The organism is Conexibacter sp. CPCC 206217 (genome assembly GCF_030646165.1).
Classification (GTDB): Bacteria; Actinomycetota; Thermoleophilia; order Solirubrobacterales; family Solirubrobacteraceae; genus Conexibacter.
In genome coordinates, this window is the sequence record NZ_JAUTDO010000004.1 from 444156 (window position 1) to 554542 (window position 110387).

Annotated in this window: 117 protein-coding genes, 2 tRNA genes and 1 pseudogene (1 of these 120 only partly in view); 39 read left to right on the forward strand and 81 right to left on the reverse strand. The window is 70.7% G+C overall.

Annotated elements, in window-relative coordinates:
• From Q7L65_RS13250 to Q7L65_RS13460, 43 genes and pseudogenes are all read right to left on the reverse strand, one after another.
• Nucleotides 1-393, reverse strand: a pseudogene (locus Q7L65_RS13250) (flagellin FliC); the annotation flags it as partial.
• A 157-nt stretch (nucleotides 394-550) separates the two neighbouring features.
• A complete protein-coding gene (locus tag Q7L65_RS13255) occupies nucleotides 551-766 on the reverse strand; it encodes a hypothetical protein (protein ID WP_304721820.1) in 216 nt (71 codons plus the stop codon).
• Nucleotides 767-796: 30 nt separating this feature from the next.
• On the reverse strand, nucleotides 797-1219 hold the full coding sequence (locus Q7L65_RS13260; protein ID WP_304721821.1) for a hypothetical protein: 423 nt from the start codon (nucleotides 1217-1219) through the stop codon (nucleotides 797-799).
• Between the two features lie 17 nt (nucleotides 1220-1236).
• Entirely contained in the window at nucleotides 1237-1908 is a 672-nt protein-coding gene (locus tag Q7L65_RS13265; RefSeq protein ID WP_304721822.1) for a PilZ domain-containing protein, read from the reverse strand.
• A complete protein-coding gene (locus Q7L65_RS13270; protein ID WP_304721823.1) occupies nucleotides 1905-4004 on the reverse strand; it encodes a hypothetical protein in 2100 nt (699 codons plus the stop codon). Before Q7L65_RS13270 ends, Q7L65_RS13265 begins: the two co-directional genes overlap by 4 nt.
• A 67-nt stretch (nucleotides 4005-4071) precedes the next feature.
• Nucleotides 4072-6219 (reverse strand): flagellar biosynthesis protein FlhA, encoded by a 2148-nt coding sequence (gene flhA / locus Q7L65_RS13275; RefSeq protein ID WP_304721824.1) that lies wholly within the window; start codon nucleotides 6217-6219, stop codon nucleotides 4072-4074.
• On the reverse strand, nucleotides 6216-7292 hold the full coding sequence (flhB, locus tag Q7L65_RS13280; protein ID WP_304721825.1) for a flagellar biosynthesis protein FlhB: 1077 nt from the start codon (nucleotides 7290-7292) through the stop codon (nucleotides 6216-6218). The genes flhA and flhB overlap by 4 nt, the downstream gene beginning before the upstream one ends.
• 3 nt (nucleotides 7293-7295) lie before the next feature.
• Entirely contained in the window at nucleotides 7296-8096 is an 801-nt protein-coding gene (gene fliR, locus Q7L65_RS13285) for a flagellar biosynthetic protein FliR (protein ID WP_304721826.1), read from the reverse strand.
• A complete protein-coding gene (fliQ, locus tag Q7L65_RS13290) occupies nucleotides 8093-8368 on the reverse strand; it encodes a flagellar biosynthesis protein FliQ (RefSeq protein ID WP_304721827.1) in 276 nt (91 codons plus the stop codon). The genes fliR and fliQ overlap by 4 nt, the downstream gene beginning before the upstream one ends.
• A 10-nt stretch (nucleotides 8369-8378) precedes the next feature.
• Nucleotides 8379-9023, reverse strand: coding sequence for a flagellar type III secretion system pore protein FliP (fliP, locus tag Q7L65_RS13295; RefSeq protein WP_304721828.1), 645 nt, complete (start codon nucleotides 9021-9023; stop codon nucleotides 8379-8381).
• A complete protein-coding gene (locus Q7L65_RS13300) occupies nucleotides 9020-9580 on the reverse strand; it encodes a flagellar biosynthetic protein FliO (RefSeq protein WP_304721829.1) in 561 nt (186 codons plus the stop codon). The genes fliP and Q7L65_RS13300 overlap by 4 nt, the downstream gene beginning before the upstream one ends.
• Nucleotides 9581-9773: 193 nt before the next feature.
• Nucleotides 9774-10136, reverse strand: a complete 363-nt coding sequence (locus Q7L65_RS13305; RefSeq protein WP_370552559.1) for a response regulator — start codon at nucleotides 10134-10136, stop codon at nucleotides 9774-9776.
• Nucleotides 10133-11050: a FliM/FliN family flagellar motor switch protein gene (locus tag Q7L65_RS13310; RefSeq protein ID WP_304721831.1), complete on the reverse strand. Its 918-nt coding sequence runs from the start codon at nucleotides 11048-11050 to the stop codon at nucleotides 10133-10135. The genes Q7L65_RS13305 and Q7L65_RS13310 overlap by 4 nt, the downstream gene beginning before the upstream one ends.
• Complete coding sequence (locus tag Q7L65_RS13315; RefSeq protein ID WP_304721832.1) at nucleotides 11047-12048, reverse strand: flagellar motor switch protein FliM; 1002 nt, start codon at nucleotides 12046-12048, stop codon at nucleotides 11047-11049. The genes Q7L65_RS13310 and Q7L65_RS13315 overlap by 4 nt, the downstream gene beginning before the upstream one ends.
• Entirely contained in the window at nucleotides 12045-12566 is a 522-nt protein-coding gene (locus tag Q7L65_RS13320) for a chemotaxis protein CheD (protein ID WP_304721833.1), read from the reverse strand. The genes Q7L65_RS13315 and Q7L65_RS13320 overlap by 4 nt, the downstream gene beginning before the upstream one ends.
• Before the next feature lie 16 nt (nucleotides 12567-12582).
• Nucleotides 12583-13176, reverse strand: a complete 594-nt coding sequence (locus Q7L65_RS13325) for a chemotaxis protein CheC (RefSeq protein ID WP_304721834.1) — start codon at nucleotides 13174-13176, stop codon at nucleotides 12583-12585.
• A gap of 25 nt (nucleotides 13177-13201) precedes the next feature.
• The gene (locus Q7L65_RS13330) at nucleotides 13202-15238 is read right to left on the reverse strand and encodes a chemotaxis protein CheA (protein ID WP_304721836.1); all 2037 of its coding nucleotides are present in this window, start codon (nucleotides 15236-15238) and stop codon (nucleotides 13202-13204) included.
• Between the two features lie 11 nt (nucleotides 15239-15249).
• Nucleotides 15250-16074 carry a protein-glutamate O-methyltransferase CheR gene (locus Q7L65_RS13335; protein ID WP_304721838.1) on the reverse strand — a complete coding sequence of 275 codons (825 nt, stop codon included), beginning with the start codon at nucleotides 16072-16074 and terminating at the stop codon, nucleotides 15250-15252.
• The gene (cheB, locus tag Q7L65_RS13340; protein WP_304721840.1) at nucleotides 16071-17198 is read right to left on the reverse strand and encodes a chemotaxis-specific protein-glutamate methyltransferase CheB; all 1128 of its coding nucleotides are present in this window, start codon (nucleotides 17196-17198) and stop codon (nucleotides 16071-16073) included. The genes Q7L65_RS13335 and cheB overlap by 4 nt, the downstream gene beginning before the upstream one ends.
• A gap of 43 nt (nucleotides 17199-17241) precedes the next feature.
• A complete protein-coding gene (locus Q7L65_RS13345) occupies nucleotides 17242-17748 on the reverse strand; it encodes a chemotaxis protein CheW (protein WP_304721842.1) in 507 nt (168 codons plus the stop codon).
• A 77-nt stretch (nucleotides 17749-17825) separates the two neighbouring features.
• Nucleotides 17826-18206 carry a flagellar motor switch protein FliN gene (gene fliN, locus Q7L65_RS13350; RefSeq protein WP_304721844.1) on the reverse strand — a complete coding sequence of 127 codons (381 nt, stop codon included), beginning with the start codon at nucleotides 18204-18206 and terminating at the stop codon, nucleotides 17826-17828.
• A 9-nt stretch (nucleotides 18207-18215) separates the two neighbouring features.
• Entirely contained in the window at nucleotides 18216-18659 is a 444-nt protein-coding gene (gene fliL / locus Q7L65_RS13355) for a flagellar basal body-associated protein FliL (protein WP_304721846.1), read from the reverse strand.
• A complete protein-coding gene (locus tag Q7L65_RS13360) occupies nucleotides 18656-19525 on the reverse strand; it encodes a flagellar motor protein MotB (RefSeq protein WP_304721848.1) in 870 nt (289 codons plus the stop codon). Before Q7L65_RS13360 ends, fliL begins: the two co-directional genes overlap by 4 nt.
• A gap of 2 nt (nucleotides 19526-19527) precedes the next feature.
• Nucleotides 19528-20325, reverse strand: a complete 798-nt coding sequence (locus Q7L65_RS13365; RefSeq protein WP_304721850.1) for a flagellar motor protein — start codon at nucleotides 20323-20325, stop codon at nucleotides 19528-19530.
• Nucleotides 20322-20666, reverse strand: a complete 345-nt coding sequence (locus Q7L65_RS13370) for a flagellar FlbD family protein (protein ID WP_304721852.1) — start codon at nucleotides 20664-20666, stop codon at nucleotides 20322-20324. The genes Q7L65_RS13365 and Q7L65_RS13370 overlap by 4 nt, the downstream gene beginning before the upstream one ends.
• A gap of 92 nt (nucleotides 20667-20758) precedes the next feature.
• Entirely contained in the window at nucleotides 20759-21631 is an 873-nt protein-coding gene (locus tag Q7L65_RS13375) for a flagellar hook-basal body protein (protein ID WP_304721854.1), read from the reverse strand.
• A 79-nt stretch (nucleotides 21632-21710) separates the two neighbouring features.
• Nucleotides 21711-22118 carry a TIGR02530 family flagellar biosynthesis protein gene (locus Q7L65_RS13380; RefSeq protein ID WP_304721856.1) on the reverse strand — a complete coding sequence of 136 codons (408 nt, stop codon included), beginning with the start codon at nucleotides 22116-22118 and terminating at the stop codon, nucleotides 21711-21713.
• Nucleotides 22115-22666 carry a flagellar hook assembly protein FlgD gene (locus tag Q7L65_RS13385; protein WP_304721858.1) on the reverse strand — a complete coding sequence of 184 codons (552 nt, stop codon included), beginning with the start codon at nucleotides 22664-22666 and terminating at the stop codon, nucleotides 22115-22117. Before Q7L65_RS13385 ends, Q7L65_RS13380 begins: the two co-directional genes overlap by 4 nt.
• An 18-nt stretch (nucleotides 22667-22684) precedes the next feature.
• The gene (locus tag Q7L65_RS13390) at nucleotides 22685-24202 is read right to left on the reverse strand and encodes a flagellar hook-length control protein FliK (protein ID WP_304721860.1); all 1518 of its coding nucleotides are present in this window, start codon (nucleotides 24200-24202) and stop codon (nucleotides 22685-22687) included.
• Nucleotides 24199-24990, reverse strand: coding sequence for a lytic transglycosylase domain-containing protein (locus Q7L65_RS13395; RefSeq protein ID WP_304721862.1), 792 nt, complete (start codon nucleotides 24988-24990; stop codon nucleotides 24199-24201). The genes Q7L65_RS13390 and Q7L65_RS13395 overlap by 4 nt, the downstream gene beginning before the upstream one ends.
• On the reverse strand, nucleotides 24987-25436 hold the full coding sequence (fliJ, locus tag Q7L65_RS13400; RefSeq protein WP_304721863.1) for a flagellar export protein FliJ: 450 nt from the start codon (nucleotides 25434-25436) through the stop codon (nucleotides 24987-24989). Before fliJ ends, Q7L65_RS13395 begins: the two co-directional genes overlap by 4 nt.
• 109 nt (nucleotides 25437-25545) lie before the next feature.
• Complete coding sequence (locus Q7L65_RS13405; RefSeq protein ID WP_304721865.1) at nucleotides 25546-27018, reverse strand: FliI/YscN family ATPase; 1473 nt, start codon at nucleotides 27016-27018, stop codon at nucleotides 25546-25548.
• A gap of 8 nt (nucleotides 27019-27026) precedes the next feature.
• Complete coding sequence (locus Q7L65_RS13410; RefSeq protein WP_304721867.1) at nucleotides 27027-27659, reverse strand: FliH/SctL family protein; 633 nt, start codon at nucleotides 27657-27659, stop codon at nucleotides 27027-27029.
• A complete protein-coding gene (gene fliG / locus Q7L65_RS13415; RefSeq protein ID WP_304721869.1) occupies nucleotides 27652-28734 on the reverse strand; it encodes a flagellar motor switch protein FliG in 1083 nt (360 codons plus the stop codon). Before fliG ends, Q7L65_RS13410 begins: the two co-directional genes overlap by 8 nt.
• A gap of 6 nt (nucleotides 28735-28740) precedes the next feature.
• Nucleotides 28741-30264, reverse strand: coding sequence for a flagellar basal-body MS-ring/collar protein FliF (gene fliF, locus Q7L65_RS13420; RefSeq protein ID WP_304721871.1), 1524 nt, complete (start codon nucleotides 30262-30264; stop codon nucleotides 28741-28743).
• Between the two features lie 3 nt (nucleotides 30265-30267).
• Nucleotides 30268-30624: a flagellar hook-basal body complex protein FliE gene (locus tag Q7L65_RS13425; protein ID WP_304721873.1), complete on the reverse strand. Its 357-nt coding sequence runs from the start codon at nucleotides 30622-30624 to the stop codon at nucleotides 30268-30270.
• Complete coding sequence (flgC, locus tag Q7L65_RS13430; protein ID WP_304721875.1) at nucleotides 30621-31070, reverse strand: flagellar basal body rod protein FlgC; 450 nt, start codon at nucleotides 31068-31070, stop codon at nucleotides 30621-30623. The genes Q7L65_RS13425 and flgC overlap by 4 nt, the downstream gene beginning before the upstream one ends.
• Entirely contained in the window at nucleotides 31070-31423 is a 354-nt protein-coding gene (gene flgB, locus Q7L65_RS13435; RefSeq protein WP_304721876.1) for a flagellar basal body rod protein FlgB, read from the reverse strand. The genes flgC and flgB overlap by 1 nt, the downstream gene beginning before the upstream one ends.
• A 124-nt stretch (nucleotides 31424-31547) precedes the next feature.
• Nucleotides 31548-31880: a hypothetical protein gene (locus tag Q7L65_RS13440; RefSeq protein WP_304721877.1), complete on the reverse strand. Its 333-nt coding sequence runs from the start codon at nucleotides 31878-31880 to the stop codon at nucleotides 31548-31550.
• Nucleotides 31877-32269 (reverse strand): flagellar export chaperone FliS, encoded by a 393-nt coding sequence (gene fliS, locus Q7L65_RS13445; RefSeq protein WP_304721878.1) that lies wholly within the window; start codon nucleotides 32267-32269, stop codon nucleotides 31877-31879. Before fliS ends, Q7L65_RS13440 begins: the two co-directional genes overlap by 4 nt.
• Before the next feature lie 98 nt (nucleotides 32270-32367).
• On the reverse strand, nucleotides 32368-33780 hold the full coding sequence (fliD, locus tag Q7L65_RS13450) for a flagellar filament capping protein FliD (protein WP_304721879.1): 1413 nt from the start codon (nucleotides 33778-33780) through the stop codon (nucleotides 32368-32370).
• Complete coding sequence (locus Q7L65_RS13455; protein WP_304721881.1) at nucleotides 33780-34163, reverse strand: hypothetical protein; 384 nt, start codon at nucleotides 34161-34163, stop codon at nucleotides 33780-33782. Before Q7L65_RS13455 ends, fliD begins: the two co-directional genes overlap by 1 nt.
• Nucleotides 34164-34234: 71 nt before the next feature.
• The gene (locus Q7L65_RS13460; RefSeq protein ID WP_304721882.1) at nucleotides 34235-36658 is read right to left on the reverse strand and encodes a TPR domain-containing glycosyltransferase; all 2424 of its coding nucleotides are present in this window, start codon (nucleotides 36656-36658) and stop codon (nucleotides 34235-34237) included.
• 350 nt (nucleotides 36659-37008) lie between these two features.
• On the opposite strand from Q7L65_RS13460, the gene Q7L65_RS13465 reads away from it, so the two are divergent.
• Nucleotides 37009-37773, forward strand: a complete 765-nt coding sequence (locus tag Q7L65_RS13465; RefSeq protein WP_304721883.1) for a sigma-70 family RNA polymerase sigma factor — start codon at nucleotides 37009-37011, stop codon at nucleotides 37771-37773.
• Between the two features lie 161 nt (nucleotides 37774-37934).
• On the opposite strand, the gene Q7L65_RS13470 is transcribed toward Q7L65_RS13465, so the two are convergent.
• Nucleotides 37935-38543: a hypothetical protein gene (locus Q7L65_RS13470; RefSeq protein ID WP_304721885.1), complete on the reverse strand. Its 609-nt coding sequence runs from the start codon at nucleotides 38541-38543 to the stop codon at nucleotides 37935-37937.
• 69 nt (nucleotides 38544-38612) lie between these two features.
• Here Q7L65_RS13470 and Q7L65_RS13475 point away from each other — a divergent pair, with 69 nt between their 5' ends.
• Entirely contained in the window at nucleotides 38613-39311 is a 699-nt protein-coding gene (locus Q7L65_RS13475) for a flagellar hook-basal body protein (RefSeq protein WP_304721887.1), read from the forward strand.
• Between the two features lie 52 nt (nucleotides 39312-39363).
• On the opposite strand, the gene Q7L65_RS13480 is transcribed toward Q7L65_RS13475, so the two are convergent.
• The 15 genes from Q7L65_RS13480 to Q7L65_RS13550 form a co-directional block, all read right to left on the reverse strand.
• A complete protein-coding gene (locus tag Q7L65_RS13480) occupies nucleotides 39364-40878 on the reverse strand; it encodes a protein kinase (protein ID WP_304721888.1) in 1515 nt (504 codons plus the stop codon).
• Between the two features lie 92 nt (nucleotides 40879-40970).
• Nucleotides 40971-41195, reverse strand: a complete 225-nt coding sequence (gene csrA / locus Q7L65_RS13485) for a carbon storage regulator CsrA (RefSeq protein ID WP_304721891.1) — start codon at nucleotides 41193-41195, stop codon at nucleotides 40971-40973.
• Nucleotides 41196-41241: 46 nt separating this feature from the next.
• On the reverse strand, nucleotides 41242-41703 hold the full coding sequence (gene fliW, locus Q7L65_RS13490; RefSeq protein ID WP_304721893.1) for a flagellar assembly protein FliW: 462 nt from the start codon (nucleotides 41701-41703) through the stop codon (nucleotides 41242-41244).
• Between the two features lie 22 nt (nucleotides 41704-41725).
• Nucleotides 41726-42631: a flagellar hook-associated protein FlgL gene (gene flgL, locus Q7L65_RS13495; RefSeq protein WP_370552553.1), complete on the reverse strand. Its 906-nt coding sequence runs from the start codon at nucleotides 42629-42631 to the stop codon at nucleotides 41726-41728.
• Nucleotides 42632-42633: 2 nt separating this feature from the next.
• Nucleotides 42634-43962: a flagellar hook-associated protein FlgK gene (gene flgK, locus Q7L65_RS13500; RefSeq protein WP_304721896.1), complete on the reverse strand. Its 1329-nt coding sequence runs from the start codon at nucleotides 43960-43962 to the stop codon at nucleotides 42634-42636.
• A 12-nt stretch (nucleotides 43963-43974) separates the two neighbouring features.
• On the reverse strand, nucleotides 43975-44514 hold the full coding sequence (gene flgN, locus Q7L65_RS13505; RefSeq protein WP_304721897.1) for a flagellar export chaperone FlgN: 540 nt from the start codon (nucleotides 44512-44514) through the stop codon (nucleotides 43975-43977).
• Complete coding sequence (locus tag Q7L65_RS13510; protein ID WP_304721898.1) at nucleotides 44511-44810, reverse strand: hypothetical protein; 300 nt, start codon at nucleotides 44808-44810, stop codon at nucleotides 44511-44513. The genes flgN and Q7L65_RS13510 overlap by 4 nt, the downstream gene beginning before the upstream one ends.
• 2 nt (nucleotides 44811-44812) lie before the next feature.
• On the reverse strand, nucleotides 44813-45550 hold the full coding sequence (locus tag Q7L65_RS13515; RefSeq protein WP_304721899.1) for a flagellar hook-basal body protein: 738 nt from the start codon (nucleotides 45548-45550) through the stop codon (nucleotides 44813-44815).
• Between the two features lie 168 nt (nucleotides 45551-45718).
• Nucleotides 45719-47692 carry a Stk1 family PASTA domain-containing Ser/Thr kinase gene (gene pknB, locus Q7L65_RS13520; RefSeq protein ID WP_304721900.1) on the reverse strand — a complete coding sequence of 658 codons (1974 nt, stop codon included), beginning with the start codon at nucleotides 47690-47692 and terminating at the stop codon, nucleotides 45719-45721.
• Nucleotides 47689-49140 (reverse strand): penicillin-binding protein 2, encoded by a 1452-nt coding sequence (locus Q7L65_RS13525; RefSeq protein WP_304721901.1) that lies wholly within the window; start codon nucleotides 49138-49140, stop codon nucleotides 47689-47691. Before Q7L65_RS13525 ends, pknB begins: the two co-directional genes overlap by 4 nt.
• Nucleotides 49137-50444, reverse strand: a complete 1308-nt coding sequence (locus Q7L65_RS13530) for an FtsW/RodA/SpoVE family cell cycle protein (RefSeq protein WP_304721902.1) — start codon at nucleotides 50442-50444, stop codon at nucleotides 49137-49139. The genes Q7L65_RS13525 and Q7L65_RS13530 overlap by 4 nt, the downstream gene beginning before the upstream one ends.
• Nucleotides 50445-50531: 87 nt before the next feature.
• Nucleotides 50532-51806, reverse strand: a complete 1275-nt coding sequence (locus Q7L65_RS13535) for a Stp1/IreP family PP2C-type Ser/Thr phosphatase (RefSeq protein ID WP_304721904.1) — start codon at nucleotides 51804-51806, stop codon at nucleotides 50532-50534.
• An 18-nt stretch (nucleotides 51807-51824) separates the two neighbouring features.
• Nucleotides 51825-52337 (reverse strand): FHA domain-containing protein, encoded by a 513-nt coding sequence (locus tag Q7L65_RS13540; protein WP_304721905.1) that lies wholly within the window; start codon nucleotides 52335-52337, stop codon nucleotides 51825-51827.
• A 4-nt stretch (nucleotides 52338-52341) separates the two neighbouring features.
• Nucleotides 52342-53100 (reverse strand): DUF3662 and FHA domain-containing protein, encoded by a 759-nt coding sequence (locus Q7L65_RS13545; RefSeq protein WP_304721906.1) that lies wholly within the window; start codon nucleotides 53098-53100, stop codon nucleotides 52342-52344.
• A gap of 26 nt (nucleotides 53101-53126) precedes the next feature.
• On the reverse strand, nucleotides 53127-55145 hold the full coding sequence (locus tag Q7L65_RS13550) for a serine/threonine-protein kinase (protein ID WP_304721909.1): 2019 nt from the start codon (nucleotides 55143-55145) through the stop codon (nucleotides 53127-53129).
• A gap of 274 nt (nucleotides 55146-55419) precedes the next feature.
• Between Q7L65_RS13550 and Q7L65_RS13555 the strand changes: the two genes are divergently transcribed.
• The 4 genes from Q7L65_RS13555 to Q7L65_RS13570 all read left to right on the forward strand — a co-directional run bounded on the left by Q7L65_RS13555 (nucleotide 55420) and on the right by Q7L65_RS13570 (nucleotide 58466).
• Nucleotides 55420-56406, forward strand: coding sequence for a hypothetical protein (locus tag Q7L65_RS13555; protein WP_304721911.1), 987 nt, complete (start codon nucleotides 55420-55422; stop codon nucleotides 56404-56406).
• Nucleotides 56407-56416: 10 nt separating this feature from the next.
• Complete coding sequence (locus Q7L65_RS13560) at nucleotides 56417-56932, forward strand: DUF4446 family protein (RefSeq protein WP_304721912.1); 516 nt, start codon at nucleotides 56417-56419, stop codon at nucleotides 56930-56932.
• 64 nt (nucleotides 56933-56996) lie between these two features.
• Nucleotides 56997-57839, forward strand: a complete 843-nt coding sequence (pheA, locus tag Q7L65_RS13565; protein WP_304721914.1) for a prephenate dehydratase — start codon at nucleotides 56997-56999, stop codon at nucleotides 57837-57839.
• A 138-nt stretch (nucleotides 57840-57977) separates the two neighbouring features.
• Entirely contained in the window at nucleotides 57978-58466 is a 489-nt protein-coding gene (locus Q7L65_RS13570; protein WP_304721915.1) for an HNH endonuclease, read from the forward strand.
• 351 nt (nucleotides 58467-58817) lie between these two features.
• Here Q7L65_RS13570 and gyrA read toward each other — a convergent pair whose 3' ends face one another.
• From gyrA to dnaA, 6 genes are all read right to left on the reverse strand, one after another.
• A complete protein-coding gene (gene gyrA, locus Q7L65_RS13575; protein WP_304721916.1) occupies nucleotides 58818-61451 on the reverse strand; it encodes a DNA gyrase subunit A in 2634 nt (877 codons plus the stop codon).
• Nucleotides 61452-61456: 5 nt separating this feature from the next.
• On the reverse strand, nucleotides 61457-63883 hold the full coding sequence (gene gyrB, locus Q7L65_RS13580; RefSeq protein ID WP_304721917.1) for a DNA topoisomerase (ATP-hydrolyzing) subunit B: 2427 nt from the start codon (nucleotides 63881-63883) through the stop codon (nucleotides 61457-61459).
• Between the two features lie 171 nt (nucleotides 63884-64054).
• On the reverse strand, nucleotides 64055-64495 hold the full coding sequence (locus Q7L65_RS13585; protein ID WP_370552554.1) for a DUF721 domain-containing protein: 441 nt from the start codon (nucleotides 64493-64495) through the stop codon (nucleotides 64055-64057).
• Nucleotides 64449-65561, reverse strand: coding sequence for a DNA replication/repair protein RecF (locus Q7L65_RS13590; protein WP_304721920.1), 1113 nt, complete (start codon nucleotides 65559-65561; stop codon nucleotides 64449-64451). Before Q7L65_RS13590 ends, Q7L65_RS13585 begins: the two co-directional genes overlap by 47 nt.
• 10 nt (nucleotides 65562-65571) lie before the next feature.
• On the reverse strand, nucleotides 65572-66681 hold the full coding sequence (gene dnaN, locus Q7L65_RS13595) for a DNA polymerase III subunit beta (protein ID WP_304721921.1): 1110 nt from the start codon (nucleotides 66679-66681) through the stop codon (nucleotides 65572-65574).
• Nucleotides 66682-66808: 127 nt separating this feature from the next.
• Nucleotides 66809-68206: a chromosomal replication initiator protein DnaA gene (dnaA, locus tag Q7L65_RS13600; RefSeq protein ID WP_304721922.1), complete on the reverse strand. Its 1398-nt coding sequence runs from the start codon at nucleotides 68204-68206 to the stop codon at nucleotides 66809-66811.
• Nucleotides 68207-68541: 335 nt separating this feature from the next.
• On the opposite strand from dnaA, the gene rpmH reads away from it, so the two are divergent.
• From rpmH to Q7L65_RS13655, 11 genes are all read left to right on the forward strand, one after another.
• Nucleotides 68542-68676, forward strand: coding sequence for a 50S ribosomal protein L34 (rpmH, locus tag Q7L65_RS13605; RefSeq protein ID WP_012937401.1), 135 nt, complete (start codon nucleotides 68542-68544; stop codon nucleotides 68674-68676).
• A complete protein-coding gene (gene rnpA, locus Q7L65_RS13610) occupies nucleotides 68676-69071 on the forward strand; it encodes a ribonuclease P protein component (protein WP_304721924.1) in 396 nt (131 codons plus the stop codon). Before rpmH ends, rnpA begins: the two co-directional genes overlap by 1 nt.
• A complete protein-coding gene (gene yidD, locus Q7L65_RS13615) occupies nucleotides 69068-69331 on the forward strand; it encodes a membrane protein insertion efficiency factor YidD (protein ID WP_304721925.1) in 264 nt (87 codons plus the stop codon). The genes rnpA and yidD overlap by 4 nt, the downstream gene beginning before the upstream one ends.
• 8 nt (nucleotides 69332-69339) lie before the next feature.
• Entirely contained in the window at nucleotides 69340-70305 is a 966-nt protein-coding gene (locus Q7L65_RS13620) for a YidC/Oxa1 family membrane protein insertase (protein ID WP_304721926.1), read from the forward strand.
• On the forward strand, nucleotides 70302-70769 hold the full coding sequence (locus tag Q7L65_RS13625) for a R3H domain-containing nucleic acid-binding protein (protein ID WP_304721928.1): 468 nt from the start codon (nucleotides 70302-70304) through the stop codon (nucleotides 70767-70769). The genes Q7L65_RS13620 and Q7L65_RS13625 overlap by 4 nt, the downstream gene beginning before the upstream one ends.
• Nucleotides 70770-70845: 76 nt before the next feature.
• Nucleotides 70846-71223 (forward strand): hypothetical protein, encoded by a 378-nt coding sequence (locus tag Q7L65_RS13630; RefSeq protein ID WP_304721930.1) that lies wholly within the window; start codon nucleotides 70846-70848, stop codon nucleotides 71221-71223.
• Nucleotides 71220-71927 (forward strand): 16S rRNA (guanine(527)-N(7))-methyltransferase RsmG, encoded by a 708-nt coding sequence (gene rsmG, locus Q7L65_RS13635; RefSeq protein WP_304721931.1) that lies wholly within the window; start codon nucleotides 71220-71222, stop codon nucleotides 71925-71927. Before Q7L65_RS13630 ends, rsmG begins: the two co-directional genes overlap by 4 nt.
• 219 nt (nucleotides 71928-72146) lie before the next feature.
• Nucleotides 72147-72905, forward strand: coding sequence for a ParA family protein (locus Q7L65_RS13640; RefSeq protein ID WP_304721932.1), 759 nt, complete (start codon nucleotides 72147-72149; stop codon nucleotides 72903-72905).
• Entirely contained in the window at nucleotides 72898-73791 is an 894-nt protein-coding gene (locus tag Q7L65_RS13645) for a ParB/RepB/Spo0J family partition protein (RefSeq protein ID WP_304721933.1), read from the forward strand. The genes Q7L65_RS13640 and Q7L65_RS13645 overlap by 8 nt, the downstream gene beginning before the upstream one ends.
• A 51-nt stretch (nucleotides 73792-73842) precedes the next feature.
• A tRNA-Ile gene (locus Q7L65_RS13650) sits at nucleotides 73843-73916 on the forward strand.
• A 202-nt stretch (nucleotides 73917-74118) separates the two neighbouring features.
• Nucleotides 74119-74598: a bifunctional nuclease family protein gene (locus Q7L65_RS13655; RefSeq protein WP_370552560.1), complete on the forward strand. Its 480-nt coding sequence runs from the start codon at nucleotides 74119-74121 to the stop codon at nucleotides 74596-74598.
• A 77-nt stretch (nucleotides 74599-74675) separates the two neighbouring features.
• Here Q7L65_RS13655 and Q7L65_RS13660 read toward each other — a convergent pair whose 3' ends face one another.
• Nucleotides 74676-75971, reverse strand: a complete 1296-nt coding sequence (locus tag Q7L65_RS13660; RefSeq protein WP_304721935.1) for a PLP-dependent aminotransferase family protein — start codon at nucleotides 75969-75971, stop codon at nucleotides 74676-74678.
• A gap of 179 nt (nucleotides 75972-76150) precedes the next feature.
• Between Q7L65_RS13660 and Q7L65_RS13665 the strand changes: the two genes are divergently transcribed.
• The 4 genes from Q7L65_RS13665 to Q7L65_RS13680 are packed head-to-tail and all read left to right on the forward strand — an operon-like array spanning nucleotide 76151 to nucleotide 80644.
• Nucleotides 76151-76741 carry a DUF4126 family protein gene (locus Q7L65_RS13665; RefSeq protein ID WP_304721937.1) on the forward strand — a complete coding sequence of 197 codons (591 nt, stop codon included), beginning with the start codon at nucleotides 76151-76153 and terminating at the stop codon, nucleotides 76739-76741.
• 48 nt (nucleotides 76742-76789) lie between these two features.
• On the forward strand, nucleotides 76790-78268 hold the full coding sequence (locus Q7L65_RS13670; RefSeq protein WP_304721938.1) for an alkaline phosphatase family protein: 1479 nt from the start codon (nucleotides 76790-76792) through the stop codon (nucleotides 78266-78268).
• A gap of 58 nt (nucleotides 78269-78326) precedes the next feature.
• Nucleotides 78327-78773: a GtrA family protein gene (locus tag Q7L65_RS13675; protein ID WP_304721939.1), complete on the forward strand. Its 447-nt coding sequence runs from the start codon at nucleotides 78327-78329 to the stop codon at nucleotides 78771-78773.
• Nucleotides 78770-80644, forward strand: coding sequence for a hypothetical protein (locus Q7L65_RS13680; RefSeq protein ID WP_304721941.1), 1875 nt, complete (start codon nucleotides 78770-78772; stop codon nucleotides 80642-80644). Before Q7L65_RS13675 ends, Q7L65_RS13680 begins: the two co-directional genes overlap by 4 nt.
• Here the strand turns inward: Q7L65_RS13680 and Q7L65_RS13685 are convergent.
• Nucleotides 80582-81370, reverse strand: a complete 789-nt coding sequence (locus tag Q7L65_RS13685; protein WP_304721943.1) for a TIGR00282 family metallophosphoesterase — start codon at nucleotides 81368-81370, stop codon at nucleotides 80582-80584. The two genes, Q7L65_RS13680 and Q7L65_RS13685, sit on opposite strands and share 63 nt — an antisense overlap.
• Before the next feature lie 39 nt (nucleotides 81371-81409).
• On the opposite strand from Q7L65_RS13685, the gene Q7L65_RS13690 reads away from it, so the two are divergent.
• From Q7L65_RS13690 to Q7L65_RS13740, 11 genes are all read left to right on the forward strand, one after another.
• Nucleotides 81410-82156 carry an ABC transporter ATP-binding protein gene (locus Q7L65_RS13690; protein WP_304721945.1) on the forward strand — a complete coding sequence of 249 codons (747 nt, stop codon included), beginning with the start codon at nucleotides 81410-81412 and terminating at the stop codon, nucleotides 82154-82156.
• 3 nt (nucleotides 82157-82159) lie between these two features.
• Complete coding sequence (locus Q7L65_RS13695; RefSeq protein WP_304721947.1) at nucleotides 82160-83503, forward strand: ABC transporter permease; 1344 nt, start codon at nucleotides 82160-82162, stop codon at nucleotides 83501-83503.
• Nucleotides 83504-83586: 83 nt separating this feature from the next.
• Entirely contained in the window at nucleotides 83587-84573 is a 987-nt protein-coding gene (gene hemB, locus Q7L65_RS13700; protein ID WP_304721949.1) for a porphobilinogen synthase, read from the forward strand.
• A complete protein-coding gene (locus Q7L65_RS13705; protein ID WP_304721950.1) occupies nucleotides 84570-85664 on the forward strand; it encodes an Lrp/AsnC family transcriptional regulator in 1095 nt (364 codons plus the stop codon). Before hemB ends, Q7L65_RS13705 begins: the two co-directional genes overlap by 4 nt.
• Nucleotides 85665-85677: 13 nt before the next feature.
• The gene (gene hemL, locus Q7L65_RS13710) at nucleotides 85678-86976 is read left to right on the forward strand and encodes a glutamate-1-semialdehyde 2,1-aminomutase (RefSeq protein WP_304721952.1); all 1299 of its coding nucleotides are present in this window, start codon (nucleotides 85678-85680) and stop codon (nucleotides 86974-86976) included.
• A complete protein-coding gene (locus tag Q7L65_RS13715; protein WP_304721953.1) occupies nucleotides 86973-87521 on the forward strand; it encodes a hypothetical protein in 549 nt (182 codons plus the stop codon). Before hemL ends, Q7L65_RS13715 begins: the two co-directional genes overlap by 4 nt.
• Nucleotides 87522-87617: 96 nt before the next feature.
• Complete coding sequence (locus tag Q7L65_RS13720) at nucleotides 87618-88280, forward strand: ubiquinol-cytochrome c reductase iron-sulfur subunit (protein ID WP_304721955.1); 663 nt, start codon at nucleotides 87618-87620, stop codon at nucleotides 88278-88280.
• A 3-nt stretch (nucleotides 88281-88283) separates the two neighbouring features.
• Nucleotides 88284-89084 carry a cytochrome b N-terminal domain-containing protein gene (locus Q7L65_RS13725; RefSeq protein WP_304721956.1) on the forward strand — a complete coding sequence of 267 codons (801 nt, stop codon included), beginning with the start codon at nucleotides 88284-88286 and terminating at the stop codon, nucleotides 89082-89084.
• A 3-nt stretch (nucleotides 89085-89087) separates the two neighbouring features.
• Entirely contained in the window at nucleotides 89088-89822 is a 735-nt protein-coding gene (locus Q7L65_RS13730) for a c-type cytochrome (RefSeq protein WP_304721957.1), read from the forward strand.
• 10 nt (nucleotides 89823-89832) lie between these two features.
• Nucleotides 89833-90576: a bifunctional demethylmenaquinone methyltransferase/2-methoxy-6-polyprenyl-1,4-benzoquinol methylase UbiE gene (gene ubiE, locus Q7L65_RS13735; RefSeq protein WP_304721958.1), complete on the forward strand. Its 744-nt coding sequence runs from the start codon at nucleotides 89833-89835 to the stop codon at nucleotides 90574-90576.
• A 49-nt stretch (nucleotides 90577-90625) separates the two neighbouring features.
• Nucleotides 90626-91603 (forward strand): polyprenyl synthetase family protein, encoded by a 978-nt coding sequence (locus tag Q7L65_RS13740; protein WP_304721959.1) that lies wholly within the window; start codon nucleotides 90626-90628, stop codon nucleotides 91601-91603.
• A gap of 16 nt (nucleotides 91604-91619) precedes the next feature.
• On the opposite strand, the gene Q7L65_RS13745 is transcribed toward Q7L65_RS13740, so the two are convergent.
• On the reverse strand, nucleotides 91620-92036 hold the full coding sequence (locus tag Q7L65_RS13745) for a hypothetical protein (RefSeq protein ID WP_304721960.1): 417 nt from the start codon (nucleotides 92034-92036) through the stop codon (nucleotides 91620-91622).
• 107 nt (nucleotides 92037-92143) lie between these two features.
• Here Q7L65_RS13745 and tatA point away from each other — a divergent pair, with 107 nt between their 5' ends.
• The 4 genes from tatA (at nucleotide 92144) to Q7L65_RS13765 (ending at nucleotide 94363) form a co-directional block, all read left to right on the forward strand.
• Nucleotides 92144-92458, forward strand: coding sequence for a twin-arginine translocase TatA/TatE family subunit (tatA, locus tag Q7L65_RS13750; RefSeq protein ID WP_304721970.1), 315 nt, complete (start codon nucleotides 92144-92146; stop codon nucleotides 92456-92458).
• A gap of 22 nt (nucleotides 92459-92480) precedes the next feature.
• A complete protein-coding gene (tatC, locus tag Q7L65_RS13755; RefSeq protein WP_304721973.1) occupies nucleotides 92481-93479 on the forward strand; it encodes a twin-arginine translocase subunit TatC in 999 nt (332 codons plus the stop codon).
• Between the two features lie 3 nt (nucleotides 93480-93482).
• On the forward strand, nucleotides 93483-94184 hold the full coding sequence (locus Q7L65_RS13760) for a hypothetical protein (RefSeq protein WP_304721974.1): 702 nt from the start codon (nucleotides 93483-93485) through the stop codon (nucleotides 94182-94184).
• 106 nt (nucleotides 94185-94290) lie between these two features.
• Nucleotides 94291-94363 (forward strand) — tRNA-Lys (locus tag Q7L65_RS13765).
• Here Q7L65_RS13765 and Q7L65_RS13770 read toward each other — a convergent pair.
• On the reverse strand, nucleotides 94354-95250 hold the full coding sequence (locus Q7L65_RS13770; protein WP_304721976.1) for an SDR family oxidoreductase: 897 nt from the start codon (nucleotides 95248-95250) through the stop codon (nucleotides 94354-94356). The two genes, Q7L65_RS13765 and Q7L65_RS13770, sit on opposite strands and share 10 nt — an antisense overlap.
• Nucleotides 95251-95342: 92 nt before the next feature.
• On the opposite strand from Q7L65_RS13770, the gene Q7L65_RS13775 reads away from it, so the two are divergent.
• Together Q7L65_RS13775 and wecB are read left to right on the forward strand one after the other, a co-directional pair.
• On the forward strand, nucleotides 95343-96128 hold the full coding sequence (locus Q7L65_RS13775) for an aminotransferase class IV (RefSeq protein ID WP_304721978.1): 786 nt from the start codon (nucleotides 95343-95345) through the stop codon (nucleotides 96126-96128).
• A 10-nt stretch (nucleotides 96129-96138) separates the two neighbouring features.
• Nucleotides 96139-97206 (forward strand): non-hydrolyzing UDP-N-acetylglucosamine 2-epimerase, encoded by a 1068-nt coding sequence (gene wecB, locus Q7L65_RS13780; RefSeq protein ID WP_304721981.1) that lies wholly within the window; start codon nucleotides 96139-96141, stop codon nucleotides 97204-97206.
• An 11-nt stretch (nucleotides 97207-97217) separates the two neighbouring features.
• On the opposite strand, the gene Q7L65_RS13785 is transcribed toward wecB, so the two are convergent.
• Nucleotides 97218-98489: a nucleotide sugar dehydrogenase gene (locus Q7L65_RS13785; RefSeq protein ID WP_304721982.1), complete on the reverse strand. Its 1272-nt coding sequence runs from the start codon at nucleotides 98487-98489 to the stop codon at nucleotides 97218-97220.
• Nucleotides 98486-99502, reverse strand: coding sequence for a Gfo/Idh/MocA family protein (locus Q7L65_RS13790; RefSeq protein ID WP_304721983.1), 1017 nt, complete (start codon nucleotides 99500-99502; stop codon nucleotides 98486-98488). Before Q7L65_RS13790 ends, Q7L65_RS13785 begins: the two co-directional genes overlap by 4 nt.
• Before the next feature lie 28 nt (nucleotides 99503-99530).
• Between Q7L65_RS13790 and Q7L65_RS13795 the strand changes: the two genes are divergently transcribed.
• The gene (locus Q7L65_RS13795; protein WP_304721986.1) at nucleotides 99531-100235 is read left to right on the forward strand and encodes an acyltransferase; all 705 of its coding nucleotides are present in this window, start codon (nucleotides 99531-99533) and stop codon (nucleotides 100233-100235) included.
• Here the strand turns inward: Q7L65_RS13795 and Q7L65_RS13800 are convergent.
• The 10 genes from Q7L65_RS13800 to Q7L65_RS13845 all read right to left on the reverse strand — a co-directional run.
• A complete protein-coding gene (locus Q7L65_RS13800) occupies nucleotides 100232-101551 on the reverse strand; it encodes an adenylosuccinate synthase (RefSeq protein ID WP_304721988.1) in 1320 nt (439 codons plus the stop codon). The two genes, Q7L65_RS13795 and Q7L65_RS13800, sit on opposite strands and share 4 nt — an antisense overlap.
• A gap of 48 nt (nucleotides 101552-101599) precedes the next feature.
• Complete coding sequence (gene dnaB / locus Q7L65_RS13805) at nucleotides 101600-102961, reverse strand: replicative DNA helicase (RefSeq protein ID WP_304721990.1); 1362 nt, start codon at nucleotides 102959-102961, stop codon at nucleotides 101600-101602.
• A 149-nt stretch (nucleotides 102962-103110) separates the two neighbouring features.
• Nucleotides 103111-103563 (reverse strand): 50S ribosomal protein L9, encoded by a 453-nt coding sequence (gene rplI / locus Q7L65_RS13810; protein WP_304721992.1) that lies wholly within the window; start codon nucleotides 103561-103563, stop codon nucleotides 103111-103113.
• Nucleotides 103564-103565: 2 nt separating this feature from the next.
• Nucleotides 103566-103835, reverse strand: a complete 270-nt coding sequence (gene rpsR, locus Q7L65_RS13815) for a 30S ribosomal protein S18 (protein ID WP_370552561.1) — start codon at nucleotides 103833-103835, stop codon at nucleotides 103566-103568.
• 83 nt (nucleotides 103836-103918) lie between these two features.
• Nucleotides 103919-104395: a single-stranded DNA-binding protein gene (locus tag Q7L65_RS13820; protein ID WP_304721996.1), complete on the reverse strand. Its 477-nt coding sequence runs from the start codon at nucleotides 104393-104395 to the stop codon at nucleotides 103919-103921.
• Between the two features lie 141 nt (nucleotides 104396-104536).
• Nucleotides 104537-104914, reverse strand: coding sequence for a 30S ribosomal protein S6 (gene rpsF / locus Q7L65_RS13825; protein ID WP_304721998.1), 378 nt, complete (start codon nucleotides 104912-104914; stop codon nucleotides 104537-104539).
• A 530-nt stretch (nucleotides 104915-105444) separates the two neighbouring features.
• On the reverse strand, nucleotides 105445-106911 hold the full coding sequence (locus Q7L65_RS13830) for a trehalose-6-phosphate synthase (protein ID WP_304722098.1): 1467 nt from the start codon (nucleotides 106909-106911) through the stop codon (nucleotides 105445-105447).
• Nucleotides 106912-106915: 4 nt separating this feature from the next.
• Nucleotides 106916-108148 carry a glycosyltransferase gene (locus Q7L65_RS13835; RefSeq protein ID WP_304722000.1) on the reverse strand — a complete coding sequence of 411 codons (1233 nt, stop codon included), beginning with the start codon at nucleotides 108146-108148 and terminating at the stop codon, nucleotides 106916-106918.
• 13 nt (nucleotides 108149-108161) lie between these two features.
• Nucleotides 108162-109352: a S1C family serine protease gene (locus Q7L65_RS13840; RefSeq protein WP_304722002.1), complete on the reverse strand. Its 1191-nt coding sequence runs from the start codon at nucleotides 109350-109352 to the stop codon at nucleotides 108162-108164.
• On the reverse strand, nucleotides 109349-110387 hold the 3' portion of the coding sequence (locus tag Q7L65_RS13845) for a HAMP domain-containing sensor histidine kinase (RefSeq protein WP_304722004.1). The gene runs 347 nt beyond the window's last position; only the last 1039 of its 1386 coding nucleotides appear in the window; its start codon lies off the right edge, out of view — the gene reads right to left on this strand; its stop codon occupies nucleotides 109349-109351. The genes Q7L65_RS13840 and Q7L65_RS13845 overlap by 4 nt, the downstream gene beginning before the upstream one ends.

A 110387-nucleotide genomic window follows, 5' to 3' on the forward strand; every position in this document is an offset into this window, starting at 1 on the left:
CTGCGCAGTCGTACCGATCCGCTCGATCTCCTGCGTCAGCTGCGTGACCTCGGAGACGATCGCCGCTCTGTCGGTCGTCGCGAGCGTGCCGTTCGCGTGCTGGACCGCCAGCTCGCGGACGCGCTGCAGCATGCTGTGGACCTCAGTCAGCGAACCTTCCGCCGTCTGCACCAGCGAAATGCCGTCCTGCGTGTTGCGCCGGGCCTGATCCAGACCACCGATCTGACCACGCAGCTTCTCCGAGATCGCCAGGCCGGCAGCATCGTCGGCGGCACGGTTGATGCGGAAGCCCGAGGAGAGGCGCTCCATCGACTTCGCGAGCTTCGTGCTGGTGCCCTCGAGGTTCCGGTGCGCGTTGAACGCCTCGACGTTCGTGTTGATGCGAAGGGACATGCTCGATCTCCTTGATCGTCCCGGGCAACTCCATGTCGCCCTTGCTTGACCTGGTCATCGGCGGCTGCCGGCGGGCCTTTAGGTTTCTTTCTCAGACGATCCGAGTGCTGGCACGTGACTGCTCTCGAGCAGTCGAGCGCGCGTTCCGGCCCCGGCGCTACACCCTCACGTCGACGTGGTCGTGCCCGTCGTCCCCGTGGGTCGGCTCCTGCGGCATGCGGCGCTCGGCGCGTGGTCTCGGACCGCCCTCCTCTTCCTCGCGCTCGCGCCGGCGCTGCTCGCGCTCCTCTGGACTGACGCGCGGCAGCAGTACGGGCGGGACGGGAAAGATGTTCGGGTTTCTCGGGATGATCGGGTTGACCGGCTCGGTCATCGCGGCGGCTCCGGCTGACGGGACACGACGCTAGACCTCGGCCGGCTGCTCGGGCACGGGCGGCGGAACGGCCGCGCGGCGCGCGGCCTCTTCCTCCTCGCGCTGCTCGCGCACGACCTCCAGCTCCGTGACCACCAGGTGGCGCCAGATCGCGACAGCCGTCGCCCACACGACGAGGTACGCGACGATGCCGCCGGCGAGCGCGCGCAGCAGCATGTCCTCGACCGGGACCTCGCCGCGCCACGACACGAACGCGACGAGCGCGAAGCCGGCCAGTCCCGCCCAGCCCTTCGCGCGCTTGACCTGATCGCCCGCTCTCGGATGGTTCGCGACGCTCGGCAGCGCCGCGCCGCCGCCGCGCTTCTTGCCACGGCCCCTGCCGCCCCTGGCGGCGCCCTTCGCACCGCGGACGGGCGCATTTCGCGGTCGGCCGCGGCTGTCACTCGCTGCCATCGTTCCTGTCCTCCCGGTCACAGCTCGCCGTCGCGCGTCATTCTGCGCGCGATCCGCTCGCGTTCGAAGATGAATGCGACCAAGCGACGGCGGTCGTCGTCCGACAGCTGCTCGATCGCGATCCCGCGGTGGCCCTCGTCGCTGGCGCGCGCCACGCGCCCGGCCCCCTCGATCGGCGGGTCGCCCTCCGTGACCTTCACGCGGAAGTGCACGGGCGTGCCGATCGGGAACGTGTCGGGTCCCGACGCGAGGATGCCGTTGCCGCTGACGTTGACCGTCAACGTGTCTATCCAGCTGCCCGGCTTGCCGTCCTCGTCGAGCGGGGCGAGCGCCATCGGCCGTACCGCTCCGACGCGCACGAAGTCGCGCCGCTGCACGACCTCGCAGGCACCGGCCAGCTTCAGCCTGACGACGTCGTAGGCCGCGACCGAGCCATGGCCCTCGATCCGCACCAGCCCGCGCGGACCGGGGAACTCGAGCGCCATCTGGGCGACGTCGCCGAGTTGCAGCGGGTCGCGCGCGTCGAGCATCAGCACGAGCACGATCTCGCCCTCCGCGATCCGCGTCACGCGGGCGGCGAAGCGCTCGCGAGCCGGCAGGATCAGGTCGACGTCCTGACGCACCTCGGGCAGGTGCGCGACCAGCGACGGGCCGCTCGATCTGCCTTGGCGCTTGCGCACGGGCGTCATGCGAGCATCCGCTCCGCGAGCTGGAGCGGGTCGGCCGGCGCGAACGAGCCGGGCAGCTCCAGGCCGGCGTTGACGTAGCTCAGCGGCAGCCGCGTCGCGCACGACAGCTCGACGACGGCGCCGATGTGCGCAGTCGAGTCGCCGTGCGTCATCGAGAGGCCGGTCGGTGCCAGCGGCGCGAGCCGCTCGACCAGCTCGTTCGCGGCGGCGGCGCTGAGCGTCGCCGGCAGCGTCAGCTGGATCTCGTCGAGCTCGAGCTGCGTCAGCTCGGCGGCGAGCCGCTGCACCGCGGCCTCGTCGCCGGGCGCCACGGCCGGCGTGTCGAGCACGACGACGGCCTCGCTGCGCAGCTCGGCGATCCGGACGGCTGCCTCGGCAGCGCTCGCGACCACCTCGACCTTGACGCCGTGCGGCTTCAGCAGCCCGCTCAGCTCGGCGCCGCCGTCCTTCGGTGCGAGCGTCAGACACGCGGCGGGGAACGAGCTGCCGAGCGCGTACGCGGCGACGAGCCCGGCGCTGCAGCGCGTCTTGCCGCTGCCGCCGGCGCCGACGAACGCGACGGCGCGACCGCCGAGGCGCGGCGGCGGCGCGACCGGGATCCGCCGCGCGAGCGTCGCGCGGACGGCGGCCGGGACGTCGGCGCCGGAGGTGAACGGCAGCACGTGCGCGGTCGCCTCGACCAGCAGCTCTCTCGCCACGGTCGGCGTCAGCCCGCGCGCGGACAGCGTGCCGGACAGCTCGACGGCCTCGGGCGAGGCGACGGCGTGGCGCGGTCTCGTCTGGACGCCGAGGCGACGGCGGCCGAAGAGGCTGCGACGCGGCGGCGCGGGTGCCGGACGCGGCTCGGGCTGCGGGCCGAGCGCGGGCGCGCCGGTCAGCGCGCCCGCACGCGGGACCGGCAGCAGCCGCCGCTCGGCGGCCTCGGCGCGCGCGGTCTCGGCGGCGCTCATGTTGGCGGCGATCGCCGCGGCCAGCTGGAGTGCCTGACTCGTCTGCGGCCCGACGCCGCTGGCGGACGGCTCGGTCACGGCCGCGGCCGCGACGCTGCCGGCCGGCTCGGCTCTGCGGCTCGCGGCGGCGACATCGGACGCCTTGACAGTTCTGGCGGCGGCCGCATCGGAAGCGCGCGCGGCTCTCGCAGCGGCAGCCTCCGAAGCCTTCGCCGCTCTCGCAGCAGCGGCCTCAGACGCCTTCGCAGCTCTCGCGGCGGCCGCATCGGAAGCGCGCGCGGCCGCGGAACCCTTCGCGCGGCCGGCTCTCGTGCGCTTCGCCGGCGCGGACGGCGCGGACGCCGCGGCGGCCGGCGGCAGATCAGGCGCGGGCGCGGGGGCCGGGGCAGGCGCCGGTCTCTGCGGGAACTCGACGGTGTCGCCGGCGAGGCGCTCGGCCGAGACCGGCGGGGCGAAGCGTCTGCGCGACGGGTCGACCGGCGGCGCGTAGCGGGCGCCCGGGACCTCGGGGCCCTCCGTCGCGACCCTCTGCACGATCGGCTCGGCGTCCAGCTCGGCGTGGGCGAGCTGGCGCGCGAAGCTGGCGCTGTGCTCGCGCAGGATCTCCGCGGTCGTGCGCGTGTCGCCGGCTCTGCCGCCGCTCGCCTGCGCCAGCAGCTCGGCGGCGCTCAGCCGCGGCTTCGGGCGCGAGCCGGGCACGCGCGCCGCCGGCTGCGCCGGCGCAGGCGCCGCAGGCGCCGCTTCAGAGATGGGTGGTGGCGAGAACTCGGCCGCCTCCTCCGCAGGAGCGTCCGCGACCGCGACCGGCGGCGCGGGCGCGACCGGCGGCAGCAGCGCCTCCGGCCCGGCCGGCAGCGGCGCCGAGGAGGTCGTCGCGAACGAGGCGCCGGACATCAGCGGAGCGTCGGGCGCGAGCGGCTCCGGGATCGCCGGCCCCTCGTCGTAGAGGTCGATCCGCATCCGCTGGCCGCCGGGGCGCGCCTGCACCTCGACGAACTGCTGCTGGAAGAAGCCGCCGATGCCGCCGACGAGGCCGTCGCGCTGGCGCACGATGACGGCGTCGGGGCCGAGCTCGGCGCGGATCTGCGGGAGCACTTCCTCAAGCGATCTGCCGCGATAGGTCCGCAGCGCCGGATCGTCGCTCACGTGCCCGTTCGTCGTCGGTCGATCGTCAACTTGCGAGCTCGCGGCTGCGGCCGTCGCCATCGAACGTTCACGCTGCTTCAGCGGTGCTGAGCTCATGCTCGATCACTCCAATCGTCTCCACACTGATGCCGGGTGCGATCTCGTTGTACGAGCAGACCGCGAGATGCGGGATCGCCTGTTCGACGAGGCGCCGCAGGTGGCGGCGCACGCGCGCCGAGCACAGCAGCACCGGACGGCTGCCGCGCGCGACTGCATGCTCCACCTGTGTTCGAAGCGCGCCCACCAAAGCCTGCGCGCGCACCGGATCCATCGCCAGGTACTCACCGTCGGACGTCTGCGTGATCGACGCCGCGATCTCCTGCTCGATCGCCGGGTCCAGCGCGATCGCCCGCAGGCGCTGCTCGGCGTCGACGTGCGGCGCGGTGATCGTGCGGCCGAGCGCCTGGCGCGCGTACTCCGACAGCAGCGCCGGGTCGCGCGTCAGCCGCGCCTTGTCGCCGATCGCCTCGACGATCGTGCCGAGGTCGCGGATCGAGACGCCCTCCATCAGCAGGTTCTGCAGCACGCGCTGGATCTCGCCGAGCGTGAGCATGTCCGGCACGACCTCGTTGACGACCGCCTCGTTGGACTCCTTCAGCTGCTCCAGCAGCTGTCTGGTGTCCTGGCGCGTCAGCAGCTCGGCGGCGTGTGCGCGGATCATCTCGGTCAGGTGCGTGACGATCACCGACTCGCCGTCGACGACGGTGTAGCCGAGCGCTTCCGCCTCCGCCCGCTGCGAGTCCGAGACCCACGTCGCGGGCAGGCCGAAGGCCGGCTCGGTCGTCGGCACGCCCTGCAACTGGCCGACCGCGTCGCCCGGATCCATCGCGAGCTGGTGGCCGGCCATTATGCGTCCGCGCGCGACCTCGGTCCCGCGCACCTTCAGGACGTACTCGTGCGAGTCGAGGCCCAGCTCGTCGTGGATCCGCACGGGCGGGATCACCATGCCGAGGTCGGTCGCGATCTGGCGCCGGATGACGGACACGCGCGACAGCAGCGTGCCGCCGGAGTGCTGGTCGACGAGCCGCACGAGGCCGAAGCCGATCGCCAGCTCGAGCGGGTCGATCGGGAGCGCCTCCAGCGCCGCGTCGCGCGGCTGCGCGACCGCACTGCCCTCCGCGTCGGCGAGCGCCTTCGCGTCGGCCGCGTCGCCCGCGGCGTCGGCGTCGCTTCTGCGCAGCATCCAGCCGATCGCGAAGAAGATGCCGCCGATCACGATGAACGGGACCTTCGGCAGGCCCGGCACGAGCGCGAACGCGAGGATCGCGCCGCCGGCCACCAGCGGCGCCTTGCGCTGCTTGAGGATCTGGTCGGATATGTCGGCGCCGAGGTCCTTGTCGGAGGCGGCGCGCGTGACGAGGATGCCGGTCGCGACCGAGATCAGGAGCGCCGGGATCTGCGCGGCGAGACCGTCGCCGATCGTCAGCAGCGAGAAGTGGTGGATCGCCTCGTTGAACGGCATCCCCATCTGCATGATGCCGACGGCGAGCCCGCCGATCAGGTTGATCAGCACGATCACGATCGCGGCCACGGCGTCGCCTCTGACGAACTTCGAGGCACCGTCCATCGAGCCGTAGAAGTCGGCCTCCTGTGCGATCTCGGTGCGGCGACGGCGCGCCTCGTCGTCGGTGATCAGGCCGGCGTTGAGGTCGGCGTCGATCGCCATCTGCTTGCCCGGCATCGCGTCGAGCGTGAAGCGGGCGCCGACCTCCGCGACGCGGCCGGCGCCGTTGGTCACGACGACGAACTGGATCACGATCAGGATGAAGAAGATCACGAGGCCGACGATCACGTTGCCGCCGACGACGAAGTCGCCGAACGCTCTGACGACGTGGCCGGCGTCGCCGGTCGTGAGGATCAGGCGCGTCACCGAGACGTTGATCGCGAGCCGGAACATCGTCGTCAGCAGCAGCAGCGACGGGAACGAGGCGAAGTCGAGCGCTCTTCTGAGGTAGAGCGTCGAGACGACGATCGCGATGCCGGCCGAGATGTTCAGCGTGATGAAGAAGTCGAGCAGGACCGGCGGCAGCGGGATGATCAGCATCACGACGATCAACACGACGCCGAGGGCGGCCAGCAGGTCCGTCTGACTCGTCACCCTTCTCAGCAGGTTGGAGTTCGCGGCTGCGGCCGTCGCCGACGGGGCGTCGCGCTGGTTCGAACGTGCTGGGCTCATCGGGCGACGGCCTTCCTGCGGGCGGTTCCCGCGACTCTGTAGACGTGCGCCAGCACCTGCGCGACGGCCTGGTAGAGATCCTCAGGGATCATCTGGCCGACCTCGACGCTGGCGTGCAGCGAGCGTGCGAGCGGTCTGTTCTCGATCACCGGCACGTCGTGCTCGGCGGCGATTCTCTTGATCTGCAGGGCGATCAGGTCCTGCCCCTTCGCGACGACCTCGGGGGCGGGCTTGGAGCCGTCGTACTTGAGCGCGACGGCGAAGTGGGTCGGGTTCGTGACGATCACGTCCGCCTGCGGGACGGCGGCCATCATGCGAGCACGCGCCTGCTGCATCATGCGGCGGCGCTGCATGCCCTTGACCTCGGCCGGCAGCGACTGCGATCTGTGCTCGTCCTTGACGTCCTGCAGGGACATTCTCAGCTGTCTCTCGTGCTGCCAGCGCTGGTAGGCGTAGTCGATGAAGCCGATGAACAGGTAGGCGATCGCGGCGCGCTGCGCAACGGCGAAGACCATGCCCGCCAGCTCGCTGCCGAGCTGCACCGGGCTGGTGCCGACGGTCGCGGCCAGCTCGGTCATCTTCGGCATCAGCGTCATCGCGACGATCACGCCGACGACGGCGACTTTGAGGATCGACTTGCCGGCCTCGAAGAACATTCTCGGGCCGAAGATGTTTCTCGCGCCCGACAGCGGGTCGATCCGTCTCGGCTGCGGCTTGAGCGCCTCCGCCGACGGCTTCAGGCCGACCTGGCCGACGTTCGCGACGACCGCCGCCACGACGCAGACGAGCGCGACCGGCGCGACCGCGTAGACGAGCGTCTGCAGCGTCGACATCATCAGCGTCTCCAGCCCGCGCGCGGTCAGCGCGCTGCCGGGGTCGGCGATGCGGTCGAACGCGTCGCACATCGACGTCGCCATGCCGTTGACCATCTTCGGCCCCATCAGCGACAGCACGAGCAGGCCGGCGATCATCACGATCGAGCCGTTGACGTCCATCGAGCGCGCGACCTGGCCTCTGCGCCGCGCGTCCGCGCGGCGTCTGGGTGTCGCTCTCTCTGTTCTGTCGTCAGCCATTCCTCACCCCGCTCGCAGAACCTGGAGCGCCTCGCCGACGCTGAGTTGGAGCTGGTCGGTGATCCAGTTGCCGACGAACGGCAGCGAGGCCGCGACGACGACGAGACCGACGATCACCTTGACCGGGAAGCCGACCGCGAAGACGTTCAGCTGCGGCACCACGCGCGAGACGACGCCGAAGCCGACGTCGGTCAGCACGCAGGCGATCAGGACCGGCGCGGCGACCTCGAGCGCGGCCGCGAAGATGTTCGTGAAGACGGCGACGACCGCCTCGCCGATCGAGGCGAAGTCGGGCGACGCCGTCAGCGGCACGATCTCGAACGTGCGCGAGAGGCCCTGGATCAGCCAGGCGTCGCCGTTGATGACGATGAAGATCGTGACCGCGACGAGGCTGTAGACCTTCGCCAGCACCGCGGTGTTGTTGCCGGTGATCGGGTCCAGCGAGGCGCCGAACGCGAAGCCGACCATGAAGTCGAGGATCGACCCCGCCATCTCGATCGCCGCGAACATGATCGCGACGGTCAGCGCGAACGCGAGCCCGACGAGCAGCTCCTTGACGAGCAGCGCGATGATCGCCATCAGCTCGGTCGGCAGCGTCTGACCGGCGACGGCGAGCGGGTAGAGGCCGAGCGCGAAGGCGAGCGCGACGATCGTTCTGGCGCGCGCGGGGACCGAGCGCGACGAGAACAGCGGGGCGACGATGAAGAGCGGGCTGATGCGTGCGAGCACGAGGAAGAAGCCGACGACGTTTCTGACGCCGATCGCGGCCAGCAGCTGCTGCGCGCTGTCCTGCGTCGTGTTCATCCGCCACCGACGAGCGTCGGGATCGAGCGGTAGAGCTCTTCCGTGTACGACATCAGCTGGCCGAGCATCCACGGGCCCGCGATGATCAGCACGACGGCCGTCGCGATGATCTTCGGGATGAACGAGAGGCTCTGCTCCTGGATCTGCGTGACGGCCTGGAAGACGGAGACGACGAGACCCACGGCGAGGCCGACGAGCAGCAGCGGCCCGCCGATCTTGATCGCCAGGTCCAGCGCCTGCGTCGACAGGTTCATGACGGTGTCTTGATCCATCACGCCACCCTCAGCCGCTGAAACTTCGGACGAGCGAGTCGGTGATCAGCGCCCAGCCGTCCACCAACACGAACAACAGGATCTTGAACGGCAACGAGATGAAGACCGGTGGGAGCATGATCATGCCCATGCTCATCAAGGTCGAGGCGACGATCAGGTCGATCACCAGGAACGGCAGGAAGATCATGAAGCCGATCTGGAAGGCCGTCTTGAGCTCGCTGATGATGAACGCCGGGATCAGCGTCGTCGTCGGGATGTCTCTATAGGTTCTCGGCTGCTCTCTGGCGCCCGACAGGCGCACCATCAGCGCGAGGTCCTTCGTGCGCGTCTGCTCGAACATGAACGCGCGCAGCGGGACCTGCGCCCGCTCGACCGCCTGCGCGGTCGAGATTCTGTGGTTCTCCAGCGGATCCCACGCCGTCGTCTTGATCTCTCTGAACGTCGGCGCCATCACGAACAGCGTCAGGAACAGCGCGATCCCCACCAGCACCTGGTTGGGCGGTGAGGTCGGCGTGCCGATCGCCGTGCGGATGAAGCCCAGCACGATCAGGATGCGGGTGAAGCCGGTGAGGCAGAAGAGCGCGGCGGGGATCAGCGTGAACGCGCCGATCAGCAGCAGGACCTGAATCGCCTGATCGCCGTCGACCGTGTTCATCGCCGCACCGTCCACCTGCGCATGTGGCTGACGACCTGACGCGGGTTGCGCAGCTTGACCGCGGGGATCGCTGCGGCCGCGTCGGCGCCGGTGTCATCGGGAAGGATCAAATCGCCCCATTCGTCGACCAGGCCGGCGTCGCGCGCCTCCTGCTCGCTGTATGTGCGGACCGGCGTCACGCCGTGCTCGCCGACGCCGACGAGCACGAGCTCGTTGCCGGCGCGCACGAGCTGCAGCGTGCGGCCCGCGCCGAGCGGCACGGACGCGACCGCCTGCAGACCGCCGACAGCACGCGGCTGCCGGCTCTGCTTGAGCTGTCTGAGGACCCAGGCGACGCCGTAGATGACGCCGATCACGATCGCCAGGCCGACGATCGTGCGCACGATCGAGCCGCCGTTGCCGGAGCCCGCGTCGCCCGCAGGGGTCGTCGAGGTGCCGAGCTGCACCGGGGTGCTCTCGACGTCTCTGGTGCCGGCGGCGAGCGCGGGCGAGCAGAGCAGGAGTATGAGGGCAGCGCAGAGCGCAGCCGCCCGTGGAAGCAGGGAAGCCGTATTCATCGAGGGAGACTCCGAGGGAGAGTCGTCCCGATGATCGGCGTTTTCGCGCAGAGCTTTAGCGCTGATCTGCAGGCTGCGCGCCAACGCGCCTGAAACGGGCCCGAATCAAGCCCGTGCAGCCCCACTCCGTTAACTGGAAAAGCCCCGGCAATTGCCGGGGCTTCGACCCAGATCGGATGGTCCGACTGCGCTGCTAGTTCAACGCCTTGCCAACCGCATCGAGCACGCGATCGGCCTGGAACGGCTTCACGACGAAGTCCTTGGCGCCGAGCTTGATCGACTCCAGCACCTTCGCCTCCTGCCCGAGCGCGGAGCACATCACGACCTTCGCGCCGGGATCGATCGCCATTATCTCGCGCAGCGCCTCCAGGCCGTCCTTCTCGGGCATGGTGATGTCGAGCGTGATCAGCTCGGGACGCAGCTCCTGGAAGCGTTGGATCGCCTCCACGCCGTTGCCGGCTTCCCCGACGACCTCATGGCCGCCGTTGGAGAGCGCGTCGGTCAGCATCTTGCGCATGAACGCAGCGTCGTCGACGACGAGCACACGTGCCATCAGGACACCGTTCCTTCCTGTTCGGGGATTTGCACTTCGGGTTCGGCCTCTCGGCCGGCGACGTCGGCGAGCCGCAGAGCCCACTCGCCGTCGTCGGTCAGGACGAGCTGGCCGCTTGCGAACCGCAGTCCGTTGACGTACAGATCGACCGGTTCGTCGGCCTTGCGGTCGAGCTCCAGCACCATGCCCGCTGGCATCTCCGGCGCGTCGCGCAACGGCACGCGCGCGCGGCCCAGCTCGGCCCACACGCGCACGCGGATGTCGCGCAGCGCCTCGTCGAGCGCAACCTGCTCGTCGAACTCGGCGCCACCGTGGTCGATCGCACCGCCCCCCTGCGAGCCGCCGACCGTCTCGACCCCCATCTCGTCCAGCGCGCGCGTCATCCGCACGACGAAGGCGTTGGGCACCAGCTGCACGAGGCGGCATGCCTCGTCGCAGACGCGGAACGTCGCGCGCGTGCCGTGCGGCGCCATCTCGTAGGCCTCGGAGGCTTCCGAGGCGCTGCCGAACAGACGCGTCTCCGGCGGCGCGATCTCGACCTCCTGACCGAGCACGACACCGATCGCCGCGGCGGCGGCGGCCATCATCTGGTTCGCCGCCTCCGCGACCGCGGACAGCTCCAGCACGGTCAGCTCGCTGGCGTCGTCCTCCGGTGCCGGCATCCCCATCATCGAGGCCGCGATCCTGCGCGCGCCCGTCGCCGTCATCAGGAAGATGTTCGCGCCGGTGACGCCGTCGACGTAGGCGACGGAGACCGCCACCGCCGGCGTCTCGAGCGTCGCGAACGGGCTCGTGTCGGGGTTCAGGACCGACACGTCGCCGCGCTCGACCTCGTCGGGGCAGAGGCTCTCCAGCACCTTCGCGATCGCCTCCGCGGTGGAGGCGCCGAGGCGCATCAGCGCTTCTCTGGTCGTCATTGCGACAGCTCCTCTCGGGGGAATCCAAGGCCTTCGGCCGCAGGATTCCCCACGATCTGGACCGCGCGGCGCGAGCCGCTGCGGCCGGGCTGGGCATGGTGGATCGGCACGTCCTCGGCGTAGACGACGACGCCGTCGGCGGCGAGCGAGCCGAGCTTGACGAGGTCGCCCGGCTTGAAGCCGAGCACGTCGTCGATCGCCAACTCGATCGAGCCGACCTCGGCTCGCATCGTGACGCTGGCGCCCGCCAGGGCCGCCTCGATCAGCGCCGCCGCGCGCGGGTCGTCAGTGCGCGTGCGCACGTCTCGACCGGCGATCTCGTCGGCGACCGGGTCTATCGACGACCACGGGATCAGCAGCGCGAGCGTCGATGAGTGGCGGTTGATGCGCGACTCGAGCGTGACCGTCAGCGTCGGCTCCGAGATCGCGGCGATCTGCATGCCCTCGACGTGCGTGTCGACCTCCTGGGCCACGAACGTCTGGCCCGAGAGGTCCTGCCACTGGATCGACAGCTGCGTCGTGAGCGTCTCGAACAGACGTCTGGAGAGGACCCAGTCGATCTCGCTCAGCTTGCGCACGCGCGGCGGTCTCTCCGGCGCGCCGCCGAGCAGGTGCTCGATCGCCATCAGCATGAACGGCAGCTCCGCGGTCATCAGCATCCGCGTGTCGTGCGGCGCGACGTCGAGCGGCACGCCCAGCGATGCGGGCGGCAGCTGCTGCTGCGCCGCCGACCAGGTCAGCTGCGTGGTGTTGATGACCTCCAGCTCCAGCGGCACGCGCAACTCGGCCGTGAGGCGCGCCGACGCGGTCTGGCAGAACATGTCGAGCGTGCGCACGATGCGCCGCTCCTGCTCGCTGGTGAACTTCGTCGGGCGTGCGAAGTCGACGGTTCTGAGCCGTCGCCCGCGTCGTCCGACGGCGCCCTCGTCGGGCAGCTCGCCATGCTTGGCCGCCTCGACCAGCGCGGCGATCTGCTCGTTCGTAAGGATCTCGCTCATCGGCTGACCGCCTCCGCATTCCATCGTTGGCCCGAGGGGGCGCTCCACAGCTCCACTTCTCTGCCGCCCGCCTCCTTCACCGTCACCGTCATCGCGCCGACGTGCAGGCGCATCGTGCGGCCGCGCCGGCCGCCCGTCTCCGCCGCGCGCAGCGGGATCCGCGCCTTCGCCAGCGCGGCCCTCACCGCGACCGCGTTGCGCGCGCCGATGTCGAGCGCGCTGCCGACGCCGACCTCGAACATCTGAGCGCCGCCGACCATCACGGCCTCCAGCCGCACGCGCCGTGCGCCGAGCTGCTCGCTCGCCGCTATCAGCGCGGGGATCGCCGTGTCGGCGAACTTGCCCTCGGGCGCGTTCGGGGCCGCCGCCGCGTCCGGCAGCATCACGTGGGCGAGTCCGGCCACGCTTCTCGCGCGGTCCACGACAGCGACGCCGATGCACGAGCCGAGCCCGATCGTCAGCAGTTCGTCGTCGGCCTCGGAGCTGACTGCCAGCTCGCCCATTCGCACGATCTTCACCGCTCCCGTCCGACCATCACGCGTTCCCGACTCCGAGACGGCCGAGCAGCTCGGCGATCCCTCCGGAGGTCGGCAGCAGCAGGAACGAGAGCTCGCACTCGACGCCGGCGACGGCGAGCCCGGTGTCCAGCACGAGCGCGCTGTCGGTCTCGCCCACGGTCTCCGCCAGCAGCGTCGCGACGATCGCGCCGAGCATGTCGGTGACGACGTGCGGCGGCCTCGGCTCTATCGCGAGGCTCGCCATCATCGCAAGCGCGTTGATGTACGAAGTGCCGAGGATGTTGCCGATCTCGCCGATCGCGGAGTCGCCGACCTCGGTGCCGGCCTCGACGCCGAGCAGGCCGCAGAGCGTCGCGGCGTCCTCGGTCGGGAACAGCAGCAGCACGAGCGCATTGATGTCGCCGAAGATCGGCAGCACGACGGAGCTGACCGTCTTGTCGGCCGGGCCGACGGCGTCGACGGCGTCGGCGAGCGGCAGGGCCAGCGCACGCGGCACGGACAGCTCGACCTCGCGGCCGAGCATGCTGGCGAGCGCCGTGGCGGCATTGCCGGAACCGATGTTGGCCAACTCGCGCATCGCGTCGAGCTGGAGATCGGAGTACGTGGTCACGGGGTAGCTCCTTCCTGAGGCGGCATCAGGCGATGGGGACGGCGCCGGTCTGCGCCGTCAAGGCGTCGCAGTCGACGATCAATGCGATCTCGCCGTTGGAGAGGACGGCGCCGCCGGACACGGCGGCGCGGTCGCTGACCTCGGGTGGGAGCGGACGGGTGACGAGTTCGCGCTGGCCGACGAGCGTGCCGACGGCAAGCGCGAGACGGCGGTCGCGGCCGCGCACGATCACGGCGTGGTCGTGCGCCTCGCCGGACGGGACGATGCGGCCGGCGAGCGCTTCGCCGGCGTCGATCAGGGGCAGCACGCCGTCGCGCAGCACGAGCATGCGCGAGCCGGCGACGGAGCGGACCGCGTGGTCCTCCAGCCGCAGCGTGCGCTCGACGCGGTCGAGCGGTATCGCGAACGGCATCTCCTCCGCCTCGACCAGCAGCGCGCTCATGATCGCGAGCGTCAGCGGCAGGCGGATCTGGGCGGTCATGCCCGCGCCGAACTCCGACGCGACGATCACCTCGCCGCCGAGCTCGCGGATCTTCGCCTGGACGGCGTCCATGCCGACGCCGCGGCCGGAGATGTCGCTGGTCTGCTCGGCGGTCGAGAAGCCGGCCGTGAAGAGCAGCTCGGCGGCCCGCTGGGAGTCGATCGTGGGGATCGCCTCCTCGCTGATCAGGCCGCGCTCGAACGCCTTCTGCGCGACGTGCTGCGGGTTGACCCCGCGGCCGTCGTCGCGGACGCTGATGACGACGTTGCCGCCCGCGTGGCGGGCGGAGATCTCCAGCACGCCGGTGCGCGACTTGCCGGCCGCCGCGCGCTCGTCCGGCGGCTCGAGGCCGTGGTCGAGCGCGTTGCGGACGAGGTGCACGAGCGGGTCGCCGAGCGCGTCGACGACGGTCCGGTCGAGCTCCGTCTCCTGCCCGACGAGCCGCAGCTCGACCTCTTTGCCGAGCTTGCTGGAGAGGTCGCGCACGAGCCGCGGGAAGCGCAGGAAGACCGCCTCGACCGGGATCATGCGGACCTGCATCACCATCGCCTGCAACGCCTGCGAGCTGCGCGCGAGGTCCTGGATCGCCTGCTGCATGCCCGGCACGTCGGCGTCGTTGGCGAGCGTCTCGACGACGGTGCGGTGGATCACCAGCTCGCCCATGAAGTGCATCAGCTGGTCGAGCCGCTCGGCGTCGACGCGGACGGTCGCGCCGGCGTGGGCGTGGTTGTTGGCGTGGTTGGTCGCGACCCGCTTGGGCGCGGCGGCGGCCGGCGTGGCGCCGTTGCCGTCGGGGCCGCCGACGAGGATCGGCTCGGCGTCCGCGTGCAGCGCGCCGAGCAGCTCGCCCGACGGCGGCATCAGGTCCTCGGCGGCGTCGCCGAGGACGGCGTCGTCGACGTCGCTGACGTTGCGCGCGGCGGCCAGGATCACCTCGTCGTCGCGATCGCTCGCGAGCCAAGCCTCGAGGCGGCTGCCGGCGAACTGCTCGACGCCGTCCTGCGCGGGGATCGAGCCGACGATCTCGCCCAGCTCGGTCATCGCGGTGAAGAACATGAAGGCGCGCACGGCCGGCATCAGCGCCTCTTCGGACAGGTCCGCGACGACGTGCACGATGCGGCGGCCGTCGGCGAGGTCGCGCGCGGCGGGCAGGTCGGGCAGGTCGACGCCGCCGATCTTCTCCAGCTCCTGCTCGGGCGTGCGGTCGCGGATCAAGCCCTTCAGCTGCTCGATCAGCGCGGCCGGGTCGAGCTGCTCGGCACCGTCGGTGGCGATCTCCTCGACGGCCGCCTCGAGTGCGTCGAGGCACTTGAAGAGGACGTCGATCGCCTCGCGCGAGAGGCCGTCGGCGCGCTGCTTGAGCAGCTCGAAGACGTCCTCCATCTGGTGCGTCAGCGCGGCGATCGCGGCAAAGCCCATCGTCGCGCTCATGCCCTTGAGGGAGTGTGCGATGCGGAAGATCTCGTCGACCGTCTCGCGGTCGTCCGGGGTCTCCTCGATGCGCACGACGGCGAGATTCAGCTCCTGCAGATGCTCGCGCGACTCGGCGAGGAACATCGGCAGATATTCGGAGGTGTCCATCAGCGGGCGCCCTAGCTCTTGCGGTAGGTGAAGGGATGGGTGGAGACGAGCCCCAGCTCGCGCGGGCGGCTGACGCGCTCGGTCGAGCCGATCACGAAGTAGCCGCCGGGGCGGATCGACGTCACGAGACGCTCGTGCAGCGCGTCGCGGACGTCCTCGGTGAAGTAGATGACGGTGTTGCGGCAGAGCACGAGGTCGTACGCCTCGCGTCGCGGCTGCACGCGCAGCAGGTCGCCGACCTCGAAGCGCGTCAGCGCGCGCAGCTCTCTGCTCGCCTGCCACTCGTCGCCGTCGCGGGCGAACCAGCGCTCGAGCACCGTTCTGGAGGCGCTGCGGGCGTCCTCGTCGCTGAAGCGGCCGAGCTTCGCGCGCTCGACCATGCGGCGGTCGATGTCGGTGCCGACGATCTCGGCGCGCGTTCTCTGGTCGAGCTGCCGGAAGAGCGCCGCGAGCGTGTACGCCTCCGCGCCGTAGGAGCAGCCGGCGCTCCAGGCTCTGACGCGGCCGGCGCTCGAGCGGGCGATCAGCTCGGGCAGGATCTCGCGCTCCAGCACGGTCCACTGCTCCGGGTTGCGCCACAGCTGCGAGACGTTGATCGTGACGCGGTCGAGGAACTCCTCCAGCTCGCCTCTGTCTCTGCGCAGCAGGCCGAGGTAGACCGTCAGGTCGCTCTCGCCGCGGCGCTGCGCGAAGGAGCGGATGCGCCGCTCCATCTGCCCGCGCTTGTACTGCAGCAGGTCGATGCTGGTGAGCGCGCGGATGCCCTCGCAGAAGCTCGTGTAATCGTCCTTTGCCGTCGCGGCGGCGGACGACGGGCGCGGAGCCGTAGCGGTCATGCGCCCGCCTCCGCCGCGATCGCGGCCGGCAGCTCGTGCAGCGGCAGGATCTCGTGTGCGAGGTTCGCCTCGGCGACCGCGCGCGGCATCCCGTAGACGGTGCAGGTCGACTCCGCCTCGACGAGCACGCGCCCGCCTCTGCGGCGCACGGCCTGCGCGCCTTCGAGCCCGTCCTTGCCCATTCCCGTCAAGACGACCAGCACGAGTCGTTCTCCGAACGCCTTCGCGGCGTCGGCGATCGTCAGGTCCGCGCGCGGGCGCAGACCGCCGATCTCCGGTGCGTCGCTGAGCGTGATGATGCGCGACGGCTCGGCCAGGCGCAGGTGCGCGCCGCCCGGTGCCAGCAGCGCGACCTTCGGGTCCAGCGCCTCGCCGCCCGCAGCCTCACGGACGTTGAGGTTGGAGACGCGGTCCAACCGCGCCGCGAGCGAGTTGGTGAAGCCGGGCGGCATGTGCTGGACGATCAGCGTGCCGGCGCCCAACGGTGCCGGCAGCGCCGGGATCAGCTCCGCCAGCGCCTTCGGACCGCCCGTCGAGCAGGCGATCACGACGACCCGGCGGGTGCCGCTGTGGGCGCGTGCGCGCCGTTCGAGACGGTTGGTGCCGCCGAGGCCGGCGGCGGTCCCGGGCACGCTCGGACGCGCCGACGGCGCAGCCGGACGGGTCCGTCCCGCGACGCTCGGCGCGGCCGCGGCGGCTCGGCCCGGGCTGCGGCGACGCGATGCGGCGGCGAGCCGCACCTTGTCGCTCAGCTCGGTCGTGAAGCGGTCGATCCCGTCGCCCACCGCGGGCTTGGCGACGAGGTCGAAGGCGCCCTCTGCGAGGGCGTCGACGGCCCGCGCACCGTGCGCGGGCGAGAAGGCCGAGACGACGACGACGGGCGTCGCGCGCTCGCCTTGACGGCGCAGCGCTCTCAGCACGCCGATGCCGTCGAGGCCCGGCATCGCCAGGTCGAGCGTCATCGCGTCGGGACGCTCGCGCTCACACAGCGCGAGCGCCTCGTCGCCGTCCTTCGCGGCGCCGACGACGTCGAAGCCGGCATGCTCCAGCGTCGACGTGACGACGCGGCGCATCAGGCCGGAGTCGTCGGCTACGACGATCCGTGTTGCGGTGGCGCTCGACATCGGCAGGTGCTCGGGGGGGGTTCGTGGACGCGCAGCCGGGTGGCTACGCGGTCACGAGGTCGGCGACGCCGTTGGTGGTGGCGCCGGCGCTGCTGCCAGCCTCGACGGCGGCAGCTGCCGCGACCGCGGATGCGGAGGCGAAGATGCCGGCGGGGTTCAGCAGGATCACGAGTCGATCGTCGATCTTGGCGATCGCCTCGATCGACTCGTTGTCGGCGGCGGGAACGTCCTCGATCTGTCCGGACTCGACCGTCAGGACCTCTTCGACGTCGTCGACGATCACACCGGCCATGTCGGTGGCGGTCTCGACGATGACGATCTTCGCGCTCTCCTTGCGCTCGGACGCGAATCCGAGCCGTGACGCGAGGTCGTAGACGGGGACGATCTTGCCGCGCAGCGAGATCACGCCGCGGACCCAGTCGACATCCGATGCGACCGAGCGAGGCTCGGTGTACCGGATGATCTCGTGGACCTGCGTGATCGGCAGGGCATACTCCTCGTCGCCAAGGGAGAAGACGACGAGCTGGCGTGTGGTCTGACCTTCGGACATGTGACTCTCCGGCGGGTTCGGGGTGCCCTCCGGTGATCGGCACCCAGCGGTCGCTCTTGAGCAGCGACCGCTGTCCGTCAGACCGTTCCGGGCGCTTCGGCGGCAGGCTGCGCGGAGGCGTCCGAAGACGCGTCAGACGGCGCAGCATCGCCGTTTGCGCCACCGAGCACGTCGGTGATGCGCAGGCCGAACTCCTCGTCGATCACGACGACCTCGCCATGCGCGATGGGGGTCCCGTTGACGAGCAGGTCGACCGGTTCTCCGGCCATTCGATTCAGCACGACGATCGACCCGGGCCGCAGCTCGAGCGTCTCGCCGACGGTCATGCGCGTGCGGCCGATCTCGACCGCCAACTCGACCGGCACGTCGCTCAGACGGCCGAGGTCGTTGTTGTGCCCGTTACGGCCGTTGACCGCCACGGGGCGGTCGAAGGCAGGCAGTTCCAGCTCGTGACTCATCGCGGTCTCCTACTGGACGGCGACGTCCGTGATCAGGACGTCCTCGGTTCTGACGTCGGTGTTTCTGTTGATCTGCGTGAGGATCTCTCTCTTGAGTCTTTCGCGACCCTCACTGCTGATCAATTCGTCGCCCTGCGTGTCGGTGACGACGCCGGTGATGATGTCGCGCACGGCCGCTTCCTGCGGCAGCGTGCCGAAGCCCTCTGGCGGAGTCGAGCCGCCGCCGTGCCCGCCGCCGGCCTCGGTCGACTGACCGTGGTCGAGCACGAGCGCGACGTTCATCTTCGCGTAGCGGCCGTCCTTCAGGTTCACGAGGAACTCCTTCGGCAGCACGTAGATCGTGCCGTCGATCTTGGCTCTCTTCTCGTGCGGCTTGGGCTTCGCGAACGTGTACGCGGCGCCCGCTCCGACGATGAGGGCCGCCAGCACGAGGATCACGACGTTCTTTCTCATGGGGTGAGGCCTTCCTCAGGTTCAGACGCTGCGGTCGAAGTTGGAGGGACGGGGTGCAGTCGTTGCAGCACGACCTCGACGCGGCGGTTGCGAGCGCGTCCGTCGTCGGTCGAGTTGGTGCCGATCGGATGCAGGTCGGCATAGCCGGAGGCGCCGAAGCGTCTGTTCGGCACGCCGCGACCTATCAAGTAGCGGACGACCTCTGTCGCGCGCGCGGTCGACAGCTCCCAGTTGGACGCGTACCGCGCGGTCGAGATCGGTACGTCGTCGGTGTGGCCCTCGACGAGGATCGGGTGAATTCTGTCGATCGCCAGCAGGTTGCCGACGTGGCCCAGCAGCGGCATGCCCGCACCCTTGAGGTCGGCCATGCCGGAGTCGAACAGCACTCTGTCGGTCAGCAATCGCACGATCAGGCCGCGTCGTGCGACGACGGCCTCGACCTGGTTGCCGAGTCCGTGCGCTCTCGCGTACTGCTCGATCTGCTGCTTGATTCTCTGGAACTCGTCGTCCTCGCGGCGCGCTTCGAGCGCGTCGCGCGCGTTCGCGTCTCTCGGCACGGCGATCTGCGGCGTCGCCGGGACGATGTTCGGGACGACCGACTGCGGCGTCTCTCTGGTCGCGCTGACCCCGGTCTCGACGATGCCCTCGCCGCCGCTGATGATCTTGCCCGAGAAGGCGTCGCGCAGCGACGTCTGCAGCTCTCTGAACTTCGACGTGTTGACGGACGAGATCGCGTACAACACGACGAACAGGGCCAGCAGCAGGGTGATCATGTCGGCGTACGTGAGCAGCCAGCGCTCGTCGTCCCCGCCGTGACCACCGGCGTGCTTGCGGTTGCGTCGGCGTCCGCCGCCGCGGGCTGACATCGCTACGCCGCCTCTCGCAGCGGCGTGACGTTCTCGTCGTCGGCCTCTCTGCGCTCGGCGGGCGGCACGTACGAGATCAGCTTGTCCGCGACGACGCGGGGGTTGTCGCCGGCCTGCACGGCGAGGATGCCGTCGAGCGTCAGCGTGCGCAGCTCGACCTCCTCCTCCGAGAGCGCCTTGAGGCGCACCGCGACGGGCAGGAAGACGAGGTTGGCGGTGCCGACGCCGAGCAGCGTCGCGATGAAGGCGGTCGAGATCGCGGGGCCCAGGGAGGACGGGTCGGCGAGGTTCTGGAGCACGTGGACGAGCCCCATCACGGTGCCGATGATGCCCATCGTCGGGGCGTATCCGCCGGCCTTCTCGAACGGCGCGGCGCCGGCTCTGTGGCGGGCCTCCATGCCGTCGATCTCGGCCTCGAGGATCTCGCGCACGAGGTCCGGGTCGGTGCCGTCCACGACGAGCTGCAGACCTTTCCTCGTGAACTCGTCGTCGATGTCGCCGAGCTGCGCGTCGAGCGCGAGGAGACCCTCGCGGCGCGCCTGCTCGGCGATCCCCACGAGCAGGTCCACGCGCTCGCGCAGATCCGGCTGTCTGGGGCTGAACGTGATCTGGTACAGCTTGGGGATCTTGCTCATCGGCCCCCAGCCGACGCTCGCCATCGTCGCACCGTAGGTGCCGACGAGCACGATCAGCAGGGCGGGGATGTTGATCAGGGTGGCCGGTGAGGTCCCCTCCATGATCCCGCCGATGGCGAGGCCCGCGAGGCCGACGCCGATTCCGAGTGCAGTAGCTGCCTTCATCGCTCTGGGTGATCGGCGGTGGGCGGAGAATCTTCAGTCGGCGCATTGCCGTCGACGGCGGTCAGCGGCGGGCGGTCGCCGATCCGCGAGGAGACGACGCGCGCCATCGCGGAACGGCCCGAGGGGGCCTCGTCGCGTCGGCGGCTGAGCGCGTCTCTCAGGATGTCGGTGCGCCACGTGCGCACTTCCTCGGCCACGCGCACGGGTGACTCGGCGACGACGAATCTCGTGCCGGTCGTGAGCGTGACGACGGTGTCGGGCGTCGCCTCGACGGTGAGGATCAAGTCTGGGTTGAGGTGAAACTCTTCGGCGTTGTGGCCGAGACGATGCAGGACGATCACGGTGCGGGCTCCTCCATGGATGTGGACCGGCATGGCAGGGCTCGTGCGGCGGTCCCTCGTCCGCCGCACGAGCACACTGCCGGCTGCTGCTATCAGCGCTTCAGGTTCACCAAGTCCTGCAGCATCTCGTCAGCTGTCGAGATGACGCGGGAATTGGCCTGGAAGCCGCGCTGCGCAGTGATCATGGTCGTGAACTGAGTGGCCAGGTCGACGTTGCTCATCTCGAGCATGCCGCCGATCGTCTGGCCGTTGCCGTTCACGCCCGCGGTGTCGACGACCGCCCCGCCCGAGGAGGCGGACTCGACCCACAGGGAGCCGCCCTCGCGCTGGAGGCCGGCCTCGTTGGCGAAACGGCCCATCGCGAGGTAGCCGGCGGTGACGCGCTGGCCTCTCGTCGGCGAGGCCGGATCGCGGTCCACGTAGGTGACGCCGCCGTCGCGGCCGACAGCGACGTCGGTCGAGCCGGGCGGGATCGTGATGTAGGAGTCGGTCGCGTTCGGCGCGTAGGTGAAGCCGCCTCTGCCGTCGGCCGTCGCGGTCGCGCCGCGGCCGATCACGTAGTGACCGTCGGACGTGATCAGGTTGCCGTCCGCGTTGGTCGTGAAGTTGCCGGCGCGCGTCCAGCGGAAGTCGGTCGTCGGGACCGCCGGCGGCGTGCTGCTCGCGACGCGGAACCAGCCGCCGCCCTGGATGAAGACGTCCAGCGGCGAGCCCGAGGTCATCGGCGCGCCCGACTGCATCAGGTTGTCGACGGAGCCGAGCTGGACGCCGAGGCCGATCTGCAGGGCGTTGGAGCCGCCCGTGCCCTGGCCGGCGCCGGCCGCGCCGCGCTGCAGCTGCGAGAGCGAGTCCTGGAACGTCGTGCGGGCGGACTTGTAGCCGACCGTGTTGACGTTCGAGAGGTCGTTCGCGGTCACGTCGAGCATCGTCTGGTTGACCTTCAGTCCGCTGATCGCGGAGAACATGCCACGCATCATGAGGGCATCAATTCCTTTCGCGGCTTCCTCGAAGAGGTCCGGCCGCAGTGGTTTCGCGCCGGTCGCGTCATGCGATGACGGCGCTGTCGATGTTGGTGAACACGTGCTCGCGCATGTGCTCGGGGTCGACCGCCGTGATGACGGTCCGGTTTCTGACTGACACGACGAAGGCGGTCCCGTCGACGAACACGACGGACTCGCGCGAGCCCTTGCCGGCCGCTCGCTGCACGCCGTCGGACAGCCGCGCGAGCGTCTGCTCGCCCAGCTCGATCCCACGCCGCTCCAGCCGCTGCAGCGCATGGCGCGAGAACTCCACGCCCTGCGGCTGCGAACTGGTGCGCAGGACGTCCTTGAAGGACGGACCCTGCACCGCCGGCTCGCCGCGGCGGCTGTCGGGCCCGCCCACCCGCGCAGGCTGCGCGACCGGGGCGACGCCGGGCGGGACCAGCGCGGCGTTGTGAACGTTGAGGCTCACACTCTCGCCGTCGGGTCGGTGTCGCCGTCGTCAGAGCCGTCGCCCGTCGGATCGGTCGGAGCGGTCGGATCGCCACCGTCCTCGGCCGGCGGCGGCACGTCCGGCGCCCCTTCAGGGCCCCACACGTTCGTCACCGAGACGGGCATGATCGGGTCTCTCACGCCGGTCAGCGTCAGCTTCGGACCGGCGTTCGTGAACGTCACGCTCTCGACTCTGCCGTTGAACGTTCTGAGCGTTCTGCCGTCGGCGTCGAGCCCGAGGTACGTGATCTCTCTGCCGATCAGCCCGATCGCGTTCTGGTCGTACTCGTTGGAGGCCGACGCGGACATCGTCTGCCCGAGGTTCGTGATCTGCTCGAGGATCGAGAACTGGGTCATCTGACCCATGTACTCGGCGCTGTCGGTCGGATTGAGCGGATCCTGATTCTGCATCTGGCCGACGAGCAGCTTCAGGAAGTCGTCCTTGCCGAGGATCGACGGATCCTTCGGCGTGCTCGTGTCCATCACGGAGGGAGCGCTGTTCGCGCTGCCGGTGGGGTTGACTGGCATCGTTGATCTCCTCCCAGCTCAGGCGAGCACGTCGACGAGCGCGCCGTTGGGAAGTTGGAGCGACCGGCCGGCCGCGGGGGCGTCGGTCGCAACGGTCAGGATCTCGTCGGCGGGGCCGGCCGTGTCGCGGCGGCCACGGCGGGCGTCCGCGTCGGCGGCGCCGTCGAAGCCGCGCTGCGCGGCAGTCTGGGCGGCCTGGTCGTCGGACGCGCCGATGTCGAGCTGCAGCAGCGTCAGGCCCTGCTGCTCGAGCTCGCGGCGCAGGTCGCCGGCCGACTGCTGCAGCACCTGCACGGCACCGGCGCTGTCGGCGATCACGCGCGCGACAAGGCCGTCGACGGTGTGCCGCAGATGGATCTCGATGCCGCCCAGCTCAGCCGGGCTGAGGCTGATGCGCGCGTGCGTGACACCGCGCTCGGCACCGGCGCGCATCGCGAGCCGGACCGTCTCGACCGCGTGGTCGAGCGTGACGCGGGTGGTCGTCGCCGTCGCGGCGGCCGCGTTCGCGGCGGTCGCGCTGTGCGCCGGTCCGAGCTGGCCCGACAGCGGCAGCGCGGCGGCGCCGTTCGGCGCGGGGGCGGCGGGCGCCGCCTGCGCAGGCGTGCTCGATGCGCTCGAGCCGGCGGTCGGCGTGGCCGTCGTCGGTGCGGCGGGGGCGGCCGCGGCAGCGCTGTTGGCAGCGCGGTCGGCGGCGGAGACGGTCGGCGCGACGGGCGCGGTCGCCGGCTTGCGCGGCTCGCTGCCGCTCGTGCCGGAGTCCGTGCCGTCGCTCGCGCCGCCACCGGTGCCGGGCGCGGTCGCGTCCGGCGTCGCCGCCTGCAGCGGGTCGCCGGCGGGATCGGTCGCCGTGGTCGTCGCGGGCGCGCCCGCCTGCGGCGGCGTGACCGTCGCGTCGTCGGCGGTCGTCGCCGCGACGGCGGTCGCGGCCAACGGGGCCGCCGGCGTGCCGGGCTGCTCGCCCGTGCCGGTCGTCGGCAGCGCGGGCGTGGCGACCGGCGCGGCCGCCGGCGTCGCGGCGATCGCGGCCGTCGCGCTCGTGCCGGTCGCCGTCGCAGCGGTCGCCGGCCCAGCGGCCGGCGGCGCGGTCGCCGCGGCTGCGGCGAGCGAGATCTCCGCCGGCACGGGCACCGCCGTCGCGACCGCCGCGGCCGTCGTCGTCGCGGGCGGCTGCTGCGCAGGCGCCTCAGCCGCGGCGGCGTTGACCGTCGGCGCGGTCGGCGTCGACGTCGCGCCGCTCAGGATCGAGTTGAGCGCGGCCGCCAGCGCGGTCGGATCCGCCGCGTCCGCAGCGGGCTTGACGGCGTCGCCGTCGACCGGCTGCGACGCGTCGTCGGCGGGAGCCGAGCCCCTGCCGTCCACGCGCTTGTCCTGCTGCTGCTTCTTCGAGAGGCCTTCCGCAGTGGCGGTCCGGGCCTGCTGGTCGAGCACCGACGCGAACGGGTCGCCGTCGGGCGGTGCGGATCGGCCGCCGGGTCTCGGCGGCCCCGCAGTCGCCGGCGGCGCTGGCGCCACCGGCAGCGGAGTGAGGATGCTCATGTGATCGTTCCCGATCCAGTCGTTGGGATTGCCGAGGTGAAGAGCGGTGCGGTCGCGCCGCCGGGCGCGGTGACCTGCGCCAGCGTCGGCGGGACGGTCGCGGCCGGCGCAAGCGCCGCGGCCGGTGCGACGCGGTACTCGTCCGCGTACACCTGCACCTTCTGCACGTACGCCTGCGTCTCGGCGTACGGCGGGACGCCGTTGTATCTCTGCACGGCGCCTGGACCGGCGTTGTAGGCCGCGAGCGCCTTCGTGACGTCGCCGCCGAAGGCGTCGAGCTGCTGGCGCAGATACTTCGCGCCGCCCTCGATCGACTGCGCGGGGTCGAGCCGGTCGGTCACGCCGAGGGTGCTGGCGGTGCCCGGCATCAGCTGCGTGAGGCCGGCGGCGCCGGCCGAGCTGCCGGCGCCCGGGTCGAAGTCGGACTCGGCGCGGATCAGGCCCTTCAGCAGCGCGGGATCGAGCCCGTGGCGCTGCGCGGCCTCGACGATCAGGCCGTCGAACGCGCTCGGCGTGCCGCCGAGCGTCGTCGGCACGGCACCGGCCGTGGTCGGCGCGGCGACGGGCAGGCTGCCGAACGGCGGCGGCGCGGCGGCGCTCGGCGCGGTCGTGCCGGCGGCACCGGCGAGCGCGGCCGGGAAGGTGGCCCCGCCGTTGGAGGTCGTGGGAGCGGCCGGCTGCGCGCCGTTGGCCTGCGCGACCAGCTGCTGCAGCTCGGCGATGCGAGCGATCGCGGCCTGCGCCCCGCTTCCGGGTGCGACCGGCGGCTCGACGGCGGCGACGCTCACGCGGCTCTCCGGCGGTGCAGCGTCATCGCGATCTCGTCCATCTCGGCGCCTTCGAAGCGCTTCAGCGCGAGCGCGTGGTCGGCGCGGCGTCTCTCCTTCAGGCGCTCCAGCGCCTGACGGTCGCGCGCGGCCTCGACGAGCGAGGCACGGCGGCGCGCAACCTCGGCGTCGCTCTGCATCAGCTCCTGCTGACCCTGCATGCGGTTGCGCTCGACGCGCTCGAGGTACTGCTGGCGCGCGATCATGTCGAGCGCGCTGGCGGGCCCGCCGGCGGCGAGGTCGCGCTGGCGCGCGCGCGCGAGGTCGAGCTCGGCGCCGGTCTCGCGCAGACGCTCTTCGCAGCCTTGCCGGTGCGTCAACGCACCGGCCAGCTCCTGCTTGGCGAGATCCTCGCCACGCTCGCGCAGAGCGCGCACGCGTTCGAGACGGAAGGTGAACTGGTTCACGACCCGGTAGTCGGCCCCCGCGGCCCAACCTTCACCCGTTGGACGGATGTTGGACACGGTGGGCGCGATCGCCCAGCACGGTCACGCGCAAGCGCGCGAGCGCGCGCTGCTAGAGGCTCAGCGGGCCCGGTATCGCCGGGTCGCCGCCGTCGGGCGCGCCCGCGACGGCGGGGATCGGGTCGGCCGCGAACTGCGGGTCGGAGCCGACGCCGGTGTGCTCGCCGATCTGCGCGGCGATGTCGAGCAGCTGCTGGTCGGCCTGCGCCGCCGAGGTCGCGTCGTCGACGCGCTGGCGCAGGAAGCGGTCGATCTGCGGGCGCAGCGCGACGGCCGCGTCGACGGTCGGATCGGTGCCGGTCTGGTAGGCGCCGATCGCGATCAGGTCCTCCTTCTCCTTGTACGCCGCCATCAGGTGGCGGACCGCCTGGCCGGCGGCGCGCACCTGCGGCGAGACGACCTCGCCGACGAGCCGCGAGACCGACTGCAGCACGTCGATCGCGGGATAGTGCGACGCGTGCGCGAGCTCGCGCGTGAGGACGATGTGACCGTCGAGGATCGAGCGGACCGCGTCGGCGATCGGCTCGTTCATGTCGTCGCCGTCGACGAGGACGGTGTAGAGGCCGGTGATCGAGCCGGCCTGCGCGGTGCCGGAGCGCTCCAGCAGGCGCGGCAACTGCGCGAAGACGCTCGGCGTGTAGCCGCGCGTGGCGGGCGGCTCGCCGATCGCCAGGCCGACCTCGCGCTGAGCCATCGCGAAACGCGTGACGGAGTCCATCATCAGCATCACGTCCTTGCCCTGATCGCGGAAGTGCTCGGCGATCGCGGTGGCGGTGAACGCGGCCTTGATGCGGACGAGAGCGGGCTGGTCGGAGGTCGCCACGACCACGACCGAGTGGGCGATCGCGTCGCCGAGGTCGCGCTCGATGAACTCCTTCACCTCGCGGCCGCGCTCGCCGACGAGCGCGATCACGTTGACGTCGGCGGTCGTCGAGCGGGCGATCATGCCCAGCAGCGAGGACTTGCCGACGCCGGAGCCGGCGAAGATGCCGAGGCGCTGGCCGCGACCGCACGGCACGAGCGCGTCGAGCGCGCGCACGCCGAGGTCGACGCGCGTGTCGATGCGGGGGCGCTCGAGCGGATCGGGCGGGGAGGCGTTGGCGGAGCGCGGCTTGCCGGCGGTCGCGCGCGGCATCCCGTCGATCGGTCTGCCGAGCCCGTCGATCACGCGACCGAGCAGGTCGTCACCGACGCGGATGCGAAACGGCGTGCCGGTCGCTCGCGTGGTCGTCGCGGGGCCGATCCCGTGCATCTCGCCGAGCGGCATCAGCAACGTCCGCTGACCGCGGAAGCCGACCACCTCGGCCGGCACCGGCGGGTGGCCGCGGTCGCCGTTGACCATGCAGATCTCGCCGACCTCCGCCTGCAGGCCGGTCGCCTCGACGACCAGGCCGATCAGGTCGCTGACGCGGCCGTGACGGCGCGACAGGTCGCTCGCGCGCAGGACGTTGCCGATGTACGCGAGCGTCTCGCCGACGTCCTCGCACACGACGGCCGCCTCGGGAGTCTGATCCTCAGGGCTCATCGCGGCTCCTACTCGCCGAGTTCCAGTTCGACCAGCTCGCGCGCGCGCACGAGCGCGGTGTTGACCTGCGAGTCGATCTGCCCCTCCTCGGTGCGCACGATCGCGCCGCCGGGCGCGATCCGCCGCTCGGCCTGGACCTCGCAGTGCTCGATCCCGCCGAGCGTCGTGATGAACGACTCGCTCGCGCTGCGGACCGTCTCGAGGTCGGCCGGATTGACGAGGATCGTCACGCGACGGCGCTCGGAGAGGCGGCGCAGCGCGCCGCGCACGACGTCGACGACCCGCTCCGACTCGACCGCGAGCGCGCCCGCGACGATCTTCTCCGACAGCTGCAGTGCAAGCTCGATCGCGTCGCGCTCGACCATCGCCGCAGTCTCCTCACGGACCCGCTCGACGCCCGCGATCGCCTGCTGCAGCGCATCGAGCGCGGCCTGCAGCGGCGGTTGGGCGGCGGCCTGCGCCGCCGCCTGCCCGTCTGCGTAGCCCTCCGCGCGCGCGGTCTCGCGGATCTGCTGCGCCTCGGCACGCGCCTCGGCGATCGGATCCTCGAGCTCGCGCAGCGTGATCGCTCTCGGCGGCTCCAGCTGGCGGAACGCGTACGGCGAGACGTCGGCTGCGCCGGCTGCGGCCGCGTCAGACAATGGTGTCGCTCCCGCCGCGTCCGATCACGAGCGCGCCGGCGTCCTCGAGCCGTCGCACGATCGCGACGATGCGACCCTGCGCCTCTTCGACGACGCGCTTGCGCTGCGGCGGCTGGAAGTCCATCTCCTCGCGCAGCAACGTCGCGCCGCGCTCGGACATGTTGCCGAGGATCCGCTCCTTGACCTCGTCGTCGACGCCGCGCAGCGCCAGCGCCAGATCTCTCTGGTCGGCCTCGCGCAGCACCAGCTGGATCGAGCGGTCGTCGAGCTTGGCGATGTCCTCGAACACGAACAGCAGCCGGCGGACCTCCTCGCCCAGCTCGGCGTCGCGCTCGGTCAGCGTGTCGAGCACGTTGCGCTCGGTCGGGCGGTCCGTGTAGTTGAGGATCTCCGCGAGCGACTTGACGCCGCCCTGCGAGGAGTACTCCTGCTGCACGACGGAGGCGAGCTTCTGCCGCATCACGCCCTCGATCTCCTTGACGACGTCCGGCGGCGTCTCGCTCATGCGGGCGATCCGCAGCGCGATGTCGGCCTGCTCGTCCTCCGGCAGATGCGCGAGCACCTGCGCGGCGAGCGTCGTGTGGAGGTTGGCGATCACGAGCGCGATCGTCTGCGGCGCCTCGGCGCGCAGGAACGTGACGATGTGCTCCGGCGGCGTGCGGCGCAGGAACTCGAACGGCCGCATCTCGATCACCGTCGAGAGGCGCCCGATGATCTCGGCCGCGCGCTCAGGGCCAAGTGCGCGCTCGAGCACGTCGCGGGCGTAGTCGACGCCGCCGGCGGCGAGCGAGTCGTACGCCTGGACGGTCGCGACCAGCTCGTCGAAGACCGACTCGACCGACTCGTGGTCGACCTGCGTCAGCTTCGCCATCTCCAGCGAGAGCGTCTCTATCTCTTCCTCGCGCAGATGTCTGAAGATCTCCGCGGCTCTCTCGGGGCCGAGCGCGACGAGCAGGACGGCGGCCTTGTGACGGCCTCTGAGCCGCACGGCGGTTCTCTGCGGCAGGCGCCGCGGCGCCGGCATCACGGCCGCGTTGGTCGCCTCTTCGGTCGCGGCCGGGAGTGGAATCGCCATGACGACCTAGTCCTCCTGCATCCACGCGCGGACGTGCTGCGCCACGCGTTCGGGGTTGCGGTCGATCAGCTCTTCGACCTGCAGTCGCGCCGGGTTCTCGGGCGATCTGAGCGGCAGCACTCTCGTCGGCGTGAGCTCCTCGGGGCGCTCCAGCTCGGCCAGCGAGCGCGGCGACTCGATCTCGTTCAGCCACGTCGGCTGCTGGCCCAGCGCCTCGTTCTCGCGCTTGCGCAGCTGACGCGCGACGAGCGCGAGGAAGATCAGGACGGCCATGCCGAGCAACGCATATCTGGCGTAGTCCCAGATCTTGTCGGTCGGGTTCGCGGCCTCCGGTCTCGGCGGCGAGGCGAAGTCGACCTGCCCGAGCGTGAGCGCGTCGCCGCGATCGGTGTCGATCCCGGCCGCCGACAGCACGGCGTCTCTGATCTGCGGCAGCATCGCGGCGGGGATCGAGGAGTCGATCAGCACCGCGACCTGCTGTCTGTTGATCGCGCCGGGCGCGATTCTCGTGCGCGTGACGGTCTTGTTGACCGCGAAGTTCTGGTCCTCGGTCTCACGTCTGTAGTCCGAGTCTCCGGTGCCCTGCTGGGCGTACGCCGGCGGGTTGTTGCCGCCCGTGCCGGCGATGCCGCCGGCTCTGGCGCCTCTGCCGACGAGCGACTCGACCTCGGTTCTTCTCGTCGTCGGGACGCCGTCTCTGCCGTACACGAGTCTGTCCTGCGTCGACTCGTTCGCGTCGAGGTCGGCCTTGACCTGGACCTCGGCCATGCCGGGCCCGAGCGTGCGGTTCAGCATCGAGGTCAGCTCGGCGGCGGTCGCCTGGTCGTAGCGCGCCTCGGCCGCCTGCTTGGCCAACAGGCTGGAGCCGCCCGCGCCGCCGCTGGTGGCGGTCGGCCACATCATCGTGCCGCTGCTGTCGGAGATCGTGACCTTGTCGGCCTTCAGGCCCGGGACGCTGTTGGTGACCAGCTGCGCGATCCCGCGCACCTGGCCCTCGTCGAGCCCGGCGGTGCCGGACGACAGCAGCACGGCGGCGGTCGCGGGACTGGTGTTCTCCGCGAACAGCTGCGCCTCTCTGTCGGGCAGCACGAGCTGGACCTGCGCGTCGGAGACGCCGTCGACCTGCTCGATCGTCTGCGCGATCTCGCCTTCGAGCGCGCGCTGGTAGTTGACCTGCTGCTGGAAGTTGGAGGTGCCGAGCTTCTGGTCGTCGAGGATCTTGTAGCCGTCCTGCGTGCTGGCCGGGACACCGGCGCCGGCGAGCGCGATCCGCGCCTGCGCCGTCTGGTCCTTCTGCACGGCGAGCGCGGTGCCGTTGTTCTGCAGCTCGTATCTGATGCCTCTCTCGTCGAGCGCGGCGGTCACCTCGCCCGTCTGCTTCGGTTCCATGCCGGTCAGCATGGTCGTGTAGCTGGGCGCCGTCGCGATCTTGAAGAGCACGAACAGCACCACCACGATCGCGAGCGCGCCCGCGGCCAGGACGATCTTGCCGCGGGTGGAGAGGTTGGCGAGCAGGGCGCGTGTGGGCATGGATCAGATCTGGGTGCGGAAGATCTCGGAGAGCGCCTCGGCGCCTCTCGTGCGGATCTGGCCGGCGAACTGCATCGCGAGCTGCGCCTTCTCGACCGCCACGACGGCGGAGACAGGGTCGGTCGCGGTGCCGTTCGCGAGCGCGGTGCCAGCGTCGGCCGCGCCGTTCTGCAGCTCGGAGAGCTTGCTGATCTGGTCGCTCAGCATGCTGCCGAAGCTGTCGCCGCCGGCAGGGGCGACGCCGTCGACCGCCGGGGTCTGCAGCTCCGCCTGCGGAAGGTCGGGAACGCCTTGGATCAGCCATTCGCCACCGGCGCCACCGGCGCCGACAGCCATCGAGGGGTCGACCGCCGCGATCATCGCAGCAGCTCGAGCGTCTTGGTGAACATCTGCTTGGCGGACTGCATCGAAGTCACATTCGCCTCGTAGGAGCGGGAGGAGCTGATCAGGTCGACCATCTCCGTGACAGGGTTGACGTTCGGCATCGCGACGTAGCCCTGCGCGTTCGCGTCCGGATGGCTGGGGTCGTAGACGAGCCGCTGCGAGCTGGTGTCCTCGACGATCCCCGCGACCTCGACCCCGTTGGGCGGGTCGGTCGGGCGGACGCCGCCGATCGCGCCCGTGAGGACGGATCCGAACGAGCTGCCGCTGGACGGTTGGAGGACGACCTCCTTGCGCTGGTACGGACCGCCGTCGGCCGTGCGCGTCGTCTGCGCGTTGGCGAGGTTCTCGGCGGTGACGTCCATCCGCAGGCGCTCGGCCGTGAGGCCGCTACCGGCGATGTCGATCGCGTCGAAGATGCCCATCAGCGGACACCCATCGCGGTCTGCATGATCTGGTTGCGCGCGCCCATCACCTGGACGAGCGCCTGGTACTCGAGCGTGTTCTTGGCGAGCGCCGCCGACTCCTGGTCGGCGTCCATGCCGGAGCCGTCCGCGCGCACCGTGCGGGACGGGTCGGTCTTGGCCTGGAAGTCGATCGCGGAGGGATCGCTGCCGGCCGCCTGCGCGCTCTGCAGCGCCGCGTGGAAGTCGAGGTCCTGACGTTGGTAACCCGGCGTGTTGATGTTCGCCAGGTTGTTCGTCAGCAGCTCCTGACGCATCGAGGCACCGCGCAGGGCGGTCTCGAGCGAGATCTGGGTGCTGTCGAAGAGGCTCATCGAGTCGAGGGTCCTTTCAAGCCGTCCATGAGATCGGGACCGGTGAGTGGTTCCCTCTCACGGTCATCACGCGAGAAGATCGGCTGCCCGCGGAGGTTCTTGAGCAATGCGTCCGTGCTCGCTGCTAACCGGCCGCGTCGAGCGCGCCCCGCAGCGGCGAGGAGTCGCCGTAGCCGCGCGCGGTGCGGCGGCCCTGCTCGACCTGCCCGAGCGAGCGGCGCACCTCGGCGGCGCGCGTCGCCAGCTCCGTGGTGGTGCGTTCCTGCAGCGCCATCGCGCGCGCCAGCGCGGGCGCGGCTGACGCCGGCGCCTGCGTCGGCAACGACGCGACGATGCGATCGCGCTCGGTCAGCAGGCCGTCGAGCTCGTCGAGCGTCGGCAGCTCCGGGCGCACGACGAGCGCGAGCTCCTCTTCGGCGAGCGCGACGAGGCGCTCGTACGGCTCGGTCACGCTCACAGCTGCGCCTGCTGCGGCGCGGAGGCGATCTGGTCCCAGGCTTCGCGCAGCCCGCCCAGCAGCTCGCTGACCTGGTCGAGCTTGTCGGCGTCCTGTCTGATGCGGCCTTCGGCCAGCAGCCGCTGGCAGAAGAGATAGATCGACTCGAGCTGCTGGGAGATCTCCCCCTGGCTCATGTCAAGCGTCGCGAGCAGGTGATCGATGATCGCCTCGGCGCGGCGCAGGCGGTCGTGCGAGGTCTGCACGTCGCCGGTGCGCATCGTCACTGCGGCCTGGTAGAGAAAGCGTCTTGCGCCGTCGTACAGCATGACGACGAGACGCTCCGGTGGCGCGGTCAGAACCGCGCTCTCACGATAGGCCTGCGGCGATGCCGCGAGATGAGTGCTCATTGGCCTTCCGGGGAATCGAGGGATACAACCGTCATTCGGGTGATCGGACGCGGCGGCGAGAGATTGAGTCCCGCCGCCGCGTGCGGACCGTGTCAGCGCTAGTTGTTGTTGAGCCCGGCCAGCTGGCCGGTCAGCCACTGGCTCTGCGTCTGGCTCTTGGACATCGCGACCTCGAGCGCCGCGAACTGCGCCTCCAGCGCTCTCTGCTTGACCGACAGCCGCTGGTCCATCTGCGACATCTGCGATCTGAGCGCGGTGATCTCGCTGTCGCCGCCGGTGATGCGGCTGGCAAGGATGCCGTCGGTGCCGGCGGTCGTGTTCACGATCGACTCGAAGCTGCGCGCCCAGCCGCCGACGTTGTCGACGCCGGAGAGCAGGTTGCGGACCGCGTTGGGATCGTCGGTCAGCGCCTTCGTGAATCTGTCGACGTCGAGCGTCAGCTTGCCTGCGAGCGTGTCCTTCGACGTCGTCGCGGTCACCGCGCCGGTCGAGATGCCGAGCGCCGAGAGGCTGTCGAAGCCGGCCGGCGCGCCACTGACCGGCGAGTAGATCGCCTGGCGCATCGTCGACAGGAGGCTGTTCAGCTGCGTGTCGGCGAACAGGGTGCCGGCCTGCAGCTGGGCGGACGTGCGCGGATCCGCGACGCCGTTCTTGATGTCCTCCTGCGTGCGCGGGTCCGGCACCGACTTCTCGTCGAGCTTCGAGCGGATCGCGTCGACCGTCGCGTTGTACGTGTCAACGAACGCCTGCACCTTTCTCTGGATCGCGTCCGTGTCCGCGCCCGGGGCGCCGACCGAGATCGTGATCGGCCCGCTCGTCGTCGTGACGCCTCTGAGCGTCAGCGTGACCCCGGCGACCGCGTCTCTGAGCACGTTCGTCGACGATCTGCTGGCGACGCCGTCGACCGTGTAGAGCGCGTCTCTGCCGTCGCGCGCTCTCGTGACGTCCTCCGTCAACGCAGGATCGGCCGTCACGTTGATGAAGCTGCCGCCCGTCGCGCCGGTCGCGCGCGTCGACAGCACGATTCTGTCGTCGGCCGTCGCGGCGGCGTAGACCGTCGCGTCTCTGTCCGTGTTGATCGCCGTCGCCAGCTCCTGCGCCGACATGCCGGCTCTGACCGCGGTCGCGTGACCGTCGATCGTGATCGAGCCGTCGGCCGCGGGCGCCGTGTAGGCGTAGCTGCGCTGCGCGGCGTTGGCGAGCTGGGTGACCTCGAGCTGATATCCGCCGACGCCCGCGCCGGAGGTGCTCGACGCGGACACCTTCGTCGGGTCGCTCGACTCGATTCTCTGCGTCTGCGAGAAGAGCGTGACGGAGCGCAGGTCAGCGGCCGCGGTCTGCAGCGTTCTGAGCTGCGTCTGGATGCCCTTCAGCAGCGTCTGCTTGGTCTGGAGCAGCGTCTGCTTGGTGTCGAGCAGGTTGCGCGGACCGCGCTCGAGCGCCATCAGCTGCGCGATGATCGAGGTCGTGTCGAGGCCCGAAGCGAGGCCCCCGATGCTCATGGTCGACATCAGTCGAGTTCTCCTCCGGTGACAACGTCGAGCAGTCTGCTCGGCGGGATTGAGCGCAGCAGGTTGCCGTCGAGATCACGGACCTCGATCGTCATGCGGCCGGTGTCGGCGTTCTTGGCGAAGTGCAGTTCACGGCCCTGCGCGCGCAGGGCCTGATAGGCCCGCGACGCGGCTTGCATCGCGTCGATGACCTCCGGCGGGGGACTCGCCGGGATCTTCCCGCTGGGCCAGACGTCGCGCTCCGGCGCTGCCGGGCGGGCGCGGCGCTGCACCGACGCGGGGTCGATTGCGGCGCTGTAGCTGCTCGGTGCGACTGGCGCGACGTTCAAGCTCATGGGAGTCCTCCACGCGTCCACCCGCCGGTGGGCGCCGTTTGGGGTCACCCACCGTCGTCGGCCCTCAGAAGTCGAACTTGAGATCGGCTCGACAGGCATATGAGCGCCGTTCTGGAGCGTCAGGCGGCGGCTGGCTCCAAGCGCTCCAGCAGCCGTGACGCGCGGGCGTCGAGCGGATCGAGCGCATGCGCCTCGCGTGCGAAGTCGAGCGCCTCCTCGACCATCCCCTGCTCGCCCGCGCACTGCGCCAGCCCGACGAGCGCGCGCACGTCGCCGGGGTCGACCGCGCAGACGGCGATCCACTCCTCGGCGGCGGAGGCGAGGAAGCCGCGCCGCAGGTACATGCCGGCGCGCAGCTCGCGCTGCTCGCGCGGGCTGATCGGGCAGCGGTCCAGCAGCGGCACGAGCGTGCCGAAGGCGTCGACCGCCTCGACGCGCAACAGCGCCTCCAGCGTGACGGCCAGCAGCGGCACGGCGGCGAGCGGCAGCACGGAGTGCTCGGCCTCGCCGCGCGCGGCGGCCAGCCACGCAGCGAACAGCGCGCGGTCGCTCGCCGGCAGCAGCGGCCGCGCCACCGCGGCGTCGTCGACGAGCACGCGCTCGTCGCGCGCGAGCACGGCGGCAGCACCGTCGAGGTCGCCGCCGGCAAGCCGCGCGAACAGCTCGCTGCGGCGTGCGGCGACGGCATGCGGATCGTCGCTGCCGAGCTCGGCGGCGACGCCGGCTGCGTCCTCCCAGCGCGACTGCGACAGCAGCGACTCGGCCAGCGCGACGCGCGCGTTGCTGCTGGCGGGCGCCTGCTCCAGCAGGCTGCGGTACTGCCGCTCCGCGGCGACGGTCTCGCCGCGCTCGTAGAGCGCGGTCCCGAGCATGAAGCGGACGGTCGGCGTCAGCTTCGCGACGCGCGCCTCGATCCGCTCGACGACCTCGCCGGGATCGGTGCCGTCCGCCAGCAGCGCGGCAGCGAACGGGTGCACGAGGCCGAAGAAGCCGGGATGGTCGGCGAGGCAGCCGTCGAGCAGCTCGACCGCGCCGCCGGCGTCGCCGCGCGCCATCCGCAGCTGCGCCAGCTCGATCGTCGGCAGGTACGTGCCCATCCCGACGGTCGCCGTGTAGCGACCCGGCGCGTCGCCCAGCTCGAGGCAGCGCTCGAAGTAGGCGATCGCGTCCTCGATGCGGTCGAGCGCCTGCGCGGCGGCGGCCTGCTCATAGACGAGGTCGGTGAAGCCGGGGAAGCGCACGAGCGACGTCTCGGCCAGCTCGATCGCCTTCTCGTGGCGTCCGCACAGCCGCAGCGCGCGCACGTGGCGGCTCGTGAACGCCGGCAGGTAGCCGGCGTCCGGCGTGTCCTGCTCGGCCGCGAGCAGCGCCGCGGCCTGCTCGAACTCGGCGAGGGCGGCCTCGGCGTCGCCGAGCGCGCCGTACTCCGAGCCGAGGTTGAAGTGCATGAAGGCGGACGTGTCGCCGTCCTCCCGCTGGCGCTTGAGCAGCTCGATGTTGCGGCGCGACTTCTCCTTCGCGTCGCGCACGGCGCCGAGGTAGCCGAAGTGCTCGATCCGCACCGGGACCGTGCTGAAGCGCTCCGGCGCGCGCACCGGCAGCGCGTCGAGGATCTGCTCGTGCAGGCGACCGGCGTAGCGGTACTGCGGCCGCGCACGGAACAGTCTCAGCGCGCTGTGGGTCGTCGCGGTGCCGTCGTCGAGGTCACCGGTGTAGTTGATCTCGGAGATGTAGAAGGCTTCGCGCCAGGTCTGGCCGAGCAGGCTGCGCAGCTGCACGACGTCGTCGGGCACGAGCATCTCGTCGGCGTCGAGCACGAACACCCAGTCGCTCGTGGCGGCGTCGAGCGAGGCGTTGCGGGCCTCGGAGAACGAGCCGGTCCACGGCCGCTCGATCACGCGCGCACCGAACGACTCGGCGATCTCGATCGTGCGGTCGCTGGAGCCGGTGTCGACGATCACGATCTCGTCGACGGCGGGGGCGGCGGCCGCCAGGCAGCGTGGCAGCATCTCCTCCTCGTCCTTGACGATCATGCAGAGCGTGACGGTCTTGCCCACGGCCGGCTGCGCGCGTTTGGCGACACGCAGCGCGCGGGGGACCAGCTCGCCGCGCACGACGGCCGGCATCTGGCCGGTCTGCTCGCGCCGGGGGCGCACGTCGGCGAGGTTGGTCGCGACGTTGGGCAGCTCGGGGTCCAGCCGCGCCGCCGCCTCCAGCAGCGCCTGGCCGGCGCGGAACGCGGCCAGCTCCGCCAGCAGCACGCCGGCCTGGTTGAGCAGCACCGGCTCGCGCGGCTCCTGCTCCAGCACGACGAGTGTCTCGTGCGCGGCGGCGATGCGGATCGCGACGGCGTCCTTCGCCGACGCCGTCGCGGCCGCGGCGAAGGCCGCCTTCACCAGCTCGCAGCGTGCGGCGTAGCGGGCGTTGACGTCTTCGAGCTCGGCCGTCTGAGCGAACAGCGCGCGGTAGCCGGCGACGTCGCCGCGTTGCAGCAACGCCGGCGCCGTGGGCGCCGAGGATGAGCCGATGATGCGCAGTGCCATGCGAGCTGCCTCCGAGGGATGACGACGAGGGAACGGACGCCCTCGTGATCGGCAGCGGCGCCCCAGACCTGAACGCGGCGGTGCGCCGGCTGACGCGAAGTCCCAGCAAACCCACGGTTTTTGCGCGTGCCGGTAGATGGCTCGGCGAAACGCGCTTATGACACCTCACACGTTCATCTGGACGGATGTTGGGGGTTTAGTACCCCAATCGGGCTATCCAGCTCGTGAGGTGGTCTTCCGATACCAGCGGCGCACCCCCAAACCGCAGGCAGTCCCTCGAACCCCCAGGAAGGCATCGGAGCATGAAGCTCGATACGAGGCGCCACACACGCATCTCCGCAGAGGATGCATTGACGTTGTGGCGGCAGTACAAGGAGAGCGGCGACCGCGCCGTTCGCGACCGTCTTGTCCTGACGTTCGCACCGATGGTGAAGTACATCGTCTACAAGAAGGTCCGCGAGATCCCCGCGCGTTGCGAGGTCGAGGACTTCATCTCCTGCGGGCTCGAGGCCCTGATCCACTCGATCGAGCGCTACGACCCGGAGAAGGGCGCGACGCTGGAGCAGTTCGCCTGGACGCGGATCCACGGCGCCGTGCTCGACGAGCTGCGCCGCCAGGACTGGGCGCCGCGTTCGCTGCGCCGCTGGGAGCGCGACATCAACCAGGCCAGGGAACACTTCATCGGCGTTCACGGTCGGCGGCCCTCACGCGAGGAGCTGGCCGGTGCGCTCGGGTCGACCGTCAGCGAGCTGCGCGCTCGCGAAGACGAGATCGTCGCCTCGGACGTGACCTCGCTCAACACGCTCGTGCTGAGCGACGACGAGACCGCGATCGAGCGCATAGACACGCTCGTCAGCGAGGATCGCTTCGCCGACCCCGAGCACCACACGGCCCGCGACCAGGCGAAGATGCGCTTCCGCGCCGCCTTCGAGCGGCTGCCGCGCCGCGAGCGCGAGGTCGCCGTGCTGCTCTACGTCAAGAACCTCACGCTGCGCGAGATCGGCGGGATCCTCGGCGTCTCCGAGAGCCGCGTCTGCCAGATCCACGGACAGCTGAAGCGGATGCTGAAGGAAGAGCTGTCTGCGGACAGCGTTCTCTTCAGCGAGGTCGCGTAGGCCCGGCAGGGACCGTCGTACCGCGGCTCGCCACCTCACGGTCGAGCCGCCCCACCCAGTCGAGTGTCTCGGCGACCGCGTGCCACAGCGGTTCGGGGAGGTCGCCGAGCGCCAACTGGGACAGTGCCGCAGCGAGCGCCGCGTCGTCGTGCGAGCGATCCTCAGGCATAGACGTCGAGCGGGTCGTGCCGCGGGACGAGCGTGATCTCGGCCGGACGACCGAGCTGCGTCTGCAGCGTCGCGTGCAACTGCTCGGTGCGCTGCTCCCCCTGCTCCAGCACGTCCGCCGGCAGCGCGATCCGCACGCGCGACGCGATCGCGTCGACCGACACGTGCAGCTCGACCGCACCCAGTTGCGGCAGCTCGTAGCGCAGCGTCAGCGATCCGCCCTCCTCGCCGTCGCGCTCGCCGTCGCTGCCGCCGCCGTCGCGCTCAAGCACCGCCAGCCGGCGCCCCCCGGGCAGGTTCACCTCCGCCGGCGCGGGCGGCGGCAGCTGCTGGAAGGCGCTTGCCGACAGCTCGCGCGGCTGCGCGATCTGCAGCAGCAGCCGCTCGTTGGTCGCCTCCTGCACGATCAGCCGCAGGCGGTCGCCGGGTCTGACGTCGCTCGGCAGCTCCGCCGTCAGGATCGCGCCGGCGAGGTTGATGATCCCGACGTTCTGCTGGCCGCGCTCCAGCACGCGCGCCGCCAGCGAACGGCCGGGCGTCAGCGACAGGTCGGGCGCGGAGGCGCGCAGCAGCACGAGATCGACGGACAGCGACTGCGGCATTCGACGCGCAGCGTAGCCGCTGGGGCGGCGACTAAAGATCCCGCTCCCAGCTCCGACTACACGGGCTACATGGAACGTGGCCTCTACATCGCGGCGTCCGGCATGGTTGCCGAGCAGATGCGCCAGGACGCGATCGCAAACGACCTCGCGAACTCCTCGACGCCCGGTTACAAGGCCGACCGCGTCACGCAGTCGAGCTTCGGCGACCTGCTGCTGAGCAACACCTCGACCGGCCAGGTCGTCGGGCCGCTCGGCACCGGCGTCTACGCCGACGAGATGACGACCGACCTGTCGCCGCAGGCGACGCGCGTGACCGACGAACCGCTCGACCTGGCGATCGCCGGCGAGGGCTACTTCGGCGTGCAGACGCCGCAGGGCGTCAGATACACGCGCAACGGGCAGTTCACCGCCTCGCCCCAGGGCCTGCTCGTCGACCAGCTCGGCAACCCCGTCGTCGGCAGAGGCGGCGGCCAGGTCCAGATCGCCGCCAACGGCCAGGTCGACGCGGCGACGGTCGGCGTCTTCAGACTGACCGGCGCGACGAAGCAAGGCGACAACTACTTCGCCGGCGCGGTCGCCGGCCAGGCCGCAGGCGCGGTCCAGACCGGTGCGCTGGAAGGCTCCGGCATCGACCCCGCCCGCACGATGGTCGACATGATCGCCTCCTTCCGCGCCTACGAGGCCGGCCAGAAGGTCATCCAGACGATCGACGACACGCTGCGCCGCACCGGCACCCAGGTCGCCAACGCGACCGGCGGCGCCTCCTAGCGACACGCTCGACCGCGCGCCGCGCAACCGCGCGGCGCCGCGCCGTCTCAGCTCATCGCCACAGCGCGATCTCGCTGATCTCGACGTGGTCGCCGCCGGGCGGCAGTCTCGTGATCCACAGCAGCACGTGGCGGCTGCGCTCGCCGCCGCTCTCGAGCGTGATCTCCTGGCGGCTGCCGACGCTCGGCACCGTCGCGACTCTTCTCCAGGCCGGGTCGTCGATGCCCGCGGGCACGTCGCCGGGCGTGATGTAGACGTCGGCCGAGAACCCCTTGGTCGGCGTCCGCACGACCATTCTGCGCAGCACGGCGCCCGGCGAGACGTCGACCGTGAGACCGACGCCGGGCTTCGCCAGCACGCCGCCGTCGTATCTCTCGGTGCTCCAGAACGTGGTCGGGTTCTTGTCGACGGCTGCGGTCGTCTCGTCGGCGTGCTCTCTGGAGTCGCCGTTGGGGTCGTAGTCGTCGGCGGCCGTCTGGCTGAGGCCGATCGGCACCAGCTGCTCGACCTGGCCACCTCTGTCGGCGGTGCCGCTCGGCTCGCCGGTCGTGCCGGTGCCGGCCTCCTTGCCGTTCAGCACGACGATCACCACCACCAGCGCCGCGACGACGGCCACCAGCGCCATCAACGCCAGCACCTGCGGTCTGCGCACGCGCAGCGGGACGCGCTTGCGCGCGCGCCGCGGCAGCGTCCGGATCACGGTCGTCGCCTCGCCCGTCGCGCTGCCGGCGCGCGCGGTCTCCAGCGCCAGCACGTCCTCCAGGTCGGCGATCAGCTCCTCGTCGCTGCGGTAGCGCTCCCTCAGCTCCTTCGCCGTCGCGCGGTCGATCACGGCCGCCAGCGAGGCGGACACCTCCGGCCGCAGCGCCTGCACGTCCGGCAGCTCCTCGCGCACGTGCTTCATCGCGACCGCGACCTGGTTCTCGCCTCTGAAGGGGACGCTGCCGGTCAGCATCTCGAACAGCACGATGCCGAGCGAGTAGAGGTCCGACTGGCCCGAGACGGGATGGCCGAGCGCCTGCTCGGGCGAGACGTAGTCGGTCGTGCCGAGCACGCGGCCGTCCTGCGTCAGGCCGTCCTCGTCGAGCGTGCGCGCGATCCCGAAGTCGGTGACCTTCGCGCTGCCCTCCTCGTCGATCAGGACGTTCTGCGGCTTCACGTCGCGGTGGACGATGTGGCGCGCGTGCGCGGCGCCGAGCGCGCGCGCGATCTCGATCGCGTACGCGACCGCCTCGCTGATCGGCAGCCCGCCGAGCCGCCGGATCCGTTCCTTCAACGTCTCGCCCTCGACGTACTCGAAGACGATGTAGGGCCGGCCGGCGTCCTCGCCGGCGTCGATCACGCCGACGATATGGGGATGCGACAGCTGCGCGACCGCGCGCGCCTCGCGGCGGAAGCGCTCGAGCTGATCCGAGTCCGACGCGATCTCGCGATTCATCAGCTTGATCGCGACCTGCCGCTCGAGCGTCTCGTCGAGCGCGCGGTAGACGGTCGACATGCCGCCGGTCCCGATCCGGGCCTCGAGGCGGTAGCGGTCGTTCAACAGAGTGCCGAGCAGCGTGCTCACTGCCCCAACATTACGACGCGCGGGCGCTGAGTCCGGCTCTGAGACGGAGATTGCGTCGGCAAAGGTACGACGGCCGGCTCGCTCCGGCGCGCCTACGCTCTCTCCGGGCGCTTGCGCAGCGGTGGGATCTCGCCCGCGTTGGCGGCGGCCTCGTTCTCCTGCTTGACCGCTGCCCAGATCTCCTCGCGGTAGATCGGCAGCGACTTCGGTGCATCGATGCCGAGACGGACAGTCTGGCCGCTGACCTCCATCACCATGAGCGTTATGTCGTCGCCGAGGACGATCTTCTCGCCCGGCCTGCGGGTGATGATCAGCACGACGTTCCTCCTTGGAAGCGGATGGCCGACCGAGGCCCGTGGGGCGTCAGGCGGCCTGGCCCGATGCGTCGTCCGCCGCCTCCGCGAGCTGCTCGAAGAGCGGGGCTCGCAGCCGGGCCTCGGCCGCCTGGTTGATGACCTGGTGGCCGCGGCCCTCGGAGATGACGATCGGTGCGCGCAGGTTCGCCGTGAAGCCTTCGAGCTGGTCGCTTGCCCGAACGGTGACATAGATGTCGGTCGCGGTGAGTTGCGGCAGGCCGAGCCGCTCGCGCTCCTCCTCCGCCAGCTCGACCTCGAAGCCGCCGAAGAAGCGACGCGGATCGGTCACGGGCAGCGCGAGCGCCGGGTCGTCGACCGAGTGCAGCCAGAGGAAGTCCGCGTCCGCGTCGCGCGCGACGAGCGCGAAGCGGCGGCTCTCGAAGCCGATCATGCCGTGGGGAAACTCGACCACGCTGTCCGGGTCGACCTCGATCTGGCCGAACCGCGTGCTGTCGATCGTGAGTGACAAGGGGTCTCTCCTCCTCGCTTCGCTATCGCAGGAAGTCCATCAGGGAGTTCTGGACCACGGCCGAGCCGGCCTTGAGCGCCATGTTGTAGGCGGCCTGCTGCGTCGTGTAGTCGATCAGCGTCTTGACGGTGTCGGCGTCCTCGACCTGCGAGCGCAGCTCGATCGAGTTCTCCTCCAGCGCCGCCAGGCGGCCCGACGCGACCTCCAGCCGGTTCGTGCGCGCGCCGACGTCGGCGCGGATCTGGTTGAGCGCGTCGAAGTTTCTGTCCAGCCGCACGATGTCGGTGCCGCGCAGTCTGTCGCCGTCGCCGCTGCGCATGTCGTCGGCGATGTCGCGCAGCGTGTTCAGCAGCAGGTCGTCTCTGGCGGCCTGCCCGTTGCCGAGCAGCGGCGAGACGCCGACGTTGATGTCGAGTTCGACGCCCGGCCCGATCTCGCGCTGGATCGTGTCGGCGTTGCCGTTGTAGGTGTCGGCGCCGTTGAGCGTGTACGGCGTTCTGTCGGTCGCGGTGCCGGAGAAGATGAAGCGGCCGGCGTACTGGACGTTCGACTCCTGCTTGACCGTCTCGATCAGCTGGTCGATCTCCGCCGCGGCGGCCTCGCGCGCTCTCGGACCGGCCGAGTCCGAGCCGCTCTGGATCAGCAGCTCGCGCACGCGCTGGACCGCGTCGCCGATCTTCGACAGCGACGCGTCGGCCGCGTTGAGCCAGGCGGTGCCGTCGTCGACGTTGCGCTGGTACTGCTGCAGGCCCGCGACCTCGCCGCCGAGCGCGAGCGCGCGGCTGGTGCCGTACGGGTTGTCCGACGGGCGCGTGATCTCCTTGCCCGACGACATCTTGCGCTGGATCGCCGACAGCGTGTTCATGTCGCCGTTGAGGTCCCGGATCGTGTGCCGGGCCGTCATCTGAGAAGTGATGCGCATCGCCATGGCTACAGCCCCACCCGTCCGGTTCGGTTGATCAGTGTGTCGAGCATGTCGTCGAGCGTCGTCATCGTGCGCGCCGACGCCTGATAGCCGCGCTGGAAGCGGATCATGTTCGTCATCTCCTCGTCGGGCGAGACGCCCTGGACGCTCTGGCGGCGATCCTCGATCGCGTCGACGAGCGCCTGCTGGACCGCCTCCGTGGAGCGGATCGCCTTCACGTCGCTGCCGACCTGCGCGACGAGCGCGCCGTACGTTCTGTCGACGCTGCCGCCGCGCAGCTGCGCGATCGCGTTGGCGACATCGTTTCTGCCTCTGTCGGTCGTGCTGCCGGTGACGAGCGTCGCGGCCGTCGCGATGACGGCGAGTCTGTCGGAGGTCACGCCGGCCGGGTCGAAGAAGTCGACGCCGGTCGAGGCCGAGTGCAGCGCGTTGACGCTCGTGACGAGGTCTCTCGCGATCGCGTCGAGTCTGTCGCGATAGGTCAGCGCGGGACCGGTCGGGTCGCCGAGCTCCTGCAGCGCGCCGAGCTTGCCGCCCGGGTTGGTCAACGTCTGCGGCCAGGTGTAGCCGCCGGCCGCCGTCTTGTCGATCAGCGTGACGCCGCCGAAGTCGACTCTGACCGTGCCCATGCCGGTGTCGGTGACCGACACCTGCGCCAGCTCGGACAGCCTGTCGATCAGGAAGTCGCGCCGGTCGAGCAGGTCGTTGGGCGACTGGCCGACCGCGACCGCCTGCGAGATCACGTCGTTGAGCTGCGCCAGCTCTCTCGCCCACACGTCGACGTCGCCGTCGGGGCCGGTGATCGCGTTGTACTCGTTCGTCGCCTGCGTCGCGACGGTCGTCAGCTGCGAATGGACCGACTGGAAGGCGCCCGCGAGCGTGCTCGCCATTCTCACGACGGCCGTGCGCGCGGCGTCGGACTCCGGCGCGTTGGCGAGATCCGACCATGCGCTCCAGAATCTGCCGAGCAGCGCGTTGATGCCGTCGCTGGTCGGCTCCGCGAAGCCCAGCTCGGCCTGCTCAAGCGACGCCGACTGCGTCGCGGCGTCGCCCAGCTCCATGTTCTTGGCACGGAACTGGATGTCGAGGAAGCTGTCGCGGATGCGGCGGATCTGCGCCACGTCGACGCCCGTGCCCAGCTGCGCGCCGGCACCGGTGGTCGCGGAGTTGGCCGGCAGCACGAGCGCGTCCATCGCCGCCATCACCGCCTCCTGGCGGGAGTAGCCGACGGTGTTCGCGTTGGCCAGGTTGTGGCCGGTGGTGTTCATGGCCTGCTGATGGGCGATCAGCCCGCGCAGCGATGTCTGCAGGCCCATGAATGAGGAGATCGGCATTGGTCTGGGCCTCTAGGCGTGGAGGTCGAGGGCGTGTTGACCCGGCAGCGGTGCCACCGGCATGGAGTTGAGCGTCCCGCCCGGCTCGTAGCCGAGCGAGGAGACGGGTTCGACGATGTTCAGCAGATGGTCCAGGAACGCCAGCTCCTGTCGCATCAGCGACTGGTTGAGCGTGTGCTGGCGCGTCAGCTCGGTCAGCAGTCGCTGCAGCTCGGCGCTGCGCGTCTGCGCCTGCTGCGCCAGGTGCGGCGGCATCAGCAGCGTCATCCGCGTGACGGTCACCTCGCCGGGCGACAGCCCGAGCGCGGCGGCGGCGCGGTTGAGCAGGCGAGTGCGCTCGTCCTCGACGCGCGCGCGGCGCTGGAACTCGGCCTGGAAGGCGCTGACCTCGCGCACGACGGCGTCGACGTCGCGCAGGTTGATCGCGTCGTGCTGCGCCATCACGATCTCGAGCAGGCGCGCGGCGGACGCGATCTGCGCGTCGAGGTGCGCGAGCACGTCGTTGGACAGCAGCGGGTCGGCGTAGTCCGGCTTCATCGCGTAGGCGCTCATGCGGCGGCCTCCGGAGCTCTCGGGGTCTGCGCGGGCGCCATCGCGTCCGTCAGCTGGCGTGCGAGTCCGAGCCCGCCGGCGTCCATCACGCCGTCGGCCATCGCCTGCGGCATCAGGTTCGCGTACGGCGAGTCGCCGCCCATCGCGCTTCTGGCGGAGCTGGCGAGCGACTCGGTCAGCTGCTGGACGAGCATCTGCTCGAAGCCGAGCGCCGCGGTGTAGGCGTCCTTGCGCGCCTGCGGCGCCTGGCGGATGTCCGCCGGCAGCAGCGCGCTGTCGATCGGTGGAAGGCTCATCGTCAGCGCTTCACCTGGTTGGCGACCTCGAGCATCTGATCCTGCATCGCGATCGCTCTGGAGGCCATCTGGTAACCGCGCTGCGCGGTCATCATGTCGACCATCGCGTCGGACATGCTCACGTTGGAGCCCTCGAGGCGGCCCTGCAGCAGCGCGGTGTCGTTGCCGGCGGCGCGCGCCGGCCCGCTCTCGGGCGTGACGGCGAAGCGGTTGTCGCCGAGCGGCTGCAGGCCGTCCTGCGAGGTGACGTTGACGAGCTGGATGTTGCCGATCGCCTGGCCGCCGACGCGCACGGCGCCGTCGCGGGCGATCGAGATTCTGTCGATCGGGGTGTTCTGCGGGACCTGCAGGCCCGGCACCAGCAGCGCGCCGTCGCTGGTCGTGAAGCGGCCGCGGTCGTCCAGCCGCAGGCTGCCGTCCCGCGTCAGCGCGAGTCTGCCGTCCGGCGTGCGAACCTGCAGGAAGCCGCTGCCGGCGATCGCGACGTCGAGCGGCTGGTCGGTGTTCTGCAGCGTTCCCTGCGCCTGCGAGCGACCGATGAACGACGCCGCGGCGCCCGCTCCGGCGTCGACCGTCGCGCCGGCCTGGTTGCCCTGCGAGTTGTAGAGCAGGTCGCGGAACCCGACGCGCACGTGCTTGTAGCCGACCGTGTTGACGTTCGCCAGGTCGTTGGAGACGCCGTCGATCTGCTGCTGCTGCGCTGCCATGCCGGCGGCCGCCGAATAGAGGCCTTGGAGCATCCGTGTCCCTCGAGCGTTGGGGTCCGTTATCGGGTGTGGAGCCCAGCCTCCGCAGGTGCGGTCCAGCTCGACGGCTCCTCGTTCGACCCTGGTGATCGGACGCGGGCGCGATGACTTGAGAGCGGCCGTCCAGTCCGTCTGGCCGGCCCGCCGGGACGGCTCGGACGGCTACTGGCTGCCGTCGGTGCCGTCGCTCGGCGCGCCGCCGCCCGCGCCGGTGTCGCCGCCGGCGGGCGGGCTGTCGCCGCCCGGGGTCGTCGTCGTACCGTCGTCGGGCGGAGTGACCGGCTCGACGTACCTGCCGACGAAGATCCGCACCGGCGCGCCCCTGGCGGCGGTGGCGCCCTGGTCGGGTCGCTGCGACAGCACGATCCCGTCCTGCGCCTGGTCCTCGACGGGCTGCAACGAGACGCGCGGCGTCAGGCCGGCGCCGCTCAGCGTCGCCTCCGCGTCGGCGCGCGCCTGCCCGACGACGTCGGGGATCGAGATCGGCGGCGCTCTCGCGACGACGAGCGCGATCGTGCTGCCGGGGTCGGCGTCGGTGCCGCCCTCCGGGCTCTGCGAGATCACGTCGCCGGGGTCGACCTCGGTCGACTCCTGCTCGGTCACGCTCGTTCTGAAGCCGTCGGCGGCGAGCGTGCTCTCGGCGTCGGTGCGCGTGAAGCCGCGCACGTCGGGGATCGAGACCTGCTGCGGGCCGGTCGAGACGTAGAGCGTGACGCCGCCGCCTCTCTCGACGTTGCGCCCGGCCGCCGGCGAGCTTCTGATCACGTTGCCCTCCGGCACCGTGTCGTCCGCCTGTCTGATCGTGTCGCCGACGTTGAGGCCGGCGTTCTGCAGCTTCGCGGTCGCCTTCGCGAGCGGAAGCCCGTCGACCGCCGGCACGTCGACCGTGCCGGGACCGCCGGAGACCTCCAGTCTCACGAGCGAGTGCTCGTCGACTCTTCTCCCCTGCGCCGGGCTCTGCGCGACGACCTCGTTGACGGGCTTCGCCGAGCGCACGGTCTCGATGTCCCACTCGAGACCGGCCGCGTCCAGCCGTCTCTGCGCGGCCGACATCTGCTGACCGACGACGCCCGGCACGGTCACCTGCTTGGTCTGCGTCAGCAGCACGATCGCGACCGCGACGCCCGCGATCGCCAGCAGGCCCAGCACCCACGCCCACCACGGCGGGCGGCGGCGTCTGGGCTCGTCGAGGTCGTACGCCTGCTCTCCGGTCGGCGGTCCGGCGGCGCCGGCGTCCGTCGCCAGCCCCGCCGCGTAGGCGCCGGCGGCGAACGAGGCGGTCCGCTGCCCGCGCGACTCGCCGCCGAGGATCGTGTCCCTCGCCTCCTCCAGCGCATGGATGAAGGCGTCGGCGTCGGCCGGGCGCCGGGCGGGCTCCTTCTCCAGCGCCCACAGCACGATCGCGTCCAGCTCCGGCGGGACGGCCGGGTCGAACGCGCTCGGAGACGGCGCCGGCTCGGAGACGTGCTTGAGCGCGATCGAGACGGCCGAGTCGGCGTCGAACGGGACGTGCCCGGTCAGCAGCTCGAACAGCACGACGCCGATCGAGTAGAGGTCCGATTGAGGAGACACCGCGTGCCCCTGCGCCTGCTCCGGCGAGAGGTACTGCGCGGTGCCCATGATCGAGCCGGTCTCGGTCATGTCGGAGGCGCCGGCGCGCGCGATCCCGAAGTCGGTGACCTTCGCGCGGTCCTCGTCGTCGATCAGCACGTTCTGCGGCTTCAGGTCGCGGTGGATGATCCCGCGCCTGTGCGCGAAGCGGGCGGCCTTCAGCACCTGCACCGTCAGGTCGATCGCGCGGATCGGATCGATCGGCGAGTCCTGCTGGATCACCTGCTTGAGCGTGCGACCCGGCAGGTACTCCATCGCGATGTAGTAGGTGCCGTCCCATCTGCCGCGGTCGTAGATGCCGACGACGTTGGGGTGCTGCAGGCTCGCGGCGCTGGAGGCCTCGCGGCGGAAGCGCTCGACGAACTCGGTGTCGGAGGCGAAGCGCGGGTACAGCAGCTTCAGCGCGACCTTGCGCCCGAGTGACTGGTCCTGCGCGCAGAAGACCTCCGCCATCCCGCCCGCGCCGATGCGCGAGAGCACCTTGTAGCGCGAGTCGATGATCGTGTCGGGCGCGATCTCGGTCATCTGCTCAGCAGTGTCTCCAGCACGTCGCGGGCGATCGGGGCGGCGATCGTCCCGCCGAAGCCGCCGACGCTGCGCTCGACGGTGACGGCGATCGCGATCTGCGGATCGTCCTGCGGCGCAAACGCGATGAACCACGGCTGCGCGATGTCCTGCGCGACGTCGATCTCGGCGGTGCCGGTCTTGCCGGCGACGTCGATGCCGGGCAGCTGGACCGCCGTGCCGGTGCCCTCCTCGACCACGTCGCCCATCATCTGCGTCAGCTCGGACGCCGTCTGCGACGAGATCGGCTGGCTGTACTGCTTCGGCTCGATCGTCTTGACGGTGCGCCCGTCGGGGTCGACGACCTTGTCGGTCAGGTGCGGCTCCATCAGCGCGCCGCCGTTGGCGACCGCCGCGGCGACCATCGCCATCTGCAGCGGCGTCACGAGCAGCTTGTCCTGCCCGATCGCCATCCGCCCGACGTCGACGCGCGGGCTCACGACCGGCAGCAGCCTGCCGTCGTAGCGCTCGCCGCTGGCGACCTTCTGCTCGTCGGGGTAGTCCAGCGGCGGCAGGCTGTAGAAACCGAATCTGCGCATGTACTCGCCCATCGTCCGCTTGCCCAGCTCCTCGCCCATCTGCGCGAACGCCGTGTTGACCGAGTACGTCAGCGACTCCGTCAGTGTCGGGTCCGAGAAGTCCTGGTCGCCGTCGTTTCTGAGCGACCGGCCGGAGACGACCCGGCCCGATCTGCCGTCGAAGGTCGAGTCGGGCGTGAACTTGCCCGAGTCCATCGCCGCGGCGGCGGTCACGACCTTGAAGGTCGAGCCGGGCGGGTAGAGGCCCTGCGTGACGCGGTCGACCAGCGGGGCGTTCGCGTCGTCGAGGTTCAGCTGTCTCAGCGCCGCCGGGTCTCTGACGACGTTGGGGTCGTAGCCGGGCGAGCTGACGAGCGTCTTGACGGCGCCGGTGCGCGGATCCAACGCGACGACGGCGCCCTTCTGGCCGGCGAGCGCGTCGGTCGCGACCTGCTGCGCCTGCGGGTCGAGCGTCGTCACGACCGTGTTGCCGGCGCGGCGCTTGCCCTGCAACTGGTCGACGATCGAGTTCAGCTCGCTGCTGGTGCCCGACAGCTCGTCGTTGCGCGAGCGCTCCAGCCCCGACAGCTGGCCCTGCAGCAGGTTCGCGTAGCCGACCGGATGGCCGAACAGGGTGTCGGTCGGGTAGTCGCGCTCGTAGATCGATCTGCCGTTTCTGCCGCGCACTCTGACGCTGCGCGCCAGCACCTTGCCGTCGGCGGCCTTGATCGCACCGCGCTTGACCTGCAGCGCCGCGAACAGCGGTCGCTTGTCGAGCGTGTTCGCGCGCAGCTCGTCGGCGTCGAAGACCGACCAGCGCGACGTCCACCCGACCAGCAATGCGAACAGCACCACGATCGCGAGGAAGAGACGGACGATCGGCGCGCTCATGCCGGTCGCCGCGCCTTGTCGGAGACGAGCAGCAGCAGCGCCAGCAGGACGAAGTTGGCGAGGATCGAGGAGCCGCCGTAGGAGATGAACGGCAGCGTCACGCCCGTCAGCGGGATCACGTTCGTGACGCCGCCGACGATCACGAACACCTGCAAGGCGAAGACCGACGAGAGGCCGACGGCCAGCAGCGTCGAGAACGAGTCTCTCGCCAGCATCGCCGTCTTGAAGCCGCGCTGCACGAACAGCAGGTAGGTGACGAGCACGCCGACCGCGCCGAGCAGCCCGACCTCGTTGACGATCAGCGCGTAGATCAGGTCGGTCTGCGCCGCCGGCAGGATCGAGGCGCCGAACGGTGTCTCCAGCATCGCCCCGCCGAAGCCGCGCCCGAGCAGCCCGCCGTCGGCCTGCGCGAACAGCGAGTTGGCGATCTGGTAGCCCTCGTTCGGGTAGCGCGCGGCGTCGAACGGATCGGTCCAGACGTGGACGCGGTCGACGACGTGCGGCACGTGCGTGCCGAGGTACCAGGCGCCGAGGCCGAACAGCAGCAGCCCGATCAGCACGAACGAGAAGCGGTTGGTGGCGACGTAGACGAGCGCCAGGAAGGCGCCGAAGAACATCAGCGACGAGCCGAGGTCGCGGATCACGATCAGCAGCAGCATCGCCATGCCCCAGATCACCAGCAGCGGGCCGAAGTGCTTCAGCGGCGGCAGCGTCACGCCGAGCACGCGCCGCGCGCCGACGACCAGCACCTGGCGCGTGTCGCGCAGGTAGCTGGCAAGGAAGATCACGATCCCGAGCTTCGCGAACTCGGTCGGCTGGAAGACGAAGACGCCGGGGATGCGCACGCCGAGGTAGGCGCCGTTGACCTGCGCGCCGATCCCCGGCAGGCGCGGCAGGACCAGCAGCGCGAGGCTCGCGAACGCGATCACGTAGCGGTACTGCTCGAGCTTGCGGTAGTCGCGCAGGAAGACGACCGTCGCCGCGAACAGGATCAGCCCGACGACGAACCACTGCGCCTGCTGGCGCGCGAGCGTGTCGTCGATGCGGTAGATCATCACCAGCCCGAAGCAGGCCAGCACGGCGACGAGCGGGAACAGGTACGGATCGGCGTACGGCAGCGCGATCCGCAGGAAGATGTGCGCGACGAGGCAGAGGCCGAGAAAGATCGCCCCGTACGTCAGCGACAGGTCCGACAGCTCGTTCTGCGACAGCGCGCCGCGCTCGATGAAGACGGCGGCGAACCCCGCGGTCACGAGCAGCGACGCGGGAATCAGCCCGAGCAGCTCGCGATTACGCGCGCTCATCGCCGGCTCCCATGCACCGGAAGGGCGAGCCCCAGGGCGAGTCCTTCCAATGGAAAGCAAGCCCTCTGGGCGCAGCTTTCCACGCGCTCATGGAGACAGTCTTCCCTGCTCCAACTGGGCGACGAGATCGCGCGCGTCGCTCTGCGAGCGCAGCGTGTGGTCGAGCAGCTCCTTGCGCCGCTCCGGCGGCACCGCGGCCGCCGGCACGCCCGAGATCGAGTACTGCGAGTACAGCTTCAGCCCCGCCGGCAGGTCGAACGGCAGGCCCTTGTAGACCGTCACCATGCCGCGGTCGTTGGTCCCGACGAAGAAGACCGCGCGCGTCGCGAACATCCCGGCGACGCCGAGGATGATCAGCACGACGAGGACCGAGACGGTCGCGGCGAAGATCTTCACGCGCCGCGGCAGCGGCGCGTTCTCGCGCTCGGCGCGGCGCTTGCGCGCGGCGACGACCGAGTCCAGCTCGACCGGCTGTCCGGGCGCGCCGGCGCGCGGATGCGAGATCGGCTGCTGCGCCGTGCGCGGCTCGGCGGCCGCGACCGCTCCGCGCACGTCGGCCGCGCTCAGCTCGCCGCCGGCCTGCGTCGGCTGCTCCAGCGGGGCGGTCGCGGGTGCGCCGCCGCCCGCGGGAGCGGTCGCCGCGCCGGTGACCTCCTCGAGGCGGAACAGCACGACGGTGATGTTGTCGCGGCCGCCCGCGGCGTTGGCCGCGTCGACCAGCTCACGGCCGGCCGCCTCCAGGCCCTCGGCGCCTCTGAGGATCCCGGCGATCAGCTGCTCGGAGATCATCGACGTGAGCCCGTCGCTGCACAGCAGCAGGATGTCGTCCGCCTGCGCGCGGTAGGTGCGCGTGTCGACCTCGACGTCGGGCTCGGGCCCGAGCGCGCGCGTGATGATCGAGCGCTGCGGATGCTCCGCGGCCTCCTCCTCGGTCAGCTTGCCGCGCCGCACCAGCTCGTCGACGAGCGAGTGGTCGCGCGTCAGGCGCGTCAGCTCGCCCTCGCGCCAGAGGTAGGCGCGGCTGTCGCCGACGTGCGCGACCGACAGCTCCTCGCCGTCGAGGTAGGCGGCGGTCAGCGTCGTGCCCATCCCGGCGCGGTCGCGGTCCTCCTGCGACAGCTTGTGGATCCGCGCGTTCGCCTCCAGCACGCGCGTGGCGAGCCGCTCCTCGGTCGTGCCGCCCTCCGGCAGCCCGGGCGCGAACGTGTCCGCGGCCAGCTTCGAGGCGACCTCGCCGGCCTGCGCGCCGCCCATCCCGTCGGCGACGACGAACAGCGGCGAGCGCGCGAAGAAGTTGTCCTCGTTCGCGCGACGCGCGAGGCCGGTGTCGGACTTCTCGAAGTGCTCGGCGACGCGCAGCATCAGATCGGGCGGCCCATCTCAGTCTTGAAGGTAGGAGAACTCACTGTCACCGATCCGGATGCGGTCGCCGTGATGCAGCGGTTGGATCCCGCGCAACGGCTCCTCGTTGAGGAACGTTCCGTTCGTCGAGCCCAGATCCTCCAGCACGAGCACGCTGCCCTGCCGTTCGATCCGCGCGTGCTGGCTTGACGCGAACGGATCCTCGAGCCTGATCTCGACGTTGCCGCGGCCGAGCGTCGCACCGCCCGTCAGATCGTAGGCGATTCCGGTCGTGTGCCCCGGCGCGTGCTCCACGACCAGCCGCGGCTCGCCGTCGCCGACATGGTCGCCGAGCATGTCGTCGGAGGCGCTGTGCATCGCCGTCGCGTCGGCCGGCGGCGCCCCCGCGTGGTCGTCGACGGCGACCGCGTCGGCCGCCGGCTGGGCGCGCCGCAGGTCCTTCAGCGAGCTGCGCACGACCCACAGCAGGAACAGGTACAGCACGACGAGGAAGCCGAGCTTGAGGGCAACGGAGATCGGTTCGAGCGTCATCGCGTCACTCCAGCTCGAACGTCAGCTGCGTCTGGCCGATCTCGATCCGGTCGCCGCCGCGCAGCAGCTGTGCCTGCTCGATCCGCGCGCCGTTGACCGTCACGCCGTTGGTCGAGCCGAGGTCGGCGATCATCCAGCCGTCGCCGCGCGGGCGCACCTCGGCGTGTCTGCGCGAGACGTTGCCGTCGGCCAGCACGATGTCGCAGTCGCGGCTGCGTCCGAGCGTCGCGCCGGCGGCGCCGACGACCATCCGCTTCCCGTCGGTCACCAGCAGGGCGGTCCGCGCCCGCTCGCGCGCACGCTCCTCCAGCGGCTCCTGCAGCCGCTCGGCGGCGCTGTAGATCATCGTGTGGCCCGATTCGCCCTGCGACGGCTCCGCGGCCGGCTCGTGCGCCGGCTGCACCAGCCGCGCCTGGATCCCGAACTCGCCCAGCCGCAGCCGCTCGTCGGTGTTGAACTCGATCACGGGCCGCGACATCAGCGCGAATCTCTCGCGCCGCGCGTGCTCCAGCAGGTACGCCGCGAACTCGTCGACGAGCTGGCCCTCCAGGTCGCGGAATCTGTCGCGGTCGGCCGGCGACAGATAGACCGCGTACTCGTTCGGCACGTACACCCGCGAGACCGACAGCGACTGGTGCTCCTCCATCTCCCTCGCCAGCTTGCGCGCGATCTCGACCGGGCGCACCTCGGAGCGGAAGGCACGACTGAACGTGCCCTCGACGAGGGATGCGATCTTGCTTTCGAGGCTGCGGAAGACGCTCATACGGTGCGCCAGGGCGCGTTTCCATGCTACGGGAGAGGCCGGGGGGCGGCTGCCGGCCCATCCACCGGCCGTTCGAAGTCGTCCGCGCAGCGGCGGCGCGCTTGCACCTGGCGCACCGCCCGCGCCGCGACCGCCACCAGCACCGCGACGGCGGCGCCGAGCGCCGCACCGCGCGGATCCGGGCTCGGGACGGTGCCCTTCATGCTCGCTCCGATCGCGCCCGCGCCGGCTGCCAGCGCGGCCGCCCAGACGATCCCCGCGACGAGGTCGACGGCGGCGTGGCGCCCCCGCACCAGCCACGGCAGCACCGCCGCGCCGGCCGCCCACAGCAGCGCCGTCGCGAGCGCGCCGGACTGGAGCAGCGGCCGCAGCCCGTGCTCGAAGGCGCCGCTGAGCGAGTCGTCCCAGCGCGGCAGCGGCTGCGTCCCTCTCGCGCGGCCGTAGAAGAGCGTCGTGCGCGCGAGCGGCTCCGCCAGCGCCAGCAGCCAGAAGCCGAGCGCCCCGAGCGCGGCGCGGCGCCACACGGTGCGCGCCTGCCCCGCGATCGCCGGATACGCGCCGGACAGCATCGCCGCGCCCAGCAGGGGCGCCGCGAACGGGACCGACCAGCCGCGGCCCTTGCCGCCGAACGGCAGCAGCAGCGGGATCGCGACGACGCCGCAGGCGCCGATCAGCGCGATCCCCGGCACGCCGCCGGGCCCGGCCAGCCACGTCAGCAGCAGGAACGCGCTCGCGAGCCAGCCGATCCGCGGCAGCAGCCCGATCGCGAGCGCCGCGACCAGCCCCGCCAGCAGCGGATTCGGGACCGCGACCCCGCGCGCGAGCGGCGCCAGCCCGACCGCCAGCGCGACGACGACCCCGCCCGCGACCCCCGGCAGCACATGGCCGCGCACGAACGGCGACGGCCGCCGGACCGGATCGGCCTGCGGCGCGAGCGGATCGAACGGCGCGGCGCCGTGCCTGTGCCAGCGGCCCGAGACGACGGGGTCCGCACGCCTGTCGTGCACGGTCCAGACGCCGGGCGCGGCGCCCAGCTCGGCCGCGACCTCCGCCAGCTCCTGCTCGCGCGAGCGGCGGCGCCAGCCGCGGCGGCCGCGCTCGGCGACCTGCGTGACGGCGGTCGCGAAGCGCTCGACGTGCGGCGCCTCGACGGTGCCGGGCTCGTCGCCCAGCTGCGGCAGCGCCGCCGTCAGCGCACGGTGCAGGTGCGCGACGGTCCCGCGCTCCCTCGGCCGCGGCAGCAGCGCACGGTCGATCGCCTCGCACAGCTCGGGCGGCAGGTCGTTGCGCTGGCGCGCCAGCGACGGCAGCGTCGCGCCGAGCCGGCGCGCGGTCGCCACGGCCGTGCCGGCGCGCACCGGGTTGACGCCGGAGAGCGCCTCGTACAGCACGAGCGCGGCCGCGTAGAGGTCGGCCGGCGCGCCGGCCTCTCTCCCCTCGGCCTGCTCCGGCGCCATGTAGGCGAGCGTGCCGACGACGTCGCCGGTGCGCGTCAGCGCCTCGCCGCCCTCGCCCTCGACGATCCGCGCGACGCCGAAATCGGTCAGCTTGCAATAGAACCCGCTCCCCACCCCACCGCCCGCATACGTCGCGTCCGGGATCAGCACGTTGGACGGCTTCACGTCGCGGTGCACGACGCCTTGCGCGTGCGCATGCGCCAGCGCTTGACACAGCGAGATGCCGATCAGCGCGACGTCGCGGTCCGACAGCGCGCCCGCGCGCAGCAGGTCGGCGAGCGTCCCGCCGCGCACCAGCTCGGTCACGAGGTAGGTGACGCCGTCCTCGGAGCCGGCCTCGTAGAGCGTCACGATCGCCGGATGCGCGAGCCGCGCAGCGGCGCGCGCCTCCTGCTCGGCGCGGCCAGAGGCGTGGTCGAGCGCGATCGCCTTGACGGCGACGTCGCGCGCAAGGCGCTCGTCGTGCGCCAGCCAGACGACGCCGAATGCGCCCGCGCCGAGCTGATGCAGCAACCTGTAGCGGTCGAGCACGAGTTGCTGGGCGCCGTGTCCGGGCAGGCGCGCGGTGGGTGCGTCGGTCCCGCTCACTCTCCGGTCTTCCACGTCTTGCAGGCACTCCCTCCCGCATGTCGAACCCCGTGCGGGGGCAGGACTGCCCAGAGTCCGGCCGAATGGCTGGTCATACTGATCGTTCCGGGTTTGTTAAGGAGCATGATTTTTGTCGTTCTTCGACGAGGCTGACGAGCCGCGTACAACGCCACGGACCCGCCGTGCTCCGTCCGGAGGCGGCGGCAGCCGACCACCGGCCGACGACCAGACGCTGCTGGTCCGTCGACTCGTTGCCTTCGGCGCGGTCATCGTCGTGCTCGTTCTGCTGGTCGTCCTCGTCCGGGGATGCGTCGGCAACCGCAAGGAACAGGCCCTCAAGGATTACAACCGCGACGTCAGCACGTTGATGCAAGCGTCCAGAAGCAGAGTCAGCGGGCCGTTGTTCGCGGCTCTGGAAGGCGCCGCCTCCCAGAGAGGTGAGCAGGTCACGGAGGCGATCGCGCAGCTGCGCGTCGTCGCGGAGAGAGAGTACGACCAGGCGAAGGCGCTCGACGCGCCAGATCAGGTCGCCGACGCGCAGCACAACCTCGAGCTGCTGCTGTCGCTGCGCGAGGACGGCGTGAGAGTGATCGCCGACAGAATCCAGCAGGCGATCGGCACCTCGGCCGCCGCCGGCACCGCGCTCGACTCCGTCGCCGCGCAGATGCAGGCCTTCAACGCCTCCGACGTCGTCTACTCGCAGCGCGTCGCGCCGTTCATCAAACGCGCGCTGGAGGACGCCGGGATCCCTGCGACCTACAGTGGCGAGACCGGCGAGCAGGTGCTGGCGTACTCGGACTTCCTGCCCAACATCGGCTGGATGGATCCTGCCAACGTCGCCAGAGCGCTCGGCGCGACCAGCACCAGCGCGGCCGACAGAAGCACGCCGGCGCCCGGCCTGCACGGCCACCAGCTCGACTCCGTCAGCGTCGGCGGCACGACGCTCGACCCGAGCTCGCCGGCGACGCTGCCGGCCGACCCGCCGCCGACGTTCGACGTCGCCTTCACCAACGGCGGCGAGCACGACGAGCAGAACGTCAGAGTCGTCGTCGAGATCTCCGGCGGCGGTGCGAGCACGCCGATCACGGCCTCGACCGTCGTCCCCTCGACGGCCGCCGGCGAGTCGGCGACCGCGAGCGTCGCGTTCAACAGACCGCCGCCGACCGGCGGCACCGCCGAGATCAGAGTCACGATCGAACCCGTCCCGGGCGAGGAAGGGCTCGACAACAACACGCAGACGTACTCCGCGCTGTTCGAGTGAGGCACCGCGGATGGACGAGCTGACCAGCACGGCGGGGATCGTGGCGCTCGCCGGCTGCGCGCTCGCGCTGGTCGCGCTCGTCGTCGCGATCGTGCTGGCCGTGACGCTGCGGCGCGTGCGGCGCGACCAGCGCGTGCTGCTGGGCGAGGAGGGCACGACGACCGACCTCGTCGAGCACGCGGCCGCACTGGAGCTGGAATACCGCGCGCTGCACGCGTTCGTCGAGGACGCGGCGGCGCGCCTGCACAGCCGCATGGACGTCGCCGAGCAGCGGCTCGACGGCGCGATCTCCTACAGCGCGCTCGTGCGCTACGACGCCTACGGCGAGATGACCGGCCACCAGTCGACCTCGATCGCGTTGCTGGACGCGCGCAGAGACGGCGTCGTGCTGTCGTCGATCATGCACCGCGACGCCGCGCGGCTGTACGCGAAGCAGGTTCGCCGCGGCGTCGGCGAGCTGCAGCTGTCGCCCGAGGAGGCGGAGGCGGTGCGGCTCGCGCTGGAGTCTCCGGGCGAGCACGACTGAGCGCGCGGGCGCACGCCCCGGCCCCGCGCGCCCGCGACCACCGCCGACCGTCTACGCTCGGCCCATGCGCGTCGGATATCTCGGTCCCGAGGGGACCAACACGCACGAGGCGCTGCTCGGCGCGATCGCCGGCGAGCAGCACGAGCAGATTGCGCTGCCGACGATCCACGACAGCGTCGTAGCGGTCCAGGACGGCGAGGTCGACCGCGCGCTGGTGCCGATCGAGAACGCGATCGAGGGCTCCGTCAACGCGACGCTCGACGCGCTCGCGATCGACGCCGACCAGGTCACGATCATCGGCGAGGTGCTGCACCCGATCCACACGAACCTGATCGCGCGCGGCCCGCTGGAGCTGAGCGCGATCGACGTCGTCGTCTCGCACCCGCAGGCCAACGGCCAGTGCGCGCAGTTCCTGCGCACGCGGCTGCCGCAGGCGCGCGTGGTTGCGGTCAGCTCGACCGCCGACGCCGTCCGCGCGGTCGCCGAGGGCGAGCTGGGCCCGCACGCCGCAGCGCTCGGCAGCCGGATCGCCGCGCAGCAGTACGGCTGCGAGATCCTCTGCGCCGGCGTCGACGACGTCAGCGGCAACGAGACGCGCTTCGTGTGGCTGGCGCCGCTCGGCACCCCGGTCGGCGAGCACGGCCCGTGGAAGACGGCGATCGTCTTCTGGGGCGTCGGTGCGGAGGCGCCGGGCTGGCTCGTGCGCTGTCTCTCCGAGCTGGCCTTCCGCGGCGTCAACCTGACGCGGATCGAGTCGCGGCCGCGCAAGCAGGGACTCGGCCGCTACATGTTCTTCCTCGACCTCGAGGGCCGCGACGACGAGCAGCCGGTCGCGGAGGCGCTGGCCGCCCTGCGCGGCCACGTCGAGCACCTGCGCGTGCTCGGCTCGTTCCCCGTCGCCGCCTGAGCGCAACCCCTGTTCACAAGTCGTCGAGGCGCGGTCGCTACACTGCGTGCTGCGGTTATGGCCACCTTGGTACCACCAGCGCAATCGGAGTCCGCGTCGCCTCTGGAGCACCAGCGACGCGGGCGTGATGGTGGCCGGGTGCTCGTATTGAACGCGACCTTCGAACCGATCAACGTCTGCACGGTTCGTCGCGCGGTCGTGTTGCTGCTGAAGGAGAAGGCGGAGATCCTCGAGCACGGGGACTACCACCTGCACTCCGGCAGCTCGACGGTGAGGAGGCCGATGGTGATCCGCCTCGTCTCCTACGTGCGCGTCCCGCGCGACACGCACCGTCGCAAGATCACGCGTAGGGCAGTCTTCGCCCGCGACGACTGGACCTGCCAGTACTGCGGCTCGCGCGGCAACCTGACGGTCGACCACGTGATCCCCCGCTCCAAGGGCGGCGGCTCGACATGGGACAACATCGTCGCCTCGTGCGCCCCGTGCAACCGCCGCAAGGGCGACTCGATGCCCAACCAGGCCGGCATGATCCCGAAGATGAAGCCCAAGACCCCGGGCCCGAACGTCTTCATCCAGGTCGCGAGCCCGACGATCCCGCGGGCCTGGCAGCGGTACCTGGCGATCTAGTGGCGTGACGCCACTGGTCCGGAACGGCTGGCGCCGTTCCAACTGCCCCGCGAGCCACGTCGCATCCGGCCGTGGAAACACGAAGGGCGCTGTCGACAAACAGCGCCCTTCGCTTGATGCTTTGGCTGAACAAGGCTTCAACCGGCTTGGATGTGTCAGGGCCAGTGGGACCAGCTCTGGCACCGGAAGAAGCGGTGTCACGGTGTTGACTCCGCTAAGCGGGGTCAGCCATCCGACCTAGCGGCCGGACACCTCCAGGGTCCCGCAAAAACTGTCAGACAACTTCGGACCACCTCCTTTCTCTGGTCTCACCAGAGTAGCGGAACGGCCCGACGGTCTGAAGGGTTTTGCTCAGACCTCGTCGTCTCCCGCGTCCGTGTCCGCACCCGCGTCGTCGCCGGCAGCGCCGTTGACATCCGCAGCGGAATCCGGTCCGTCCGGCACGACCGTGCCGTCGCCGTCGACCGCGACTATCCCGTCGCCATCCACCGGCGCGCCGCCGTCGATGCCGAGGTCCAGCTCCTCCGCGGCCTCCGCCGGGTCGGACTCGACGATCAGGGCGATCGCGCGGACGCTGTCGTCGTCGCGCACGTTCATGACGCGCACGCCGGTCGCCGCGCGGCCCTGCTGCGAGATCCCGCGGGCGCCGGTGCGCTGGACCATCCCGTCCTGCGAGATGAACACCAGCTCTTGGTGCTCACGCACGACGAGCGCACCGGCGAGGCCGCCCTTCGTCTCGGTCAGCTTGATCGTTCTGACGCCCTTGGCGCCGCGCGAGGTCTTGCGGTACTGGTCGATTCTCGTGCGCTTGCCGTAGCCGTTCTCGGTCACGACGAGCAGGTCCTGGTCGTCGCGCGCGACGTCCATCGCGATCACTTCGCCGTCGCCGACGTCCATGCCGCGCACGCCGCTGGTGTCGCGGCCCATCGCGCGGGCGTCGTCCTCGCTGAAGCGGACCGTGAGACCGGCACGCGAGACGATGATCACCTCGTCGCCGATGTCGACGCGCCGCACCGCGACCAGCTCGTCGTCCTCGCGGATCTTGATCGCGATGATGCCGTCGGCCTTGATCGGCGTGTTGTACGCCTGCAACTCGGTCTTCTTGACCGCGCCGTTGCGGGTCGCGAACAGCAGGTACGGCGCCTCGCCGAAGTCACGCGTGGACAGCACGGACTGGACCCGCTCGCCCTCGCGCAGCGGCAGCAGGTTGACGAGCGCGCGGCCCTTCGCCGTGCGCTGTGCCTCCGGCAGCTCGTAGACCTTCAGTCGGTAGACCTTGCCGCGGTTGGTGAAGAACAGCAGGAAGTCGTGCGTCGACGTGACGAACAGGTGCTCGATGTAGTCGCCGTCCTTCATGTCCATCCCGGTCACGCCGACCCCGCCGCGGCGCTGCTGGCGATAGGTCGCCAGCGGCAGCGACTTGATGTAGCCGGTCTGCGTGATCGTGATGACCATCTGCTGGTCGGCGATCAGGTCCTCGATGTCGATCTCGCCCTCGGCGTAGGAGATCTGCGTGCGGCGCTCGTCGCCGTACGCGTCCGCGATCTCCTGCATCTCCTCCTTGATGATCGCCATCACGCGCGCCTCGTCGCCGAGGATGTCGCGCAGCTCGCGGATCCGCTCCATCAGGTCCGCGTGCTCGAGTCTGAGCTTGTCGACCTCGAGCGCCGTGAGGCGGCCGAGCGTCATCTGCAGGATCGCCTCGGCCTGGCGCTCGCTCAGCTCGAATCTGTTGACGAGGTTGATGCGCGCCTGCTCGCGGTCGGATGACGCGCGGATGATCGCGATGACCTCGTCGATGTTCGCCTGCGCGATCAGCAGGCCCTCCAAGATGTGCGCGCGCGCCTCGGCCTGCCGCAGCTCGTGCTTCGTGCGGCGGACGATCACCTCGCGCTGGTGGTCGACGTAGCGGCCGATGACCTCGCGCAGCGACAGCGTCTTTGGCACGTTGTCGACGAGCGCCACCATGTTGACGCCGAACGTCGTCTGCATCGAGGTGTGCTTGAACAGCTTGTTCAGCACGACCTTCGGCAGCGCGTCGCGCTTCAGCTCGATCACGAGCCGCATGCCGTGACGGTCTGTCTCGTCGCGCAGGTCGGAGATCTCGGGGATCTTCTTCTCGTGCACGAGGTCGGCGATCTTCTGGATCAGCCCGCCCTCGCCGCCCTTCTTCACCTGGTAGGGCAGCTCGGTGACGATGATCGCCTCCTTGCCCTGCGACAGCGGCTCGATGTGTGCGCGCGCCTGCACGCGGACCTTGCCGCGCCCGGTCGCGTACGCGTCGCGGATGCCGCCGACGCCGAGGATCACGCCCCCGGTCGGGAAGTCCGGCCCTCTGAGATGCTGCATCAGCCCGTCGACGTCGATCGCCGGGTTGTCGATGTAGGCGATCGTCGCGGCGATCGTCTCTCTCAGGTTGTGCGGCGGGATGTTCGTCGCCATGCCAACGGCGATGCCGGCGGAGCCGTTGACGAGCAGGTTCGGGTAGCGCGCCGGGAGGACCAGCGGCTCCTGGTTCTTGCCGTCGTAGTTGGGCCCGAAGTCGACGGTGTCCGCGTCGATGTCGCGGAGCATCTCCGTCGCGATTCTCGACAGCCGCGCCTCGGTGTACCGCATCGCGGCGGCCGGGTCGTCGTCGACTGAGCCGAAGTTGCCCTGGCCGTCGACGAGCGTGTGGCGCATCGAGAAGTCCTGCGCCATCCGCACGAGCGTGTCGTAGATCGACGAGTCGCCGTGCGGGTGGTACTTGCCCATCGTGTCGCCGACGATGCGCGACGACTTCGAGCGCGGGCGGTTGGGCTGCAGGCCCGCCTCGTTCATCGCGAACAGGACGCGGCGGTGGACGGGCTTGAGGCCGTCGCGGACGTCGGGCAGTGCGCGCCCGACGATGACCGACATCGCGTAGTCGAGATACGCCGAGCGCATCTCCTCCTCGAGCGCGCGCGGCTCGATGTTGCCGCCGCTGAGTTGATCCGTTGCGCTCATCTAGGTCACACGTCCAGGTTGGTCACGAGGTTGGCGTTCTCCTCGATGAAGTTGCGACGCGGCTCGACCTGATCTCCCATCAGCATCGAGAAGATCCGCTCCGCGGCGGCAGCGTCCTCCATCGTGACTTGGGCGAGGGTGCGGGTCGCAGGGTCCATCGTCGTCTCGCGCAGCTGCTCGGCGTTCATCTCGCCGAGGCCCTTGAAGCGGTTGATCTCGACGTTGCGGCCGGCGAGGTCCATCACCTTCGTGCGCAGCTCCTCGAACGAGATCGCCGAGTCGCTGTGGTCGCCGAGTCTGACGTGGAAGGCGGGCGAGCCGACCGCGTTGACGAGCTGCTCGTGCACGCGCACCAGCTGGCGGTACTCGTTCGCCTGCAGCATCGAGCGGCGCACGTGGCGGGTGCGGGCGTGGCCGGTTCTGTTCTCGACGGAGCGGACGATCAGCTCGTCGGCGTCCTCCGACACCAGCTCGACCTCGAACGTCGCGTTCTCGAGCGCCTTTCTCTGCAGGAAGGCCGCGAGCTCCGACTCGTCGGTGATGTGCTGCTCGAGGATGCCCGACTCCTGCAGGAAGTCGACGGTGTCGTGGCGCGACAGCGCGCGCAGCGCCGAAGCCCAGCCGTTGTACTGCTTCAGCAGGCGCGTGAAGCGCTTCCAGCGCGCCTCGGTCAGCCTCTGCTCTTCGCCGTTGCGGTCCGTTATGACGAACTTCTCAAGCTTGTCGGAGAGCAGCAGCTCCTCCAACTCGGAGTCCTTCTCGATGTAGCGCTCGTTCTTGCCCTGCTTGACCTTGTACAGCGGCGGCTTCGCGATGTAGACGTAGCCCGCGTCGATCAGCGGCATCATCTCGCGGAACAGCAGCGTCAGCGCGAGCGTGCGGATGTGGGCGCCGTCCACGTCGGCGTCCGTCATCAGGATGATCTTGTGGTAGCGCGCCTTCTCGATGTCGAAGTCGTCGCGCACGCCGGTGCCGATCGCGGTGATCAGCGCCTGCACCTCGTTGTTGCCGAGCACCTTGTCGATGCGGGCGCGCTCGACGTTGAGGATCTTGCCGCGCAGCGGCAGGATCGCCTGCGTCGCGCGGTCGCGGCCCTGCTTCGCCGAGCCGCCGGCGGAGTCGCCCTCGACGATGAAGATCTCCGACAGCGCCGGGTCCTTGACGGAGCAGTCGGCGAGCTTGCCCGGCAGGCGGGAGTTCTCCAGCGCCGACTTGCGTCGCGTCAGGTCGCGCGCCTTGCGTGCGGCCGAGCGGGCCTGAGCCGCCTGGATCGTCTTGAGGATCACCGCGCGCGCGTCGGAGGGGTTCTCCTCGAGGAACTCGTCGAGGCCCTTGTTGACGATCGACTCGGTGAAGCCCTGCATGCCCGGGTTGCCGAGCTTCGTCTTCGTCTGGCCCTCGAACTGCGGCTCGGCGAGCTTCGCGGAGACGACGGCCGTGAGGCCTTCCCGCACGTCCTCGCCGGCGAGGTTCGGGTCTCTCTCCTTCAGCAGGCCCTTCTCGCGCGCGTACTTGTTGATCGTGCGCGTCAGCGCCGAGCGGAAGCCGGAGAGGTGCGAGCCGCCCTCGTGCGTGTTGATGTTGTTCGCGAACGAGAAGACGGACTCCTGGTAGGAGGAGTTCCACTGCATCGCGACCTCGACCGCGCCCTCCTCGCTCTCGCTCGAGAAGTAGACGATCTTTCTCTGGACCGGTTCCTTGTTCTCGTTCAGGTACGCGACGAAGTCCCTGATGCCGCCCTCGTACTGGAACGTGACGTGTCTTCTCTCGCCGCGCTCGTCGGTCAGCGAGATTCTCAGGCCTCTGGTCAGGAACGCCGTCTCGCGCAGCCGCTCCTCGAGCGTCGCGTACTCGTAGTCGAGCGTCTCCATGATGTCGTCGTCGGCGAGGAAGTGGATCGTCGTGCCGGTCTCGCTCGTCGGCTCGCCTCTGGCGAGGACGCCCTGCGGCGCGCCACGGCGGTAGGCCTGCGACCACGTGTAGCCGTCGCGGCGAATCGTCACTCTCAGCTCTTCGGAGAGCGCGTTGACGACCGAGACGCCGACGCCGTGCAGACCGCCGGAGACCTTGTACCCGCCGCCGTCGCCGAACTTGCCGCCGGCGTGCAGGACCGTCAGCACGACCTCGACCGCCGGCTTCTGCTCCTTCTCCATCATCGCGACGGGGATGCCGGCGCCGTCGTCGACGACCGTGACGGAGTTGTCCGGGTGGATCGTGACGCTGACCGCGGTGGCGCGGCCCGCGAGGGCCTCGTCGACCGAGTTGTCGACGACCTCGTAGACGAGGTGGTGCAGTCCGCGCAGCCCGGTCGAACCGATGTACATGCCGGGCCGCTTGCGAACCGCCTCGAGGCCTTCGAGGACGGTGATGTCCTGTGCGTCGTAAGTGAACGAGGGGGTCGGCTTGTCAGCCGCGGGTCTGTCGGTGGCCAACGATCCTCCGATGACGTTGCAACGCCCCGGGCCCGCACCAATGGCGGCTCTCCGGGGCGTGAGAGGCAGGTGAACAGAAGAATAGCACAGCACGCGGCTCGACCGACCCTGTAGAGCCCTCGGAAATGCCTGCAAATCGCCGCAAAATGTGACCCGTCTGCGTCCCCTTCTTCACGCCGTTCGCGCACCTCTGCGCGAACCGGTCACACAACGCAGCTTCTGAACCGCCTCGCGACCGATCGCCTCGTTCAGCTTGCCGATCAACATCGGCGCCATCAGGTCCAGCTCCTGGGCCCAGACGGCGGCCCTGCAGGCCACCGTGACGGTGCCGCTGCGCTCGCTCACCGGCTCCGCCTCACGCGCGATCGCCTCTCCGGCGACCGCCGGCCAGACACGTTGCACCTCCGCCAGGAGCGTCGCTGGAGCGAGCGATGCCTGCAGCGCGCCGAGCGCCTCGCCGAGCGGTCGCGGACCGCGGCGTCTCACGGGCGGCTCTCGCTTCCCCGGCGCACACGCCGGCTGCCGGCATCGCCGCGACGGCGAACGGCTTGAGATGACCACGTACTCACGCCGCCTGCTCCCGCGCGTCGTCGTCGTGGACGATCCCGTCACGCACGCTCAACCGGCGCACCCCCGGCTGCTCGGCGCCGGGCACGTGCTCCAGGTCTGTCGTCGTCACGACGCTCTGACCCGCGCCGCGCAGCAGCTCGACGAGGCGCCCGCGACGGTCCTGATCCAGCTCGCTCATGACGTCGTCGAGCAGCATCACCGGCACCGCGTCGCGCGTCGCGGCGATCGCGTCGCGCTCCGCCAGCAGCAGCGCAAGCAGCGCCAGCCGCTGCTGACCCTGCGAGCCGTAGGCGCGCAGCTCGCGGCCCTCGCGCGTCAGCGCGAGGTCGTCGCGGTGCGGCCCGTGCTGCGTGAAGCCGCGCTCGAGGTCGCTCTGCAGCCGTTCCGCCAGCTCCGCCGCGAGGCCGTCGGCGTCGGCGGCCCTCGAGCGCGGGCGGTACGCGACCGCTGGATCTCCGTCGAGGCCGAGGTCCTCCGCCAGCCCCGGGAAGCGCTCCGCGACGGTCGCGATCGCGGCGGCGCGATCGGCCATCAGCGCGATGCCATGGCGTGCCAGCTCGCGGTCCCAGGCGGGCAGCGAAGCGGACGAGACGGCCCCGGCACGCACCCGTGTCAACAACGCGTTGCGCTGTGCAAGAGCCTGTGCATAAGCCCGTCGCGTCGTCGTGCGCGACGGCCACAGCGCCGCGACGACCTGGTCGACGTGCGCACGCCGCAGCGACGGCGTGCCCTTCACCAGCTCCAGCCGGTCGGGCAGGAAGACGGAGACGAGCGGCCGCCCGGGCACGTCGAACAGCCGCTCGACGCGGACGCCGTCAGCCGTCAGCCGCTTCGGCTCGCCGCTCTCGAACGCGACGGCCAGCTCGTGCGCCCCGTCCTCGGCGACGGTCGTCACCACCACCCGCGTGACACTCTCGCCGAAGCGGACCAGCTCGCGGTCGTTGGTGGTGCGCGCCGAGCGGCCCGTGCAGCCGAAGTAGAGCGCGTCGAGCAGGTTCGTCTTGCCAGCGCCGTTGCGGCCCGTGATGACCGTCAGGCCCTCCCCCAGCTCGACCTCGGCGCTCGGATAGCTGCGGAAGTTGCGCAGCGAGACGCGCACGATCCGCATGCGACGGTCGCTACACGTTCAGCCGAATCGGCATGATCAGGTAGAGGAACCCACCGTCGTCAGCCGACTGGATCAGGCCGGGCCGCAGCGGGCTGATCAGCTTCAGCAGCACGTCGCCGGAGCCGACCGACTCGAGCCCGTCGCGCAGGAAGTCCGGGTTGAAGCCGATCTCGAACGGCTCGCCCTGGAACGCGACCGGCAGCGACTCTCTCGCCTCACCGATGTCCGGCGTCTGCGACGACACCGTCAGCTCGCCCGGCGCGAACGACAGCCGCAGCGGCGCGTTCTTCTGCGCCAGCAGCGAGATGCGCCGCACGACGTCGGTGACCTCGCCGCCGGCGATCGACAGCTCGTGCTCGTAGCTGTCGGGCAGCAGCTGGCGGTAGTTGGGGAACTGGCCCTCGATCAGGCGCGAGGACAGCACGACCTCGCCGAGCTGGAAGACGACCTGGTTCTGGCGCACGCCGACGGTCAGCGTCTCGCCGTCGAGCTGCTGCACGAGCCGCGCGAGCTCCTGCAGGGCACGAGCCGGCACGTTGGCCTCGAAGCCGCCCACCAGCGGCTGCTCGAGCGTCGTCTCCTTGACGCTGAGGCGGTAGGAGTCGGTCGCCACCATCCGCAGCTCGCGCTCGGCGGCCGACACCATGATCCCGGTCAGGACCGGCCGCGTCTCATCACGCGAGGCGGAGTTGGCGACGCGCAGGACGGTGTCGACGAACGCTCTCGCCGGAACCGACACGGTGCCCTCGGTCTCCGGCTCGGGAAACGGCGGGAAGTCCTCGGCCCGCAGCGTGCGGATGTGGAACTGGGCGTTGCCGGCGACCAGCTCGACGTCCTGCTCGGCGGGCCGCAGCTCCAGCGACGCCGTCGGACCGGACAGCGAGCGGACGACGTCGACGATCAAGCGCGCGGGCAGCACGACCGATCCCTCGCGTTCGACCTCAGCCGGGAGCGGGACGCGCAGCCCGACCTCCATGTCGGTCGCTCGCAGCTCGACGCGGCCGCCGGCAGCGATCAGCTGGACGCCGGAGAGCGCCTGGATGGCTCCACGCGTGGAGGCGACGCGGCTGACCGTCTGGAGCTGGGCGAGCAATTCCTCGCGCGCGGCCGAGATCTTCACGTTGGATACCTCGAGATGAGAGAGATCAAAGTCATAGGGCGGAAGGAGATGTGCAGAAGTCGTCGAAAAGGCCGCACGTAGCGGGCAGGCTGCGCACAAAGCGCACGCCCGGAGGCTCAACAGTCTGTCAGGAACCCCGGTCGGTATCGGGCGCCTGCAGCCGCGCGGTCAGGCTGCGCACGAGCTCATAGGCCTCGGCGTCTCTGGCGATCTTCTCGGTTGCGCGTCTGCAGGCGTGCATCACGGTCGTGTGGTTGCGGCCGCCGAAGGCGCGGCCGATCGCCGGCAGCGTCTCGTCCGTCAGCTCGCGGGAGAGGTACATCGCGACCTGACGCGCCCACGCGACACGCGCGCTGCGGTCGGGCGAGCGCAGCTGCTCGGGCGAGATGCCGAGCTGCTCGCAGGTGATCTCCTGGATCTCCGCGAGCGTGCGTCGCCGCGGTGAGGAGGAGCCGGGGTAGAGCCCGTCGAGCACGTGCGTGACGAGCGTCTTGTCGATTGGTCTGCCCGTCAGCGAGTGGTACGCGACGACGCGGATCAGCGCGCCCTGGAGCGCGCGGATGTTGGTCGTGATGCGATCGGCGATCGGCTCGATCGCGTCCGCGTCGGCAAGCCGGACGCCGTCATGCTGCACGCGCTTGCGCAGGATCGTCATGCGCGTGGCGAGGTCGGGCGGGCGGATGTCGGTGACGAGACCGGACTCGAAGCGCTCGCGCAGGCGGTCGGCGAGCGCGTTCATGTCGCGCGGCATGCGGTCGCAGGTGACGACGAGCTGGCTGCCGGTCTCGTAGAGGGCGTTGAAGGTGTGGAAGAACTCCTCCTCCGTCTTTGCCTTGCTCTCGAGGAACTGGACGTCGTCGATCAGCAGGATGTCGGTGTCGCGGTAGCGGCGCTTGAAGTCGTCGACGGAGCGCGAGTGGAGCGCGTGCACGAAGCGGTTGGTGAATGCCTCGATCGTCGTGTAGCGGACCGTGAGCCCGTCGCCGTATTCGCGCACGTAGTTGCCGATCGCGTGCAGCAGGTGCGTCTTGCCGAGGCCGGGCGGGCCGTAGATGAAGAGCGGGTTGTACGCCTGGCCGGGCAACTCGGCGACCGCCAGCGCCGCGGCGTGCGCGAGCCGGTTGCCGTCGCCGATGACGAACTGGTCGAAGGTGTACTTCGGGTTGAACAGCTCGTCGGTCGTCGTCTCGCCGGGACGACGGGTCGGCTGGAGCGCCGCGCTGGCGTCGTCGCGGAAGCTGGGCTCGGACGCTGCGACGGCGCCGGCGGGCAGGGGCGCGTCGAGCGCGACGATCGCGACGTGCGCCTGCGGCCCGAGGATCGTCGCGGCGCAGGCCTGCAAGACCCGCGCGAAGCGGTCCGCGACCCATGTGCGGATCTCGTCGGGCGCCCCGACCAGCAACGTCTCGCCGTCGAGCGCGCGCGCCTTCAGCGGGGCGAGCCAGAGGTGGTACGTCGAGTCGGTGACGGTACGCCGCAGCTCGGCTTGGATCTGGGACCAGGTGTGCTCGAGCTGGTGTTGCACAGGCGTCGTCGGCCGACCTCTCGTCGGTGTGCTGGAGGGGGAATGAAGGGGCCCTGACGACCCCGGGGGGCGGCGAATATAGCAGTGGTCGGACGGCATGCCGCGCCTGTGCGAAAGCCTCCGCGAGGGGAGTGCGCAAATCGCGGGAAAAAGGTCGCCGGGCGGCTGCGCGGGGTCGCAGCCCACATCTCGTGGACGGCATGTCGAGAACGTGTTGACAGCCGCCCACGGCGGCTTCTGACCGGGTACCGTGGTAGGACCGGGCAGGGGCGCAAAGCGCCGACGGCTGTCCCGCGTATACTGACCTGCCCCCGTCAACGGGAAACTGTGAGCTCATGAAACGCACCTACCAGCCCAAGAAGCGCAAGCGCGCCCGCACCCACGGATTCCGTGAGCGGATGCAGACGCGTGCCGGTCGTGCGACGCTGAAGCGTCGCCGCGACAAGGGGCGCAAGCGCCTCACCGTCTGATGAGCGCGCGCCCGGGCGTCACAGCCCGGCGGAGCAAACGGGGCCGGCTGTCCCGTAGCGCCGAGTTCGACCGGGTGTTTCGACAGGGACGCTCGCTCGCGAATCGCGTCCTCGTCCTCTACGCCTTCCCTCGTTCCGAGGAGGGCCAGCCGCGCTTGGGCGTCTCCGTCTCGCGAAGAGTCGGAGGCGCCGTCGAGCGCAATCACGTCAAGCGCCTGCTGCGCGAGGCGTTCGAGCAGGAGTCGGGCGCGCTGCCCGAGGGGCTCGACGTCGTCGTCGTGGCGCGCCCCGAAGCCCGCGTCGTCGCCGAGCGCGACGGCCTTGCCGGGATCAGCGCCGCGCTGGCCGAGTTGATCGCGCGCGCGAGAGAGCGGGCCGCGGGAGATAGAAGATGAGCCGGGCGCGTGCCGTCGCCGTGGCTCCGATTCGCTTCTACCAGCGATTCATCTCGCCCGGACTGCCGCGCCGCTGCAAGTACGAGCCGACCTGTTCCCGGTACGCCGAGCAGGCGATTCGGGAGTACGGCATACTCCGCGGGCTGGTGCTCGCGGGCTGGCGCGTGATGCGCTGCAATCCGTGGAGTCATGGGGGCTATGACCCCGTCCACGACCAGCACGTCTTCCCGTCACGCCGACCGACCGCCCCGAGCGCCTGAAAGACCTCATGCCTTTCGTCTTCGCGAATCCCCTGCAGCCGCTGATCGACGTGCTGGAACAGGTTCTCCTGTTCTTCCACGACACGATCGGTGTCGGCTGGGGTCTGTCGATCATCTTCCTGACGATCACGGTCCGCCTGCTGCTGCTGCCGCTGACGCTGCGGCAGGTCAAGTCGATGCAGCGCCTGCAGCTGCTGGCTCCCGAGCTGAGAAGAATCCAGGCGCGCTACAGAGACGACAAGCAGCGCCAGCAGCAGGAGATGATGAAGTTCTACAGAGAGAACAGAGTCAACCCTCTGGCCTCCTGTTTCCCGCTGCTGTTCCAGCTGCCGTTCTTCATCAGCTTGTACTACATGCTGAGAACCGATCTGCGCATGGACATCTGTGGGCAGACCGCGAAGGCATGTGCTGACGCGACGGTTGCGAACTTCGCCAGCGTCGGTGCGAAGCCCGGTACCGAGGGCTTCCTCTTCATCCCGGATCTGACCGGCAGAGCGACAGGCGCGGTCCTGGTCGTCTTGATCGTGCTGTACGTCGGCACGCAGATCGCCTCGGGCCTGCTGAGCACGGCGTCGATGGACAGAAACCAGCGGATGATCATGCTGGCGCTGCCGGTCGTGTTCGTCGCGTTCATCATCAACTTCCCCGCCGGCCTGATGCTGTACTGGATCACGACGAACTGCTGGACGATCGTGCAGCAGTTGATCGTGCGCAAGACCGTCGGATTGCCAGCCAGAAACAGAGAAAGAGTGCTGGCCGCGATGGCGTCGTCGTCGGGCTCCTCGGCGGCTGTCAGCAGAGGCGGCGGCAGAAGCTCCGGCGGCCCGCGTCCGAAGGCCGGCAAGGTCTCGGAGCGAAAGGGTGAACCGGATCGCTCCTCGGGCGACGCGAACGGCGACGCGCAACGCGCGGTCGGCAGCGGCCCGCCGCCGTCGGCGAGAAGAAAGAAGAAGCGATCGGGGCGCCGGCGATGAGCGAGAGACGCAGCGAGGCCGCTGACCGGGTCGAGGAACTGCTGGAGCGGATCCTCAGCGCCGTCGGCGTCAGAGCTGACCTCGAGATCGTCGAGAGCGAGGATGCTGTGACGGCAGTCCTCGACGGCGAGGACCTTGGATTGTTGATCGGCCGTCACGGCCAGACGATCGACGCGATACAGCACCTTGCGTACCGGGCCGCTTTCCGCGGTTCGGATTCGCGCAAGCGCGTGACAGTCGATGCCGCGGGCTACCGTGAGCGTCGCGCGTCGCTCTTACAGCACGACGCCGACGAGGCTGTCGAAGAGGCACTGCGGATTGAGGCGCCGGTCGCGCTCGACGCGATGAACGCGGTCGAGCGCCGTGTCGTGCATGAGTACCTGCGCGACCGGGAGGGCATCGAGACGTACAGCGAGGGCGTTGAGCCCGATCGCCATCTCGTCGTGGCTCCGATCAAGCGTTAGGCCGCATGCTTACGGCACTGCCGTTTGCTCGCGATGTGTTTCACGTTTTTCATGACGGTGAAACAGATTCTCTCTGATGCCTGGCGAATCTCCTCCGTTGACTCCTTTCGAGCGTGGCTTCCTCGTCGGCATCCTGATCGGCGAAGGATCCTTCGGCGGGGATGGCAAGCAGCCGCAGATCACCGTGCGGATGCACACGCGTCACGAAGCGCTCTTCCACCAACTCGTCCGGCTGTTCCCGCGAACGAGGCTGTACGGGCCCTATCACCACGGTGACCGTTCCTACTACCAGTGGATGGCGCGAGGGCCGGCGCTCGTCGAGGACGTCTTGCCGGTGTTGGACGATTCGCTCGTGGCGGACCTCGACGGTCACGCCGCGGAGCGCTATATCGCGATGACGAGCAAGTACGCCGACTACATTGCGCGGATTCGCTCGCGCGGGGTCGTCTCATGACCATGCCCAACGCGGTCGCGAAACGGATGGCCGGTCTGGTTGCGAGATACGGATTGGTCGATGGTGCGGGCGATCAGCTCGCAGCGCTGCTGGAAGCGCTCGCCGACGACGAGCACGCGCCGACGACCGTGCGCGAGCCACACGACGCTGCCGGTGTCCACATCGCGGATTCGCTGGCTGGCCTGGAGCTCGAGGTCGTTCGCGAGGCGCGCGCGATCGCCGACCTCGGCGCAGGCGCCGGATTCCCAGGGCTCGCCCTCGCCGCGGCGTTGCCGAACGCCCACGTCACGCTGGTCGAGAGCATCGCGCGCAAATGCGTGTTCATCTCGGCGGCGGCGGCATCAGCCGGCATCGAAAACGTCGAGGTCGTCGCCGAGCGCGCTGAGGACTGGCCTGCCGGGATCGACCGTCACGATGTGATCACGGCGCGCGCGCTCGCCCCGCTCGGCGTCCTCGCTGAGTACGCGGCGCCGTTGCTGAGAGAAGGCGGAGCGCTCGTAGCGTGGAAGGGACGCCGTGACGCAGAGGAGGAGCGCGTCGCCGCTGGCGCGGCCGAGCAGCTCGGCCTGCAGCTGGAGACGGTCCTCGCTGTCTTCCCGTACGACGGCGCTGATCATCGGCACCTGCACGTGCTGCGCAAGATCGCTCCCACGCCGGAGCGGTTCCCGCGGCGGCCGGGCATGGCTCGCAAACGCCCGCTCTGACGGTGCTCTCCGTCCGAGAGGAGATGTGCTGGGCGTCGATCCCACGCCTGAAAAGCCGTTCTGCGCGGGTTTCGGGCGCTCGTCCGACCGTCGGCGGCGCTAAGGTCCGTCGCGTTGGGAGCCTCGCAGTGCGCGCTCCCACCCCGGCCAGAGCGAAATGTGGCTGCAACCGGCGGTTTCCGGCCGGCACCCCAGTCTGACCCCACGAAGGAACACCTGATGGCAACCGTCTACGCGATCGCAAACCAGAAGGGCGGCGTCGGCAAGACCACGACCGCCGTCAACCTCGCCGCGTGCGTGGCGGAGGCAGGCTACGACGCGCTGCTGATCGACATGGACGCGCAGGCCAACGCGACGGTCGGACTCGGGATCCCAAAGGATTCAGCGCCGAGCGTCTACGACGTCCTCTCCGGTGAGGCGACGATGGAGGAGGCGATTCGCGAGACGGGCATCGAACACCTCTCGCTCGTCCCCGCCAGCCCCGATCTCGCGGGCGCGTCGGTCGAGTTGCCGCGCATCGAGGCATCCGAGAACCGCCTGCGCGAGGCGCTCGTGGGCGTGCGCGAGAGATACGCCTTCACGATCCTCGACTGCCCGCCGTCGCTGGGTCCGCTGACCGTCAACGCCCTCGTCGCCTCCGATCGCGTGATCGTTCCGGTCCAGGCCGAGTACTTCGCGCTCGAGGGCCTCGCGGGCCTGCTCGACACGCTCGGCCTGATCCAGCGCGAGCTGAACCCGAGATTGACGATCGCCGGCATGCTGCTGACGATGCACGACGGCCGCACGCGCCTGGCGCAAGACGTCGAACGCGAGGTCCGCGAGCACTTCCCGACGCTGGTCTTCGACACCGTCATCCCACGCAACATCCGCGTCGGCGAGGCACCCAGCTTCGGGCGTCCGGTGATTCACCACGATCCCCACTGCGCCGGCTCCGACGCCTACTTCGAGCTCGCAAAGGAGGTGGCCGCCCGTGGCTGAGAAGCCCCGTGGGATGGGCCGTGGCCTGTCGGCGATCCTCTCGGCCGCACCGAGAGACGAAGCCGAGGAACTGCGCACCGTTCCGATCGACCTGATCGCGCCGAATCCGCACCAGCCCCGGCGCCATTTCGAGGAGGAGGCGCTCGTCGCGCTGGCGCAGTCGCTCAGCGCCCGCGGCGTGCTGCAGCCGGTGCTGGTGCGGCCGCTCCCCGACGGCAGTTACGAGCTGATCGCCGGCGAGCGCCGCTGGCGCGCCGCCAGAATCGCTGGGATCGCGCAGATCCCCGCGATCGTCCGCCACCACGACGATGCGGCCTCGCTCGAGCTGGCCGTGATCGAGAACATGGCGCGCGAGGATCTCAACCCCGTCGAGGAGGCGCGTGCATGTGCCGCCCTCGTCGAGGAACTGAGTCTCACGCGCGAGGATGTCGGCCGTCGTGTCGGCCGCAGCCGGGTCGCCGTCTCCAATCTGATCCGTCTGCTCGACCTGCCCGACGACGCGCTCGTGCTGCTGGAACGGGGCGAGCTGAGCGAGGGACACGGCCGCGCCCTGCTGCTCGCGCCCGACCACGGCGATCGGCGACGGCTCGGCCGCGACGCGGCCGCGCTCGGATGGTCCGTCCGGGAGTTGGAGCGTCGCGCCCGCGGTGCCGCTGATGCGGATGCCGGCGCCGACGCTTCCCGCCCGCCGCGCCGGACTGCGCCGCGCGTGCATCCGGATCAGCAGGAGGCGGTCGCGCAACTCGCCGACGTCTTCTCCAGCGCCGTCGGCGCGGACGTCGACGTCGCGCCCGCGGGGAGCGGATATCGCGTCCAACTGTCGTTCGAGACGCTCGACGATGCACTCGCGTTGGCCCGTCGCCTGGGCGTTCGCGCGGTCGCGTGAGACGAGGACGCACAAGAGGCGGCCGGACCGCTAGAATCGCGCTTCCAGTCGGGGCGATTAGCTCAGTCGGTTAGAGCGCTTCTCTGATAAGGAAGAGGTCCCTGGTTCGAATCCAGGATCGCCCACTGCACCGAGGCCCGCCACCGCGGGCCTCGTTCGTTTCCGGTTCGTGCGCGCTTGCACGAACCGCGCCGACGCGCAAAGTCCCTGCAGGAGCGGCCTTTTCGCTGACCGCCGAGCGCCCGCAGAAAGCGCGCTTCGAAGCTGCGGAGCCGCTGCCTATACTTGGTCCCTACCCCAGGCCTTAGGAGCATGGAAGTGCAGGAGATGGTCATCTACGGCGTCAGCTTCGACATGGTCGGCAAGCAGCCGATCGTGTTGCTGAAGACCGTCGACAGCAACAAGTTCCTGCCGATCTGGATCGGTCACCCCGAAGCCGCCGCGATCCTGATGAAGCTGCAGGGCGCGACGACCCCGCGACCGATGACGCACGATCTGCTCTCCGACATGTTGTCCGAGCTGGAGGTCAACTGCGCCCGCGTCTCGGTCACGGAGCTGAGGGAGAACACGTTCTACGCGTCGATCACGCTCAGCATCGGCGGTCGCGAGCTGGAGATCGACTCGCGCCCCAGCGACGCGCTCGCGCTCGCCGTGCGTGCCGGTGCCCCGATCTTCGCTGCCGAAGAGGTGATCGCGGAGTCCGCGATCGAGTTCGAGCACGAGGTTGAGGACACCGAAGAGGTCGTCGAGAAGTTCAAGGACTTCCTCGACAGCGTCACGCCCGAGGACTTCGCCGGCGAAAGCTAGCCCTTCGGAGTGCGAGCTCCACGGCGGGCCGTTAACAGCGCCCGCGCCGGGGGAACTCGCGGTCGGTGGAGCACCGCTCAGCCGTCGCGCTCGACGCGGTCCTGCTGCGGCTGACGCCGCGGCAGTTCGACGACGCGCGCGAGCCGCTCGTCCGTCGCAGCGCTCTGAGGCTGTGGCGCAACCGCCTCGGCGCCCGTGAGCGTGCCGTAGAGGGCGACCTGCTCGGCGATCACAGCGCCGATGCGGCGGATCCCCTCGCGGATCTGCGACTCCGTGACACCGGAGAAGTTCAGTCGCATCGACGAGCCGCCGCGGCCGTCGAGGTAGGCAGCGCGGCCCGGCACGAACGCGACGTTCTCGCGCAGCGCGCGCGCCAGCAGGTCGGTCGTGTCGATGTAGTCCGGCAGCGTCGCCCAGATGAACATGCCGCCCTCGGGCCGCGTCCACTGCGCCTCGCGCGGGAAATGCTCGGTGAGCGCCTCGAACATCACGTCGCGGCGCTGGCGGTAGACGTCGCGCAGCGACATCACATATCTCTTCCAGTCGACCGCGGCGAAGTAGTTCGCGACGAACAGCTGCGTCATCGAGGACGAGCAGAGGTCCGCGGCCGCCTTGCCGATGTTCATCTTCTGCAGCACGGGCTGCGGCGCCGCGGCCCAGCCGAGGCGGATCCCGGGCGAGAGGATCTTCGAGAAGGTGCCGAGGTAGATCACGAACTCGCCGCCGTCGAGCGCGTACAGCGGCGGCAGCGCCTCGCCTTCGTAGCGCAGCATGCCGTACGGGTTGTCCTCCAGCACCAGCAGCTCGCGCTCATGCGCGATCCGCACGAGCCGCTCGCGCCGCGGCAGCGACATCGTCACGCCGCCCGGGTTCTGGAACGTCGGGATCGTGTAGATGAACTTCAGCCGCCGGCCGTCGCGCTCAAGCCGGTCCAGCGTCTCCTCGAGCTCGTCGATCCGCATCCCGTCGGAGTCCATCGAGATCTGCACGACGTCGGCCTGGTAGGAGGCGAAGGTCGGCACGGCGCCCGGATACGTCGGCGCCTCCGCGACGATCACGTCGCCCGGGTCGATCAGCGTCTTGCAGACGAGGTCGATCACCTGCTGGCCGCCCGTCGTGACGAGCAGCTCGTCGGTCGCGACGTTCATGCCCTCGGCCGCCATCACGTCCTGGATGCACGCGTCGACGGCCGCGATGCCCTCGGTCGGCCCGTACTGCAGCGCCTGGGCGCACGCATCGTGCGCGACCGTCGCCATCACGCCCGCGTACGTCTCCGGCGGGAAGGTCGACGTGTCCGGCAGACCGCCTGCGAGCGAGATCACCTCGGCCTGCTGCGTGAGCGCCATCAGGTCGCGCATCGCGGAGGTCTTCATCACCTGCGTGCGCGAGGCGAACAGAGCCGCGTATCGTTCGAGATCGCGGGCAGTGGAGCGTGGTGGTTCTCTGCGCGTCATGTCGGGCCTTGGGTGGTCTCCGTGTGGACTTCGCCGCAACGGACCATTCCCCTCGGCCCGTCGACTATCGTCATGCCCCCTTCAAGCTACCGGACCGGATGACTCTCTTCCTCGCCATCTGCCTCGGGATCGGCCTCGCGCTCGGCGTCGGCCTGCGTCCCTTTCTGCCCGCACTGCTCGTCGGCGCGCTCGCGCGCGGCGACATCGGGATCGACTTCGAGCACACCGACCTGTCGTTTCTCGAATCGCCGATCTTCCTGCTCGCGCTGCTGATCGGGGTCGTCGTGCTGATCGTCGCGGAGCGCCGGATGGGCGCGGACAGAGTCGAGGCCGGGCCGCTCGGAGCCGCCGTCGGCGGCATCGCGCTGGGCCTCGGCGCGCTCTTCTTCGCCGGCGCGCTGGCGGATGACAACTACGCCTGGTGGCCGGGGATCGTCGCCGGCCTCGCGTGCGCGGCGCTCGCCGCCGCGACGGCGCGGATCTTCTTCAGACGCACGCGCGCCCGGCTCGACAGAGACGCGGCGGTCGCGCTGCCGGTCTACGCCGAGGCGGCGGGCGTCGTCGTCGCCGGCCTCTCCGTGCTGCTGCCGCCGCTGTCGCTCGTCGCGCTCGTCTTCCTCGGCTGGCTGCTGCTCGGCCAGCGCAGACGCGAGGGCCAGAAGTACGCGGGCCTGCGCGTGCTGCGGTGAGCGCGTCAGCGAGCTGACCGTGCCCGCGCGCCCGACCACTGCACGCTGATGGCGGCCAAGAAGCTCGTCCTGACCGTGATCGACGGGATGAAGCCGTCGATGCTGGAGCGCGCGATCGCGCTCGGCCAGGCGCCGGCGCTGAAGGCGATCCAGGAGCGCGGCGCCTACGTCGACGACTGCTGCGCGGCGTTCCCGTCGGTGACGCCCGTCTGCGCCGCGTCGATCGCGACAGGGACCGGGCCCGACAGGCACCGGATCCCGAGCATGAACTGGTTCTCGCGCGAGGAGCAGCGCTACGTCGAGTACGGCTCGAGCTTCTCCGCCTCGCGCAAGTTCGGCGTGCTGCGCTCGCTGACGGACACGGTCTACAACATGAACGCGGTCCATCTGTCGCGCGAGACGCCGACGTGCTTCGAGCTGCTCGACGACGCCGGCGTGCGCACGGCCGGCACGACGTACCTGATGTACCGGGGGCGCCACGAGCACCACGTCACAACCGACACGCCGTTGGCGCGGATTGCCAACGCGACCGTCTTCAGAGAGCCGGTCAAGGGACCGCGCGAGCTGTTCTACGCCGATCTCTTCGCGAGCCGCCGGACCGGCTGCCGCGGGCAGTTCGGCATGCCGGGCGGGCGCGACGCGCACACCGGCTGCGTCGGCTCCTACCTGGAGGAGCACGACCTCTACGACTTCATGCTCTTCTCGCTGCCTGACAACGACACCTTCTCGCACCGCAACGGCCCGCACGCCCAGGTCACCTCGATCGCTGCCGCCGACCGTCAGCTGGAGCGCCTGATGCACGCCGGCGGCGGAATAGACCGCTTTCTGGATGAGCATGCGATGATCGTCATGGCCGATCACTCGCACACGCAGGTGGAGGAGCGGATCCAGCTGCAGCCGGCGTTCGCCGACTGGTCGATCGCGAGACCCGACGGCGCGGGCGCGACCGCCGGCGACATCGCGATAAGCCCGGCGCAGCGGTCGGCGATGATCTACGTGCTGGCGGACGAGAACCGCGCGCGGTTGGCCGCCGACGCCGCCCGCGTCGCGCTCGCGGTGCCCGGCGTCGACCTCGCGATGCGGCTCGCCGCGCCGCGCGAGGGCGTGATCGCGAGCGAGCGCGGCGAACTGCACTTCGCACCCGGCGGCGACCTCGTCGACGCGCGCGGGCGCAGATGGAGCGTCGACGGCGACCTTGCGGCGATCTCGGCCCGCGTCGAGAACGGCAGGCTGCTGGCACCGGACTACCCGGACGCGCTCGGTCGCGTCTGGTCGGCGCTGAACTGCGCGACCGCGGGCGACGTGCTGCTGTCGGCCGCGCCGGCGTACGAGTTCGTCGACTGGGGCGGGGCGTGGCACCCGGGTGGCGGCAGCCACGGCTCGCTGCACCGCAACGACTCGCTCGGCGCGCTGCTGTGGTGCGGGACGGGTCCGCAGACGCGTCACGCGCACGAGCAGTGGACGCTGCGCGACGTGCTGCCGATCGTCACCGACCACTTCGGCGTCGCCGCACCGCCGCGCTCCTGAGCAGGCACGCGATCGCTCTGCGCGAAATGCGAGGCTGCGGCGGGGTACGCTGTGCGGCATGAAGGAGGACCAGACCGCCGTCTCGCTACCACTGCATCGCCGCGTACGGCACGGCCTTCGCCACCCGCCGAACTGGTTCCAGTTGATGCGGTTCGGGCTCGTCGGCGCGAGCGGCTACGTCGTCAACCTCGTCGTCTTCACGATCGCCGTCCACCCGCTCGCGGTCAGCTACCGGATCGCCTCGGTGCTGGCGTTCCTGGTGTCGGTCCTGAACAACTTCTGGTGGAACCGCCACTGGACGTTCGACGGCAGGGGCGGTCACGCCGGCTTCCAGGCGATGCGCTTCTTCGTCGTCAGCCTGGTCGCGTTCGCGTTCAGCTACGCGATCCTCGTCGCGCTCGTCGAGGGCGCCGACCTGCCGAAGGTGCTGGCGCAGGCGATCGCGATCGTGCTCGCCACGCCGCTGAACTTCGTCGGTCAGAAGCTCTGGAGCTTCCGCAGATGAGGCGGGCCGCGGCGCGCATCGCCGCGGTCGTGCTGCTCGCGAGTCTCGCGTCGGCGCTGCTGCTGTCCGCGATCGCCTCGGCGCGGACCGCCCCCGGCGCCGCCACGGCGCCCGCCTACTCCGCGCCGGACGTCGCGACCACGCCGTCGCTCGGCCCGCCGTCGGCGATCGGCAGCGCGCAGCAGCCCGCCGCGCCCGGCACGATCTCGACCGCGACGGCCGTCGACCCCAACGCGCTCGCGACGCCACCGAGTCCGTCGATCCCGCCGCCGGGCCATCGCCTCACGTCGAGACAGGTGATCGCGACCGCAGACGCGCTGCCGAAGATCAGACGGGTCGTGCGCGAGCATCCCGGCGCGTACCCGACGGCGTACACGAAGGGCACCGCGCAGTGGCAGGTCAGCTACTTCTCCAGAGACCGCGCGGAGATCGGTCAGGTGACGATCGACGACCTCACTGGCGCCGTCCGCGAGGCGTGGACCGGCTACCAGGTCCCGTGGACGATGGCGCGCGGCTACGACGGCGCGTTCGGCCGTCGCGTCAACGCTTGGTACGTCTGGATCCCGCTCTGCGTGCTGTTCTTGCTGCCGTTCCTGCCGTGGCGCCGCCGGCCGTCGTGGCTGCACCTCGACCTGCTCGTGCTGCTGTCGTTCTCGGTCTCGCTCGCGTTCTTCAACCACGCGCGGATCGGGCTCTCGACGCCGCTGATCTATCCGCCGCTGATCTACCTGCTCGTGCGGATGCTGCTGGTGGCGCGCCGTGGCGGGCGCCCGGAGCCACTGCGGCTGCTGGTGCCGGTCTCGTGGCTGGCGATCGCGCTGATCTTCCTCGTCGGCTTCCGCGTCGGATTGAACGTGACGAACTCGAACGTGATCGACGTCGGCTATTCCGGCGTGATCGGCGCGAGAAAGCTGCTCGACGGCCAGCCGTTGTACGGCGGTTGGCCGACCGACAACGCCCACGGCGACACCTACGGCCCCGTCAACTACGTCGCCTACGTCCCGTTCGAACGGTTGCTCGGCTGGAGCGGCAGCTGGGACGACCTGCCGGCCGCGCACGCCGCCGCGGTCGTCTTCGACCTCTTGACGATGGTCGCGCTGTTCATGCTCGGGCGGCGGATCCGCGGGCCGTCGCTGGGGATCGTCTTCGCCTACATGTGGGCGGCGTTCCCGTTCACGCTCTACGTCTCCAACACGAACGGCAACGATTCGCTCGTCGCGCTGCTGATCGTCTGCGCGCTGCTGGTCGCGTCGCGGCCCGCCGCGCGGGGAGCGTTCACCGCGCTCGCGGGCCTGACGAAGTTCGCCCCCCTGGCGCTCGCGCCGCTGTTCGCGCGCACGCCGATCGACGCGATCCCCAGGGGCGCGACCGCGCCGCGCCGCGGCCCGCGAGCGTTCGTCGTCTACGTGCTCGGCTTCCTCGTCGTCGCGGTGCTGGCGATGCTGCCGGTGATCCTCGAGGGCAACTGGTCGACCTTCTTCGACCACACCTTCGCGTTCCAGAACGACCGCGGCTCGCCATTCTCGATATGGGGCCTGTGGGGCGGGCTCGACACGCTGCAGATGGCCGTCCAGATCGCGGCCGTGCTGTTCGCGCTCTCGCTCGCGTTCGTGCCGCGCCGGCGGACGCTCGTGCAGACGGCGGCCTTCGGCGCGGTCGTGCTGATCGCGCTGCAGCTGAGCCTGACCTACTGGTTCTACCTCTACATCGCGTGGTTCTTCCCGCTCGTGCTGGTCGGCCTGCTGGGGCGCTACGGTGATCCGACGGCAGTCGCGCCGCCGCCGGTCGCCGGCGCCACCGGCACGGGCTCAGCCGAAGCCGACGGGGGCGGGCACGAGCAGCTGCTCGATCCCGTCGGCGCGCAGGGGTGAGGTCGCGCTGACGACGACGCCCATCAGCCACGGGTCCTCCTCCGAGGGCTCGAAGCGGATCGGCATCTGCGTCACGAGCGACTCGATCGCCAGCTCCTTCTTGACGCCGATCACGCCGCCGCGGGCGCCGGTCATGCCGACGTCGGTGATGTAGGCGGTCCCGCCGGGCAGCACGCGCGCGTCGGCGGTCGGCACGTGCGTGTGGGTGCCGACGACGGCGGTCACGCGGCCGTCGAGGTGCCAGCCCATCGCGACCTTCTCGCTCGTCGCCTCGGCGTGCATGTCGACCAGCACGTGGTCGACCTTGCCGCGCAGCGCGTGCAGCGCCGCGTCGGCCTCCGAGAAGGCCGGCCGCCCGGCCTTCAGGAAGAGGTTGCCCGACAGGTTCAGGACGCCGAGCCGCACTCCTGCGCGCTCGACGACGCAGTGGCCGTGGCCCGGCTGGCTCTTGAGGAAGTTGGCGGGGCGCAGGATCCGCTCCTGCGCGTCGAGGTACGGGTAGATCGCGCGCTGGCGATAGGTGTGGTTGCCGAGCGTGATCACGTCGACGCCGTGCGCGAAGAACTCGTCGGCGATCTTCGGGGTGATGCCGGTGCCCCCGGCGACGTTCTCGCCGTTGACGACGACGAAGGTCGCATCGTGGCGCTCGCGCAGCTCTGGCAGGAGGCGCAGCAGCAGCCGGCGGCCGGCGCTGCCGACGACGTCGCCGACGAAGAGGATGTTCATTCGGCGTGTATAGCGGATGCGAGGGTTAGCCTTCGGCCGATGCCGATCGCCGCCGCCTCTGCCGAAACCGCTTTGAAAGTGGTGGATCTGACGAAGCGGTACGGCGAGCGCGTCGCGCTGCGCGGTGTCAGCTTCGACGCGGCCGCTGGCGAGCTGGTCGCACTGATCGGTCCCAACGGCGCCGGCAAGACGACGATGCTGTCGATCCTCGCCGGGATCCAGCGGCCAGACGGCGGCAGCGTCTCGCGCGCCCCGCGCGAGATCGGCTGGGTGCCGCAGCAGCCGGCCGTCTACTCGAAGCTGTCGGTTGCCGAGAACCTGCGCCTGTTCGCACGGCTGGAGAAGGTCCCAGACCCCGCCGCCGCGGTCGCCGCGATGCTCGCGCAGACCGACCTCGCCGACCGCGCCGACGACGAGGTCGGTCGCCTCTCGGGCGGCAACCAGCAGCGCGTCAACATCGCCGTCGGGCTGCTGTCGGCGCCGCCGGTGCTGCTGCTCGACGAGCCGTCGTCGTCGTTGGATCCGCGCCAGCGCGAGCGGCTGTGGGAGTTCATCGCGCGGCTCGCGGCCGCCGGCACGACCGTCGTCTACTCGACCCACAACGTGCAGGAGGCCGAGCGCTACGCCGACCGCGTGCTCGTGCTGGCGGACGGCGAGCTGCTGTTCGGCGGCACGCCGCGCGAGCTGGAGGCGACCGTCGAGGGCGCCGGTGACGGCGCCGCTGCGGCCGGCCCGCGCGACTTCGAGGCCGCCTTCGTGCGCTTCCTGCACGAGCGTGGGCACTGACCGATGCGCTGGCTGCTGCTGAAGGACCTGCAGATCCTGCGCCGCTCGCCGCTGCTGGTGGCGCTGCTGATCGTCTACCCGATCCTGATCGCCCTGCTGATAGGCAGCGCGCTCTCCAGAGGTCCCGGCAATCCGTCGATAGCGCTCTTCAACCAGGTCCCGAGAGAGCAGCGCACGTTCGACGTCGGCGGCTCCTCCGTCAACGCCGACGAGTACCTGCCGGCGCTGACGAGATCGGTCGACGTGATCCAGACGAGAACGCGCGAGCAGGCGCTGCAGTTGGTCAGGGACGGCAGAGTCCTGGCTGCCGTGATCCTGCCGCCGGACATCGCCGAGCAGCTCGCCAGCGGTCGTTCGCAGCCGAGGATCGAAGTCGCCTACAACGGCGAGGACCCGGTCAAGCAGCAGTACGTCGAGTCGATCATCAGAGCGCGCGTCGCCGACGCGAACGCGGCGCTGACGAAGCGCTACCAGCAGATCACGATCGACTACATCGAGTTGCTGCGCGACGGCGGCACGCTCAGAATCCTCGGTCGCGACGTGCCGATCCTCGGGCTGAGAGCGTCGCAGCAGATCATCGAGGCGGTGATGGCGACGCTGCCGGCGAGATCGCCGGAGCGCGCCTCGCTGGCGCAGGTCGACACGTTCGCGCGCCTGGCGATCGAGAACCTCGGCGTCTCGACGAGAGTGCTGCGCTCCGTCGGCGAGCCGATCGCGGTCAGACAGACGCTGATCGGCGGCAGACGCACGCCGCTGGACCAATACGCGATCGCTGTCGCCGTCGCGGTCTCGCTGATGTTCCTGACGGTGCTGCTGGCATCCGGGCTGCTGGCGCTGGAGCGCGAGGAGCACGCCTTCGCGCGGCTCGTGCGCGGGCTCGTCTCGCGCGTCGGGCTGCTGCTGGAGAAGACCGTGCTGGCGGCGCTGTGCGGGCTGTTGGTGACGCTCGCGCTGCTGGTCGCGCTGGGGCTCTTCTGGGTCGAGCTGGACTTCGGGCGACTGCCGCTGTGGGTCGCGGCGCTGGCTGTCGGCGGGCTCGCGTTCGGGGCGCTCGGCGTCGCGATCGGCGGGCTCGCGCGCGAGGTCCGCGCCGCCTCGCTGCTCGCCTTCCTGCTGTCGCTGCCGATCGCCTTCCTCGCGCTCGTACCGAGCGGCTCGGTCTCCGGCTGGGCCTACGACGCGATCCGCGTCGTCTGCGCGATCTTCCCGTTCAAGGCGACGCTGCAGGCGCTCGACGTCGCCGTCAACGACGCTCCGTCGAGCTTCGCCGGCCCGCTCGCGCACCTGGCGGCGCTGGCGCTCGCCTACGTCGCGATCGCGCGGCTGGCGCTGCGCCGGTTCGGCTGACGGACCAGCGCGACGGGCGCGGGGGCGCGCCGTTGCACACACGGTCCGCAGAGCGACACCGGCACGGCGTTATCCTGGGCCGGATGGCCTTTCCCCTCACCCGCCTGCGCCGCCTGCGCCGCACGGGAGCGCTGCGGGGGCTGGTGCGCGAGACGCAGCTCGACGCCGGCGACTTCGTGCTCCCCCTGTTCGTCACGCACGGCACCGACGTGCGCGCTCCGATCGACGCGATGCCCGGCGTCGCGCGGCTCTCGATCGACCACGCCGTCACCGAGGCCGGCGAGGCCGCGGCGCTCGGGATCCCCGCGATCATGCTGTTCGGGATCCCCGACCAGAAGGACGCGGAGGGATCCGGCGCGTGGGACGACGAGGGCGTCGTCCAGCTCGCGATCCGCGCGATCAAGGAGGCGCACCCCGAGCTGATCGTGATCCCGGACCTGTGCCTGTGCGAGTACACCAGCCACGGCCACTGCGGCGTCGTCCGCGACGACGGCCAGGTCGACAACGACGCCTCGCTGGAGCTGCTGGCGCGCACGGCCGTCTCGCACGCCCGCGCCGGCGCCGACCTGATCGCGCCGAGCGACATGATGGACGGCCGCGTCGGCGCCCTGCGCGCCGCGCTCGACGAGGCCGGCTTCTCCGACCTGCCGATCCTCGCCTACTCGGCCAAGTTCGCCTCCGCCTATTACGGCCCCTTCCGCGAGGCGGCCGACTCGACGCCGGCGTTCGGAGACCGTCGCAGCTACCAGATGGATCCCGCCAACGGCGACGAAGCGCTGCGCGAGGTGGCGCTCGACGTCGAGGAGGGGGCGGACATGCTGATGGTCAAGCCGGCGCTCGCCTACCTCGACGTGATCCGGCGCGTCAAGGACGCCCACAACCTGCCGCTCGTCGCCTACAACGTCTCCGGCGAGTACGCGATGGTGAAGGCGGCGGCGGCCGCAGGCCACCTCGACGAGCGCGCGACCGTGCTGGAGACGCTGACCGCGATCCGGCGCGCCGGTGCCGACATCGTCATCACTTACCACGCCAAGGACGCCGCCCGCTGGCTGGCCGAGGAGACGCAATGAGCGACACCGCACCGACCGGACAGGCGACACCGAAGCTGCGCAGCCGCAGATACGGGGCGGCGATCCCGCTCGACGAGCTCGACAGACGGCTGCTCAACCTGATGCAGGGCAAGTTCCCGCTGCAACCGCGCCCGTACCGGCGCGTCGCCGAGCTGGCGGAGGTCGACGAGGCGGTCGTGCTGGAGCGCGTCCAGCACCTGCTCGACGCGCGCATCATCCGCCAGGTGACGCCGATCTTCGACACGCGCGCGCTCGGCTACCAGTCGATGCTCGTCGCCGCGAAGGTCGATCCCGACAACCCGCACCGCGCCGCGAGAATCATCAACGCCCACCCCGGCGTCTCGCACAACTACCTGCGCAACCACGAGTTCAACCTCTGGTTCACGATCGCGACCGAGCCCGACTCGAAGCTCGGCCTGGAGGGCACGCTCGACGCGCTCGCACAGGAGGCCGGCGCCGAGTCGGTCCGCCAGCTGCCGACGCTGAAGCTGTTCAAGATCCGCATGGACCTGGAGATGGAGGGCGACACGAGAGCGCTCTCGACCGCCGCCGTCGCGGCCGATCCGATCGAGCTGGACCCGCAGCCCTACGACGACTTCGACATCGCCGTGATCCGCACGCTGCAGGGCGACATGCCGGTCGTGCCGGAGCCGTACGCGCCCGCGGCCGCCGCGCTGGGGATCACGCAGGACAGGCTGCTGGACCACCTCGCCGGGATGCAGGAGCGCGGGCTGCTGCGCCGCGTCGCCGCGATCCTCTACCACCGCCGCGCCGGCTTCTCCGCCAACGGCATGGGCGTCTGGAACGTGCCGGAGGACCAGATCCTCGAGGTCGGCCGCCAGATGGCCGCCGTGCGCGGGATCTCGCACTGCTACCAGCGGCCGACGTACAGAGACTGGCCCTACTCCGTCTTCACGATGGCGCACGGGCGCTCGAAGGAGGAGTGCGACGCGATCCTCGACTCGATCGCCGAGACGCACGCGATCGAGGACCGCGCGACGCTCTACTCCTCGACCGAGTTCAAGAAGATCCGGCTGCTCTACTTCACCGACGAGTTCAAGGCGTGGGAGCGCGCGCACACCGGCGTGTGAGACCCTGGCGCGGATGTCGTCGCCGCCACTGAACGACGCGCGCTCGGCCGCGCTCTACGCCGAGGCGCTGAAGCTGCTGCCGGGCGGGGTCAACTCGCCCGTGCGCGCGATGCGCGCGATCGGCCGCGACCCGCTCTTCATCGCCAGCGGCGAGGGGGCGGAGATCGTCGACGTCGACGGCAACCGCTACGTCGACTACGTCTGCTCGTGGGGTCCGTTGATCCACGGGCACGCGCATCCGCAGATCGTCGCCGCCGTGAGCGCCGCCGCCGCGCTCGGGACGAGCTTCGGCGCCCCGACCGCCGGCGAGGTCGAGCTGGCGCGCGAGGTCGTCGACCGTTTTCCGTCGGTCGAGATGGTGCGGATGACCTCGTCGGGCACGGAGGCGTCGATGAGCGCGCTGCGGCTCGCGCGCGCCGCGACCGGCCGCGAGACGATCGTCAAGTTCGCCGGCGCCTACCACGGGCATGTCGACGGTCTGCTGGCGGAGGCCGGCTCGGGCCTCGCGACGCAGGGGATTCCCGCCAGCCCCGGCGTGCCCGCCGCCGCGACGGCCGCAACGGTGATCGTGCCGTGGAACGACGCCGACGCGCTGCGGGCCGCGGTCGCCGCGCAGGCGGACGGGCTCGCCGCGATCGTCGCCGAGCCGTACCCGGCCAACATGGGCCTCGTGCCGCCGGCGCCCGGCTTCCTGCACCTGCTGCGCGAGCAGGCCGATGCCAGCGGCGCGCTGCTGATCTTCGACGAGGTCATCAGCGGCTTCCGCGTCGCGCGCGGCGGTGCGCAGGGCCGCGAGGCCGTCGCGCCGGACCTGACGATCATGGGCAAGGTGATCGGCGGCGGCGTGCCCGCGGCCGCGTACGGCGGATCGCGTGCGCTGATGGAGCGGATCGCGCCGGCCGGCGACGTCTACCAGGCCGGCACGCTGTCCGGCAACCCGCTCGCGGTCGCCGCCGGCCTCGCGACGCTCCGCCTGCTCGACGACGGCGCCTACGCGCGGCTGGAGGCGACGACACGTCGGCTCGCGGACGGCCTGCGTGACGGCGCGGCCGCTGCGGGGCGCAGCGTGCACGTGGTCGACGTCCCGGGGCTGCTGACGGTCTTCTTCCGCGCGGATCCGGTCCGCGACTACGCCGACGCCGGCGCCGCCGACCGCGCCGCGCACGCGGCCTGGTGCCGCGCGCTCCTGGCCCGCGGCGTCTACGCGCCGCCGTCGCAGTTCGAGGCTTGGTTCCCCTCGCTCGCGCACGACGACGCGACGATCGAGCGCACGCTGGAGGCTGCCGTCGCGGCCTTCGAGGAGATCGCGTGAGCGCGCTCGACCGGCTCGCGCAGGAGCTGCGCGAGGAGGGCGGGCTGCTGGCGGAGGCGCTGGTGGAGCCGGCGCAGGCGCGGCTCGACCTCGACGCGCTCGCGACCCGTACCGGCGCCGGCGCACGTGCAGCCGCGGCGCCCGGCGAGTACGGGCTCGTGCTCGCGGCCGTCCGCGAGGGCTACCTGCTGCACTACGGCGACGGGCTGGGCACGATCGTGCAACCGACCGAGCGCGACCTCGGGCTGCTCGGCGGCGACCGCCTCTACGCGCTCGGTCTCGCCCGCCTCGCGGCGCTCGGCGACCTCGACGCGGTCAGCGAACTGGCCGACCTGATCTCGCTGTGCGCACAGGCCCACGCGGGCGCCGCTGGCGACGATGCCGGCGCACGCGCGCTTGCCGACGCCGCCTGGCAGGCCGCGGCGCGCGCGATCGGCGACGGCGCGACGCCCGCGCTCGCGCGCGCGAAGGAGCGCGCGCGCGCCGGGGAAGTGGACGCGGCGAACGCGTTGCGGGACGCTGCAGAGGTCCCAGATCTCCCATAGCTGCTGGGGCGGACGCCACCCGTGCGACGCAGCGGGCATGGTTGTCGGTATGGTTCCCGCCGCGATCCATCCGGGTCGCCATTACGGACTTTCATCGTGAGCGACAAGCACAAGAAGAGCTCTCCCTACACGGCCGACCGCGGCATCCCCGGCGCCTTCGAGGGGGAGACCGTCACCCGCCGCCGTTTCATGAACGTGACGGCCCAGGGTCTCGGCGGCGTCGCCGTCGCCGCTTTCGCGCTGCCGGCGCTCGGCTTCGCGCTCGGGCCGGTCTTCGAGCGCACGAAGATGCAGTGGCAGAGCATCGGGCCGCTCGCCGACTTCAACGAGGAGGAGTACATCCCTCGTGTCTTCACGATCGTGAACGGCATCGGCGAGGCCGGCAAGACGACCGCGTACGTGCGCCTGCGCAACCCGCAGATCGACACCGAGCCCGAGGACCAGTACAACCGGGTCATCGCGATCTCCACGCGCTGCAACCACCTCGGCTGCCCCGTCCGCTTCACGCCCGCCGCCGGCAAGTTCCTGTGCCCCTGCCACGGTGGCGTCTACGACTTCCGCGGCATCCGGGAGGGTGGTCCTCCGGTCCGCCCGCTCGACCGCTTCTACACGAGAATCGAGGACGGCTCGGTGCTCGTGGGTGCCCGCTACTCGGTCAACTCGGAGCTGCGGCGCTTCTCGCCGCGCGACCCGGGCCAGCCGGTCGACGGCATCGGCCAGTTCCTGTACCCGGCCCGCTTCTCGACGCCGAAGCCGTAGCCCATGCCCAGATTCAAGCTTCCCTCCCCGCCTGCCGCGCTTCAGCCGAAGCCGAAGCGCCCCGGCTCCGCCAGAGGCCCCTCGGGCCCGGTCGAGACGGCCACCGAGGCCGGCATCCACGTCGTCGACTGGATCGACGAGCGCACGTCGCTCTCGGGCGGCCTGCGCTGGATGATGTTCCGCAAGGTCCCGAAGGGGACCAACTGGTTCTACACGCTCGGCTCGGCGACGATGTTCGCGTTCCTGTCGCAGGCCGTCACCGGGATCTTCCTGGCGATGTACTACGACCCGTCGCCGACGCGCGCGTACGAGTCGGTCCGCTACATCGTCAACGACGCCTTCCTCGGCGAGTTCGTGCGCGGCATGCACAGATGGGGATCGTCGGTGATGGTGATCCTGATCTGTTTGCACATGGCGCGAACATTCTTCTTCGGCGCGTACAAGTACCCGCGCGAGCTGAACTGGGTGATCGGCGTCGCACTGCTGATCCTGACGTTCGCGATGTCCTTCACGGGCTACCTGCTGCCGTTCGACCAGCGCTCCTACTGGGCGACGATCGTCGGCGTCAACATCAACGGCACCGGCCCACTCGTCGGTCCGTACCTGTCGGACTTCCTGCGTGCCGGCCCCGAGTTCGGCGCCACCACGCTGTCACGCTTCTACGCCATCCACATGATGCTCGTGCCAGGGTTGATCGCCGCGCTGATGGGCGCGCACCTCTACCTGGTCGCGAAGCTCGGCACCACGGCGCCCCCGTGGATCAGAGCACAGCGCGAGAAGACGCTGACCGAGGATGAGGTCTAAGCGATGAACCAGCTCGAAAAGGAGGAGTACCTCCGCGAGTACGCGCTGCTGAAGACGAAGGGCAAGCCCTTCTTCCCGTACGCGATCGCGAAGGACTCCGCGATGGCGGTCATCGTCCTCGTCGTGATCATCCTGATGTCGTTGATCCTCGGTGCCGAGCTCGGCCCGAAGGCGGATCCGACGACGACGACGTACGTGCCGCGTCCGGAGTGGTACTTCTTCTTCCTCTTCGAGGTGCTGCGGATCATCAAGCCGCCGGAGTTCGTCCCGATGGCGACGATCGGCGTGCCGACGCTCTGCATGATCCTGCTGTTCCTGCTGCCGTTCTACGACCGCGGCGCCGAGCGGCGCCCGGAGCGTCGTCCGATCGCGACCGCGGCCGGCATCCTGACGATCTTCGCGATGGCCTACCTGACGTTCCTCGGCGCCAACGCCGGCTCTCCGAACGAGATCGACATGGCACCGCCGGCCGATCTCAAGGGCACCGCGCTGACGCAGTGGAACCAGGGCCGCCTCGTCGTCGCCCAGTCCGGCTGCCTCGCCTGTCATCAGATCGGCGAGAACGGCAACCACGGACCGGGTCCGAGACTGACGCACGTCGCGAGAAACCTGCCGGCGGCTGCGATCGCGCAGACGCTGCGCAACCCGACCGCGCCGATGCCATCGTTCGCGAGACTCGCAGAGACGCAGCCTGAGAAGTTCCAGGCGATGGTCGCCTTCCTCGGCTCGCTCAAGTAGGTCGCCGCCGATGTCCGGCGGCACCGCTGAGCCCGGCCCCGCGGCTGGGACGCTCGAAGAGCCGCAGGTGCGCGCGATGTTCGATCGCATCGCGCGCGTCTACGACCGCATGAACTCGGTCATGACGGCAGGGCTGCACCACCACTGGCGCCGCCGTGCCGTCGACCTGGCGCAGGTCGCGCCCGGCGACCGCGTCGTCGACGTCGCCTGCGGCACCGGCGACCTGTCGCTGGAGCTGGCCCGGCGCGTCGGCGCGGCCGGCAGCGTGATCGGCTGCGACTTCTCCGAGCAGATGCTGGAGTTGGCGCGCGAGAAGGCGCAGCGCGACGCCGCGCTCGCGGCCGGCGTCAGATTCGAATGGGCCAACGCGCTCGAGCTGCCCTACGCCGACGGCGAGTTCGCCGCCGCGACGGTCGGCTTCGGCGCGCGCAACTTCTCCGACCTGGAGCGCGGCCTGAGCGAGATGCGGCGTGTCGTGCGCCCGGGCGGCAAGGTCGTCGTGCTCGAGATAACGACGCCGACGAAGCCGCCGCTGTCGACCTTCTACCGCCAGTGGTTCGACCGCATCGTGCCGGCGCTCGGCCGCTTCGCCGGCGACAGCGACGCCTACACCTACCTGCCCAGCTCGGTGCGCCGCTTCCCCGCGCCGCAGGAGCTGGCGGCGACGCTGGAGCGCGCCGGCCTCACCGACATCCGCTACGTCCTCACGGCCGGTGGGATCATCGCCATCCACGTCGGCGAGGTCCCTGCGTGACGACGGCGCCCGCCGCGCCGACCACGTCCGCCGCGGCGACGCCCGCCTGATGGCGACCGCGGCGACCCTCGACGCCGTCGTGCGCGCTGCGGGGCCGCAGTTCGGCACGCTGATGGAGCGGGTCGAGGCGCGCCTCGCCGAGCTGGCGGGCGGCTACGGCCCGCTGCTGGCGCAGCATGCCGGCGCCACGATCGCCGCCGGCGGCAAGCGCCTGCGCCCATTGCTGGTGCTGCTGGCCGCAGGCGAGCTGGAGGCGGCGCAGAGCGGCCGCCTCGTGCGCTCAGCGGTCGCGGTGGAGCTGATCCACAGCGCCAGCCTCGTCCACGACGACGTGCTCGACAGAGCGCCGACGCGGCGCGGGCGCCCGACCGTCTTCGCCGCTGCGGGGCGGACCGCGGCGACCGCGACCGGCGACCTGCTGTTCTCGCGCGCCTTCGCGGAGCTGGCCGGCAGCGGCGAGGCCGACGACGTGCGCGCGCTGTCGGCCGCCAGCTCGGCGCTGGCGGCCGGCGAGCTGATGCAGCGCGCCGACGCGTGGGACGTGACGGTGCCGCTCGCGCGCTACCTGGAACGGTGCGAGCTGAAGACCGGCGCCCTGTTCGAGGCCGCCTGCCGGCTCGGCGCGCTCGCGAGCGACGGGCCGGCCGATGCGCTGGCGGCCTTCGGTCGCGCGATCGGGCTCGCATTCCAGCTGCTCGACGACGTGCTCGACGTCTCCGGGCCGGTCGAGCGGACCGGCAAGGCGCGCGGAACGGATCTGCTCGACGGCACCGTGACGCTCCCGCTGATCCTGGCGCGCGAGCGCGATCCGCAGCTGGCCTCGACGGACCTGCGCGCGCTCGACTCGGCGGCGGATGCTGAGCGGGTCTGCGACCGGATCGCCGCGACGGGAGCGCTCGCGGACGCGAAGCATCGGGCGCTGGCCGTCGTCGCGGACGCGAAGACGCGCCTGCCGCGGTCGCTGCCGCCCGCGCAGCGGACGACGCTGGAACTGGTCGCCGACGGGGTCGTCGAGCGGTACGCGTGAGACGGGCCGCAGCCCGTCAGAAGTCCATCGGCCAGATCTGGTCCGCGCCGAGCGCGGCGACGAAACGGTCGATCTCGTCTTCCATGTTGGCGCGCATCAACCGCTGAAGATCACGCACGAGCGCTTCCGTGCCACGATCGAGCTCCTCGTCGAAGCGCTCGACCAGCTCCTCGTCGAAGACGCCGCTGCCGAGCCAGTCACAGTTCGGACAGTGCAGCGTCACATCCCAATGTGACGTTCCCGCCTCCTCCCACGCGACCGGGGCGACCAGCTTGGAAGCGCAGGCGGGGCAGACGTGCAGTCCCTCGACCGTCTCTGAGGTACCGGGACCATCGATGGAATCTGGGTGCGCCGCAAAATAGAGGATCTCTATCGTCTTGCCGCTGGGGAGGACGACGCGGCGAACGGAGCGATGGTCTGCGTGGCGGCTCATGGTGTGACCCTTGAATCGGCTGACTGGCCACGCGACTTGAGTGCGATTTCGGTATGGCGATGATCCCGACTCGGTACCCTTCCGTAGGATTCCATCGGAGGAACCAGATGCCAAACATCGGCCCACTCGAACTCATCGTCGTTCTCGTCATCGTGCTCCTGATCTTCGGGCCGAAGCGGCTGCCCTCGCTCGGGCGCCAACTCGGCGGTGGGATGCGCGAGTTCAAGGACTCGATCACCGGCAAGGATGACGACGACGAGAAGACCGACGCGACCGGTCGCCCCGTGATCGCGCAGACCGCGGCCGACACACCGGTCGCCGCGACCCCGGTCGAGCAGCATGCCGCCCCCGCGGCACCTGCCGCGCCTGTCACGCCGGCTCCGGCCGCATCCGCCGACGCAGCGCCTGAGCAGCGCGGCTGAACAGTTCCGTCAGGCGACGCCGATGGCGACTGCCCTCAAGCCGATCGCGCACGACGATCGGCTGACGATCGTCGACCACCTCGACGAACTGCGCACGCGTCTGATGACGTGCGCGATCGTCTTCGTGGTCGTCTTCGTGGTCTGCTTCTGGCAGAACCACGCGCTGCTGGACTTCATCAACGTCCCCGTCAAGGAGGCGACGAAGTCGGCGCAGCAGAACAACGGCCGGCTCGGACAGGCGGCCGCCGCGCAGACGAGAGTCGGCAGCGGTCTGACGGCCGTCGGCGAGGTCGTCAGAGCGATCCAGGCCGATCCCGCGATCTCCGCTGCGACCAAGCAGGTGCTCGCCCAGCAGTACCCGAGAATCCGCGCCGCGGCCGATGCGCTGCCGAGAATCACGCCGGCGAGAGTCCCGATCACGACCGGCGTCGGCGAGCCGTTCACCGCGACGCTCACGGTCGTCGCGTACTTCACGCTGCTGATCTCGCTGCCGCTGATCCTCTACCAGGCATACGCGTTCATCCTGCCCGCGTTCAGCCCGGACGAGAAGAAGACCGCGCTGCCGCTGATGGCGATGGTCCCGTTCCTGTTCGTCGGGGGTGTGGCGTTCGGCTACTACCTTGTGCTGCCGCCGGCGATCAACTTCCTGCAGAACTTCAACAACGACAACTTCGACATCCTGCTGCAGGCGAAGGACTACTACCGCTTCGCCGCGATGGCGCTGCTGTCGTGCGGCCTGATCTTCCAGATGCCGGTCGGACTGCTGGCGGTCAACCACGTCGGGATCCTCAGCGCCAAGAGACTGCGCGGGAGCTGGCGTTACGCAATTGTTGCAATCGCCGTCATAGCAGCGCTTTTGCCCGGCGTCGATCCGGTCACGACGTGCATCCTGATGGTTCCGCTGCTGTTGCTGTACGGGCTCAGTATCGTTCTCCTCACGATCGCTGATCGACGGCGGGGGGACCGCGACGAGTTCGCGGCGCTGGAGCCGCTCGACGGCGATGAACCCGAGGGAAGCTGAGCCATGCTGTTCGACCTGCAGAGCCGGCGGCGTAGAACCGTCGTCAAGATCGTCTATCTCGGCCTCGCCATCCTGATCGGCGGGGGTCTCGTCCTGTTCGGGGTGGGGACCGGCACAGGCGGTGGCGGCCTGCTCGACGTCTTCAACGGCGACTCTCAGGACACGAGCGTCCAGATCAGCAACGTGGAGAAGAGGGCACAGAGAGCGGTCAGACTCAATCCGCAGGATGCCGCCGCCTGGGCCGAGCTGGCGCGAGCGCGCTACCAGCGCGCGGGTCAGGGCGACAACTTCAACGAGACGCAGGGCACCTTCACCGCGCAGGGTCAGGGGCAGTTGCGGTCCGCCAAGCAGGCGTGGGACAGATATCTCGCGCTCAACCCGTCCAGACCGGACGCAAACGTCGCTCGCCTGATGGCGCAGGCTTTCGCCCCGACAGGCCTCAACGAGCCCGACGAGGCGGCCAAGGCGCTCGAGATCGTGACGGAGCAGGATCCCTCCAGCGCCGCTTACAGCCAACTGGCGACCTTCGCCTACCTCGCGAGCCAGATCCGCAAGGGCGACCTCGCGGCCGAGAAGGCCGTCGAGCTGGCACCCGAGGCGCAGAAGAGAGTCGTCAGAGTCCAGCTGGAAAGAACCAAGAGAGACATCGCGCAGCAGCAGGTCCAGGACGCGATCGACAGAGGCGCCATCAGAACCGACAGATGATGCCGGACATGGGCGCCCGCCGCGACGGGCGCCCCTGCGGGGAGCCGACGGGTTCGCCGCAAACCCTCTAGAATCGCCCGCCGATCTGCTGTTTGCGGATCGTCTCGGGCCGTTAGCTCAATTGGCAGAGCAGGGGACTCTTAATCCCAAGGTTGAAGGTTCGATTCCTTCACGGCCCACTCGTCACCGCCGGCTCGCTGGCCGCCGGTGACTCGCCCGCCGCGGCGGGCTCTCTCGCAGTCGCGCGCCGCTCGTACTCCGCACGCGCTGTCGCGTCGGCGCCGGCAAGGATGCGGTCCGTTCTCATCGCGCGGCTGACCGCGTCGGAGACGCTCCGCGGCAGCAGCGCCCCGATCTTCGTGACGCGGCCGATCGAGCGTGGGACGAAGACGTCGTGGCGCGGGAACTCGAGCGCGTCGACGATCGCGTCGGCGACGTCCTCGGGTTCGACGAGGTCGATCCCGCGGCCCTTCTGCAGTCCCGCCGCCAGCTCGGTTCTGACCGGCACCGGCATCACGACGCTCGTCTCGACGCCGCTGCCGCGCAGCTCCGCTCTGATCGCCTCCGTCAGGCCGACGACGGCGAACTTCGTCGCCGAGTAGGTCGCGCCGCCGGGGATGCCGGCCTTGCCGGCGGTCGAGGCGACGTTCACGAGGTGACCGGTGCGGCGCGGCAGGAACCGTGCCAGTGCGAGCTTGGAGCCCGTGATGACGCCCGCGAGGTTGATCGCCAGCTGGCGCTCGGTCGCGGTCTCCGACTCCTCGGCGAACGACCCCAGCAGCATGATCCCGGCATTGTTGACGAGTACGTCGAGCGGCCCGAGCTGCGCCTCCGTCTGCGCGAGGAAGGCGCCGAACGAGTCGCGGTCGGTCACGTCCAGCGCGAGCGCCACGACGCCGAAGCCGAGCTCCTGCGCGGTCTGCTCGGCGGCCGCGAGGTCGACGTCGCCGACCGCCACGCGCGCGCCTCTTCGCACCAGCGCGGCCGCGGTCGCGCGGCCGATGCCGCGGGCGCCACCGGTGATCGCGACCACCTTGCCGGAGAGCGTGCGGGGTTGCTTGGCCATCGGGGCGGTCCTCCTCGTCGGTGAACGGACTGGCTGCTTGGCCAGTCTCCTCGGAATCGGGCCGGCGTGCAACCCACTAGAGTCCCTGCCCGATGGCTCTCGCGCACCTCGCCTGTCTCGACGGCGTCGTCATGCCCGCGACCGAGGCGCGCGTCCCCGCGACGGACGACGGCCTGCTGCGCGGCGACGGCGTCTTCGAGGTGATGCGCCTCTACGGTGGCCGGCCGTTCGCGCTCGCGGACCACCTCGCGCGGCTCGAGCGCTCGGCGGCGAACCTGCGCCTGCCGCTCGACGTCGACGCGATCCACACCGACGTCGCCGCGCTGCTGACCGCCGCCGGCACCGGTCCCGAGCACGGGCTCGTGCGGATCGTCGTGACGCGTGGCGGCGTGCGCCTGCTGATGACCGAATCGCTGCCCGACAACCCGTCGCAGATCCGGCTCGGGTCGGTCACCTACGCGCCGACACGCCTGCTCGACGGGATCAAGTCGCTCTCCTACGCCCCGAACATGCTCGCGACGCGGCTGGCCCGCGAGCGCGGCTTCGGCGACGCGCTGTTGACGACGCCGCACGGCCGCGTCCTGGAGGCGCCGACCTCGACGCTCTTCTGGGTCACCGGCGGCCTGCTGCAGACGACGCCGCTGGACGACCACGTGCTGGCCTCGATCACGCGCGCCCGCGTGATCGCCCTGACCGGCGCCGCCGAGCGGCCGATCGCGCTCGACGCGCTCAAGCGCGCCGACGAGGCGTTCCTCGCCTCGACCACGCGCGAGGTGCAGCCGGTGATCGGGATCGACGACGCCGAGCTGCCGGTCGGCGCGGTCACGCGCGACGTCGCGGCGCGGCTGCACGAGCACATCCTCGCCGAGCTGCCGTAGCCCGCCCGTCATGCGCGTCCTCACGGTGATCGGGAACCGCCCGCAGTTCATCAAGGCCTCGGCCGTCTCCTCGCGCCTGCGCGCGGTCGCGGAGGAGGTCACGGTCCACACCGGCCAGCATTACGACGCCGCGCTGTCGCAGGTCTTCTTCGACGAGCTGGAGCTGCCGCCGCCCGAGCACTTGCTCGGCATCGGCGGCGGGACCAACACGGCGCAGACGGCGCGGATGCTGGCGGCGCTCGAGCCGCTCCTGAACGACCTCGGACCCGACGCGGTGCTGGTCTACGGCGACACCAACTCGACGCTCGCGGGCGCGCTTGCGGCAGTGCAGGCGGGCGTGCCGGTCGCGCACGTGGAGGCGGGGATGCGCTCGTTCGACCGCGCGATGCCGGAGGAGGTCAACCGCGTCGTCACCGACCACCTCGCGACGCTGCTGCTGGTGCCCTCGCAGACGGCGGTCGACAACCTCACGCGCGAGTCGGTCGCCGGGACGGTCGAGCTGGTCGGCGACGTGATGGTCGACGTCGCGCAGCTGCTGCAGCCGGGCGCACGCGCGCGCACGGAGACGCTCGTCCCATACGACGTGCAGCCGGGCGGCTACCTGCTCGCGACCGCGCACCGCGCCGGCAACGTCGACGACCCGGCGCGCCTGGAGCAGCTCGTCGAGCTGCTGCTCGCGCTGCCCGTGCCGACGATCTTCCCGCTGCATCCGCGCACACGCGCGCGGCTCGACGACGCCGGTCTGCTGCAACGGGTCCAGGAGGCGCCGCTGCTGCGGCTCGCCCCGCCGCTCGGCTACCTCGACTTCACCGCGCTGCTGTGCAACGCGCAGGCGGTCGTGACGGACTCGGGCGGCGTGCAGAAGGAGGCGTACCTCGCGGGCGTCCCGTGCGTGACGATGCGCCCGAGCACCGAGTGGGTCGAGACCGTCGAAGCCGGCTGGAACGTGCTCGTCGACCTCGACGCCGCCGACGCGCTCGCCGCGCTGCAGCGCACCCCGCCGGCCGAGCGGCCGCAGCTGTACGGCGACGGCCGGGCCGGCCAGCGCGTCGCCGACGCGCTGCTGACGCTCGGCTGAGCGGCCCGGCGCTACGGCCGTCCGATGCGGCGCACGGCGACGCCGGCGCTGCGGAACGGCGCCGGGTCGAGCGCGTCGCGGCCGTCCACGAGCGCGCGCAGGCCGGGCAGCTGTGACGGCGTCAGCGCGCGGTACTCGGCGTGGTCGGCCTGTACGATCGCGCCGTCGACGGCGCCGCCGTCCCACGGCTCGAAGCCGAGCGCGCGCAGCTCGGCGTCGCTGTAGAGCGGGTCGGCCGCCAGCGGCGTCGCACCGGCCTCCCGCAGCGCGTCACGCAGCCCGAAGGCGCCCGAGAACGCCGTCTCGCGGACGCCGCCGCGATAGGCGACGCCGAGGATCAGCACCCGCAGGCCGCGCAGCTCGCCGAGTTCCTCGCGCAGCAGCCCGACGGTGTAGCCGGGCATCTCGACGTTGACGCGCCGCGCGGCGGCCGGCAGCTGCGCGTCCGCGTCGCCCTGCAGGTAGAAGTGGGGGTAGACGGGAATGCAGTGGCCGCCGACGGCGACGCCGGGGCGGTGGATGTGGCTGAACGGCTGGCTGTTGGCGGCGTCGATCACGCGCCCGACGTCGACGCCGAGCGTGTCGGCGTGGCGGGCGAACTCGTTCGCGAGCGCGATGTTGACGTCGCGGTAGGTGGTCTCCGCCAGCTTCGTCAGCTCGGCCGCCTCGGCGGAGCCCATCGGCCACACCTCCGCGCCGCCGCCGATGAAGCCGCGGTACAGCTCGACGCCACGCGCCTCGCCGGCCGCCGACAGCCCGCCGACGAGCTTCGGATAGGTGTCGAGGTCTCTGAAGACGCGACCGCTGTAGACGCGCTCGGGACTGAAGACGGTGAAGAAGTCCTGCTCGGAGCGGAGCCCGCTGCCGGCGGCGAGCGCCGGCGCGATCCGCGCGCGCGTCGTGCCGGTCGGGACGGTCGTCTCGACCGACACGGTCGTGCCCGCTCTCAGCCCGCGCGCGATGTCCGCCACGACGCTGTCGAGGATCGACCAGTCCGGTCTTGCCTGCGCGTCGACGATCAACGGCGGGACGGCGATCACGAGGTCCGGGCCGTCGGCGACGGCCGCGGTCGTGTCGGTCTGCGCGCGCAGCCGGCCGGCGCCGACGACCTGCTCCAACGCCGCCTTCAGCCCGCTCTCGCCCGGGAACGGCTCCTCGGCGCGGTTGACCAGGTCGCAGACGGCCTGGTTGACGTCGCAGCCGACGACGCGGTGGCCCGCCAGCGCGGCGTGGACGGCCAGCGGCAGGCCGATCTTGCCGAGTGCGACGACGACGACGTTCATGCCGGGATCCGCACCGTCTCGCCGCGGCGGGCGCTCTCCAGCACCGCCTCCGCCGAGCGGACCGCGGCGAGGCCCTGCGCGAGCGTCACGACCGGCGCGTCGAGGTCGCCCGCGACGAGGTCGCGGAACGCCTCCAGCTCGCTGCGGATCGGCTCGCTGCGGGCGAGCGCGTAGCGCGTCGCGTTGCCCTCGCTGACGCCGCGCAGCGCCTGCGAGCTGCTCCAGTCCGACGTGACCTTGCCGTTCTCGTAGAACGTCAGGTCGGCGGTGACGGTCTCGGCGACGAGCATCCCGCGGTCGCCCAGCACGCGCGTGCGGCGCGTCTTCGTCGGCGTCAGCCAGTCGACGATCGTGTTGAAGGGGACGTCGGAGGCGAGGCGGCCGTTGACGAGCACGAGGTCCTCGTGCGGGCGGCCGGTGCGGTGAGCCGTCTGCGCCGAGACGGTCGCGATCGGGGCGCCTGCGACCCAGCTGACGATGTCGAGGTCGTGCGTCGCGAGGTCCTTCACGACGCCGACGTCGCGGATCCGCTCCGGGAAGGGACCGACGCGCTCGGTCGCGACGAGGAAGACGTCGCCGAGGAGGCCCTCGCCGAGCTTCTCGCGCAGCGCCAGCAGCGAGGGGTTGAAGCGCTCGACGTGGCCGACGGCCGCGGGCAGCCCGCGTCTGTGGATCGCGGCGATGATCTGCTCGGCGTCGGCGGTCGAGGCGGCGAGCGGCTTCTCGATCAGCATCCCGACGCCGGCGTCGGCGAGTGCGAGCGCTGTCGGCAGGTGCTCCTCGGTCGGCAGCGCGACGACAGCCATGTCGAGCGGGCCGCTGTCGAGCAGCTGCTCCAGCGTCGCGAACACGAGCGCGGGATCGCGCACCGCGTCGTGGCGGTCGCCCGCGGGGTCGACGGCGCCGGCGAACGTCACGCCGGGCAGCGCCTGCAGGATCCGCGCGTGGTGGCGGCCCATCATGCCGAGGCCGAGCACGGCGGCGCGGAGGTTTGCGGTGGGGGTTCGCGTCATGGGGCTGGTGAAGGGTATCTTCAGCGCCGTGCCCAGCGCCCCCGGCCTCGTCCTCAGCCCCACCGCGCGGATCGGCGCGGACGTCCGCTTCGGCGCCAACGTCGTCGTCCACGACGGCGTCGCGATCGGCGACGGCGTCACAATCGAGGACGGCGTCGTGCTCGGCAAGGGGCCGCGCCTCGCGCCCGGCTCGGCGGCCGCGGCGGCCGGCGGCGGGCCGGCGCCGCTGACGATCGGGGAGGGCGCGACGATCTGCTGCGGCGCGATCGTCTTCGCCGGTGCCACGATCGGACCGCGCGCGATCGTGGGAGACCAGGCCTACGTGCGCGAGCGCGCGAGCGTCGGCGAGCGCAGCGTGATCGGACGCGGCTCCGCCGTCGACAACGACGTCGCGATCGGCGCGCGCGTGAGCGTGCAGACGGCGGTCTACCTGACCGCCTTCTCGGTTGTCGAGGACGACGTCTTCGTCGGCCCTTGCGCGATGACGACGAACGACGACGCGATGGGCCGGATCGCGCGCGGGACGCCGCTGCGCGGCGCGACGCTGCGGCGCGCCTGCCGGATCGGCGGCGGTGTCGTGCTGGTGCCCGGCGTCGAGATCGGCGAGGAGGCGTTCGTCGCCGCCGGCGCCGTCGTCACGCGCGACGTGGCGCCGCGCACGGTCGTGATGGGCGTCCCCGCGCGCGTCGTGCGCGAGGTGCCCGACGCGGACCTGATCGAGCGCTGGCGCTAGGCCGCGGGGACGGCCTGGCCCGGGACGGTCGCGAGACCGGCCTCGGTCCACATCGTCTGCTCGCGGCCGGGGCCGACGGAGATCAGCACGACCGGCACGCCGATCGCTTCCTCGATGTAGCGCAGGTAGGCGCGCGCGTTCTCCGGCAGCTCTTGCTCGCTGCGCGCGTCGCTGATGTCCTCGTCCCAGCCGTCCAGTTCGACGTAGTCGCCGCTGGCGTGGTGCAGCACCGTCTGGTGGTACGGGAACGTGTCGAACTCCGCGCCGTCCTCGCCGATGTATCTGACGCAGACCTTGATCTTGTCGAGGCCGGACAGCACGTCGAGCTTCGTCACGACGAGCGCCGTCAGCGAGTTCAGGCGCGCGGCGTACTTCAGCGCCACGAGGTCGAGCCAGCCGATCCGCCGCGAGCGGCCGGTCGTCGTGCCGAACTCGCCGCCTCTCTCGCGCAGCTCGTCGCCGAGCGCGTCGTGCAACTCGGTCGGGAACGGGCCGGAGCCGACGCGGGTCGAATACGCCTTCGCGATGCCCCAGACCTCGTCGATGTCCTTCGGGCCGACGCCGCTGCCGATGCAGGCGGAGGCGGCGATCGGGTTCGAGGAGGTGACGAACGGATATGTGCCGTGGTCGATGTCGAGCAGCGCGCCCTGGGCGCCCTCGAAGATCACGATCTCGCCGTCGTCGAGCTTGCTCCAGACGAGCGACGTGGTGTCGGCGATGTACTCCGACAGGCGGCGGCCGTAGTGGAGGTACTCCTCCGTGACCGCCTGCAGGTCGAGTTGCGGGTCGCGCGCGAAGGGGCGCAGCGCGAGCCGCTTGGGTTCCAGCGCCGCGACGATCTTCTTCTTCAGGATCTTCTCGTCGAGCAGGTCCTGCACGCGGATGCCGATGCGCGACGCCTTGTCGGCGTACGCCGGGCCGATCCCGCGACGGGTCGTGCCGATCTTCAGCTTGCCGAGTCTCGCCTCGCCGGCTTCGTCGAGCATCATGTGGTACGGCATGATCATGTGCGCGTTGGCGGAGATCCGCAGCCCGCTCGTGTCGACGTTGCGCCTGCGCAGCTCGTCGAGCTCGTCGGTCAGCACCTTCGGGTCGATCACGACGCCGTTGCCGATCACGCAGGTCTTGCCGGGGTAGAGGATCCCGGACGGCATCAGGTGCAGCTTCCAGGTCTCGCCGTTGCGCACGATCGTGTGCCCGGCGTTGTTGCCGCCCTGGAAGCGGACCACCGCATCCGCCCGCTCAGCGAGCAGGTCGGTGATCTTGCCTTTGCCTTCGTCGCCCCATTGGGCGCCCACGATCACGATGCCTGACATAGCGCCAGACAGTGTAGGCGAGCGTCCCCTGCGAGCGCCTCGCGCCGCCTAGCCGAAGCGGTCGCCGGCGAAGTTCATGAACTTCGGGTACTCCTTCTGGAACGTCAGCACGATGTCCCCGAGCCCGCCGTTGCGGTGCTTGGCGATGATGATGTCGGCCTCGCCCTCGCGCTCGGACTCTCTGTCGTAGTACTCGTCGCGGTAGATGAACATGACGAGGTCGGCGTCCTGCTCGATCTGGCCGGACTCGCGCAGGTCGGACAGGATCGGTCTCTTGTCCGTGCGCGTCTCGACCGCGCGCGACAGCTGCGACAGCGCGATCACGGGCACCTGCAGCTCGCGTGCGAGGATCTTCAGGCCACGGCTCATCTGGCCGACCTGCTCGACACGGCTCTCGACACGACCGTCGGGGCGCAGCAGCTGCAGGTAGTCGACGATGATCATGCCGAGGCCGCCGGGGTTCTGCTGGTGCAGGCGGCGGGCCTTCGCGCGCACCTCGAGCATGCTCATGTCGGACGAGTCGTCGACGTACAGCGGCGAGTCCGCGAGCCGCTGGCTGGCCTCGAGGATTCTCGGCCAGCGGTTCTCCGCGACTCTGCCCTTGCGCAGGTCCTCGCCTCTGATGCGCGCCTGCGAGGCGACGAAGCGCTGCGCCAGCTCGGCCTCGGACATCTCCAGCGAGAACAGCGCGACGGGCTTTCTGTGCTGGATCGCGGCGTTCTCGGCGATGTTCGTGACGAACGCGGACTTGCCCATCGAGGGGCGCGCGGCGAGGATGATCAGGTTTCCGGGCTGGAAGCCGCCGGTTATCTCGTCGAGGTCCTTGAAGCCCGACGGCGTGCCCGTCAGCGACGTGTGCTGGACCGACAGCCGGTGCAGCTTGTCGATCTCGTCGTCGAGCACCGCGCCGATCGAGCGGAAGTCCTTCTGGCGGTCGTCGTGCGCGACGTCGAGGATGTCGCGCTCGGCCCACTCGACGACCTCGCGCGCCGGCGCGGCGTGGTTGTAGACGTTCGCCTGGATCTCCTGGGTCGTCTTCAACAGCTTGCGCAGCAGCGCGTTGTTGTGGACGATGCGGGCGTACTCGCGCACGTTGCCGGCGGCCGGCGCGGCGCCCGCGAGCGCGTCGACGGAGGCGGGCCCGCCGACCTCGTCGAGTCTGCCGATCGAGCGCAGCTGCTCGGTCACCGTCAGCACGTCGATCTCGCGGCTCTCGCCGTAGAGGTCGAGCATCGCCTGGTAGACCGCCTGGTGCTCCGGGCGGTAGAAGTGCTCGGGCTTCAGCCCCTCGTTGATGACGAGGCCGTAGAGCGTCGTGTCGGCCAGCAGGATCGCCCCGAGCACGGACTGCTCCGCTTCGAGGTTGTGCGGTGGTCCGAGGGGGTGCTGGTGCTGCTCGATGGCGGCCATGAAGAGGTGAGGAGTCTAGGTCGGGCGGGACCGGCGTGGAACGAGATTCCCGCTCCCACCGGACGAATTCGGCGGCACACAACGACGAAGCGCCGCGGCGAGCGCGGCGCTTCGACAACGAGATGAGGCTCCGTGCAGCGGGGTGCTGCTTACTTCTGCTCGACGACCATCGTCTTGACGGTCGCATGCACGCCTTCGTCGATCTCGACGACGACCATGTGCGTGCCGATGTTGCGAATCGGCTCTTCGAGCTGGATCTTGCGACGGTCGACTCTGATGCCGCGCGCCTCGCGGATCGCCTCCGCGATGTCCTGCGCGGTGACCGAGCCGAAGAGGCGGCCGTCGTCGCCCGCCTGCTGCGCGATCGTGAGGACCGTGCGGCCGAGCAGCGCCGCGTTCTCCTGCGCGCGGTCTCTCGCCTCTCTGGCGGCCTTGTCGGCGGCGATCTGCCGCTTCTGGGCAGCCTCGAGCGCGCCCTTGGTGGCCGGCTGCGCGAGCTTGCGCGGGATCAGGAAGTTGCGCAGGTAGCCGGGGGAGACGTCGACGACCGTCCCTCTCTCACCGAGCTGCTCGACGTCTTCCAGCAGAATCGCCTGGGGCATCGCTAACGCTCCTCGCGGTCGCCGCGATCGCGACGGCCGCCGCTGCGCTCCGGCGGAGCGTCGGAGACGTACGGCAGCAGCGCCAGCTCACGCGCGCGCTTGACCGCGGTCGCGATCTGGTTCTGGTGGCGACGGCACGCGCCCGAGATGCGCCGCGAGCGGATCTTCCCGCGCTCGGAGACCATCTTCTTGAGCCCGTCGACGTCCTTCCAGTCGACCTGCTCGATCTTGTCCTTGCAGTACGGGCACGACTTGCGTCGGTTGGACCCGATACCGCCCTTCTTGTCACGCCGTCTCGTGGGGCGCGTGCGTTGCTTCGCCACTCTTGGACCTTATCTCGTTGAAAGTGTGCTGCTCAGAACGGAATGTCGTCGTCGGCGGGCGCGGCGGGAGCAGGCGTGGACCGGAAGTCCTGGGAGTCGATCGGAACATCGCCTCCCGCCGCCACATCCTGACGCGGAGCGGCGTAGCCGTTGCCGGCGCCGCCTTCCTCACGACCGCCGAGGAACTGCACGGAATCGGCGATGATATCGATCGCCTGCCGTCTCTGCCCAGTGTTTCTGTCTTCGAACTCACGCCACTCGAGCCGGCCGTCGATCGCGACGGGACGGCCCTTCGCGAGAAAGCGGGCGCAGTTCTCGCCCTGCGCGCCCCAGACGGTCACGTCGAAGAAGTTGGGCTTGTCCTCCCACTCCCCGCCCGCGCCCTTGCGCCGCGTGTTGCACGCGATGCGCAGGCTGCAGACCGCCATACCGCTGCCGGTATGGCGCAGGTCGGGGTCACGCGTGAGGTTCCCGGTCATCACAACCCGGTTGATGTTCGTAGCGGCCATGAGGCTCCTTTCGGCGGCAGATACCAGCGGCGATCGAGTCTAGACCGCGTTCCGGGGCCGATCACCAGCGTGACCCCGGAAACTGCGCTGAAAGTTCACAGCCGTGTGCGAGTCCTGTGACAGAGCGCGCGTCAGTCGCGATTAAGCGACCGACTCGACCGGCTCGGCCGGCGGCAGAGCGCCGATGGCGCCCGCGGGCGGATCGCCGACGGGCGGCGTGCCCGGGAGGACCTTGATGATGCGGTGGCGCAGGACGCCGTCCGCGATCTTCAGGTTGTACGAGAGCGCCTCGACGAGCACGGGCGGCCCGCTGAACTGCAGCAAGTGGTATTCCGCGTCTCTCGTGTGGTCGATCTCGAACGCGAGGTTCCGCACGCCCCACTCCTGGGCGAGCTCGATCACACCGTCGTGATCGGCGATCGTCTGCTCGACTTCTCCGCGAATCTGGTTACGACGGTCCTCGTCGGCCGACGTGCGGAGCAGGAGCATGAGGTCGTAAATGGGGGTGAGTTCGGCCATGGGCTTTCGTCTGCTTGACAGCGGCCGAGGACTATACCAACGGGGGCGAACTTTGGCGTCCGGGCCCCTCTGTATGAGATGCCAGCGATCCGTTGGACCACCGCCGCCCGTGTCGCAGCCGCCGTCGCGACGCTCGTCCTGCTCGTCGCCTGGAGCCGTGGCGGCGGCGATCCGCCGCTGCCGCCGTCCGATCCCGTCCCGGTGGCGCAGCCGCCGGCTCCGGTCGCCGAGAGACTCGAACCGGCGCCGGCGACCGCCTACCGCCCGCGGCCCCAGCCGCACGGGTCGGCGCGCGGATCTGCGCGGAGAGCGGTGCCGCGCCCGCTTCGGCCCGAGCCGGTCAGACGGCCGCGCGGACGGCGCAGAGCCGCTGCAAGCAGACCGCCCGCGGCCGCTGTCCCGCAGCGGCCGCGATCGCCTCTCCCTGCGCCGTCGGCACCCCCGCCGCCGCCCTCGCCCGCACCCCCGCCCGCGCCGCAGCCGAGCGATGAGTTCGGCTTCGAGTGAGCGCTCGCGCGGGCGCGCCCGGCTCAGTTGCCGTTCGCGCCTTCCTTCTTGCGGATGTCCGCGAGCTGGTCGTCGATCCAGTCGCCGGGGTCGCGCTGCGTGACGATCCGCTTGAGCCCGGCGAGCCGCCGCTCGCGCTCCTCGCGCGGCATCGTCAGCGCGGCGTGGATCGAGTCGGCCAGCTCCTGGATGTCGAACGGGTTGACCGACAGCGCGAACTCGCCCAGCTCCTCGTGCGCGCCAGTGTTCTCCGACAGGATCGAGACGCCGGCCCGCTCGTTCACGAGCGGACCCTCCTTCGCGACCAGGTTCATGCCGTCGAACATCGCGTTGACGAGCAGCAGGTCGTAGTTCTTGTACGCCGCGACGGCCTCCTCGAGGTCGTCGCGCAGCTTCAGGTGGATCGGCATCCAGTCGGGCGTGCCGTGGCGGTGGTTGACGACCGCGACGACCGCCTCGATCCGCTCGAGGTACTCGGCGTACTCGGGCACGTCGGTGCGCGACGGCATCAGCTGCGCGACGAACGTGACGCGCTCGCGGAACTCCGGATGCTGCTCGAGGAAGACGTCGAACGCGGTGAAGCCGCGCAGCACGTTCTTCGACAGGTCGGCGCGGTCGACGCGCAGGATCAGGTGCTCGCGCCGCCGCCGCAGCAACTCGCCCTCGAACTCGGCCGTGCGCGGCCGCTTGGCGACCGCGCGCGTCTGCTCGGCGTCGATCGGCAGCGGGTAGGCGCGGACCCACACCTGGTGGCCGTCGGGGCAATGGACGATGCCCCTGTCGAAGTCGACCTCGAGGTCCATCAGGTCGCGGCAGCACTGCAGGAAGTTGCGCCGGTAGGAGCGCGTGTGGAAGCCGACGATGTCGTTCGCCAGCAGGCCCTCGTAGATCTCCGTGCGGATCTTCGTCGGCAGCACGCGCCAGGCGTCCGGCTGCGTCCAGGGGATGTGCACGAAGTGGTGCAGGAAGACGTCGGGCCGCTCCTTGCGGATCAGCCCCGGCAGCGTGTAGAGGTGGTAGTCGTGGACCATCACGACCGGCTCCTGCTGCCCGTCGATCTCCTCCAGCACGGCGCGCGCGAGGTCCTCGTTGACGACGTTGTAGCCGAACTCGAACGCCTCGACCTCCTCGCGGCGGATGTCCGGCGCGTTCGACAGATCCCACAGGTAGTGCTGGATGAACCACAGCATCGGGTTCGCGAAGACGTTGTAGAAGCGGTCGTACGCGCCCGGATCGGAGGCGACGAGACGGACCTTGTAGCTGCCCCCGTCCGGCAGCTCGGCGGTGAACGGTCTTCCGCCGTGCTGCTCGGTGACGGCGATGTCCTGCTCCGTCATGGCGGACGCGATCCAGATCGCGTCGCGGTGGGAGGCGAGGCCCGTCAGCGCGGTGACGAGGCCGCCACCGCCGCGCTTGACTTCGCCGTTCTCCTGGAACGTGACTGGTCCGCGGTTCGAGACCAGGACGAGCGGTGCACCCTCGGCAGACAGCGGACTAGCCCTCCAGCTCGTTGAATATCTTCAGCCAGTCGCGCAGCAGACGTGGCATCAGGAAATGCTTGCGGATGTGCTCCTTGCCGGCCAGCCCGAGTCTGCGGCCGAGGCCAGGGTCATGGAGAATCGCACCGGCGCGCGCGGCGCACTCCTCGACGCTGCCGACGAGGTAGCCGGTGACGCCGTCCTGCACCTGCAGGGGGATCCCGCCGACGTCGCCGCCGATGAACGGGCGCGCCTTCCAGATCGCCTCCGAGACGGTCAGGCCGAAGCCCTCGCGCGTCGACTTCTGGATCAGCACGTCGGCATGCGACTGGAACGCGTTGACCTCGATTGCGCCGACGTTGTTGAAGTTGTTGAGGATGTGGACGTCCGGGTCGCCGTTGGCGTGCGCGACGGTCGCGTTGAAGAAGTCCCAGCCCTCGGGGTCGTCGGTCGCCATCGAGCCGACGAGCGCGAGCTGCACCTCCGGCATCGACTCCTTCACGATGCGGTAGGCGTCGATCACGCCGAGCGGATCCTTCCACGGGTCGAAGCGCGACACCTGGCACATCAGCGGCCGGTCGACGTCGATCCCGAACTGCTCGCAGATGTAGGTCGAGTCCTCCGGCGAGAAGGCCATGTTCTTCGGCGCCAGCGGGTCGATCGCCGGCGGCACGACATGGATCCGCTTGCCCATCCCCGGTGGCACGTACTGCTGCAGGTGGAAGACGGAGTCGGGATACGTCTGGAGGTACGGCAGCAGCCGCTCGATCGTCGCCGGGTTGGGCGTCGAGAGGTCGATGTGGCAGCGCCAGATCCAGTGCCGCGCCTTCTCCGGTGCGAGCGTGTGCAGCGCCGCCGGCTGCGGGTCGTGCGCGATCGCGACGTCCCAGCCGCCCGACAGCTCGCGCGCGTTCATCTCGTTGTAGCGACGCCACGACGCCCACTGCTCGTCGGTCAGGTCCTGCGGGTGGCCCTGCAGCGCGTTGTGCATCACCTTCGTCGCGTTGAAGAACTCCTCGCGGCCGTAGATCACATGCCACTCGACGTCGAGCCCGACGTCGCGCATCAGCGGGACCATCGTGTAGAGGATCTCCGAGACGCCGCCGCCGAACGCGGTCGCCGACAGGTGCAGGACGCGCCGCCCGCGCAGCGGCTCCGCCAGCTCGCGGATCTCCTCGACAAGCCCGCGCCCGACGATGCTGGAGTAGTCCGCGAGGGTCTTGTGGCCGACGGCGACGGGTTGGAGCATGCCGTTCCCTCCCTCAGCCCGGGCGGGTCCCGAGCGTCACCTGAACGGTGCGCTGTTCGCCGTCGCGCCAAACGTCGAGCGTCACGACCTCGCCCGGCGAGCGGTCGGCGACCGCGGTGGCGAGGTCGTTGTCGCGCGTGATCGGCTTGCCGTCGACCGCGGTGATCACGTCGCCGCCGACTCTGAAGCGCGCCGCCTGGAAGGCGACGTCGTCGCCGTCGCCGGCGGTCAGGCCGGCGATCGCGGCGGGCGAGCCGTCGGTGACCGACTGCACGAGCGCGCCCTGCTGCGCCGGCAGGTCGAACCTTCTCGCCAGCTGGGGGAAGATCGGGACGGTCGAGACGCCGATCCAGGCGTAGTCGACGGTGCCCTTCGCGCGCAGCTGCCCGAGCGCCCGCCGCACCGTGTCGACCGGGATCGCGAAGCCGACGCCCTCGCCGCCGCCGCCGGTCGTCTGGATCTGCGCGTTGATGCCGATCACGCGGCCCTGCGCGTCGACGAGCGGGCCGCCGGAGTTGCCGTGGTTGATCGCCGCGTCGGTCTGGATCGCGCCGCCGATCGCGAATCTGCCGGCGCCGCCGTCGCCGCCGGAGTTGAGCGAGTCGATCGTGCGGTTGGTGCCGGAGATGACGCCGACCGAGAGCGACTGCGGCTCGCCGAACGGGCTGCCGATCGCGGCGACGGGGGCGCCGACGGTGAGCCCTCTGCTGCTGCCGAGCGGGAGTGGGCGCAGCGTCAGGTCGGCGGGATCGACCTCGATCAGCGCGACGTCGGAGTTGAGGTCGGTGCCGACGATTCTGGCCGGCACCTGATTGCCGTCGGCGAACTGCACGTAGACGGTCTCGGCGCGTCTGATCGCGCCGCCGCTGCCGTTGGTGACGACGTGCGCGTTCGTCGCGATGCTGCCGTCGCCGTCGATCACAAAGCCGGAGCCGAGCCCCTCGGAGCCGGTCGGCATCGCGTCGCTTCTCTCGCCCGGGAAGATGCTGATCACGGTCACGACGCCGGGCGCCTCGTTGGCGTAGACGACGCTCGGGTCGAAGCCGCCTCTGGCGAGCTCGCGGATCACCTCGACGCGCGTCGTGGCCGTCCGCACGGGCCCGCCGCCGAGCGCTCCGTCCTCGTTGTCGCCGCCGCAGCCTGCGCCGACGAGCGGGAGCGCGACGAGCGCGATCGCGAGGAGTGGGAGACGACGGCGGTTCACGCGGGAAGCTCCAAGGTGAAGACGGTGCGGCCGGGACGCGACTCGACGCCCAGGCGCCCGCGCATGCGCTCCGCCAGCTCACTCGCGATCGCGAGTCCGAGGCCGGAGCCCTGCGTGTCGTTGGACGTGTAGAACGGCTCGAAGATCTGCGACAGCGCGTGCCGCTCGATGCCGCCGCCGTGGTCGCGCACGGCGAGGCGGGCGTAGCCGTCGTCGCGCGTCGCCGAGACGACGATGTCGGTGCCGGCGGGCGAGTGCGTCAGCGCGTTGTCGATGAGGATCCGCATGATCTGGGCGACGCGAACAGGATCGCAGAGTGCCTCGACCGGCCTGCTCGTGAGTCGCACCTCCAGATGCGCGTCGCGCTGCGCGAGGACCGGCTCGAACTCGGAGCTGACCGCGCTCGCCAGCTCCGACAGGTCGACCGGCTCCGGGCGCAGCTCCAGCGAGCCGGCCTCCAGGCGCGACAGGTCGAGCAGGTCGACGGTCAGCTTGCGCAGCCGCTCGACCTGCATCCGCACCTGCACGAGGAAGCGTCTGCGCGTCTCCTCGTCGAGCTCCTCGTCCTCCAGCAGCTCGACGAAGCCGCCGAGCGAGAAGAGCGGCGTGCGCAGCTCGTGCGACGCCGTCGCGATGAACTGCTTGCGCGCGCGGTCGAGCTGCGCGAGCTGGCGCTGCATGTCGTTGAAGGCGCGCGCGAGCTGGCCCAGCTCGTCGTCGGAGTCGACCGGGATCGGGCGCGAGAAGTCGCCCGCGGCGACCTGCTCGGCGGCCTGCTCCAGCCGCTTCACGCGCTGCGCCAGCGCGCGCGCGACGAGCCAGCCGGCCAGCACCGCGAGCGCGAGCGCGAGCGCGCCGGCGATCAGGATCTGCCCGCGCACGACCGCGACGTTGCCCTCGACGTCGCTCGTCGGGGTCGAGTAGAGCGCGACGAACGTGACTCTTCTGTCCTGTCGGATCGGCATCGCGACGACGGCGAGCGGACCGGCGGAGGTCGCCTGCGAGCCGGTCTCGGTGCGGCCGCTGCGCGCCGCG

Excerpts from the sequence above, each read along its gene's own strand:
- Q7L65_RS13255 (WP_304721820.1), bottom strand. The coding sequence starts at position 766 with ATGACCGAGCCGGTCAACCCGATCATCCCGAGAAACCCGAACATCTTT.
- Q7L65_RS13260 (WP_304721821.1), bottom strand. The coding sequence starts at position 1,219 with ATGGCAGCGAGTGACAGCCGCGGCCGACCGCGAAATGCGCCCGTCCGC.
- Q7L65_RS13265 (WP_304721822.1), bottom strand. The coding sequence starts at position 1,908 with ATGACGCCCGTGCGCAAGCGCCAAGGCAGATCGAGCGGCCCGTCGCTG.
- flhA (WP_304721824.1), bottom strand. The coding sequence starts at position 6,219 with ATGAGCCCAGCACGTTCGAACCAGCGCGACGCCCCGTCGGCGACGGCC.
- flhB (WP_304721825.1), bottom strand. The coding sequence starts at position 7,292 with ATGGCTGACGACAGAACAGAGAGAGCGACACCCAGACGCCGCGCGGAC.
- fliR (WP_304721826.1), bottom strand. The coding sequence starts at position 8,096 with ATGAACACGACGCAGGACAGCGCGCAGCAGCTGCTGGCCGCGATCGGC.
- fliQ (WP_304721827.1), bottom strand. The coding sequence starts at position 8,368 with ATGGATCAAGACACCGTCATGAACCTGTCGACGCAGGCGCTGGACCTG.
- fliP (WP_304721828.1), bottom strand. The coding sequence starts at position 9,023 with ATGAACACGGTCGACGGCGATCAGGCGATTCAGGTCCTGCTGCTGATC.
- Q7L65_RS13300 (WP_304721829.1), bottom strand. The coding sequence starts at position 9,580 with ATGAATACGGCTTCCCTGCTTCCACGGGCGGCTGCGCTCTGCGCTGCC.
- Q7L65_RS13310 (WP_304721831.1), bottom strand. The coding sequence starts at position 11,050 with ATGACGACCAGAGAAGCGCTGATGCGCCTCGGCGCCTCCACCGCGGAG.
- Q7L65_RS13315 (WP_304721832.1), bottom strand. The coding sequence starts at position 12,048 with ATGAGCGAGATCCTTACGAACGAGCAGATCGCCGCGCTGGTCGAGGCG.
- Q7L65_RS13330 (WP_304721836.1), bottom strand. The coding sequence starts at position 15,238 with ATGGACACCTCCGAATATCTGCCGATGTTCCTCGCCGAGTCGCGCGAG.
- Q7L65_RS13335 (WP_304721838.1), bottom strand. The coding sequence starts at position 16,074 with ATGACCGCTACGGCTCCGCGCCCGTCGTCCGCCGCCGCGACGGCAAAG.
- cheB (WP_304721840.1), bottom strand. The coding sequence starts at position 17,198 with ATGTCGAGCGCCACCGCAACACGGATCGTCGTAGCCGACGACTCCGGC.
- Q7L65_RS13345 (WP_304721842.1), bottom strand. The coding sequence starts at position 17,748 with ATGTCCGAAGGTCAGACCACACGCCAGCTCGTCGTCTTCTCCCTTGGC.
- fliN (WP_304721844.1), bottom strand. The coding sequence starts at position 18,206 with ATGAGTCACGAGCTGGAACTGCCTGCCTTCGACCGCCCCGTGGCGGTC.
- fliL (WP_304721846.1), bottom strand. The coding sequence starts at position 18,659 with ATGAGAAAGAACGTCGTGATCCTCGTGCTGGCGGCCCTCATCGTCGGA.
- Q7L65_RS13360 (WP_304721848.1), bottom strand. The coding sequence starts at position 19,525 with ATGTCAGCCCGCGGCGGCGGACGCCGACGCAACCGCAAGCACGCCGGT.
- Q7L65_RS13365 (WP_304721850.1), bottom strand. The coding sequence starts at position 20,325 with ATGAAGGCAGCTACTGCACTCGGAATCGGCGTCGGCCTCGCGGGCCTC.
- Q7L65_RS13375 (WP_304721854.1), bottom strand. The coding sequence starts at position 21,631 with ATGTTCTCCGCGATCAGCGGACTGAAGGTCAACCAGACGATGCTCGAC.
- Q7L65_RS13385 (WP_304721858.1), bottom strand. The coding sequence starts at position 22,666 with ATGCCAGTCAACCCCACCGGCAGCGCGAACAGCGCTCCCTCCGTGATG.
- Q7L65_RS13390 (WP_304721860.1), bottom strand. The coding sequence starts at position 24,202 with ATGAGCATCCTCACTCCGCTGCCGGTGGCGCCAGCGCCGCCGGCGACT.
- Q7L65_RS13405 (WP_304721865.1), bottom strand. The coding sequence starts at position 27,018 with ATGAGCCCTGAGGATCAGACTCCCGAGGCGGCCGTCGTGTGCGAGGAC.
- fliG (WP_304721869.1), bottom strand. The coding sequence starts at position 28,734 with ATGGCGATTCCACTCCCGGCCGCGACCGAAGAGGCGACCAACGCGGCC.
- fliF (WP_304721871.1), bottom strand. The coding sequence starts at position 30,264 with ATGCCCACACGCGCCCTGCTCGCCAACCTCTCCACCCGCGGCAAGATC.
- Q7L65_RS13425 (WP_304721873.1), bottom strand. The coding sequence starts at position 30,624 with ATGATCGCGGCGGTCGACCCCTCGATGGCTGTCGGCGCCGGTGGCGCC.
- flgC (WP_304721875.1), bottom strand. The coding sequence starts at position 31,070 with ATGGGCATCTTCGACGCGATCGACATCGCCGGTAGCGGCCTCACGGCC.
- flgB (WP_304721876.1), bottom strand. The coding sequence starts at position 31,423 with ATGAGCCTCTTCGACAGCACCCAGATCTCGCTCGAGACCGCCCTGCGC.
- fliS (WP_304721878.1), bottom strand. The coding sequence starts at position 32,269 with ATGAGCACTCATCTCGCGGCATCGCCGCAGGCCTATCGTGAGAGCGCG.
- fliD (WP_304721879.1), bottom strand. The coding sequence starts at position 33,780 with ATGTCGACCATGAGCATCGGGGGCCTCGCTTCGGGCCTCGACACGACC.
- Q7L65_RS13460 (WP_304721882.1), bottom strand. The coding sequence starts at position 36,658 with ATGGCACTGCGCATCATCGGCTCATCCTCGGCGCCCACGGCGCCGGCG.
- Q7L65_RS13470 (WP_304721885.1), bottom strand. The coding sequence starts at position 38,543 with ATGCCGCAGTCGCTGTCCGTCGATCTCGTGCTGCTGCGCGCCTCCGCG.
- Q7L65_RS13475 (WP_304721887.1), top strand. The coding sequence starts at position 38,613 with ATGGAACGTGGCCTCTACATCGCGGCGTCCGGCATGGTTGCCGAGCAG.
- flgL (WP_370552553.1), bottom strand. The coding sequence starts at position 42,631 with ATGGCGATGCGCATCACTTCTCAGATGACGGCCCGGCACACGATCCGG.
- flgK (WP_304721896.1), bottom strand. The coding sequence starts at position 43,962 with ATGCCGATCTCCTCATTCATGGGCCTGCAGACATCGCTGCGCGGGCTG.
- flgN (WP_304721897.1), bottom strand. The coding sequence starts at position 44,514 with ATGAGCGCCTACGCGATGAAGCCGGACTACGCCGACCCGCTGCTGTCC.
- Q7L65_RS13510 (WP_304721898.1), bottom strand. The coding sequence starts at position 44,810 with ATGAGCCTTCCACCGATCGACAGCGCGCTGCTGCCGGCGGACATCCGC.
- Q7L65_RS13515 (WP_304721899.1), bottom strand. The coding sequence starts at position 45,550 with ATGCTCCAAGGCCTCTATTCGGCGGCCGCCGGCATGGCAGCGCAGCAG.
- pknB (WP_304721900.1), bottom strand. The coding sequence starts at position 47,692 with ATGACCGAGATCGCGCCCGACACGATCATCGACTCGCGCTACAAGGTG.
- Q7L65_RS13525 (WP_304721901.1), bottom strand. The coding sequence starts at position 49,140 with ATGAGCGCGCCGATCGTCCGTCTCTTCCTCGCGATCGTGGTGCTGTTC.
- Q7L65_RS13530 (WP_304721902.1), bottom strand. The coding sequence starts at position 50,444 with ATGAGCGCGCGTAATCGCGAGCTGCTCGGGCTGATTCCCGCGTCGCTG.
- Q7L65_RS13535 (WP_304721904.1), bottom strand. The coding sequence starts at position 51,806 with ATGCTGCGCGTCGCCGAGCACTTCGAGAAGTCCGACACCGGCCTCGCG.
- Q7L65_RS13540 (WP_304721905.1), bottom strand. The coding sequence starts at position 52,337 with ATGACGCTCGAACCGATCTCCGTTGCCCTCAAGCTCGGCTTCCTCGTC.
- Q7L65_RS13545 (WP_304721906.1), bottom strand. The coding sequence starts at position 53,100 with ATGAGCGTCTTCCGCAGCCTCGAAAGCAAGATCGCATCCCTCGTCGAG.
- Q7L65_RS13560 (WP_304721912.1), top strand. The coding sequence starts at position 56,417 with ATGGACGAGCTGACCAGCACGGCGGGGATCGTGGCGCTCGCCGGCTGC.
- pheA (WP_304721914.1), top strand. The coding sequence starts at position 56,997 with ATGCGCGTCGGATATCTCGGTCCCGAGGGGACCAACACGCACGAGGCG.
- gyrA (WP_304721916.1), bottom strand. The coding sequence starts at position 61,451 with ATGAGCGCAACGGATCAACTCAGCGGCGGCAACATCGAGCCGCGCGCG.
- Q7L65_RS13590 (WP_304721920.1), bottom strand. The coding sequence starts at position 65,561 with ATGCGGATCGTGCGCGTCTCGCTGCGCAACTTCCGCAGCTATCCGAGC.
- rpmH (WP_012937401.1), top strand. The coding sequence starts at position 68,542 with ATGAAACGCACCTACCAGCCCAAGAAGCGCAAGCGCGCCCGCACCCAC.
- rnpA (WP_304721924.1), top strand. The coding sequence starts at position 68,676 with ATGAGCGCGCGCCCGGGCGTCACAGCCCGGCGGAGCAAACGGGGCCGG.
- yidD (WP_304721925.1), top strand. The coding sequence starts at position 69,068 with ATGAGCCGGGCGCGTGCCGTCGCCGTGGCTCCGATTCGCTTCTACCAG.
- Q7L65_RS13620 (WP_304721926.1), top strand. The coding sequence starts at position 69,340 with ATGCCTTTCGTCTTCGCGAATCCCCTGCAGCCGCTGATCGACGTGCTG.
- Q7L65_RS13625 (WP_304721928.1), top strand. The coding sequence starts at position 70,302 with ATGAGCGAGAGACGCAGCGAGGCCGCTGACCGGGTCGAGGAACTGCTG.
- Q7L65_RS13630 (WP_304721930.1), top strand. The coding sequence starts at position 70,846 with ATGCCTGGCGAATCTCCTCCGTTGACTCCTTTCGAGCGTGGCTTCCTC.
- rsmG (WP_304721931.1), top strand. The coding sequence starts at position 71,220 with ATGACCATGCCCAACGCGGTCGCGAAACGGATGGCCGGTCTGGTTGCG.
- Q7L65_RS13640 (WP_304721932.1), top strand. The coding sequence starts at position 72,147 with ATGGCAACCGTCTACGCGATCGCAAACCAGAAGGGCGGCGTCGGCAAG.
- Q7L65_RS13655 (WP_370552560.1), top strand. The coding sequence starts at position 74,119 with ATGGTCATCTACGGCGTCAGCTTCGACATGGTCGGCAAGCAGCCGATC.
- Q7L65_RS13660 (WP_304721935.1), bottom strand. The coding sequence starts at position 75,971 with ATGAAGACCTCCGCGATGCGCGACCTGATGGCGCTCACGCAGCAGGCC.
- Q7L65_RS13665 (WP_304721937.1), top strand. The coding sequence starts at position 76,151 with ATGACTCTCTTCCTCGCCATCTGCCTCGGGATCGGCCTCGCGCTCGGC.
- Q7L65_RS13670 (WP_304721938.1), top strand. The coding sequence starts at position 76,790 with ATGGCGGCCAAGAAGCTCGTCCTGACCGTGATCGACGGGATGAAGCCG.
- Q7L65_RS13675 (WP_304721939.1), top strand. The coding sequence starts at position 78,327 with ATGAAGGAGGACCAGACCGCCGTCTCGCTACCACTGCATCGCCGCGTA.
- Q7L65_RS13680 (WP_304721941.1), top strand. The coding sequence starts at position 78,770 with ATGAGGCGGGCCGCGGCGCGCATCGCCGCGGTCGTGCTGCTCGCGAGT.
- Q7L65_RS13685 (WP_304721943.1), bottom strand. The coding sequence starts at position 81,370 with ATGAACATCCTCTTCGTCGGCGACGTCGTCGGCAGCGCCGGCCGCCGG.
- Q7L65_RS13690 (WP_304721945.1), top strand. The coding sequence starts at position 81,410 with ATGCCGATCGCCGCCGCCTCTGCCGAAACCGCTTTGAAAGTGGTGGAT.
- Q7L65_RS13695 (WP_304721947.1), top strand. The coding sequence starts at position 82,160 with ATGCGCTGGCTGCTGCTGAAGGACCTGCAGATCCTGCGCCGCTCGCCG.
- hemB (WP_304721949.1), top strand. The coding sequence starts at position 83,587 with ATGGCCTTTCCCCTCACCCGCCTGCGCCGCCTGCGCCGCACGGGAGCG.
- Q7L65_RS13705 (WP_304721950.1), top strand. The coding sequence starts at position 84,570 with ATGAGCGACACCGCACCGACCGGACAGGCGACACCGAAGCTGCGCAGC.
- hemL (WP_304721952.1), top strand. The coding sequence starts at position 85,678 with ATGTCGTCGCCGCCACTGAACGACGCGCGCTCGGCCGCGCTCTACGCC.
- Q7L65_RS13725 (WP_304721956.1), top strand. The coding sequence starts at position 88,284 with ATGCCCAGATTCAAGCTTCCCTCCCCGCCTGCCGCGCTTCAGCCGAAG.
- Q7L65_RS13730 (WP_304721957.1), top strand. The coding sequence starts at position 89,088 with ATGAACCAGCTCGAAAAGGAGGAGTACCTCCGCGAGTACGCGCTGCTG.
- ubiE (WP_304721958.1), top strand. The coding sequence starts at position 89,833 with ATGTCCGGCGGCACCGCTGAGCCCGGCCCCGCGGCTGGGACGCTCGAA.
- Q7L65_RS13740 (WP_304721959.1), top strand. The coding sequence starts at position 90,626 with ATGGCGACCGCGGCGACCCTCGACGCCGTCGTGCGCGCTGCGGGGCCG.
- Q7L65_RS13745 (WP_304721960.1), bottom strand. The coding sequence starts at position 92,036 with ATGAGCCGCCACGCAGACCATCGCTCCGTTCGCCGCGTCGTCCTCCCC.
- tatA (WP_304721970.1), top strand. The coding sequence starts at position 92,144 with ATGCCAAACATCGGCCCACTCGAACTCATCGTCGTTCTCGTCATCGTG.
- tatC (WP_304721973.1), top strand. The coding sequence starts at position 92,481 with ATGGCGACTGCCCTCAAGCCGATCGCGCACGACGATCGGCTGACGATC.
- Q7L65_RS13760 (WP_304721974.1), top strand. The coding sequence starts at position 93,483 with ATGCTGTTCGACCTGCAGAGCCGGCGGCGTAGAACCGTCGTCAAGATC.
- Q7L65_RS13770 (WP_304721976.1), bottom strand. The coding sequence starts at position 95,250 with ATGGCCAAGCAACCCCGCACGCTCTCCGGCAAGGTGGTCGCGATCACC.
- Q7L65_RS13775 (WP_304721978.1), top strand. The coding sequence starts at position 95,343 with ATGGCTCTCGCGCACCTCGCCTGTCTCGACGGCGTCGTCATGCCCGCG.
- wecB (WP_304721981.1), top strand. The coding sequence starts at position 96,139 with ATGCGCGTCCTCACGGTGATCGGGAACCGCCCGCAGTTCATCAAGGCC.
- Q7L65_RS13785 (WP_304721982.1), bottom strand. The coding sequence starts at position 98,489 with ATGAACGTCGTCGTCGTCGCACTCGGCAAGATCGGCCTGCCGCTGGCC.
- Q7L65_RS13790 (WP_304721983.1), bottom strand. The coding sequence starts at position 99,502 with ATGACGCGAACCCCCACCGCAAACCTCCGCGCCGCCGTGCTCGGCCTC.
- Q7L65_RS13800 (WP_304721988.1), bottom strand. The coding sequence starts at position 101,551 with ATGTCAGGCATCGTGATCGTGGGCGCCCAATGGGGCGACGAAGGCAAA.
- dnaB (WP_304721990.1), bottom strand. The coding sequence starts at position 102,961 with ATGGCCGCCATCGAGCAGCACCAGCACCCCCTCGGACCACCGCACAAC.
- rplI (WP_304721992.1), bottom strand. The coding sequence starts at position 103,563 with ATGCCCCAGGCGATTCTGCTGGAAGACGTCGAGCAGCTCGGTGAGAGA.
- Q7L65_RS13820 (WP_304721996.1), bottom strand. The coding sequence starts at position 104,395 with ATGGCCGCTACGAACATCAACCGGGTTGTGATGACCGGGAACCTCACG.
- rpsF (WP_304721998.1), bottom strand. The coding sequence starts at position 104,914 with ATGGCCGAACTCACCCCCATTTACGACCTCATGCTCCTGCTCCGCACG.
- Q7L65_RS13835 (WP_304722000.1), bottom strand. The coding sequence starts at position 108,148 with ATGCTCCAACCCGTCGCCGTCGGCCACAAGACCCTCGCGGACTACTCC.